The organism is Alloscardovia criceti DSM 17774 (assembly GCF_000376885.1).
Lineage (GTDB): Bacteria > Actinomycetota > Actinomycetes > Actinomycetales > Bifidobacteriaceae > Alloscardovia > Alloscardovia criceti.
In genome coordinates, this window is sequence record NZ_AQXR01000010.1 from 57,672 (window position 1) to 173,014 (window position 115,343).

General features: G+C 50.9%; 94 protein-coding genes, 1 tRNA gene and 1 riboswitch (2 of these 96 cut by a window edge). Of the genes, 41 read left to right on the forward strand and 54 right to left on the reverse strand.

What is annotated here, in order from left to right; translation table 11 throughout:
• On the reverse strand, positions 1-37 hold the beginning of the coding sequence (gene ligA / locus D570_RS0103665) for an NAD-dependent DNA ligase LigA (protein WP_018143048.1). 2,492 nt of this gene lie to the left of the window's left edge; only the first 37 of its 2,529 coding nucleotides appear in the window; the start codon lies at positions 35-37; the stop codon falls past the left edge of the window.
• A complete protein-coding gene (locus tag D570_RS0103670; RefSeq protein WP_156812230.1) occupies positions 30-3,560 on the reverse strand; it encodes a tetratricopeptide repeat protein in 3,531 nt (1,176 codons plus the stop codon). Before D570_RS0103670 ends, ligA begins: the two co-directional genes overlap by 8 nt.
• A gap of 81 nt (positions 3,561-3,641) precedes the next feature.
• Between D570_RS0103670 and D570_RS0103675 the strand changes: the two genes are divergently transcribed.
• Positions 3,642-5,921 carry a hypothetical protein gene (locus tag D570_RS0103675; protein WP_018143050.1) on the forward strand — a complete coding sequence of 760 codons (2,280 nt, stop codon included), beginning with the start codon at positions 3,642-3,644 and terminating at the stop codon, positions 5,919-5,921.
• 7 nt (positions 5,922-5,928) lie between these two features.
• Here D570_RS0103675 and D570_RS0103680 read toward each other — a convergent pair whose 3' ends face one another.
• Genes D570_RS0103680 through ppgK form a run of 3 tightly spaced genes read right to left on the reverse strand, consistent with a single transcriptional unit; the run spans position 5,929 to position 8,614 of the window.
• Positions 5,929-6,654, reverse strand: coding sequence for an FUSC family protein (locus tag D570_RS0103680; RefSeq protein ID WP_018143051.1), 726 nt, complete (start codon positions 6,652-6,654; stop codon positions 5,929-5,931).
• Positions 6,651-7,841, reverse strand: a complete 1,191-nt coding sequence (locus D570_RS0103685) for a pyridoxal phosphate-dependent aminotransferase (protein WP_018143052.1) — start codon at positions 7,839-7,841, stop codon at positions 6,651-6,653. The genes D570_RS0103680 and D570_RS0103685 overlap by 4 nt, the downstream gene beginning before the upstream one ends.
• A gap of 11 nt (positions 7,842-7,852) precedes the next feature.
• Positions 7,853-8,614 (reverse strand): polyphosphate--glucose phosphotransferase, encoded by a 762-nt coding sequence (gene ppgK, locus D570_RS0103690; RefSeq protein ID WP_018143053.1) that lies wholly within the window; start codon positions 8,612-8,614, stop codon positions 7,853-7,855.
• A gap of 63 nt (positions 8,615-8,677) precedes the next feature.
• On the opposite strand from ppgK, the gene D570_RS0103695 reads away from it, so the two are divergent.
• The 4 genes from D570_RS0103695 (at position 8,678) to D570_RS0103710 (ending at position 12,688) form a co-directional block, all read left to right on the forward strand.
• On the forward strand, positions 8,678-9,478 hold the full coding sequence (locus D570_RS0103695; protein ID WP_018143054.1) for a nitroreductase family protein: 801 nt from the start codon (positions 8,678-8,680) through the stop codon (positions 9,476-9,478).
• A 137-nt stretch (positions 9,479-9,615) separates the two neighbouring features.
• Positions 9,616-9,736: riboswitch (FMN riboswitch) on the forward strand.
• Positions 9,737-9,742: 6 nt separating this feature from the next.
• A complete protein-coding gene (locus D570_RS0103700; RefSeq protein ID WP_018143055.1) occupies positions 9,743-10,336 on the forward strand; it encodes an ECF transporter S component in 594 nt (197 codons plus the stop codon).
• Between the two features lie 88 nt (positions 10,337-10,424).
• Complete coding sequence (locus tag D570_RS0103705; protein ID WP_026181846.1) at positions 10,425-11,024, forward strand: energy-coupling factor ABC transporter ATP-binding protein; 600 nt, start codon at positions 10,425-10,427, stop codon at positions 11,022-11,024.
• A complete protein-coding gene (locus tag D570_RS0103710; RefSeq protein WP_169331218.1) occupies positions 10,940-12,688 on the forward strand; it encodes a CbiQ family ECF transporter T component in 1,749 nt (582 codons plus the stop codon). The genes D570_RS0103705 and D570_RS0103710 overlap by 85 nt, the downstream gene beginning before the upstream one ends.
• A gap of 80 nt (positions 12,689-12,768) precedes the next feature.
• On the opposite strand, the gene D570_RS0103715 is transcribed toward D570_RS0103710, so the two are convergent.
• Positions 12,769-15,366 carry an ATP-dependent Clp protease ATP-binding subunit gene (locus D570_RS0103715; protein WP_018143056.1) on the reverse strand — a complete coding sequence of 866 codons (2,598 nt, stop codon included), beginning with the start codon at positions 15,364-15,366 and terminating at the stop codon, positions 12,769-12,771.
• A 194-nt stretch (positions 15,367-15,560) separates the two neighbouring features.
• Between D570_RS0103715 and D570_RS0103720 the strand changes: the two genes are divergently transcribed.
• Entirely contained in the window at positions 15,561-16,538 is a 978-nt protein-coding gene (locus D570_RS0103720) for a universal stress protein (RefSeq protein ID WP_018143057.1), read from the forward strand.
• Positions 16,539-16,615: 77 nt separating this feature from the next.
• Here the strand turns inward: D570_RS0103720 and D570_RS08420 are convergent, their stop codons facing one another.
• From D570_RS08420 to D570_RS0103740, 4 genes are all read right to left on the reverse strand, one after another.
• On the reverse strand, positions 16,616-18,094 hold the full coding sequence (locus tag D570_RS08420; RefSeq protein WP_407636340.1) for a DUF3027 domain-containing protein: 1,479 nt from the start codon (positions 18,092-18,094) through the stop codon (positions 16,616-16,618).
• Between the two features lie 66 nt (positions 18,095-18,160).
• Complete coding sequence (locus tag D570_RS0103730; protein WP_018143059.1) at positions 18,161-18,550, reverse strand: cold-shock protein; 390 nt, start codon at positions 18,548-18,550, stop codon at positions 18,161-18,163.
• A gap of 68 nt (positions 18,551-18,618) precedes the next feature.
• On the reverse strand, positions 18,619-20,634 hold the full coding sequence (locus D570_RS08425) for a sensor histidine kinase (protein ID WP_018143060.1): 2,016 nt from the start codon (positions 20,632-20,634) through the stop codon (positions 18,619-18,621).
• A 19-nt stretch (positions 20,635-20,653) separates the two neighbouring features.
• Positions 20,654-21,385: a response regulator transcription factor gene (locus D570_RS0103740; RefSeq protein ID WP_018143061.1), complete on the reverse strand. Its 732-nt coding sequence runs from the start codon at positions 21,383-21,385 to the stop codon at positions 20,654-20,656.
• A gap of 179 nt (positions 21,386-21,564) precedes the next feature.
• Here D570_RS0103740 and D570_RS0103745 point away from each other — a divergent pair, with 179 nt between their 5' ends.
• Positions 21,565-21,855 carry a WXG100 family type VII secretion target gene (locus tag D570_RS0103745; protein WP_018143062.1) on the forward strand — a complete coding sequence of 97 codons (291 nt, stop codon included), beginning with the start codon at positions 21,565-21,567 and terminating at the stop codon, positions 21,853-21,855.
• Between the two features lie 225 nt (positions 21,856-22,080).
• On the opposite strand, the gene groL is transcribed toward D570_RS0103745, so the two are convergent.
• Both groL and D570_RS0103755 read right to left on the reverse strand, forming a co-directional pair.
• Complete coding sequence (gene groL, locus D570_RS0103750; protein WP_018143063.1) at positions 22,081-23,694, reverse strand: chaperonin GroEL; 1,614 nt, start codon at positions 23,692-23,694, stop codon at positions 22,081-22,083.
• A 227-nt stretch (positions 23,695-23,921) separates the two neighbouring features.
• Positions 23,922-24,593, reverse strand: coding sequence for a LytR C-terminal domain-containing protein (locus tag D570_RS0103755; protein ID WP_018143064.1), 672 nt, complete (start codon positions 24,591-24,593; stop codon positions 23,922-23,924).
• 168 nt (positions 24,594-24,761) lie between these two features.
• Here D570_RS0103755 and D570_RS0103760 point away from each other — a divergent pair, with 168 nt between their 5' ends.
• From D570_RS0103760 to D570_RS0103815, 12 genes are all read left to right on the forward strand, one after another.
• A complete protein-coding gene (locus D570_RS0103760; RefSeq protein ID WP_018143065.1) occupies positions 24,762-25,463 on the forward strand; it encodes a uracil-DNA glycosylase in 702 nt (233 codons plus the stop codon).
• Positions 25,464-25,642: 179 nt separating this feature from the next.
• On the forward strand, positions 25,643-26,659 hold the full coding sequence (locus D570_RS0103765) for an AAA family ATPase (RefSeq protein WP_245531866.1): 1,017 nt from the start codon (positions 25,643-25,645) through the stop codon (positions 26,657-26,659).
• Positions 26,660-26,831: 172 nt separating this feature from the next.
• The gene (locus D570_RS0103770) at positions 26,832-27,803 is read left to right on the forward strand and encodes a DUF58 domain-containing protein (protein ID WP_018143067.1); all 972 of its coding nucleotides are present in this window, start codon (positions 26,832-26,834) and stop codon (positions 27,801-27,803) included.
• A gap of 10 nt (positions 27,804-27,813) precedes the next feature.
• A complete protein-coding gene (locus tag D570_RS09060) occupies positions 27,814-28,347 on the forward strand; it encodes a hypothetical protein (protein WP_018143068.1) in 534 nt (177 codons plus the stop codon).
• Between the two features lie 2 nt (positions 28,348-28,349).
• Positions 28,350-29,543 (forward strand): vWA domain-containing protein, encoded by a 1,194-nt coding sequence (locus D570_RS08435; protein ID WP_018143069.1) that lies wholly within the window; start codon positions 28,350-28,352, stop codon positions 29,541-29,543.
• 1 nt (position 29,544) lies between these two features.
• Positions 29,545-30,582, forward strand: coding sequence for a vWA domain-containing protein (locus D570_RS0103785; RefSeq protein ID WP_018143070.1), 1,038 nt, complete (start codon positions 29,545-29,547; stop codon positions 30,580-30,582).
• A 19-nt stretch (positions 30,583-30,601) separates the two neighbouring features.
• Entirely contained in the window at positions 30,602-31,189 is a 588-nt protein-coding gene (locus D570_RS0103790) for a DUF6466 family protein (protein WP_018143071.1), read from the forward strand.
• Between the two features lie 134 nt (positions 31,190-31,323).
• Positions 31,324-31,743, forward strand: a complete 420-nt coding sequence (locus tag D570_RS0103795; RefSeq protein WP_156812232.1) for a hypothetical protein — start codon at positions 31,324-31,326, stop codon at positions 31,741-31,743.
• Positions 31,740-33,170 (forward strand): PGAP1-like alpha/beta domain-containing protein, encoded by a 1,431-nt coding sequence (locus D570_RS08440; RefSeq protein ID WP_018143073.1) that lies wholly within the window; start codon positions 31,740-31,742, stop codon positions 33,168-33,170. Before D570_RS0103795 ends, D570_RS08440 begins: the two co-directional genes overlap by 4 nt.
• 72 nt (positions 33,171-33,242) lie before the next feature.
• The gene (gene purB / locus D570_RS0103805) at positions 33,243-34,676 is read left to right on the forward strand and encodes an adenylosuccinate lyase (RefSeq protein ID WP_018143074.1); all 1,434 of its coding nucleotides are present in this window, start codon (positions 33,243-33,245) and stop codon (positions 34,674-34,676) included.
• An 82-nt stretch (positions 34,677-34,758) separates the two neighbouring features.
• Positions 34,759-37,344 (forward strand): lysylphosphatidylglycerol synthase transmembrane domain-containing protein, encoded by a 2,586-nt coding sequence (locus tag D570_RS0103810; protein WP_018143075.1) that lies wholly within the window; start codon positions 34,759-34,761, stop codon positions 37,342-37,344.
• Positions 37,345-37,662: 318 nt separating this feature from the next.
• Positions 37,663-37,947, forward strand: a complete 285-nt coding sequence (locus D570_RS0103815) for an HU family DNA-binding protein (protein ID WP_018143076.1) — start codon at positions 37,663-37,665, stop codon at positions 37,945-37,947.
• Positions 37,948-38,003: 56 nt separating this feature from the next.
• Here D570_RS0103815 and D570_RS0103820 read toward each other — a convergent pair whose 3' ends face one another.
• The 5 genes from D570_RS0103820 to arc form a co-directional block, all read right to left on the reverse strand.
• Positions 38,004-39,518: a proteasome accessory factor PafA2 family protein gene (locus tag D570_RS0103820; protein WP_018143077.1), complete on the reverse strand. Its 1,515-nt coding sequence runs from the start codon at positions 39,516-39,518 to the stop codon at positions 38,004-38,006.
• Positions 39,518-39,736, reverse strand: coding sequence for a ubiquitin-like protein Pup (locus D570_RS0103825; protein ID WP_018143078.1), 219 nt, complete (start codon positions 39,734-39,736; stop codon positions 39,518-39,520). Before D570_RS0103825 ends, D570_RS0103820 begins: the two co-directional genes overlap by 1 nt.
• A 95-nt stretch (positions 39,737-39,831) precedes the next feature.
• On the reverse strand, positions 39,832-40,698 hold the full coding sequence (locus D570_RS0103830; protein ID WP_018143079.1) for an inositol monophosphatase family protein: 867 nt from the start codon (positions 40,696-40,698) through the stop codon (positions 39,832-39,834).
• A gap of 9 nt (positions 40,699-40,707) precedes the next feature.
• Positions 40,708-42,294: a depupylase/deamidase Dop gene (dop, locus tag D570_RS0103835; RefSeq protein ID WP_018143080.1), complete on the reverse strand. Its 1,587-nt coding sequence runs from the start codon at positions 42,292-42,294 to the stop codon at positions 40,708-40,710.
• Positions 42,291-43,886, reverse strand: a complete 1,596-nt coding sequence (gene arc, locus D570_RS08445) for a proteasome ATPase (RefSeq protein ID WP_018143081.1) — start codon at positions 43,884-43,886, stop codon at positions 42,291-42,293. The genes dop and arc overlap by 4 nt, the downstream gene beginning before the upstream one ends.
• 111 nt (positions 43,887-43,997) lie before the next feature.
• Between arc and serB the strand changes: the two genes are divergently transcribed.
• The gene (serB, locus tag D570_RS0103845; RefSeq protein ID WP_018143082.1) at positions 43,998-44,648 is read left to right on the forward strand and encodes a phosphoserine phosphatase SerB; all 651 of its coding nucleotides are present in this window, start codon (positions 43,998-44,000) and stop codon (positions 44,646-44,648) included.
• Positions 44,649-44,717: 69 nt separating this feature from the next.
• On the opposite strand, the gene D570_RS0103850 is transcribed toward serB, so the two are convergent.
• From D570_RS0103850 to rpoZ, 5 genes are all read right to left on the reverse strand, one after another.
• A complete protein-coding gene (locus D570_RS0103850) occupies positions 44,718-46,271 on the reverse strand; it encodes an RsmB/NOP family class I SAM-dependent RNA methyltransferase (protein WP_018143083.1) in 1,554 nt (517 codons plus the stop codon).
• A complete protein-coding gene (gene fmt / locus D570_RS0103855; RefSeq protein WP_018143084.1) occupies positions 46,264-47,217 on the reverse strand; it encodes a methionyl-tRNA formyltransferase in 954 nt (317 codons plus the stop codon). Before fmt ends, D570_RS0103850 begins: the two co-directional genes overlap by 8 nt.
• Before the next feature lie 8 nt (positions 47,218-47,225).
• Positions 47,226-49,517 (reverse strand): primosomal protein N' family DNA-binding protein, encoded by a 2,292-nt coding sequence (locus D570_RS0103860; RefSeq protein ID WP_018143085.1) that lies wholly within the window; start codon positions 49,515-49,517, stop codon positions 47,226-47,228.
• An 11-nt stretch (positions 49,518-49,528) separates the two neighbouring features.
• The gene (metK, locus tag D570_RS0103865; RefSeq protein WP_018143086.1) at positions 49,529-50,785 is read right to left on the reverse strand and encodes a methionine adenosyltransferase; all 1,257 of its coding nucleotides are present in this window, start codon (positions 50,783-50,785) and stop codon (positions 49,529-49,531) included.
• Positions 50,786-50,964: 179 nt separating this feature from the next.
• Positions 50,965-51,234, reverse strand: coding sequence for a DNA-directed RNA polymerase subunit omega (gene rpoZ, locus D570_RS0103870; RefSeq protein ID WP_018143087.1), 270 nt, complete (start codon positions 51,232-51,234; stop codon positions 50,965-50,967).
• A gap of 187 nt (positions 51,235-51,421) precedes the next feature.
• Between rpoZ and ilvD the strand changes: the two genes are divergently transcribed.
• Positions 51,422-53,281: a dihydroxy-acid dehydratase gene (gene ilvD, locus D570_RS0103875; protein WP_026181854.1), complete on the forward strand. Its 1,860-nt coding sequence runs from the start codon at positions 51,422-51,424 to the stop codon at positions 53,279-53,281.
• A gap of 73 nt (positions 53,282-53,354) precedes the next feature.
• Here the strand turns inward: ilvD and D570_RS0103880 are convergent, their stop codons facing one another.
• The 8 genes from D570_RS0103880 to D570_RS0103910 all read right to left on the reverse strand — a co-directional run bounded on the left by D570_RS0103880 (position 53,355) and on the right by D570_RS0103910 (position 60,104).
• Positions 53,355-53,885: a dihydrofolate reductase family protein gene (locus tag D570_RS0103880; protein WP_018143089.1), complete on the reverse strand. Its 531-nt coding sequence runs from the start codon at positions 53,883-53,885 to the stop codon at positions 53,355-53,357.
• A gap of 111 nt (positions 53,886-53,996) precedes the next feature.
• Positions 53,997-55,043, reverse strand: coding sequence for an NAD-dependent epimerase/dehydratase family protein (locus tag D570_RS0103885; RefSeq protein ID WP_018143090.1), 1,047 nt, complete (start codon positions 55,041-55,043; stop codon positions 53,997-53,999).
• A 233-nt stretch (positions 55,044-55,276) separates the two neighbouring features.
• Entirely contained in the window at positions 55,277-56,245 is a 969-nt protein-coding gene (locus D570_RS0103890; protein ID WP_018143091.1) for a ribokinase, read from the reverse strand.
• A 91-nt stretch (positions 56,246-56,336) separates the two neighbouring features.
• Positions 56,337-57,278: a uridine-preferring nucleoside hydrolase UriH gene (gene uriH, locus D570_RS0103895; RefSeq protein ID WP_018143092.1), complete on the reverse strand. Its 942-nt coding sequence runs from the start codon at positions 57,276-57,278 to the stop codon at positions 56,337-56,339.
• A gap of 196 nt (positions 57,279-57,474) precedes the next feature.
• Positions 57,475-58,599 (reverse strand): LacI family DNA-binding transcriptional regulator, encoded by a 1,125-nt coding sequence (locus D570_RS0103900; RefSeq protein WP_018143093.1) that lies wholly within the window; start codon positions 58,597-58,599, stop codon positions 57,475-57,477.
• A 206-nt stretch (positions 58,600-58,805) separates the two neighbouring features.
• Entirely contained in the window at positions 58,806-59,204 is a 399-nt protein-coding gene (locus tag D570_RS09065; RefSeq protein ID WP_169331219.1) for a CPBP family intramembrane glutamic endopeptidase, read from the reverse strand.
• Positions 59,170-59,556 carry a hypothetical protein gene (locus D570_RS09460; RefSeq protein ID WP_051067182.1) on the reverse strand — a complete coding sequence of 129 codons (387 nt, stop codon included), beginning with the start codon at positions 59,554-59,556 and terminating at the stop codon, positions 59,170-59,172. Before D570_RS09460 ends, D570_RS09065 begins: the two co-directional genes overlap by 35 nt.
• On the reverse strand, positions 59,550-60,104 hold the full coding sequence (locus D570_RS0103910; RefSeq protein WP_018143094.1) for a TetR/AcrR family transcriptional regulator: 555 nt from the start codon (positions 60,102-60,104) through the stop codon (positions 59,550-59,552). Before D570_RS0103910 ends, D570_RS09460 begins: the two co-directional genes overlap by 7 nt.
• A gap of 390 nt (positions 60,105-60,494) precedes the next feature.
• Between D570_RS0103910 and D570_RS0103915 the strand changes: the two genes are divergently transcribed.
• Together D570_RS0103915 and D570_RS0103920 are read left to right on the forward strand one after the other, a co-directional pair.
• Entirely contained in the window at positions 60,495-60,968 is a 474-nt protein-coding gene (locus tag D570_RS0103915; protein WP_018143095.1) for a LytTR family DNA-binding domain-containing protein, read from the forward strand.
• Between the two features lie 29 nt (positions 60,969-60,997).
• Positions 60,998-61,468 (forward strand): DUF3021 domain-containing protein, encoded by a 471-nt coding sequence (locus tag D570_RS0103920; RefSeq protein ID WP_018143096.1) that lies wholly within the window; start codon positions 60,998-61,000, stop codon positions 61,466-61,468.
• A 67-nt stretch (positions 61,469-61,535) separates the two neighbouring features.
• Here the strand turns inward: D570_RS0103920 and gmk are convergent, their stop codons facing one another.
• The 5 genes from gmk to efp form a co-directional block, all read right to left on the reverse strand.
• On the reverse strand, positions 61,536-62,120 hold the full coding sequence (gmk, locus tag D570_RS0103925; protein WP_018143097.1) for a guanylate kinase: 585 nt from the start codon (positions 62,118-62,120) through the stop codon (positions 61,536-61,538).
• A gap of 119 nt (positions 62,121-62,239) precedes the next feature.
• A complete protein-coding gene (gene carB, locus D570_RS0103930) occupies positions 62,240-65,614 on the reverse strand; it encodes a carbamoyl-phosphate synthase large subunit (RefSeq protein WP_018143098.1) in 3,375 nt (1,124 codons plus the stop codon).
• Positions 65,615-65,641: 27 nt separating this feature from the next.
• Positions 65,642-66,871 carry a glutamine-hydrolyzing carbamoyl-phosphate synthase small subunit gene (gene carA / locus D570_RS0103935; RefSeq protein WP_018143099.1) on the reverse strand — a complete coding sequence of 410 codons (1,230 nt, stop codon included), beginning with the start codon at positions 66,869-66,871 and terminating at the stop codon, positions 65,642-65,644.
• A gap of 27 nt (positions 66,872-66,898) precedes the next feature.
• A complete protein-coding gene (gene nusB / locus D570_RS08455) occupies positions 66,899-67,555 on the reverse strand; it encodes a transcription antitermination factor NusB (protein WP_018143100.1) in 657 nt (218 codons plus the stop codon).
• A gap of 33 nt (positions 67,556-67,588) precedes the next feature.
• Positions 67,589-68,152 (reverse strand): elongation factor P, encoded by a 564-nt coding sequence (gene efp / locus D570_RS0103945; protein ID WP_018143101.1) that lies wholly within the window; start codon positions 68,150-68,152, stop codon positions 67,589-67,591.
• Between the two features lie 502 nt (positions 68,153-68,654).
• On the opposite strand from efp, the gene D570_RS0103950 reads away from it, so the two are divergent.
• Entirely contained in the window at positions 68,655-69,557 is a 903-nt protein-coding gene (locus D570_RS0103950; protein ID WP_245531863.1) for a C40 family peptidase, read from the forward strand.
• A 94-nt stretch (positions 69,558-69,651) separates the two neighbouring features.
• Here D570_RS0103950 and D570_RS09075 read toward each other — a convergent pair whose 3' ends face one another.
• Positions 69,652-70,485 carry a 5'-methylthioadenosine/S-adenosylhomocysteine nucleosidase family protein gene (locus tag D570_RS09075; protein ID WP_018143103.1) on the reverse strand — a complete coding sequence of 278 codons (834 nt, stop codon included), beginning with the start codon at positions 70,483-70,485 and terminating at the stop codon, positions 69,652-69,654.
• 137 nt (positions 70,486-70,622) lie between these two features.
• Here D570_RS09075 and D570_RS08465 point away from each other — a divergent pair, with 137 nt between their 5' ends.
• The 3 genes from D570_RS08465 to D570_RS0103970 are packed head-to-tail and all read left to right on the forward strand — an operon-like array spanning position 70,623 to position 74,074.
• Positions 70,623-72,119, forward strand: a complete 1,497-nt coding sequence (locus D570_RS08465) for an adenosylhomocysteinase (RefSeq protein ID WP_018143104.1) — start codon at positions 70,623-70,625, stop codon at positions 72,117-72,119.
• Positions 72,120-72,138: 19 nt separating this feature from the next.
• A complete protein-coding gene (locus D570_RS08470; protein ID WP_033376961.1) occupies positions 72,139-73,548 on the forward strand; it encodes an amidohydrolase family protein in 1,410 nt (469 codons plus the stop codon).
• A gap of 19 nt (positions 73,549-73,567) precedes the next feature.
• On the forward strand, positions 73,568-74,074 hold the full coding sequence (locus D570_RS0103970; RefSeq protein WP_018143106.1) for a cupin domain-containing protein: 507 nt from the start codon (positions 73,568-73,570) through the stop codon (positions 74,072-74,074).
• 144 nt (positions 74,075-74,218) lie between these two features.
• On the opposite strand, the gene D570_RS0103975 is transcribed toward D570_RS0103970, so the two are convergent.
• Together D570_RS0103975 and D570_RS0103980 are read right to left on the reverse strand one after the other, a co-directional pair.
• Entirely contained in the window at positions 74,219-74,539 is a 321-nt protein-coding gene (locus D570_RS0103975) for a carboxymuconolactone decarboxylase family protein (RefSeq protein WP_018143107.1), read from the reverse strand.
• Positions 74,540-74,625: 86 nt separating this feature from the next.
• Positions 74,626-75,048 (reverse strand): cupin domain-containing protein, encoded by a 423-nt coding sequence (locus D570_RS0103980; protein WP_018143108.1) that lies wholly within the window; start codon positions 75,046-75,048, stop codon positions 74,626-74,628.
• A 138-nt stretch (positions 75,049-75,186) separates the two neighbouring features.
• Here D570_RS0103980 and D570_RS0103985 point away from each other — a divergent pair, with 138 nt between their 5' ends.
• The 3 genes from D570_RS0103985 (at position 75,187) to D570_RS0103995 (ending at position 77,852) form a co-directional block, all read left to right on the forward strand.
• The gene (locus D570_RS0103985) at positions 75,187-76,020 is read left to right on the forward strand and encodes an ABC transporter substrate-binding protein (RefSeq protein ID WP_018143109.1); all 834 of its coding nucleotides are present in this window, start codon (positions 75,187-75,189) and stop codon (positions 76,018-76,020) included.
• A gap of 222 nt (positions 76,021-76,242) precedes the next feature.
• Positions 76,243-77,097 (forward strand): amino acid ABC transporter permease, encoded by an 855-nt coding sequence (locus D570_RS0103990; protein WP_018143110.1) that lies wholly within the window; start codon positions 76,243-76,245, stop codon positions 77,095-77,097.
• Entirely contained in the window at positions 77,094-77,852 is a 759-nt protein-coding gene (locus D570_RS0103995; protein ID WP_018143111.1) for an amino acid ABC transporter ATP-binding protein, read from the forward strand. Before D570_RS0103990 ends, D570_RS0103995 begins: the two co-directional genes overlap by 4 nt.
• 93 nt (positions 77,853-77,945) lie before the next feature.
• On the opposite strand, the gene nagA is transcribed toward D570_RS0103995, so the two are convergent.
• The 4 genes from nagA to D570_RS0104015 all read right to left on the reverse strand — a co-directional run bounded on the left by nagA (position 77,946) and on the right by D570_RS0104015 (position 82,334).
• On the reverse strand, positions 77,946-79,190 hold the full coding sequence (gene nagA, locus D570_RS0104000; protein ID WP_018143112.1) for an N-acetylglucosamine-6-phosphate deacetylase: 1,245 nt from the start codon (positions 79,188-79,190) through the stop codon (positions 77,946-77,948).
• Positions 79,191-79,262: 72 nt separating this feature from the next.
• Positions 79,263-80,084, reverse strand: a complete 822-nt coding sequence (nagB, locus tag D570_RS0104005; RefSeq protein ID WP_018143113.1) for a glucosamine-6-phosphate deaminase — start codon at positions 80,082-80,084, stop codon at positions 79,263-79,265.
• 110 nt (positions 80,085-80,194) lie between these two features.
• Positions 80,195-81,205, reverse strand: a complete 1,011-nt coding sequence (locus D570_RS0104010) for an ROK family protein (RefSeq protein ID WP_018143114.1) — start codon at positions 81,203-81,205, stop codon at positions 80,195-80,197.
• A 25-nt stretch (positions 81,206-81,230) separates the two neighbouring features.
• Positions 81,231-82,334 carry an ROK family protein gene (locus D570_RS0104015; RefSeq protein WP_018143115.1) on the reverse strand — a complete coding sequence of 368 codons (1,104 nt, stop codon included), beginning with the start codon at positions 82,332-82,334 and terminating at the stop codon, positions 81,231-81,233.
• A 569-nt stretch (positions 82,335-82,903) separates the two neighbouring features.
• Between D570_RS0104015 and D570_RS0104020 the strand changes: the two genes are divergently transcribed.
• The 5 genes from D570_RS0104020 to D570_RS0104040 all read left to right on the forward strand — a co-directional run bounded on the left by D570_RS0104020 (position 82,904) and on the right by D570_RS0104040 (position 89,453).
• Complete coding sequence (locus D570_RS0104020; RefSeq protein WP_018143116.1) at positions 82,904-83,776, forward strand: D-hexose-6-phosphate mutarotase; 873 nt, start codon at positions 82,904-82,906, stop codon at positions 83,774-83,776.
• A gap of 304 nt (positions 83,777-84,080) precedes the next feature.
• Positions 84,081-85,508: a sugar porter family MFS transporter gene (locus tag D570_RS0104025; RefSeq protein WP_018143117.1), complete on the forward strand. Its 1,428-nt coding sequence runs from the start codon at positions 84,081-84,083 to the stop codon at positions 85,506-85,508.
• A 42-nt stretch (positions 85,509-85,550) separates the two neighbouring features.
• Positions 85,551-87,068, forward strand: coding sequence for a sulfatase-like hydrolase/transferase (locus D570_RS0104030; protein ID WP_018143118.1), 1,518 nt, complete (start codon positions 85,551-85,553; stop codon positions 87,066-87,068).
• 136 nt (positions 87,069-87,204) lie between these two features.
• On the forward strand, positions 87,205-88,557 hold the full coding sequence (locus tag D570_RS0104035) for an anaerobic sulfatase maturase (protein ID WP_156812233.1): 1,353 nt from the start codon (positions 87,205-87,207) through the stop codon (positions 88,555-88,557).
• A gap of 56 nt (positions 88,558-88,613) precedes the next feature.
• On the forward strand, positions 88,614-89,453 hold the full coding sequence (locus D570_RS0104040; protein WP_018143120.1) for a sulfite exporter TauE/SafE family protein: 840 nt from the start codon (positions 88,614-88,616) through the stop codon (positions 89,451-89,453).
• A gap of 63 nt (positions 89,454-89,516) precedes the next feature.
• Here D570_RS0104040 and uriT read toward each other — a convergent pair whose 3' ends face one another.
• The 6 genes from uriT to nusA all read right to left on the reverse strand — a co-directional run bounded on the left by uriT (position 89,517) and on the right by nusA (position 98,446).
• Positions 89,517-90,932 carry a uridine transporter UriT gene (uriT, locus tag D570_RS0104045; RefSeq protein ID WP_018143121.1) on the reverse strand — a complete coding sequence of 472 codons (1,416 nt, stop codon included), beginning with the start codon at positions 90,930-90,932 and terminating at the stop codon, positions 89,517-89,519.
• Between the two features lie 347 nt (positions 90,933-91,279).
• On the reverse strand, positions 91,280-92,398 hold the full coding sequence (gene ribF, locus D570_RS0104050; RefSeq protein ID WP_018143122.1) for a bifunctional riboflavin kinase/FMN adenylyltransferase: 1,119 nt from the start codon (positions 92,396-92,398) through the stop codon (positions 91,280-91,282).
• Positions 92,399-92,405: 7 nt separating this feature from the next.
• Positions 92,406-93,425, reverse strand: coding sequence for a tRNA pseudouridine(55) synthase TruB (truB, locus tag D570_RS0104055; RefSeq protein WP_018143123.1), 1,020 nt, complete (start codon positions 93,423-93,425; stop codon positions 92,406-92,408).
• A 48-nt stretch (positions 93,426-93,473) separates the two neighbouring features.
• On the reverse strand, positions 93,474-94,151 hold the full coding sequence (gene rbfA, locus D570_RS0104060; protein ID WP_018143124.1) for a 30S ribosome-binding factor RbfA: 678 nt from the start codon (positions 94,149-94,151) through the stop codon (positions 93,474-93,476).
• A 98-nt stretch (positions 94,152-94,249) separates the two neighbouring features.
• Positions 94,250-97,183: a translation initiation factor IF-2 gene (gene infB / locus D570_RS0104065; RefSeq protein WP_018143125.1), complete on the reverse strand. Its 2,934-nt coding sequence runs from the start codon at positions 97,181-97,183 to the stop codon at positions 94,250-94,252.
• A gap of 219 nt (positions 97,184-97,402) precedes the next feature.
• Positions 97,403-98,446, reverse strand: a complete 1,044-nt coding sequence (gene nusA, locus D570_RS0104070) for a transcription termination factor NusA (protein ID WP_018143126.1) — start codon at positions 98,444-98,446, stop codon at positions 97,403-97,405.
• A gap of 125 nt (positions 98,447-98,571) precedes the next feature.
• On the opposite strand from nusA, the gene D570_RS0104075 reads away from it, so the two are divergent.
• On the forward strand, positions 98,572-99,543 hold the full coding sequence (locus tag D570_RS0104075; protein WP_018143127.1) for a hypothetical protein: 972 nt from the start codon (positions 98,572-98,574) through the stop codon (positions 99,541-99,543).
• Between the two features lie 288 nt (positions 99,544-99,831).
• Here the strand turns inward: D570_RS0104075 and tuf are convergent, their stop codons facing one another.
• The 4 genes from tuf to rpsL form a co-directional block, all read right to left on the reverse strand.
• On the reverse strand, positions 99,832-101,031 hold the full coding sequence (gene tuf / locus D570_RS0104080; protein ID WP_018143128.1) for an elongation factor Tu: 1,200 nt from the start codon (positions 101,029-101,031) through the stop codon (positions 99,832-99,834).
• Positions 101,032-101,244: 213 nt separating this feature from the next.
• The gene (gene fusA / locus D570_RS0104085; protein WP_018143129.1) at positions 101,245-103,371 is read right to left on the reverse strand and encodes an elongation factor G; all 2,127 of its coding nucleotides are present in this window, start codon (positions 103,369-103,371) and stop codon (positions 101,245-101,247) included.
• A gap of 33 nt (positions 103,372-103,404) precedes the next feature.
• Positions 103,405-103,875 carry a 30S ribosomal protein S7 gene (gene rpsG / locus D570_RS0104090; protein ID WP_018143130.1) on the reverse strand — a complete coding sequence of 157 codons (471 nt, stop codon included), beginning with the start codon at positions 103,873-103,875 and terminating at the stop codon, positions 103,405-103,407.
• A gap of 1 nt (position 103,876) precedes the next feature.
• A complete protein-coding gene (gene rpsL / locus D570_RS0104095; RefSeq protein ID WP_018143131.1) occupies positions 103,877-104,248 on the reverse strand; it encodes a 30S ribosomal protein S12 in 372 nt (123 codons plus the stop codon).
• Between the two features lie 875 nt (positions 104,249-105,123).
• Here rpsL and D570_RS0104100 point away from each other — a divergent pair.
• Entirely contained in the window at positions 105,124-106,050 is a 927-nt protein-coding gene (locus tag D570_RS0104100) for an AEC family transporter (protein WP_018143132.1), read from the forward strand.
• Positions 106,051-106,151: 101 nt separating this feature from the next.
• Here D570_RS0104100 and D570_RS0104105 read toward each other — a convergent pair.
• Together D570_RS0104105 and D570_RS0104110 are read right to left on the reverse strand one after the other, a co-directional pair.
• Positions 106,152-106,228: transfer RNA gene (locus D570_RS0104105), tRNA-His, on the reverse strand.
• A 117-nt stretch (positions 106,229-106,345) separates the two neighbouring features.
• Positions 106,346-107,503, reverse strand: coding sequence for a glycosyltransferase (locus D570_RS0104110; protein WP_033376968.1), 1,158 nt, complete (start codon positions 107,501-107,503; stop codon positions 106,346-106,348).
• A 52-nt stretch (positions 107,504-107,555) separates the two neighbouring features.
• Here D570_RS0104110 and purT point away from each other — a divergent pair, with 52 nt between their 5' ends.
• From purT to purF, 4 genes are all read left to right on the forward strand, one after another.
• Positions 107,556-108,833, forward strand: coding sequence for a formate-dependent phosphoribosylglycinamide formyltransferase (purT, locus tag D570_RS0104115; RefSeq protein ID WP_018143134.1), 1,278 nt, complete (start codon positions 107,556-107,558; stop codon positions 108,831-108,833).
• Between the two features lie 153 nt (positions 108,834-108,986).
• Positions 108,987-109,736 (forward strand): phosphoribosylaminoimidazolesuccinocarboxamide synthase, encoded by a 750-nt coding sequence (purC, locus tag D570_RS0104120; RefSeq protein WP_018143135.1) that lies wholly within the window; start codon positions 108,987-108,989, stop codon positions 109,734-109,736.
• 174 nt (positions 109,737-109,910) lie between these two features.
• The gene (locus D570_RS0104125) at positions 109,911-113,675 is read left to right on the forward strand and encodes a phosphoribosylformylglycinamidine synthase (RefSeq protein WP_018143136.1); all 3,765 of its coding nucleotides are present in this window, start codon (positions 109,911-109,913) and stop codon (positions 113,673-113,675) included.
• Positions 113,676-113,818: 143 nt separating this feature from the next.
• Positions 113,819-115,343, forward strand: the 5' portion of a protein-coding gene (gene purF / locus D570_RS0104130) for an amidophosphoribosyltransferase (protein WP_018143137.1). 5 nt of this gene lie beyond the right edge of the window; only the first 1,525 of its 1,530 coding nucleotides appear in the window; it begins with the start codon at positions 113,819-113,821; its stop codon lies off the right edge, out of view.

Here is a 115,343-nt window from a genome sequence, read left to right on the forward strand (position 1 = left end):
CGGTATCGAAGTTAAAACTATCTTGAATATTAGGCATTGAGCGACCTCAAGAATTGGAGTTCAACGATATTGTCAAAATCAGTAGAGTCTTCAAACATAGACTGCTCGGCAGATTTAATGCGTGCAGCCGCCGCAGCTAAGGTGCGGCCTGCCACGAATTGGTTGTTATCCACGACAAGGGGTGCGCTCACATTCATCGACACGGCCGCCGGCGTAAAAGGCCAGAAATCAATGTCGAAATAGGTCAAAGCATCGGTTGCCTCATCGAAGGTGGACGGCAAATCGATGTCCTGCGAACGCGCTCTATCCCACAGCTCCTCCAGCTCGTAGCGGGCGTGTGGGATGGTCTGCTCCCCGATGCGAATGCTCATAATGTAGCAGGCTGCTGCAATTTCGAAATTATCTTGCATCCAGGCGGCAAAAGCCATGCGATAGTATGCAAATGCAGCATCATCCTTGTCCAAAGCCACACGCAAAGCATTGCTCGCGGCCGCAAAGGAGGATTCCCAATCTTGACTCTCGGCCAACATAACGGCCAGCAAAATATGTGGCAACGGATATGCCGGCGCATAAGAGACGGCCGTGTTCAGATGACGCATGGCAGCCTCACGCTGCCCCAAATGGGAGTAAACCTCCGCCATTTCCATATGCGTTTGGAAGAGGTTGTCCGGCACGAGCACCACTTTCTCCTCTGAAGACGCAAAGAGCTGGTTATACACCACGCGTTCGGCGTAGGAATTGAAGTAGCGAGGCACACGCCCGGAGGCTTTGAAAACGCTGTCGAGGTTTTCTAAGCGTTCCTCAATCATGGACAGCGCCTCTTGTGGATTGCCCGAGACAAAGGTCTCGCGCGATTTATTGCGCGCCTCCTCCAGTTCTTGCGCCAGCGTAAAGCGAGCGCGGTCTATCGGCATACCGTCGATGACGTTGCGGATATAGGTATCCTTGTAATTGTTGAGCTCGGGATCATTGAGATTATCGATGTACGCCGCGATTTTCTGCGCACGTTCAGGCACGCTCAACTCTTCGGCCGTGGCGAGGTACGAAATATCTTCCTGCGCCCTTTCCAGCACATCGGAGCGTTGAATGGACAAATCACGCGCTTGTGTGCTCTTTAGCGTAGATGCGGTGATTCCGCTGAAAGTGGCGTGCGAACTTTCCGGCTCATCTAGGGCAGCCTCTGGTGTGAAGTATGCATCGCGCAAATCCATGCTCGTCTGTAGTGGATGCAAAATACCCTCAGCATCTGCATCAATCGCATTGCCTTGGAAGGCTGTGTAGAAGGAGTATGGATCTTCCAACCCTTGTTTTTTCAGTAATTCCAGGAATTTCTGGCGTTCAAAAATCACGGCTGCCACGGTGTTGTTGAGCGCTGTACGTCGGATGAGTTCCAAAGGATCCGATCCAGGTCCCGACATGACGCTGACACGCGGCTGCGCACCGGAAGCCGATGCAGGATCAAAATCTGCCTCACTATCCTCGCGTGTGACCTCATCAAATAAGGCGTTCACTTCCTCATCCGTAGGCTGTGCATTATACGAATGGAATGCGTCCAGCTGGTCTTGACTGAAATTCGCAGACTTCATGATATCCATAAAGGTATCATTGTCGTTGGTAGCTTCACCGGAGTTGTTTGTACCGCGCGGGCTCCTCGCCTGTGAAACTGGGGATTGCGCAGCAGCAGATGGCGCGGAATCACTGCCCTGCTCGCCGTCGAAGGACGGAGCAGACGGAGCAGTAAGGCTCTCCTCAGCGCCGGTACCAGTGGAGGTTTTGCGTTCATCAGCTGCCGAGGACACTACAGAGGAGCTATCCATACCCATTTTGTCTAAGGCTCGCATGAGCAAGGCATACATCGTAGGATCGCGTTCTTCGATATCCTGCGAACCATCTAAATTATCGATGCGCACGGCAACCTCACGGATATTGTCGCTGGCGCCAAAGGCCAAAGCGGCGAGAATAATACCCACACGCAGATTGTAGCGTGCGCTCATTTGGGCGCGTTCTGTCGAAGAAATATCCACCCATTCGCTCTTGTGCGTATCGAAACGTCGCAGCGGCATAACAGTGGATGCCGTGCTCGTAAAGTCGATGACGGTAGCGCCCGAATGTTGCACATCGGCGCGAAAATCGATATCGCTACGCAATGGCAAACGCAAATGCGTAATGAGCTTTGCTAATGCACGGCGGTACACCCATTGACTGTGTGGGGCGCCGTGATTCTTATCCACCTCGTCCGAAGAATCATAAGGGAAGGTGTTTTTCGCCACCTGGTATGCGGTTTCACGTGCCGCTTTAACCATAGGATACACGGCATTTACGTGCGTAATATTGTCTAAGCTCAGCGGCCCCGCCGAGTGTGCATGTGCGCGCCTTGCCTGCGCATAAAATTGTCCCAACCAGTGCGATGAGAAAGAGGTTTCCTGTGTGGCATCCTCACCCATGCTGGGATAGCGTAACGCAGGGATAGAGTCTGGATCATCTACCCCATTCGTGTCCAGGGTACTCAGCGCGTCGAAAGCCGGATTTTCCAGCAATTCATCGCTTAACCGGGCCACGTCTGCCAGCGTGATGGCATCTTCGGTAGGTGTGAAATCGTAATGATAATTATTTTCGATGACGCTACTCATAGCACTAAAGCGGTTTAAATTCGTTTCAATGCGCATGGTTTTCAACGCGGAATCAAAATCCACACCATTTCGAGAATGCAAATAATACAAATGCGACTTCGGATTGGTCATCAATTCAAGATTTTCCTGACCATGGCGTGCTTCCAGCTGTGGCGTGCGTTCCATAGCTCCCGTTTCACGCATCGTATTGATGAAATACTCTTCCAGACCCGAAATTTTCAGCCCTGCCTTGCGTGCCTTTTCGATGTCGTCCACGCTCGTACGTATAGCACTTAACGGTGCCTGGTTGCGCACACGACGGTAAATATTGGAGGTGCCAAATCCGATGACATTCACGGTATCCATAGCCAGCGTGGGTTGCGCGTAAATGGCAAAGTACGCCAGAGTCATAGCGGTACGGTACTCCACATTGGCCGTTTCACTCTTACTCAGGCTGGGAGAACGCAACTGCTCGAAAGTGTAGCGATGATTGGACTCCATCCATGAAGACAGCCACCTGAGCTGACCATCTTCACTGCGTGCCACCACGGCTCCGTGTTGTACGGGTAGTAAGGAAGAATTCTTCTGATCAAGCGTTTGGCGCAAAAAACGATACGCATATACTTCGCCTTGCCCTTCGCTGGCCAGCTGCACGCGCGGCTCGCTACCCGATACATCGGCATCATAACGTCCCGTTTCATACACATGCGCGTGATCATCAATGACCGCCACGGGTACAAAATTTTTTTTCGTCAAGAAGATGCCTAAAGCGGTACGATGCTTGGGCATGTGAAGTGGATCATGCAACCAACCCACCGTGAAGTGGCGCTGGCCTATACGAAGATTTTTAACCGCCGAACGCGCAGAAAGAAAGCCCACATTGACCTGTGTGCGGGCCCAAGGAAATATTTCTGTTACTTCTGACAACGTTGGAGAATCTTCATGCGGCATGCTCATATTGTCCCAAACCTCTCTGACATGCACAAATACCTCACGCTTTGAGAATAATGCAGAATAATTGATGAAAGATGTATGTCTGGCTTTTTCTCTGCGCTTCATCTTATGCTTAGTCTTGTGTCCAATCGTATAGGAAGTTACATTTCTACCCACCGCAACGCAGCGTTTTTCGCAGTAAGTACTGCGATTATTATCCTGACTTTAGAACTGGCCGTTTTTAATCTGGGCACATGGATGTCGCCGTCTGGCGCTTCTGCGGTTTCCTGTGAGGTGGCGACCAGCTGCTCGGCCACGCTCAGTCATGCGCAATGGGGAACGGGAGACTCCGTCACGGACACAGGCACGGATACTGACACGGACACAGCGAGCGCGACCGAAACGAGCAGCACAAACACCGAAGCCAGCACAGACAGCACCGACCGTTCTAATTCCCTCCTCTACATCCAAGATTTTGACGCCACACTGAGCATCCCCGTTTCGCTGGACACTCCTATCACCACCCTGAGTTTCGACCCTAGCAACGCTGAGGTGAAATCCTTTAGCACACCTATTACCATTGGTTCCCAGCAGATTACCCTGTACAGCGACCGTAGCACGTTTGTGTTTTTAGATGCCGATGCTCAGGCCGATATTGCGAAAAATAACGCAATCGTCATCCACTTTGTCAGCGGTGAATACACACGAAACCCCACTGAAGACCCGGTTCAAGCCACCTCGAATCTTCGCCAGATTACGCTGAACGCGCGTAAACCTTTTCATATCAGCGTGGCGCGCATGCTTGCGCTACTCGCTCTTGCCGCTTTTATCTGGCTTTTCCGCCCACGCTCTGCGCTATATCGCATCGCATTAGACACCCAATCGCACAGACAGCGGCTGGTCTTCTGGCTGGCGTGTGTGCTTCCCCTCGTGCTCGTAGGTATAGTCGCCATCTATTTCGGTGGCCTCTTTGCTGCGAATGATACATGGGCTCAGGATCATAACTACATTTATAGTTATCGGCATTATATTTTGGCTTCGCAGGCCTTGCTCGAAGGCCACCCGTGGCTGGATTTACCGGTGGATCCCTCCTTCGATGCGCTGAGTAACCCGTACGACCCGCAACTGCGCAATACGATTTTGAATCAGAGCGCGCAAATTTACTGGGATTATGCCTTTTATCAGCATCACTGGTATTCCTATTTTGGCATTTTGCCTAGCATTGTACTGTATTTACCTTTCCACGCGCTCACGGGCAGCTGGCCTTCAGTATTTGCAAGCGTCATCGTATTTTTGATTCCTGCGATGATTCTCGTCATGGCGTCGATTATCCGTTTTATTGCACGCTACTTCCCGCAGACCAGCATCGGGCACACGATTCTTGTGCTGATTTCGGCTTTTGTGGGCATGAATTTTATTTCGCTTTTGCTCGTGTCTAATCTGTACACCTTGGCTTTTTCCAGTGCTTTATGCGTTGCCTTCTTAGGTGTATTTATATGGCTGGGTGTCCGACCGGAAAAGCCGGCACTCAGCAATTACCTGCGTATGGGCGTAGGTTCTTTCTTTATCGCGTTAACCACTTCGTGTAGGCCTACCTTTGCATTTACGGCTATTTTAGTGGCGCCTGTTTTCTTTGAATTTGTGTGGGAAAAGCCGCTCAAGCAGCTCAGCCGTGCTCTGAGTGCCGCAGTAGTGCCCGCCATTCTTGGCGTGCTTCCCGCCTTATGGTACAACTGGTGGCGTTTCGGATCAGCGCTCAATTTCGGCTCGGGTTACCAAATAACAGTAGCCGATATGCGCAATTTGAGGGTGACCACTCTGTCCACGCTCCAGGGTGTGGGCGCGTATTTGTTTCAACCTTTTGATTTCACCGCACAACCACCCTTTATCCAGTCTCCGTTTATCAGCACCTCCACGTGGATTCATAGGGAGACCATCATCAGCGGATTCTTTATTTTCGCCCCCCTCATAGCGCTGGGCATACTGAGCGTGCTACTGCCGCAGGTACGTAAACGACTTCATCCACAATTTATCTGGCTGTACAGTCTTGCGGGCGTAATTTTCGGCGTTCTGCTGTGCATTCTGGTGACGCGCAGTGGCGGTATCGTATGGCGTTATTTTGTGGATTTCACCTGGGCCTTTGTGTTTGCGGCCATTGCGCCGGCGTTAAGTGCGTTGGCTGTTGTGCGCGAAAAGGGCGGCACACGGGCACGGCAGAGTTCGCGATATCACCTTGTTTTGTGGGTCGTCGTGGCATTGACCGTGTATGAAATGCTCGTTTTTGCAGCCTCGATTTTTGTGCCCAACCGATTTGCAGCACTCAGCCAGTATAACCCAAGCCTTTACGCGAGCTTTGTTCAGGCATTAACGATTATGTAGTAAATACTCAGAATTCAGCTTCCGATGTCTTGTTTTCCGTGGTGCTCACTGTTGTTTCACTCTCAGACGTAGTGCCCTCGCTCACCGCGGCATCGACTGCGCCCTCTTCTATTTTTTCACTGCCACCATTGATTTCGTCGTCATCTTTGTCCCGCTCCAGCCAGGAGCAATGCTTTTCTATCGCCATATGCGTATGCGCCCACACCGTGGTAATAATAACGCTTAAACACACGCCAATAACGGTGCCCAATAAACGGAAAAGCGCGTACACAATGCGGTCTTCACCAAATTGCACGAGCATGACCAGCGCCAGCGAAATCATGGTAATTTTCCAAGAGGCCGAAGGCAGCTGGAAGGCATAGAATAACGCTCCAATAATCAAAATGGCACTAAAAGCGAGCAAGACAAAAACATAGGGGTTATTTCCCCAAAAATCGTCCAACCACACGACAAAAAGCCCAAACAGACCGCCAAACATGGTGCCCACAAGTCTGCGAAGTCCCGCTTTGCGTGCCGCCTTGCGATCAATCTGCGTGCACACCACAATGGCCGTTGCCATGGAGGTGGTTAAATAATGTGTGGCGAAAAGAGAAACCACAGCCACGATGGCAATGCCGATTGCTACTTCGACTTCCAAGGTAGTCAAATGTGGCTTATCAATGCGCTGGGTCACCTTTCCGGTCACTTTGTTCACCTGAGTGTGCGCACGATCCCACATATTTTTGAGGCTCATAATTTTTCTATTTCATTCTCCAAAATGCGAATTACTTGTATAACCATTGTCCTGAAAATTTCCGGTTCTGGCAATAAGGACACCGCCATGTAACCGCTAGATTCGAAGTCGAAAAAGTACCCCGGCGCACTTTGAGCATGAATTTTGTCCAGCAATTCCAAGCCGACAGCGTCATCCTCCAAGCTGGAAGGTAGACGGAGTAACACATTAAAACCCCCTTCTGCCCGCAGCACAGACACATAGCCCTTTGTCTGGCGCGTATCCGAGGTGTAAGTCTTGAGCCACGCTAGATTTTCGCACGTTCTGCGCCGGATGCGCGCCGTTTGCGCGTCTGCATGATGCAGCAGCTCGGGAATTTCTTTTTCGATGAGCGAGGACATAGGCAAAAAATCATCGGCAATCATATCCAAACGATTACACGCCTCACGCACCTCATCTACTGGGCCGCTGATATACACCCATCCGACCTTCACATCAGCCGCAGCCAGCATCTTCGAAAAACCATCGAGAGCAAAGGTGAGCACACGCTTCTCCCCCGCGAGGCGCGCCCGCGAATCGAAGGCATCCAAGGCGAAATCGTAAAAAACTTCATCCGCGATAATGGCCACCTCATAATGCGCGCATAAGTCCAGTATCCGTTCACGCTCTTCGGCTTTGACATAGGAAGCCGTCGGATTATTTGGATTGATGAGCACCAGCGCTTTAATAGGATGCTCCGCACCCGGGTAATTATGTTTTTCCAACTGCTGGGCGATGCTGACGTAATCGATAATCCACGAACCGTCATAACGCACACGATAAGGCACGGATTGCACCCCCGTTAAGGCACAGATGGATTCAATCAACGGATAGCCCGGCTGAGGATATAGAATCCGATCGCCATAATCGCACAGCAGCATACTCAACCACGCGTATGCCTGCGAGGTGGAGTTGAGCAAATACAGGTGCTCAGCATCCATCTCTATGCCGTAACGGCCACTGAGGTATGAGGACAGAATGCGACGCGTTTCCACGCCGCCGCGCGGATGTGCGCTGTAAATATAATCAGCCCCATGCACGCTCAGTCCAAAATGTGTGGGGTTTGAATCATTGAGATTGAAAAGCTGAACACCCTGTGCTTTCAGCTCTTGAGAGCGTAAAGACAGGGCGTTAAGTGAGGTATCTCCGGTACGATGCGAAAATTGCACGTGACCTCGGTTTACTCTTGCTGCGTGGAGGCGTAGTATGCAGCACCTACGATGCCAGCATCGTTGAGCAATTGAGCAGGAACGAGCGGTGTATTAATTTCGATGAACTCAAAGAACTTATCGCTCTTCTTCGAAACGCCTCCGCCCACAACGAATACAGCTGGGCTGAAGTACTTTTCAAGCAATCCGTAGTACTTGGTCAGGCGCTTGCCCCACTTTTTCCAGGACAATTCTTCATTGGAGCGTGCGGAGTCCGCCGCATACTTTTCAGCATCCATACCATCGAGCTCGATATGACCCAGCTCTGTATTTGGTACCAATACGCCATCCATAATCAAAGCGGTACCGATGCCCGTGCCCAAGGTAGTAGCGATGACAAGACCAGGGATGCCCTTCGCTGCACCGTACTCCGCTTCACCGAGGCCAGCAGCATCTGCATCGTTGACAACGTGCACGGTGCGGCCTGTGTGTTCGCTTAAGAAGGAATTTAATTCGATACCCACCCAAGACTGATCCAAATTTGCGATGAATTCTACGGGGGTTTCAGGCTTTACAGGTGCAGGGAAGGCGATGCCAATAGGCGTGCCGTCAGCCACATCAAAGTGGTCCAAGATCTGCTTTACGACTTCTGCTACAGCTTCAGGTGTGGATTTTTCTGGTGTTGCAATACGCAAACGTTCCTCAGCGAACTTGCCATTCACCAAATCAACTGGTGCTCCCTTAATGCCAGAACCACCAATATCAATTCCGAAGGCTTGAGCTGTTTCAATCATTGGCACCTCCAAAGTGCGTGAAAGATTAAACCGACTTTCTCCGTGATTTATTATAATGCAAGTATGAGCCATACGCATTCACAAGTAATTGATGCGATTAATGTCCGCATTTCCAATCGCATCTTTAGTCCGGACCTCATCGAAGAGGGCATTCACAGCCAGCTGATGCAAAATATCGATGCTATGAGCCTTCTTTCAGGCGTTCGTTTTTCCTTCCTTGAAAACCATCCTGAACTGTTTGATCGCATCCGAAAAGAAAACGGCGACTTTGAAGGGGCTGCCCATGTGATTCTGCTCAGCGGTGAGCCACACAATCTGGAGCTACTAGAAAAGGCCGGTTTTTATGCCGAACGCCTCATCTTGACAGCCACTTTAATGGGTCTGGCCACCAGCTGGGTGGATAAGAGTATCGACTTAGAGCGTGCTTGCGCCCTTGCCCGCATACCGAAAAACGAAGTGCCCTATGCAGCGCTCGTTGTGGGGTATTTTAAGGATCAGCAGCACGTTTTGGAGCTGTCTTATGAAGCCCGCGCGCAGTTGCAACGAACGCATCGCGGTGGTCAAAATCTTCAAGCATTGGGCGGCGTCACACCGGAGAGTCCATCGTGGTATATCAGCGCTATTACTGCCGTATCCAAGGCACCTTTCCCTGCATACAAGCAGCCTATTCGCTTCCTCCTCAGCGATGATGAGCGTTCTATGCGCGCCTTTATCGACCCAGATTTTTCTTTGGGAGAAACCCGCGATCATCTCATCCTCGGCATCGATAAGTTACACGCTCATATAGGCGCTCAAAGCGACGAAACTGCACCGGTCAATGGCGAATGGACTTGGGGTAACGGCGGAATCTACGAAATCCGTTAAAGCTACGCGCCCTGTGATTCCTACGAGCGGTGAATATCAGACGATCGTCTGCACATTCGCCGCTTTTTGATGTAGCTCACACCAAGAATTGCTATGCGCGTCTGCCCAAATGAACGTGGATGTGTTAGGGTAATTATCGTAAGTTTCAGGGCGAGGCGAAAATCCTCGACTGGCGGTAACAGCCCGCGACCCGCACAAGCGGTTGATTTGGTGGAAATCCAAGGCCAACGGTTATAGTCCGGATGGAAGAAACAGGAGAAGAGTATGTCGGAGCATACCCACAATACAACAACAGAAAATACAGATAATTACTGGACCAGCCAACGCATTGCCATTTATGCGCTTTTCAGCACCTTGGCCATCGTCCTGAGTTTTATTCAAATCCCACTGATGCCTGCAGCACCTTTTTTGAAATATGATCCCAGCGGTATCGTTGTGCTACTGGCTGGTTTTGCTTATGGACCTTTGGCCGCAGTTATCGTGGGTGTACTGAGCAGCCTCCCTCATATTTTTACGGATCCTATCGGCGGTCTGATTCTGGTGGCCTGTACTTTAGCGTTCAGTCTGCCTTCTGCGTGGATTTATTCAAAAAAGCGCACGCGTCAAGGTGCGTTGATTTCCATGGTTACCGGCAGTGTCAGCTTTGTGTTCACTGCTATTGTGCTGAATCTTCTCATTACGCCGTTCTACACGGGCACGGATTTTGGTACGGTACTGGCTATGGTTATCCCGATATTGCTGCCTTTTAATATTATTAAGGCTGTCCTCCATAGCGTGGTGACCACCTTCTGTTACAAGCCAATGAATGGATTGCTCAAATCCTATATCGCTTCGCAAAAATCTAATCGCCGAGTGTAGTTTCTCACGCTGCCTTTCCTTATTCCCTACAATCTCATTACCTAAAATTCTGAAATTTTGAGCATATTTCTGCAGAAAAGATGTCAGCATGGTGGATACAAATCCGGCTATCGAACTTCACTCTGTACGTTTTTCGTATGATGCGCAATTGCCCGACGCGGTGCATCACCTCAATCTGAGCATTCCTCAAGGTCAATGGCTCACAATTGTGGGTTCTAATGGCAGTGGGAAAACGACGCTGTCTAAGATGTTGGCGGCAATTAGCGCGCCGAGCTCGGGGAGCCTGAGAATTTTAGGTCATACTTTGTATGACGATGTGAGCGGTGTCAGCCGTGCGCACTTTGTGGCGGCGCGACGCCAGGTGGCGTATGTAACGCAAAATCCGGAGGATCAGATTGTGGGCTCTACGGTCAAGGATGATGTGGCTTTTGAACCCGAAAATCTGGGCTTTGCGCCAGAGCAGACCGCACAAGCGGTGTATGACGCCTTAGGGCATACGGGCATGCTGGGCGTGAAGGATTGCGATCCGTACAATTTATCCGGCGGTCAGCAGCAGCGCGTGGCCTTTCCTCCGCCTTGGCTGCACATCCGCGCATTCTTATTTTGGATGAACCTTTTGCTTTTGTGGACTCCCGCGCACGTTCGGCTATCCTCACGAGTCTGGACAAAGCGCATAAAAGCGGCGTGACGATTATTGTGATTTCCCACCACCCTACTCTGGTTCAGCATGGGCAACGCGTGGTTGAAATGAAAGCGGGCGCAATTGCGCGAGACCTGTCTACTAAAGACTTTTTAGCTCAGACCTCTCTGTCAGAAAATACCGTTTTCCCCACTCAAGCAGCCATTGAAGGCTTGGGCATTCCCGTATCCTCACTGGCACCCTCTACGCTTGCATCGGAGCTGGTCCTCGATGCCCAGCATATCTCCTACCACTATGCGGATGGTCCCACGGTTATCGAGAATGAAAGTATCAGCGTAGCTCGGGGCGAGTTCATCGCACTGACGGGTGCAAACGGATCCGGCAAAAGCACACTCCTCAATCTTTTATCACAGGCGGTAAAACCCACGCAAGGCGAAGTGCATCTGAACGCGCAGCAATTAGGATTTGCGTTACAAAAAACCGAAAATCAACTCTTTGCTGCCACCGTGCGAGAAGATATCGCATTTGGGCCGCGCAATCTGGGTTTAACGCAGAAGGAAGTCCAAGAACGCGTTGCACAAACCGCTGAATTTCTCGGTATTTCTGCGCTACTGGACCGTTCCGTGTGGAATCTGTCGGGCGGTCAGCAACGTCTCGCCGCATTTGCAGGCGTGCTGGCGATGAAGCCGGATGTACTCATCGTGGACGAGCCGACGGCCGGGCTGGATACTCAGGCCAGCGAAAAAATCCTTCATATTCTGGCTTCGCTACATCGCTCCGGCATGACCATTATCATGGTGACGCATTCCCTCGAGCATATCCAGCGTCTGGCCACGCGCGCTATCGTGCTGACGGGAACACACGGATTTGCCCGCGAGGAATTTGAAGCCAAGGAACACACAAATACAGTGCGTGATGTGCAGGATCTGCATACGCAGGAGAGGCGTGCTCCCCTTTCGCGTTTTGACCCGCGTGTGCTCACCTGTGTAACGATGGTGACGGCTTTATCTTCCTTTGCATTGCACACACCAATTCAACTGGCGGGCGGTGTGCTTGCAACGCTGGCCTTCGTGCTCATGGCCCGTATCCGCCCGGTTCAACTAGTGCGCGCCTTGCATGGTTTTTGGATTTTCATCACCCTTATTGCGGTCTTCAATATGTTTTTTGTGCACAGCGGTACACAAATTGTGCGCTGGGGTTTTATCCGCATTACGGATGAGGGGGTGTGGGCCTCAATTATTTACGGCACACGATTTGCTCTGCTCGCCACCATCATCACCTCGATGCTTCACATTTTGCCACCCAACCGCATCACGGATGCTGTGGAAAGCCTGTGCGCTCCGCTGAAAAAGCGTGGCTTGCCCGTACATGAGCTGGCATTGACGACGTCCTTATCTTTGCGCTTTTTGCCTATACTGACTCGGGATTTTAAAACATTGGTCATGGCGCAGGAGTTACGCGGAGGGACGATGACGCACGGTTCGATGTCCGCACGCTTGAGATCCCTCCAAGCCTTGATTATTCCTTCTTTTGCCAATGCTCTGCGGCATGCCGATAAGCTTAGCATCGCCCTCGATGTGCGCGGTTTTGATAAATCGGCTGACCGCGTGCCGTGGCGTGTTATGCGTGTGACCTGGCGAGATTATGTGCTCATCGCCGCCTGTGTGGCATATATTGCGCTTATTATTGCCCTCAATATCCTCGGCTGGTAAGAAATAAACAGCAAAACGCACAAAGGGAGGAAAGCCCACTTAGGCTTTCCTCCCTTTATCTCTTTAGAGCTTAGTCTGCTTTATTCTGCAGGATTTTCCGTAGCTTCTGCAGTTTCCTCGCGTGGCGCTTCGGATGGAGAATCTTCATTCGAAACCGCGACTGCATCGGCCTCGTCAGAAGCAGACTCATCGGATTCTGGCTCAGCCTGTGCAAAAGGCTTGGCGCTGAAAGTAAACTCACCCAAAATGCCTTCACCTTCGGAATCCACCAAAATCTGCTCGTTATCACGCAACTCTCCGAGCAAAATCTTCTCGGAAATCGCATCCTCGATATCACGCTGGATCACTCGACGCAACGGACGTGCACCCAGAAGTGGATCGAAGCCCTTCTGGGCCAAGAGATCCTTCGCCTGATCGGTCAATTCCACAGCCATATGGCGTTCGAACAGACGATCATTCAAGCGCGCAATATCCAAATCCACGATTTGGCGTACTTCCGGCTCTGTCAGCTGCTGGAAGACGATAATGTCATCCAAACGGTTGAGGAATTCTGGGCGGAACTGGCTCTTAAGCTCGGTAGACACCTGATCTTTCATACGCTGGTACGACGTCTGCGTATTGCCACCAATATTGAAACCGGTATTTGCAGTCTGAGCAATCTTGCTCGTACCCAAATTCGTGGTCAAAATAATGATGGTGTTCTTGAAGTCCACCTTGCGGCCCTGACCATCGGTTAAATGACCATCATCCAATACCTGCAACAGCGTATTGAAGATGTCTGGATGAGCCTTTTCGATTTCATCGAACAGTACGACGGAGAATGGCTTACGACGTACCTTCTCAGTCAACTCGCCACCCTCATCGTAGCCCACGTATCCTGGAGGAGCACCGAAGAGACGAGAGGCGGCATACTTTTCACCGAATTCCGACATATCGATACGAATCAACGCATCATCGTCATCGAAGAGGAATTGTGCCAAGCTCTTGGCCAATTCGGTCTTACCTACACCGGTTGGCCCCGCGAAGATAAAGGAACCAGACGGACGTTTTGGATCCTTCAAGCCCACGCGCGCACGACGGATAGAACGTGCCAGCGCAGAAACAGCCTCATCCTGTCCAATAATGCGCTTATGGAGTTCAGACTCCATGGACAGCAACTTCTTGGACTCTTCCTGAGTCAACTTGAAGACTGGGATGCCAGTGGTCGAAGAAATCACCTGTGCGATAACTTCCTCATCTACCACCATGGACACGTCGGACTCACCTTCACGCCACGCCTTTTCACGCTCGGAACGCTTCGTTTCCAACGTTTCCTGTTCGTCGCGCAAAGAAGCAGCCTTCTCGAAGTCTTGCTGAGCAATGGCCTCATCCTTTTGCTGCTTGAGCTTAGCAATGCGATTTTCCATATCCTTCAGCTCCGGTGGAGCGGTCAGACGACGAATACGCAAGCGAGCACCGGCTTCATCGATTAAATCGATGGCCTTATCTGGCAGATGACGATCCTGGATGTAGCGTGCAGAAAGTTCCGCAGCTGCTTGCAAAGCCTTATCCGTAATGGTGACACGATGATGATCTTCGTAATTCTTACGCAGACCCTTCAAAATCTCGATGGTATCCGCAATGCTTGGCTCATTGACCTGAATTGGCTGGAAACGACGCTCCAGCGCCGCATCCTTCTCGATGTACTTGCGATACTCATCGGTAGTCGTGGCGCCAATGGTCTGGAGCTCGCCACGGGCCAGCATAGGTTTGAGCATGTCGGAAGCGCCCATAGCACCATCTGCAGCGCCAGCACCGACGATAGTATGAATTTCATCGATGAAGAGCACTACGTCACCGCGCGTCTGGATTTCCTTCAGCACCTTCTTTAAGCGCTCTTCGAAATCACCGCGGTAACGCGAACCTGCAATCATCGAACCCAAATCCAAGGAGTAAATTTGCTTATCGCGCAAGGTTTCTGGCACATCGCCGGCTACGACCTTTTGCGCCAAACCTTCGACAACAGCCGTTTTACCTACGCCCGGTTCACCAATCAAGACAGGGTTATTCTTGGTGCGACGGCTCAACACCACCATAACGCGCTGGATTTCCGAGCTACGTCCGATGACTGGGTCGAGCTTGCCTTCACGTGCCTGCTGAGTGAGATTGCGACCGAACTGGTCCAGCAATGCAGAACCGGTCTGGCTCTGCTTGTTTGCTACACTTCCAGAATTTGCCAATTCGCCATTGGCATCAGACTCATGCGTATCGCGAATAGCATCGATCACGGATGTGCGCAAATCACTCAAATCCACGTTCATCTTGACGAGTACCTGAGTACCCACGCCTTCGCCTTCATGGATCAAACCCAGCAAAATATGCTCGGTGCCAATGTAGCTGTGGCCTAATTGAAGAGCTTCGCGCAAGGACAATTCCAGAACTTGCTTAGCATGAGGCGTAAATGGAATGTGACCGGATGGAGCGGCACTTCCCTTGCCAATCATTTCCTCAACTTGCGCCTTGGTTGCTTCAAACTCCACGCCCTTGGATTCCAACGCTTTTGCAGCAACGCCTTCGCCCTCGCGGATTAAACCCAGCAGAAGGTGTTCGGTGCCAATGTAATTGTGTTGGAGAGAGCGCGCTTCCTCCTGAGCAAGGACGATGACTCGCCTAGCCCTATCGGTAAAACGTTCAAACATAAAAATCCTCCAATAATTTTCCTAGGTATGATTTTACAGATGTTTTTGAAATCCTGCCCGAATTTCATCGATTTCCAGCCCAGAGCCAAAAAAAACTTGAGTGAGTTTGACGCAAGTTCTGTTATTTTAGTGGCAAAATGCAATGCGTAGCAGTCCACAATCTAAGGGAGTACACTGAAGAAAAGGAGGAAAAAATGACAAAATTAGCTGAAAATATGCCACTTCCTCTGACTGCGCACGAAGATTCTCCTCAGCACAGTGTTTTAGAGGAACTGGGTGAACTCGCCGTCGGCGTGGATGGTACACCTGAATCCTTTGCTGCCCTTCAGTGGGCCATGCAGGAATCTGCAATCACACATCAAAAAGTGCATGCAATTTATGGTTGGACGCAGTCGTGGGATACGGGCGCGCAACCCATAAGCGAGGCCGACTGGGACCATGCGCGCAAAATCATCAATCATCAGCTCAGCGCGTGGGCGCAGACAGCTTCTGAAAGTTTAGGCTTCGACGTTTCGGAACTAAAACTCACTTCTATGCATTCGGCAGGTACGACTGCGCTACTCAACATCGGCGAAAATGCGCATCAGATTGTGGTGGGCAGGCGCTCCATGGGTGCCGTAGCAAGATGGTTCCTAGGCTCGTCCAGCCAAACACTGATTAACGAAGCCCAAACCCCCGTCACCATTGTGCGTATGCCTGAGTCTGCTCCACGCGTGGTCAACAGTGCGGACGCTTCTTTTGCTGTGGATACGTCAGCTCCGGTGGTCGTAGGTGTGGATGGTTCTGTGCACAGTCTTCGGGCCTTGAATTTTGCCCTCGAGGCTGGCGCCATTGAGCACCGAGACGTTCATGTCATCTTGTGCTGGCAAACCAAGACCCTAGGCGAATTTATGGAGAAATCCCGCTCTATTCCTTCGCTTCACGAAGGAGAAATCATTGCGCAGGATGTACTCAGCCGACTCCTCGATCAGGCGCATAAGCCTGCCGGCGTCTCTATCATCGCAACGCCGATGTACGCCACCGCTACAAAGGGGCTGCTGAGCGTAGCACCTCAGGCACATCGCGTAATCGTAGGATCTCGCGGCTTAGGCAAGTTTGAGCAGCAGGTTCTCGGCTCTGTGAGCAAGAAATTGCTCGAAAAATGTCCTACGACAGTCACCGTTGTGCATTAAGTGGCACTCATACAATGGTGGGATGATGTTGATATTCTTCGTCATCCCACCATTGCGTTATCGTTCAGAAGGTTGCACTACTCTTGAGTTTCTGGGGTTTCCTTGTCTTCAGTATCTGTGTCTGAATCCTCCAGAGATTCCGATGATTCGACCTTCTCTGCGACTTCTGCCTCCGAATGATTTTGAGGAGTACCTGACGCAGATGGAGCTACTGAATCTTCTTCTGAATCATCTGTGCTCTCGCTGCTGAGGTTGTCTTGCCTTAGGTCAATAGAAGTTTGTTCAGCCGTAATTTCCTGTGAAGTTGTGTCTTCTGAAGACCTTTCCTCGTCAGTCGCTTCTTTTGAAGAAGTTTCTTTATGAGATGCCCCGTCACCAGCAGCATCTTCGGCCTCATCATCTTCTAACGTGGCATAATCGCCATCCTGTTCGCTAGATTTTTCCGCTGCAGACGCTGGATTATCCTGATGATCCGGCGCATTCGAGGAATCTGCCGTATCTGCGGTATCGATAGAATCCTCAGCATTCTGCGAATCCTCCGATTCTTCCGAAGAATCGGTCAAATCTTCAGGATCTTCTACGTCTTCAAGGATATCCGCAATTCGGCGCTCTTCAGCCGTTGGTTTTGGATTGCGTGGCTTGGTGATGAGGATAATATCATCGTCATCATTTACCGTTGGGTCTGGCTGTACCCACATGGTTGAAGGAGTTGGCGGCTCGATATCCGAATGCTCTCCGCAACCGTGATCCATAGACACCACGCGACCGTCGTCCTGACTCCACTTATTGGCGCACACACCGAACATAGTGCCCAACTCACCCTGCAGTTGTACAAAGAAGCCGCAGGTTTGGCATGTTTTACCTGAAGCTACACGCGTAGACAAGGATTTTGGACCGTGAGGCCCCGAATACCAGCGATCCGCCGCCTGTGCGCGACCAACAGGTGACAATACGCGCGAACGCGCTAATTCAAATTCTTCAACGATGTCTTGGAATTCTTCCTTTTCAGAGGTTTGAGTTGCTTCTGTTTGTCCTGCAGCAGCATCGGTTTTACGGAATTTCTGAGCATCCTCTGCCGTCTGCCCCTCTGTGCCCGTATCGCTGTCCTCGTTGTCGCTCTTATCGTCATTCTGAGACTGATGGCGAGCCTGGGCAACATTATCCTCATCAGACTTCTCAGAGGCTTCGTCTGCCGCGATCTGTACGCCGGGTTCCAAACGTTCATCGTCTTCAGGCGTGCCCAAAACATCTGTTGGGGAAATATCAGACGGCTCCAGCCTGTCCTTCCAAGGAATCCATTCCGGTGCTAAAAGCGCTTGAGAGGTTGGAATGAGCGAAGACTCGTTAACTGTCCACTTGTGCGCATCGATATCGTGATACATCGTCACCGACCATTGCCAGCCCTCGTATCCCTTGATCTGCGAATCGAAGCGGAAGTCTGCGAGATGCTCCCCAACCTCCAGCGCTACTACGAAATCTCCAATATGCTGAACATCGTCAGCAATATCAGCTAATGCTTGACGAGCTTGGACAATGGTGGATTCCTCCACCTCCATAGGTGTCCATTCACTATTGTGCTGCGATGTTTCAGTCATATATCTCTCTCTTTGAGAAAGTGCAGTTTAATCCTGCACGTCAAAATTGTCCGCCACGGCGCGAAGCACATGGGCTAGTTTCTGGGCGTCTGCACCTTGAGGATAACGTCCCCGACGCAAAGCATTCCCAGCAGAATCCAGCAGCTTAATGACATCTTCTACAATTGCTGCCATATCTTCTGCCTTTGGACGCGTAGCTTTCACCACAGACATGGCTGGTCCAACGACCTGAATATCCATAGCCTGAGGCCCTTTTCGGCCTTCGATGCGAGAGAACTCTACACGTGTACCTTTGCGTAAGGTCGTTGCTCCAGCAGGTAAAGCCATTGCTGGGACGAATACATCTTCGCCATCATCGCTGCTGATAAAACCGAATTTCTTATCAGCATCGAACCAACGCACTTTTCCACTTGGCATTTTCTTCCTTTACGTTACTCTATACAACTTTAACTATAACGGTCTTATATTGTAACGCAAAGCAGCATTTATTTCTCTGGTGAAGTGTTCTTCTTCGAGTTGAGCGAAATTTCGATCTGCGTGGTTGTCATATCATCGGAGGCATTACGCTTGCGCTTTCCAAAGATAGCAGGCGCCGTTTTCTTCTCCCGCAAGTGCTCTTCTGCCGGGTCCACCGTTCTAAAGAGCATGGTCTGAGAAATAGGAATCACAACCGTAAAGGTCAAACCTCCGTCCGGCGTTGGCGTAGCGCAAATAATGCCATGATGCGCATTGATAACCGACTGCGCAATGGACATACCTAGTCCTGTGCCACCCTTTTCACGTGCACGCGAAGGGTCAGCCGTGTAGAAGCGTTCAAATATGCGCTGGCGTGATTCCTCATCCATACCCGGACCGTGATCGATGATGCGAATAATGACGAATTCCAAACTGTCATTGCGCTGAGAATTCTGCGAAACCATGTCGAGGAATCGATACAGACTTTCGGAGGTGGATGGTGCATTTTCGAAGTCGCGAGGATCTACGCTGGCATGCACCACGCTGGCGCCGACTTCCACCGGCGAATTATGCGGTGTGTAGCGATGAATATTGCCAATAATATTTGTCACCACTTGACGCAAACGCACCGGATCGCCACCCGCATCGATTTCTGGAATCTGCCCGGGCACAAAGACGAGCGGATCCGAATTTTCCGATAATTCTTCCCCGGTCACCGACTGCAAAATTGAGCCCGCATTCATGCTCAGACGTCCCAGACGAATTTCTCGTTCTGGATCCAAGGCGTGCAAATCCTCGGCGGAATCCTCCAGCAGGGTTTTGACATGAATGGTTTGTGCCAAATCAATGCCGCGACCCTCATCCAAACGGGCAAGGCTCAGCAAATCCTCGACCAGGGCGGACATGCGAGAACTAGATTTATCGATATGCTCAATCACCATATCCGCGCTTTCCACAGGATCTGTATACGGCGATTTTCTTTGCATTTTATACAGTTCCGTGCTGCCATGAATGACGGCTAGCGGTGTGCGCAACTCGTGTGAAGCATCGGAAACAAAGCGTTTCATCTGATTTGTAATTTCTTCTTGCTTCTTAAAGCTGCGTTCAATGCGCGAAAGCATGGTATTCAAAGACGCTGAAAGAGAACCAATTTCAGTATTGGGTGGCGCGGTTTGCACACGCTGAGACAGGTCGCCAGCGGCAATTTTCGCCGCAGTTTTCTCCATATATTTCAGCGGACGCAACGAACGCCGAATAGCGATAAAGGCCAGCAATCCTGCACTGATAACGATGGCCGTAGCTGCCCAAACAAAATACATGGTCAGGGCCTGCGTGGTGTCGTTGACATCAAACAAGGATAAGGCAATGTATACCACGTACTGCGTGCCTGTGGAACGATTCATATATTGCATGGCTATGACGCGCCACGGCGTATAGGCCATTTTCGAGGTGCGTTCATTGAGCGTTATATTATCCGCGGTTGTTACTGTGGCTGCCACGGTAGTCGGCGTATTATAAGGAAAACTTAAGGCTGTGCCCTCTTCCGGCAAAGTAGGAATAGACTCGATGCCATCGTGCGCAATCGGCACCAGTGGCGTGCTCAAAATATCGTTATTGCTATCGCGAATCTGAACAAAATAATCTGCAGGACCCAGATTTTGATTGCCCGTCGTAGAGTACGGCATCGGGCGCTGATTTTGGTCTGAAGAATTGCTATTTTGTGCACCATTTGCCACATTGCCTATAAGGTTTCCTAAGGTTGTAGAACCGGACAAGCCTTGACTACTAGGGGCTTGATCCACCTTATTTTCGGATTGCAATAAATCGATATTGTTGATAACCAACGTCGCCTGACGCATCAGCTGCGTATCGGTTTTCTGCAACAATGCAGAGGATACGAGCTGACGTGAAGCGAAAACGAGTACAGAGCTAGCCAATACAAGCACGATTAAAACCAACGCAACCAAGCGAGATGCCAGTGGAATTGCGCTGAGTTTATACTTGAGGTGGCGAAGGAAGCTCGGCTTTTCAGCGGTGTTTGCCATGCCTGAAACCTGTTCTTAATTAATCGCGAGGCTCTCGAATCATATAGCCTACGCCACGCTTGGTGAGAATAATAGGGACCACTTTTGCTTCTTCCCCATTGTCATCGATATAGGTCACGCCATCGATTTTCTTACGCAAGTAGGAAATATAGGATTCCACGATGGCTGCATCCCCACCCCAGTCGTACTGCCATACATGATCGAGAATTTGCGCCTTGCTGAGCACGCGCCCCTCGTTATCCATAAGATAGCGCAGAAGTTTGTACTCGGTTGGGCTCAGGTCAATCAATTCACCATGGCGGGTGACGTCGTGAGAGTCCTCGTTAATTTCCAAATCGGCTACGCGAATAATAGGATCGTCCTCTACCTGATCGCGTGTGCGGCGCAAAATCGCCCGAATGCGTGCCACAACCTCTTCCAAGCTAAATGGCTTGGTCACATAGTCATCTCCACCTACGGTCAGTCCCATGACCTTATCTTGAGTGTCGTCACGAGCCGTTAAGAAAAGCACAGGAGCTTCAATACCTTCTTGGCGTATGCGGCTTGTTACTGTAAAACCGTCGATATCCGGCATCATAACGTCCATAATGATGAGATCCGGGTTGGTGTCAATAATCACATCAATTGCCTCAGTACCGTTAGAGGCTGTCACCACATCAAAGCCGGAAAAGCGCAAAGACGCCGATAACAATTCGCGGATGGAAGGTTCATCATCCACAACTACTAAACGTGCTTCTTGAGTATTTGCCATAGGTATAAGAATGCCAGATGAGGCTGAGAATTACCTGAAAGAAATCTATGGGTTTTGTGTTGAGTTATTCACATCTGCCAACAAGACCGGATTCGCTCAAGAAAACCTGCAATGCACCATTACACTCAGAACTACCTTCTTTCCTCAACCCTCTTACATACCAAGAGAAAGGACTTTCTATGCCTCAATATCACGTAGATTCTGAGCAAATTCAGCAGGCGGGCATGGCTGTCAACGCCTCCGTAGACGAAATCCGCACGGCAGTCACAACCATGTATGCACATCTCACACAGCTTCAAGGCAGCTGGCACGGTTCCGCGGCGAGTCAATTCGATGTAGTGATTGAGCAATGGCGTGCTGCACAAAACCACATCGAGCAGAGTTTGCAGTCTATCCAACTGGCCCTCACCCAAGCGGCGCAGGTGTATGCGGATGCTGAAACGCAGGCAAGTCAGCTTTTTGCGCAGTAGTGCGCAGTACGATGCACAGTAGTGTGCACAACATATCTCATCGGCGCACAGGATACTTTGCCGTTTCCTCTTGCAGACATCTGTAATGGTTCAGCAAAAGCACATCCAATAGCACACCGTCCACATACAATTCGGGGTTCTTACCGTAAAGGCAAGAACCCCGAACATTACAACCTTTGTACTTCTTTCGCTTAACGAGTAGTCAAACGAGAGAAAGGTTTGTTTTTAGTAACCCATGTCTGGAGTTGCTGGTGCCGCTGGAGCTGGTTCTGGCTTGTTTGCCACAACAGCTTCGGTCGTCAAGAACAATCCAGCAATAGATGCTGCATTCTGCAGAGCAGAACGGGTTACCTTCACAGGATCGGTAACGCCAGCAGACATCAAATCTTCGTATTCGCCACTAGCAGCGTTCAAACCATGGCCAGCAGGCAAGGAACGTACCTTGTCGATGACTACGTCGCCGGACAGGCCTGCGTTGGATGCAATCTGCTTGATTGGAGCTTCTACGGCACGGAAGACAATGCTTGCACCGGTTGCTTCATCGCCGTCCAGCTTGACGGAACCTTCCACAGCTGCAGCAGCCTGGATAAGAGCAACGCCACCACCAGGTACGAGACCTTCTTCGATAGCTGCCTTTGCATTGCGTACAGCATCTTCAATGCGATGCTTGCGTTCCTTGGCCTCAACTTCGGTAGCTGCGCCCACCTTGATGACGGCTACACCACCAGCGAGCTTAGCCAAGCGCTCCTGCAACTTTTCGCGATCGTAATCGGAATCCGTTGCTTCGATTTCCTGACGAATCTGAGCCACGCGTGCTGCTACTTCGTCTGCAGAACCTGCGCCAGAAACGATAGTGGTTTCATCCTTAGAAACGATGACCTTTGCAGCGTGACCAAGCACCGTTTCATCGATAGAATCAAGCTTCAAGCCTACCTCTTCGGAAACAACCTGAGCACCGGTCAAAATAGCCATATCCTGAAGCATGGCCTTACGACGGTCACCGAAGCCTGGAGCCTTCACCGCTACTGTATTGAAGGTGCCGCGAATCTTGTTCAGCACGAGTGTTGGCAATGCTTCGCCATCCACATCTTCTGCGATGATGAGCAATGGCTTGCCGGACTTCATCACGAGCTCTGCTACGTGCACGATATCCTGCTGGGAAGAAACCTTACCCGAGGTCAAAAGAATGTATGGATCTTCGAGTACGGCAGTCTGATCATCAGGATTGGTGACGAAGTATGGAGAAATGTAGCCCTTGTCGAAGCGCATACCCTCAGTGAACTCCAAGTCCAGACCGAACTTGTTGTTGTCTTCTACAGTAACAACGCCGTCCTGGCCGACCTTGTCCAAAGCTTCTGCGATGCGCTCGCCTACCTCAGGATCTGCTGCGGAGATTGTTGCGGTAGCAGCAATCTGATCCTTGGTTTCTACATCCTTAGCGGACTCCAGCAAAGACTTAACGATGGCGTCTGCAGCCTTTTCGATACCACGGCGAAGAGCAATTGGGTTAGAACCGGCGGTAACGTTCTTCAAACCTTCGTGTACAAGAGCCTGAGCAAGTACCGTTGCTGTGGTGGTACCGTCACCAGCCACGTCATCGGTTTTCTTAGCAACTTCCTTTACCAGCTCTGCACCGATGCGCTCGTATGGGTCTTCGAGATCGATTTCCTTAGCAATGGAAACACCATCATTGGTAATTGTTGGAGCACCGTAGGTCTTATCGAGTACGACGTTGCGTCCCTTTGGTCCCAAAGTAACCTTTACAGTGTCTGCAAGCTGATCCAAACCAGCAAGCATGCCCTGGCGAGCTTCATCATCATAAGCAATAATCTTTGCCATGAGTATCCTTTCGAAACTAGAGTTCCAAATTTCAAAACCTGAGTCTATTGGACTCAACTTTTGATGTCTAAAATATAGATTAGCACCCACTAGCGCGAAAATGCTAATTAAACTTCCGGTGTTTTGCCTTCAGCCTAAGAATGCTCAGGCCGGAATACGCACGAATACAGCGATACTGCCGACACTTACCTACCCAAAGCATTCAAAAATTCATGCGCTATACGCCTTTAATTGAGCAAAACTACAGCAATCTGACCTTGGCTGAGACTGGATACCTGCTGAACTGCGCTAATGCCCAACTGGTTGGCGATATCTTGTGCAGTTGCCTGATCTTCCGTATTGACGTACCACACCGTGTTTACAGAAGGCAAATTGGAACTACCTGCATTGGTTGGCGTAACGCTCGTATATCCATTGTTGGTCAAGGTAGCAGCCTCCTGAGCTGCATAACCGGTGATACCTGACGCATTGAAGACATACACAGATGCAGACTTATCTACCTGAGTCTGCTGTGTCTCTTCTGAGGTGGAATTATCCGAATTCTGAGTATCTGTGGAAGAGATGCTCGTATCGGAAGAGCTATCCGTCGGTGAAGAGGTCGAGCTATCCGTGGAGGAAGAGGACGAAGATGAACTGTCGCTGGAGCTAGAGTCCTTCGAGGTAGTATCTGTGGAGCTACTACTGGTCGACGCGGTTGGGAAGAGATTTAAACCATTTGGACCCAGCCAGCCATTTGACCAAGTAAGGAAGCCTAAAGCACAAGCGCCAGCAAGTACGATTGCAATAATAAAAGGCATGAGACGAGACATCACGGTTTTGCGACCCCGATGTGCGCCACCATTTTGTCCCGTGAACATATCGAATTCATCACGTGGATATTCATTTTTGCTGCGTGCCATTACTTCTCCTTATTATTACTGTGCTCTATTCTACGAAAGACCCTGCACGAGAGGAGCCTGCAGCGCTCAGAGCATCACCTAAGCTGCACACAATGCACGCATTTGAGCACAGTACTAAGCATCCAGTCATCTGTCACCGTTTTTCCAGCCTTGAATTAGCATGGATGTATGCACAATCATTTACCACCATTGTCTGAAATTATGGATCCGTCATGGGCGCAGGCACTATCCGCCGTAGAGCCACAAATTCATGCCATGGGCGACTTTTTGCGTGCCGAGCATGCGCACGGCTTTCGCACACTACCGCCTGCTCCTCAAATTTTGCGCGCGTTTACTTACCCCTTGAATTCTGTCAAAGTGCTGATTGTGGGTCAAGATCCGTACCCAACGGTGGGTCATGCCGTGGGTTTGAGTTTTTCGGTGGCACCGGACGTACATCCCATCCCCAAGAGTCTGATCAATATATATAAGGAGCTCGTGGACGATTTAGGTGTGCCCGAGCCGAGCAATGGGGATTTAACGCCGTGGGCAGACCAGGGCGTTATGCTTCTCAATCGATCGTTAACCGTACGTGCTGGCCATGCGAATTCGCATCAGGACAAGGGGTGGGAGGCCATCACTCAGGCTGCCATTGTAGCGCTCAATAATCGCACAGATACGGCCGGAAATCCACTACCCTTAGTAGCAATTTTATGGGGCAATAATGCGCGCAGCCTGAAACCCCTGCTCACGCATGCCACCATTATCGAGTCTGCTCATCCTAGTCCTTTGTCAGCATATCGGGGATTTTTCGGATCGAAGCCTTTTTCGCGGGCAAATCAGGCTTTAGAGGACCAAGGCGCCACGCCTATTAACTGGAGATTACCTTAAAATTCTGCACACATAATGTGCAGATTACTCTGCAATAAGCGCAATAACTCGTACTGGGAAACAATTTCCCTTAAGGTAAAAGTATGTCGATTTTTTCAAATACTCCTGAAAACAGCTCTGGCACACCTCTGAGCAATGCTCCTTTAGGTGGTGCATCTGTGAGCAATCCAGCTATGAATATGATGCCTCCTGCTGCACCTCCAGTAGCTAGGCCGGAAAATCCACAGCGTGCTATGCAACTTGCGCAGCGCATGCGTGATCGATTCGCTCAAGGCTTGGTAGGCCAAGATGAACTGCGCGAGTCCTTGATTCTGACGCTGATTGCGGGAGGACATATCCTCATCGAATCCGTGCCGGGATTGGCAAAGACCACCGCTGCACGATTGCTGGCTTCCTGTGTTTCTGGCACATTCAAGCGCGTTCAGTGCACGCCTGATTTGATGCCTGCAGATTTGGTGGGTACTCAGGTCTTTGATTTTGCCACGCAAAAGATGATTACACAGATTGGTCCAGTGCATGCCAATATCGTCTTGCTGGACGAAATTAACCGTTCGAGCGCAAAAACTCAGTCTGCTATGCTCGAAGCGATGGCCGAAGGCGCTACCACTATTGGCGGCGAGCGCATTGCCTTGCCTCAGCCTTTCATGGTGATTGCAACCCAAAACCCTGTCGAGGAGGAAGGTACCTATAATCTTCCTGAAGCGCAAATGGATCGCTTCATGATGAAAACCGTTATGACTTATCCAACGGCTGCTCAGGAAATTTCTATGCTGTCTATGCTCAGCAATCAGCCGAGCGATACGGTGCAGTTTGAGCACAATGAGGCTCAGTCTATTTCCTTAAGCGATGTGAAGTATTTGCGTTCTGCAGCTCGTAGCGTTCATGTCAGCGAAGAAGTGAAGAAGTACGTGGTAGATATTGTGGCTACCACGCGTGGCATGGGTAGCAAGCCTATTAAGGGTCTGTCTTCTCTGGTGCGTTTGGGCGCTTCCCCACGTGCCTCCATTAGTTTGATTCGCGTGGCTCAGGCACAAGCACTGATTAATGGTCGCGATTATGTCATTCCGGAAGACGTGAAGTCTCATGCTCGCAATGTGCTACGTCACCGCATTTTGATGACCTTTGAGGCTTTGGCCGATGGCATTACCTCAGATCAGGTCATCGATACTGTTACGTCTACGGTTCCTGTTCCTTAAAAGTCCGCGCGTTTTTGCTGCTTGCGTTGGCGGTACTCTCTATGCAGCTGTGAAGCGCAGGCGACAAATACCGCAGTAGCGGGCCGAACAAACAGCAGCTAGTGCAGCAGCATATACAGTCAACACAGACATGTCTCTTGTCGTCCACGTCTATTCGAGGAAATGATTTTTTGTGGCATCTTATGAATCCACTGATACTATTCGGCGTAAAATCGAGACGCTTGGTTCTCAATTAAGCCTGCCTATAGTGCGCAAAGCCATGGGACTTGTAGAGGGTGAACACCCGAGCAAGCGTCGTGGTTCGGGTTACGAATTTTTAGATTTACGCCCCTACGTCATCGGCGATGAGTCCCGCTCTATCGATTGGAAGGCGAGCGCGCGCGCAGGTCAGCCTATTGTGGCGTCAAAAGAGCATTCCGCCACCAGTAATGTGTGGATGCTTATCGATTCTGGACGTCAGCTCACGGGTAGTACGCCGTCGGGCGAGCGTCAAATCGACGTATCGATGAATGCTTTGCGTCTTTTTGCCATGCTGTCTTTGAAGCGTGGTGATAATGTCAACTTTGTGGTGGGCGATGCGCATTCGATTACACGCATGCCGTTTTCTGGCGGTTATCGCGAGTGTGATGCGTTGCTCGATCGTATCACGCAACGACACATGCCATATGACAGCGATTGGCAATCTTTACTGGAATACGCAGTGCAGATTCGCGATAAGTTTTCGCTGATTATCCTGGTAACGAATGATAATTCCTGGACAAAAGAAGCCCTAGAAACCTTGGGCGTGCTGACGCAAACGCATCCGATAGTGGTGGTTAATATTTCTTCGGTCAATCCTTTTGATCTTTCGCCGCGTTTTACCGAAGTGCGAGAAGGCTTCAGCAATCGTCGTGTACCTGCTTTTATGCGCAATGAGATTATCCGTGATGAGGTTGCGGCTTCTCGCCAGTTGACAATTGACCAGTTGCATCATCGTTTAAGTGTGAAGGGTGCTACCCTGTTTACTTCGGATTCGAGCGTGTCTATGTTTAATGAATTTATTCATCGCATTTCATTAGCTCATAATTCTTCAACCTTCGGATTAGGCTTTGCATCGCCCGCTTCCCGTGCGTCTTCTGGCATGGCACCCGTTGCTCAGGCTTAAGGATATATTCGTGACTTTCATGATTTCTACGACAACCTTAGCTGGTACTTTCAGCTATACCCCCTCTGCTGCTTTTAGTAGCACCGCTCTTTTTATCGGTCTTGGCGTGGCCCTACTTTTTGCCGTAGGGTGCATTATCGCAAGCGTCATCGCATATTTGCCGAAAAAAGCGAAAAGTGCGACGAGACTTCAACCCGTGGACTCCGTAGCCGCGTACAAGAAACGCGTCACCCACGTGGAAGATGCGTATACAGCTGGCGACATGACCAAGCAAGCAGCTTTTCACGAGTTGGCAGCTATTGCCCGACAGTTCGCATCCTCGCGTATGGGAAAGAATATGACCAGTCATACTTTGGCGGATTTGACCAATGCGCCTCACACTTCTCATACCTCGCGTCAGGGCTTTAGCCTGTTGCGCTCTACAATTGAGGGCTTATATCCTCCAGAGTTCGCATATGAAGCCACACATGCTCAAAGCTCACAGGTAACCGTTATTCAGGCATGCCGTTGGGTTATGGTTCTTATTGAAAGGTGGGATGACTAAAATTGTCGTATTTTAATGTCCTTATTCCTACCCATTTTCAGTGGCCTTTGGCGGCTCTTATCCTGTTTATCGTGGTAGCAGCAGCATTTTTTGGCTTTTATATTTATCTGCAGATAAAGAAAAAACACGAAGAATCTGCGCTGCGCACACCTGAGGAAAAGAACGCTGAGGATGCTTCGGCTGAGTCAGCACCGTCTGCGCCTTCCTCTGCTTCAACGCCTTCGTCTGCTTCATCTCTTTCCTCGAAGAAAACGTCCGTTGCTACGGTGTTTCATATTGAATCGGATTATCAGACGGATACAGCTGCACGTTTTCTGAAAACCTACAAAAGGCTCAGCACGGTGGCCGTAGCCGCGTTGGCCGTTGCTTTGACTGCAGGCATAGCACTGGTAGGGCGTCCTTCCAGGATTGATCCGCAAAATTCGAGCAGTTCCTCGCGCGATATCATTTTGTGTCTAGACGTATCCGGCTCTGCTTTAGCCTACGATCGCCAAATTATCGCCGCATACTCTGAATTGACACAGAATTTGCATGGTGAGCGCATTGGACTAAGTATTTTTAATTCCACATCCAAAACGATTTTCCCTCTGACAGATGATTACAGCGTCATCAATAATCAGCTCAATTACGCTTATACTCTGCTCAGCCGTGTGCAGACGCAGGAATCCATTGATGCGATGAGCGATGAGGAATATCAAGAGATTAATGACTGGCTAGAAGGCACACAAAATGTGGAAAATTCCACGTCCTTAATTGGCGATGGCTTGATGTCCTGCGCGATGATGCTGCCGCAGTTGGAAAGTTCGGCAGCTCGTCAAGCTCGCAGCGCCTCCGTTATTTTGGCTACAGATAACGTGCCGTCGGGAAAGCAAACCTTTACCTTGGACGAGGCCTTAGATGCGGCACAAAATGCCGATATTAATGTGGATGGGCTGTACGTCGGCTCGGATGAAACCAGCAATTCTGAAACGGCCGTGGCTATGAAAAATTCCATCGAAAGCCATGGCGGTGTGTATGTGGATTTGAATTCTAACGATACCGTGGAGGATATTACGCGCGATATCCAATCGACGCGCTCCAGTACGGAACAACATGAGGATTCCAGCAATATGATAGATGCGCCTGCGCTCATCGTGGCCCTTGCCATACTTGTTTTCGTGATATTTATCGCAGCAGCGGGAAGGATTCGTCGATAATATGAGTTTTGTCCCTGTTTTTGGCTGGATTATCAGCAGTGTCGTGGTATTGCTTGTGCTCGGTGCTATGGCGTGGCATACGGTGGTATTTCTGCGCACGCGTGCAAACTCGGATATGACAGTGTGGATGTTGTCTCGCCGCTGGGCGTTGGCCGTCTTGCTGTGCATTATACTGCTGGGCCCGAGCACTCTAGCCCGTTCTACCACGCGTGCCGTAAATGCGACGGATGTATTTGTGGCGGTGGATGTGACGGGATCCATGGCGGTGGAGGATGCAAATTATGGATCCAGCGATACGGTAACGCGCATTAAGGCTGCACGCGATGCCGTGTACGATATCACCGAAAAATATCCGGATGCACAGTTTTCCGCCATCAGTTTCGGCGCCACGGCTGCTGTGACACTACCGCTGACACCGGATGCGCATGCGATGGAAAGTTGGGCGGATGGTTTGACCACCGAACCGACGAATGTGTCATCAGGCTCCAGCTTGGATACACCACTCAATACGCTGACAACGGCGTTAAAGGCCGCTCAGGATGCGCATCCAAATGACACGATTGTGCTGTACGTGATAACCGATGGTGAGCAAACCAGCGGTGAGGCGGCGAAAAGTTTCTCCGTGCTCCGCCCCTATATCAGTGATGCCGTCGTCATCGGCGTCGGCTCGGAAGAAGGCGGGAAAATTCCTTATACCTCTACGGGTGTGAGTGCTTCTTCCACCGCAGAGACCTCCGATGCACAGTCCTGGGTGCAAGATCCAGACACACAGACAGATGGTATTTCGCAAATGAACGAGTCGAATTTAAAGAAGATTGCGGACCAATTATCCGGACAATATGTGCACGTGGATGCGACGAAAACCGTGGCGAATGCGGTGACAGTGGACGCGTCGAAGGATTATCGCATGACGACTACGTGGCGTACTATATCGCGCGATGTGTCTCTGATTTGGCCGTTTAGCATCCTCTTCGCGCTCCTCGCCGTATGGGAAATATCCGCATGGATACTGCAATCGCGCAAGCTCTACACATTGTGATACCGGTCAGGATGATACTATGAATGCTCTTGAACAAAAATTGAGTACACATACGCGCTCCCCTCGAGACTCCGACCTGCATAGGGGTTCCTTAACGCTGCGTATTGTACTAATCGTGGCGGCGGTTTTCGGCACGCTCATCGGCTTATATTTATCAATGAATCTGATTGTGGCGCAAATGTATAATTCCGCCACTACTCAGCTCAATAATTCCATCGCTGAATACTCTCAAACGGATCCGGATTTGCAGGCTTTAGCGGATCAGCAAATTGCAACCGATCAGCAATTTGCGGATGTGACGTCCGTCAGCTGGATGCTGGTGCCGAGTTTAAGTAGCTCTGCGCAGCATAATAAGGAGGTTTCTGCGGCATTAACGCAGCAGATTCAAGATGATTTGAATCAGACTTCATCCCAATCTGCGAGCGCGAGTGCTTCCTCCTCCTCGTCCTCGGATTCTTCATCCTCGTCATCCTCCTCCAACTCGGACGAGTCGAGTGTAGATTCCGATACGCAGGAGCGCATGCAAACCTTGCTGGACAATAACACGAATGTGGAGAATAATTACGAGGCGCAAGCTCCGAAAACCACGACAAAGAAACCATGGTAAAGGGTTTTTGGATGGTGTGAAAGAATAAGGCTCTGGTGCGTATGCGCTGGAGCCTTTTTTGGCGTGTTATCCACATTCGTTCACAGGCTCGGAAAAATTGGTGAGCAGCGTGGATGCCTTGGCACAATCGTCCTATGACGATACGAGAAACACCCTCATCTATGCCTGTGCTGGCGCAGGACTTTGCAGCTCCTCCCCTCGTGGAACTCAATGATCTGCTTCCCCGCAGCCGGTCGAATCCGCCGAATCCACAGACTACTCAGGAGTTTGAGCAGGAGCGCCTACGCGCGGTCATGGATACTTCCGTGGGCATCCACACTTCAGGTGCGTGCTACTGCGCCGAAAGTGAAGGGATCGTAGCCCGCACAGCCGTGAGCGCTTGCCAATTGGCTTATCATGCTACGTTAGATTTATCTCTGCTCCTATCACGCGTCCTGAGTCTGCACTGGGAGGGCCACGCCGGGGAGCTTTTTCGTACGCAGTGTGCGCAGTTGCAGGCACAGCTGGAGCAGGAACGGGAACGTATAGACTCAGAAAAGCTACGATTCGTATGAGCACATCTGCTTTTACCAGTGCACGCATTCTCGGAGGGAAAACTTCCATTGATGATCCTGAGGAATTCTATGCGCTCATGTCTCAGGGGTTGACCTATGCGGATGCGCTTCAGCAATCTGCTTCTGCGCTACTAACCACGTCCACATATGCCAGCGATCAGCTATCCGTCGTGGCGGCATGCCCGCAAGCCACACAAGCACACCACTTTCCCTATGTGCAACGCATCCAGCACATAGCTGACGCCTGTAGTGCGCATCGCAATGCCGTGCTGCTGTGTGCGCAGCAGATGTATGAGATTGCAGACCGCGTCATCCGTAGTCTCAATTTGTACTCTGCCGCAGAAAAGGAGTCCGAGCAAGCGCTCCTCACGTTGATAGAAATGTATGCGGCTCACCATCCCGCATTGGCCGGCACCTCTATGGTGCTGTGGGGTTTGGCAGCAGAAACTCAGTCTGCACACCCTTCGCTGGCGGGGGCGCTTTCGCATCATTCCGCTGCACAGCAAAGCGTTATCCGTGGCATAGCTCGTGGAGTTGCGCCGCATGGCTCGGTATCTTCCTTTGCTGATACATACTCCGCTCATGCGCACGGTGTCGGAAATCTCTATCAAGGAAATACTCTGTCCGTGCAGGAGATAGCGGTAGCGCGGCCCTTACCTGCTGTGACAAACATACGTGACAGCTTGAGGAATTTGGACACGCTGACCGCAGGCCAAACCGGAAATAGCTACGGCACTGTAGCCATTCAGCGGTACACGCAGGCCGATGGCTCGCACGCGTGGGTTGTGACCATTCCCGGCACGGACGGGCAACCTGACTCTCCCTTTGGATGGCCACAAAATCTCAATCTGATGGCCGGCGAAGCCCGCAACCGTGCCCTCGCTGATAGCCAAACAGCCGTGGTGCAAGCCATGACCCTGGCGGGAATTCAGCCGGAGGAATCCGTCACCTTGGTGGGACACTCCCAAGGAGGCATTATTGCCGCTTCTCTGGCTAGCGATCCGCAACTTGCCTATACGATTTCCCACGTTATTACTGCAGGCTCACCTATTGCGAATCATCCTATCGATACCACCCGCACGTGGGTGACGAGTGTAGAAACAGACCGAGAAATCGTCTCTGATCTCGATGGTCAGGACAATCCGCAAAGCCCCCACTGGCTGACTATTAGAGGGTATATCAGTCAAGACGGCTTAGGCTCGCAAGATCTCCCTGTACAGAAGACACACGCCCACACGCCGGTATCTGGCACAGACGCGAGTGCCCCTACGGAGCTCTCCCATGGCATGAATTATCATCTTGCCACATTCGATAACGCCCAAAATCTGCACAGCGATGCCCTCGATGAGCACAATAAACATTTTGCGCAATTAAACGCGGGCACTCTGGATACGAATCTGTATTTCCAATGCAGATTACAGCGGTAAGACCCGGGATTGACAATATCTGTGTGAAAAATACTGCACCGTTATATTTGCACCTTGCCATAGTATAGGAGTATGAATTTGACTGATATTACCCCTCATATTGCATTAAGCCCTCTGGATGGCCGCTATCAGGCTGCCACTGCTCCACTTGTGGAATTCTTAAGCGAACCAGCCTTAAACCGCGCTCGCATTCATGTGGAAGTCGAATGGATGATTGAGCTGGCAAATGGCAACGGCGGAAGCTCTGTCATTCCTGGAGTAGAACCATTTACGCAGGAAGAAATCGATTATTTGCGTGCAATCGAAAACGATTTTGGCGCTGAAGGCATCGCGGAATTGGCTGAGATTGAAGCTGTGACTCATCACGATGTGAAGGCGGTGGAATACTATATCGACCGTCGTCTCGACAAAGCCGCTGACGTGCTGGGAGAAACTCAGCTGACACGCTTAAAGCCATTGGTTCATTTTGCCTGCACCAGTGAGGATATTAACAATCTCTCTTACGCCCTGTGCGTCAAGGGTGCTGTGGAAAATGTCTGGCTCCCGGCTGCGACCAAGCTCATCGATCAGTTGACGACTTTTGCGGAAAAGTACAGCGCGCTTCCTCTGCTCAGCCTTACTCACGGACAGCCAGCCACACCTACCACCTTGGGTAAGGAAATGGCCGTATGGGTATATCGTCTGACTCGCCAAATTCATGCTCTTGAGGCTCAGGAATACTTAGGAAAGATTAACGGCGCTACCGGCACCTTTGGCGCGCATATGGCAGCTTTGCCACAGGTCGATTGGACGAGCTTGTCTCACCGCTTCGTTTCTCAGCGTTTGGGATTGACATGGAATCCGCTGACCACACAGATTGAAAACCACGATTGGCAGGCGGAGCTCTACTCCACTATGAGCCACTTCAATCGCATCGCTCACAATCTTGCTCAAGATGTGTGGATGTATATTTCTCGTGGCGTTTTCGCGCAGGTACCTGTTAAAGGCGCTACTGGTTCTTCCACCATGCCGCACAAGGTGAACCCTATTCGCTTCGAAAATGCTGAAGCAAATCTCGAGCTGTCCTGCGCATTGCTGGATTCCTTAAGCGCAACCCTCGTTGAGTCTCGTTGGCAGCGCGATTTAACCGATTCCACCACGCAGCGCAATATCGGTGTGGCCTTTGGCTACAGCATGCTCGCGTTGTACAACTTGTCGGGTGGCTTGGACTCCATCCATCCAAACGAGACTGTTATCGCCTCTGAGCTGGACAATAATTGGGAAGTATTGGGTGAGCCAATTCAAACGGCTATGCGTGCGCAAGCATTGAAGGGCATCGAAGGCATGGATAATCCTTACGAGCGTGTAAAGGAGCTCATGCGCGGCCATTCCATCAATGCTAAGGATGTGGAAAAATTCATCGGCACCATTAATTTCGATGAGGAAACAGCCGCTCGCCTTGCAGCCTTGACCCCATCGACCTACACCGGCGTCGCAGATAAGCTCGTAGATTTCATTCATCAGTAAACACATCTACGACACACAACATGTCTGAGGCAGTGGAAAATCAGCCACTGCCTCTTTTCCACAGAATCGAGAGGTGGAGGGATTGAGCACATTACCCGTTGATCCAGCATCTGAAGACAATTCGACTCAGAATCAGCCGTCTGCTGAGAATATGCACAACGCTGCTAAAAACCGGTCGAACTTTCAGGCCGGCTCATCCGCTGAATCCTCTTACGCTGTCTCTGCCTCTGCTATCGCTGAAGACCCGAATTCGATCAACACCGCTGAGCCTCCTGTAGTGATTTCCGATGCGCAGCCTCAGCGTGCTCATGATTTTTCGGATTTGGCGGGAGCCGTGCTTACGCTCATCATTGCGGTTGTACTGACTTTAATCTCTTTATATTTGCGCGGCGTAACACGCGGCGTGGAAGCGGATGCCCATACAGTAGGCAATGTACTCAACGACTGGCTTTTTGCCCTTCCTCTGACTTTTCTCCAGCAGGCAACCATGGTAGTTATCACCTTTAGCGTGGTTATCCAGCTGCTGATGCGGCGCGAATGGGCACAAACCGTCATTTCCATACTGGGATTTATGGGCGGCATAGCCATAGCCATCATCGTCTCGCAGATTATTACGAGCACACATTATGCGCCCTTGGTCGATGCTCTGAGTTCCCCCAGCACCGTGCAGTTCCTACTGCCGGAGCTTTTTAGTGGTTTAGCTGCATTTCTCACTTGTGCTGGCCCCAAACGCCTGCGCTCTACGCTGGTGTGGAGCTGGAATATTTTGCTTGTCGTGGCCGCTATTCTTATCATGGTCTCCGCAAACTCCTTTGTGGGTATGACCGTTTCTCTGCTTTTGGGCCGCACGATTGGTCTGATTATGCGGTATCTGTTCGGATCCCCGAACGTGGGCATGTGGGCAGAAGATATCGTGCAATCTGCAAAATCCGTGGGCTTAGAGCCGGCAAGCATTGTGTACTCCGGCAATACCACCGCACGGTTAAGCCATTTCAGCGTAGACGATGATTTAGCCTTAAATTCTCGCCGCTATCTGCTCACCACCCGTTCTGGCGAACACTTCACCGTACGTGTGGCAGATTCTCAACGTCATAGCGAGAACTATCTGCGCCAGCTGTGGCAAACCGTCCAGCTTTCTGGTCTTTCCTTGCGCAGAGATCGCTCGGTGGTAGATATTACGCACCATCACATGCTTATGCTGCTGGCCGTACGTGATGCAGGCTTGGATGCGGTGGCACCCTTTGCGGCTGCGAACAATAACGACTCGGCTGTGCTCTTTATCCGCGAAAATACGACGATTACGCCGGCGCAGCTCGATAGCATTACACCGCAGGATGCGGCTCAGGTTTTGCGCTCCTTAGAAAAGGCGCATCTGCGCGGCATCACACATCGCAATATTTCTGCCCATTGCTTAGCACGCAATGCACAGGGTGAACTCATAGTGTGTGGGTGGGAAAATGGCGATATAGCCAGCAGCTCCTCTCATATTGCGGCGGACCGCGTTCAAATGCTGACCTTGCTCAGTGCACTGCTCGGCATGCCTATCGCCGTGAAAGCTGCACAAGAGGTATGGGATACGGATACCCTCTTTAGCATCGCACCCTATGTCCAAAATGTGCTCATCCCCGCCAGCGTCAAGGATCTCGAGGGGTGGGATAAGAATCTGACCAAGGATCTGCGCACAGCGTTAGTAGCGGCCAGCGAGCAGGAAGACACGGATGACGTGGAGTTAGTCACGCTATCTCGCTTTAACCTGCGCTCCTTTATCTCCGCTTTCCTCGTGGTTATAGCCTTATCCGTGATTTTGACACAGCTCAATCCGCGCACCGTTATCCACAGTGTCAGCACCGCAAATCCACTCTTTGCGCTGCTGAGTCTGCTGGCGGGCTGTGCGTCCTGGATAGGCTCCGCATTGATTTTGGGCACGTATATGGATAAAGATAAGCGCAACTATGTGGGCATTTTCGTCTCACAAATCGCCCAGAGTTTTGCCTCCGTCAGCATGCCTGCGGGCATCGGTCCCGCCTTTGTGAATTTACGATTCCTGCGCAAAACCGGCCATAAAAACACGGCTGCTACAGCTGCTATGAGTGCGGTGGTGGCTGTGCAATTTGTGGTTACCTTCCTCGTCATGGTGGTGCTCGGACTCTTTACGGGCAATAACGGTATCAGCGGTTTACTTCCCACCGGTACATTAGCCATCGTTTTGGGTATGCTCATTCTGCTTATTGCCTTGAGCATGCTGATTACGCCTGTACGCGCATTGATTATGAACAAGCTCGTCCCCATGATAAAGAATTTTGCTCGACAGCTCATTTTGCTGCTCACGCAGCCGGGAAAATTGGCAGTAGCTTCAGCCGGGGCCATTATCCAGTCCTTAATGCTCAGTCTGAGCTTTTGGGCGGCGCTTCGCGCTTTCAACATGCCAGCGGGCTATATCGAAACGAGCTTTATCTTCTTGGTCGCCAATACGATTGGATCCGCCGCCCCTACACCAGGTGGCTTGGGCGGCGTGGAAACCTCCTTGACAGTAGCCTTTAGCGGTGTGGGCATTCCATCGGCTGTAGCATTGTCCGCGACTTTGCTTTATAGAGTGATGACGTATTGGATTCGCATTCCTATGGGTGCGGTGGCTATGAGTTGGATGAGTAAAAAGAATTTAATCTAACGCGAGAATTGCGCAAACATAGTGTGTGCGCTCGCGTAGTATCCGTGTCTCCCCACTCCTGAGAAAAATTGTCATTTTCATAGAGATTTTGCTATGATTCGCCTTGATTTTTTGGCTTAATCTCACGTTTTCAGCCATTATTCGACGTAAAACTACACAGATTTATCACATTTCTGGACTTTTACCCGAATTCTCGAACTTTTTTTGGATTTTTGGCTATTTTGAGCGGATTTCGGGCGGTTCATCGAGTATTATCGAGAGTGTGAAATTAGGGTTTTACTTTATGTAGAATCCTCCTACAAGAAGGATGTTTATACTATGGCATACAACAAGTCTGACCTCGTAGCAAAGATTGCACAGAAGACCAACCTCACCAAGGTACAGGCAGAGGCTGCTGTGAATGCATTCCAGGAAGTTCTCGCAGAGTCCCTTCAGTCTGGCGAAGGTTTGCGTCTTACTGGTGTTCTCTCCGCAACTCGCGTAACCCGCGCAGCTCGCACTGGCCGCAACCCTCGCACAGGTGAAACCATCGAGATTCCTGCAGGTTATGGCGTAAAGCTTTCTGCTGGTTCTTTGTTGAAGAAGGCTGCTCAGGAGAACTAGTCTCTACGACGTCACTTAATAAAAAAGCTCCCGCTAGGGAGCTTTTTTATTAGCTTTTACACTAGGGGAAGCAGCGGATTGTCCCGACCATTTCCAGAGATTGTGCGCATAACACACTGATAATCCGCAGTTTCTTGTGTGCCAAAAGGATCGAGAAGTTGTGCTGAAACAGCTTGAGTTTCTCCCGAAGGATACACAGATATGCTGGTCCAATCCGCCGCCCAATGCGCCCGTGAGGCCTGGGCTGCACGCACAAATGCAGATCTGAGCTCGGCACGCGTTCCGCGCGGAGGCTGACTCATAGCCGCCCGCACCTTAGCTGTACTAAAGAGGCGCCTGAGCAGTCCGCGAGACTCCAGATTTTGCACCACTGCATCATGCGCAATATCATGATAGGCAAAATCTAATTGTCTGAGCTTTGACGCTTCAGCACCTCGCGACTGAAGCCGAGAAATCAGCTGATACTTCGCCGCCCAATCCACCCAAGAACTCAAAGCCGTAAAATCGTGGTTCTCTAAGTTGTCGAGACATTCTTCCCACAAGGTGAGGCATGCCTGAGCATCTGTGAGGACATCTGGCTCTAAATCCTGAGCATGCTGGCGCACGAAGTCCCGCGCAGCCGCACAGTATGAGCGCTGAATATCCAAGGCGGTATACGACTCGCCGGAGTGCACAGCAATAGTATAGGTAAAATCTAAATCTCGAGAAATCGCCTTCATATGGTCAGATACGTTGTCCATGGACATGCGTGCCAAACCGTAGTCCTCGCCGCGTGACTGTGCCTCAATCATGCACAGCACGAGATGCGCCGTCATCATTTTCATCCAGCTGGCCGTCTGGGAACGGTTCGAATCTCCCACGATGACGTGTAAACGGCGGTACACGCGTGAGTCTGCATGGGGTTCGTCGCGCGTGTTGATCATAGGTCGTGAACGCGTTGTCGCCGAAGAAATCGTATCATCCAAGAAGTCGCTGCGCTGCGCAATCTGAAATTGTCCCTCGCGTATCACGCCCGCGCCCGCAAAAATTTGACGCGTAGCCAAAAAAGGAATGAAGCAATCCTGTAATGCGGTAATGCTGACACTGCGACGAACGAGATAATTCTCATGACAGCCAAAGGAGTGCCCTTGGGAATCCGTGTTGTTCTTGTACACGTGCACGCGCAGTGTTTCGTTATTTTCACGCGAGACGAGATTTTTTTGCGCATAACTGGCCAGCGAGGCCATATACGACTCTCCCGCTGCATCCAGTAACACCGCCTCACGTACTGTGCGAGCTTCGGCCGTGGCATACTCCGGATGTGCACCTACATCGAGGTAAACGCGCGAACCATTATCGCAGTACGTGTTTGTGGATCGGTAGCGCGACACCACGGGTTCAAACATCACATTGGCCACATGGCTGGCATCTAATGCCTGCCGATCGTCAGATGCACGATGCGCGTGTGTCACGCTGACACCGTACTCCGTTTCGATGCCGAAAATGCGTTCAAAAGAATTATCGGATACTACGGCCGACTCGCGAGAATCGCCTGCCGGCAAGGAATTGCTGGAATCTCTCAGCTGCGGCACTACTGGCCACCTTTTTGCACGAAACTGCTGACATATTCTTCCGCATTTTCTTCCAGCGTAGATTCGATATCGTCAAGCACAGAATCCATATCCGCAACCGCATCCAGCAGTTGCGTATCCTCGGAAACCTGCTGACTCTCCACTGCCTGCTGCTGAGCGAAAAAGTCACTGGTGTACTGCTGCCCTGTCTGAGCGGAGCCTTGATTATTGTTTGGCATATTATCCTTGTAGATAAATAAGCCGCATGACAGACGAACTTCGCACTTCATGCGGCCCTAGATGAAAAACCGTATATGAAAAAATGAATGTACTCTTACTCGGCGTGGTCCGTATGGATATCCTCTTGCAAATACTGCCCTAGCTCATCCATAATGACGCCATTAGAAGCCACCACATCATTGGTGTGATACCAACTAATTTCCGAGCCATCCCACTGGCGCAGGCGGCCCTGAGCCTCCCACACCACTACCGTAGCCGCAGATACGGCTGGAATATCCCAGGAATGCAAGGATGGTTCAAAATACGCATCGTACGTACCATCAGCAACCTTGCACAAGTCAAGGGAGGTAGGACCCACACGCTTGATATCTGAAGGTAAACCCGCCAAAGCGGATACGGTGTACAAGGCGCGCTTGGACTCGCTAGCAAAGTAGGACATGCCAAAGCTGACCACAGAATTTTTCAGCGTGGACTTTGTCGTAGGCATGATGGCCTCACGCTTATCCCCAATCGCAGAACGGCGGATGCGAATAGCCCCATAACCACGTGCCGCCACATAGGTGACGTTCAAGGCTGGCGCATGCACTACGCCCATAACCGGCGTGGCCTGCCCCTGCTCATCAATGGAGAAGATCGACACTGTAATCGTCCATTCCGGCATATTACGCATATAATTCAAAGAACCATCAATGCGGCCAATGCACCAGTAGTAAGCACCGGGCGTGCGCTGTGAGCCTACTTCCTCCCAGAATCCGTCCAGAGGATTGATTTCCGTGATTTTCTCACGCAAATATCGCACCACATTGTCATCCACATCTGATGTGTACTTTTCCTTATCAAGCCTCTCGGTTTCCTCGGAATCGATTGCTACTGCATGAGGGGTCAGCTGATCCTGCGCCGCATGCTGTCCAGCATCCTGAGCGACTCGTGCTACTTGCATAGCGAGCTGTTGCAAGTCCATATTTCCTCCCTACCTATGCGTGTCCTGATTTTTGAGCCAATCTAATACTTCTTTAATACTAGGTTGAACCGTAAACGTGCGCGAGTAGTCTTCCTGCGTGTGTTGAGAAGGATTATCAATCGAAATAATCACCGCTTTATCCTCTGCTTGCTCGCGCAGAGCAATCAAATCCCACGACACAGAAACGACGTAAGGTGCATAATTTTTCAGCACAAAGCCCCGCATAAATGCACGCGTATCCTGTGGCGGATGGGCGGCGGCGTGGGCGATGTCCTCTGGACTTATCAGATGCTGCGAGCGTGCGGAGACTTTCTGCCACAGCGATGAGTCCTCTAAACGCGCCCAGGAAATATCCATAGCTTGCAGCATAGGATGCGCCCAGTCGGTGTTTTTTCTGCGCCGCATACTCTCCATAATCTGCCATTTGAGGAACCATTCCACGCGCTGTGCCGGCTCGGTCAATGTCAAACGTGCGGTCTCATCCGCTGTTGCAATGCACGCTACGTCTTGTAAAGCCTGATTCCACAGACGAATTATTTCACGCGTATCCTCATCCGGCCAGAGCGGCTCACCTTGACTATCGGTGCCATACACCTGTGCCGCCACCTCGTACACCCAGGTCTTTAGACGAAGCTGTAGCTGGAAAGCAGACAAAGGCTCTCCCGCGCGCATGTCTTGCCTTTCTTTGAGGCTCAGATCATGCGAAACACGATGCAAAGCATCGACAGGATTGCTCAGGTGGATGGCAGCTAAGAAACGCTGATAGTCCAGCCCCCGCTCGCAGGACTGCTCCAGTGCCCAGAAAATTAAGCTGGTGGTGCCATATTTTAAAAGTTCTGGCATATCCATACGATTTGCATCGCCCACAATGACATGGAAACGCCGGAATTCATCCGTAGAATGCGATTCATCGCGTGTATTGACGATGGGACGGTCGAAGGTGGTTTGTAAACCTATTTTTGTGTGAACGTAATCGGCCCGCTGACTGAGCTGAAATCCTGGAATTTCGCTTTTTTTCCCCAGTCCTACGCGCCCCGAGCCGGTGTAAATTTGCCGCGTAATGGCGTGCGTCATAAACAGCCCTGCGAGATCGTCAAAGGGCACACTGCGCTTCACCTGATAATTTTCATGACTGCCCCAGCTGGCTCCTTTGCCGTCCACATTATTGCGGTACAGCGTGAGAGTGCGGCCCGTATGCTGCTCGAATTGTGTCACCGCTGTCTGCATCAAGAGATCACCGGCGCGGTTGTACAGTAAGGCTTGGCGCGGCGTCGTCACTTCAGGCGCAGAATATTCGGGATGCGCATGATCCACATAAACGCGCGCGCCATTGGGTTGCGGCGCATTTGTAGCGCGAAGTTCCTCGCGATCCGTCAGCAAATCTGAGGACACGTGAGCACGCGGCATGTGGTAGCCCCGCGCATCATGCACGGGATCTTCGCTGCCGTAATCCCAGCGCACATGGCTGAGTTCCGGCTGCATATGACGAAAAGCTTCTACCACATCGAAAGAGAGGCTGACATGATTTTCGTACTGTCCGCCTTTGCTAGAAATGCCATATTCGGTTTCAGAGCCGATTATCCTGCGTACGCTCATGCTCTGCGCTCCGTATCTGCATGCTGCGCATCCGCTAGGTCAGCCGCATCTTCCATCGCGGTTGTGCCTTCCATTGCGACAGAGCGAATTCTTTGCCCGGATAAGTCCAGCATCAACGCCCAGCCTTGCACAGCCGTATGCGCGCAGGTATTGTACATATCCATAAATTCATCTTGAATGGCGGACTGAATAATGTCCTGATTGAGGAGCACGATGTGCTGCTCGTCTGCCGCGCCCATGCCCGCATGTGTTTCCAAGGACTGTTTTAATGCGGCCATTTTTGCACGGTCTGCAATGTTTTTCAGCCTAGCTCCGGAAATGAGATCGCGCATACGGATGGTAACATTTCCACTCTCCGAGTGCAGTTGCGCAATCACGCGATTGTCACTGTAGATATCCGATACCAGCACGTCGATAAGCTGCTCCATATCGGACTCCTGAACCATAGCATCATCCATGTAATGCAACAAAATATCGTGTGCCTGCTGAGCATCCGGCGCTCCGATATATATTTTGATATCCAAACGCCCTGGCCTGAGCACGGCTGGATCAATCATATCGAGACGATTTGAAGCCCCGATGACGATGACGTTCTTCAAATCTTCCAAGCCGTCCAATTCCGACAAAAATTGCGGCACTACGGTTGTTTCTACATCCGAAGACACACCCGAACCACGCGTGCGCAGTAAGGAATCCATTTCGTCGATAAAAATCACCACCGGCTTATTATCCGAAGCGATTTCGCGCGCACGAGAAAACACCATGCGAATCATGCGCTCCGCTTCACCCACGAATTTGCTGAGCACTTCCGGACCTTTGATAGACAGGAAAGCGCCCTGCTCATCGACGGCTAACGCATGCGCCAGCGCCTTGGCGAGCAAAGTCTTGCCATTGCCCGGAGGACCATAAAGCAAAATGCCCTTCGCGCCCTGCAAACCATAGAACGCATACAAATCCCGGTGTGTAAATGGCAGTTGCACCGCATCGCGGATCTGGTGAATTTGCTCGTCCAATCCGCCGATGTCCTCAAAACTGACATCCGGATACTCTTCTAAGAGTAATTCTTGGGCTTCATGAGATTCCAAAATATCGATGGCATACTCTGCGCTATCGTCCAAGAGCACGGTGTCATCTGTTTGAAGGGAGACATCCAAGGTGCGATGTGCACGGCGCACGATGAATTGGTTGCCGCTCGCATCGCGCACAAGCAGACGTGACGCAGGCAGCATCTGCGCAACGCTGACTACCTTGCCAATGGAGCTGAATCCATCCGCGCGCACTACCCGCATATTTTCATCAATGAGTACAGTCTGTCCGGCGCGCAATTGCATAGGATTGACGGCAGGTGTGGCAGCCACAATCATATGGCGATGATTGAGGATAACTTCTAGCGTGAGCTGACGCAAACCCTCGACGGTTTTATCCGAGTCAATTTTGACAAAAATCGCACGATTGAGCGGAGGATTGCTCAAAGCTCTCATTTTTTCGCGCGCCTCGTGAAGTTGATCTGTGGCCTTGCGCAATGCTTGGGCTAATGAATGATTGCGCTGGCGAAGCTGATCCATCTGCATCTGCACGTCATCGGTTGACATAGTTCCTCCTTAGATATTTAAAGGCTACCTCACTGCGACCTAGAATGCTATGACATCCCTTGTAGGTGAACTCTTTCGCAGGATTTCGCTCTTTCACGCTAGTATCGAAGCATGGTCAAGCGCATAATCGTCATGGATATTGACTCCACGTTAATTGAAGAAGAAGTTATCGATGAATTGGGAGCCGCCTGCGGTTTCGGTGAAGAAATCGCCGCTATCACCTCCGACGCTATGAATGGACGCATGGATTTTACGCAGGCTCTTCATGAACGCGTAGGCTTGCTGAAGGGCTTGCCTACTACGATTTTTGATGAGGTATTTCGTCGTCTGCATGTGACGAAAGGTGCGCGCACGCTCATTGACACGGCTCATGCACGTGGATGGAAGGTGGGCGTCGTCTCCGGCGGTTTCCATGAGGTGGCAGATAAGCTCGTGGCCGAGCTAGGCATCGATTACTGTTATGCACACGCCCTCGGCACTACCCTTGATACCGAGGGGCGCAGCGTATTGGACGGCACACTCAGCTCCGAAGTGGTGACGAAGTGGAGCAAAAAAGCCCAGCTGGAGGCGTGGGCGGCGGCCGAGAGTGTGGAATTGCAGCACACGGTAGCCATCGGCGATGGTGCGAATGATATTCCTATGATTCAAACCGCGGGCATTGGGATTGCCTTTTGCGCGAAAGAGGTCACGCGCAAGGCAGCACCTTTCCATATTGACGAAAGAAACCTGGCCTTGGCTTTGGATATTATCGACGCCCAGTAAACAGGACTCCACAGCGCAACAAAAATCCTCGAGGTCTCAAAGGCCCGAGGATTTTTATGCCGCGCCATTTTATAGCGCTTTACGGAGCACCGAGATAAACATTTGATCCGTATCATGTATATGCTCAAAGAGTTGCATATCCTGTGGCTGACCATTTTCTAGGGCTTCTGGCACGGGAATACGCGCATTGAGCTGCGTCATTATGCTCGGTACATCGAGACGTTCCACGCTCATGTGGCTACTGCTCATCGCGGCCAGCGCGTCATCGACAATGTCGCGCGTTTCTGCAAGGACGGGCGAGCAGGTGACGTAGGCAACGATGCCGCCTGGTTTGACGGCGTGTAAGGCGCTCACCAACAAGTTTTTCTGCAGCTCCACCAACTCCTCGATGGTATCCTGCTCTTTGCGCCACCGCGCTTCTGGACGTCTGCGCAAGGCGCCCAAGCCAGAGCACGGCGCATCCACAAGGATACGGTCATATTTTTCTGGCTGCGTGTGGCCGAATTGCGTACCATCCATACCGTAAATCTCCGCAACCGTACCTTCGGGAATGGCTTTGAGATTGTCCCGGACAAGCTCGCGGCGATGCTCATGCGGCTCGTTCGCGCTGATGCGGGCTCCGGATTGCGCTGCGTAACTGGCCAGCAACGCCGTCTTTCCACCAGGGCCAGCGCACATATCCAACCATTCTTCGGTAAAGTTGCCGTCTTTATGTTTGTGCTGAATCGGCGCCAGAGCCAGCATCAGCGCCGCTATCTGGCTGCCTTCATCCTCTACACCCACAGTGCCTGCACGCACCGCACTGAGCTTATGCGGATTGACACCCCGCACGCGCAAGGCATAGGGCGATAATTCACCACGCACAGCCGTACCGCCCAAGCCTTCCACCTGGTCATACACTTCGTCCATCTCTGCCAAGCCCGGACGCACACATAAGGTAACCGCCGGCGCCGCGTTATCGGCGGCGAGTAACGCGTTGATAGGATCTCCACTTTCACTACTCCACGCATAATGTGCAGACTGCCAGGCGCTGATAAATTCGCGAATAATCCATTGTGGATGGGAGAAACGCACGGATTTTCGGGCGATGTCCAAATCTTCGGCATGTTCGAATTGCGCTGGCTGCATCCTAGAGGTGATATTCACCTCCCACTGGTGGCGATCCACCGCCACTATTTTGCGCATCAGCGCATTGACAAAGCCACTGGTTTGCGCGCCTACCTTCTTGCGTGCCAGATTCACGGTTTCATTGACACTGGCATGTGCCGCTCCGCCCATAAAAAGCCATTGGTACGCCCCTAAGCGCAGAATATTCACCAGTTTGGTATTGACTGTTTTCAGAGGCTTCTTATGTGCCGCCTCGATAACGGCATCTAAGAATAATCTCCATCTCAACGTGCCGTACACAGCATCGGTGACGAAGCTTTTATCCTGCGCACTCAAGCCGCTCTCTTTGAGAGTGTGCGGTAGCAAAAGATTGGCATAACCATCGTTCGTCTCCAGTTTGCTGAGCACTTCGTATGCCACCGTTCGTGCGTTTTTCGGCGTGCGTGTGCCCTTCCCCAGCGCTTTCTTGGCTTTTTTCTGTGGACCTCGCGCATGCGCGGTGTGAGAATTATGCACAGTAAGCACCTTCCTCAAGACGCGCTCCGCGTGCCCAGTCTGCCGCTCGCATCTGCTTTTTTCCTTGTGCTTTCACTTCAAGCAGTTCCAGTGCATCGGTGGCGGTACCCACCCAGACGTGCTTTTTATTGGCAAATAACTGCCCCGGCTTTAGATCTGGAATTTCAGACTGCGTGTCGATGCGCGCCTCGCTGATATGCAGCGTAAGGGGCTCATTGTCGCCATTGTGAAGCTCCGTCCATGCGCCGGGCTGTGGCGTGCACGCGCGAATTTGACGATCCACCGCGAAGGCCGGCACATCGAAACGCATACGCGCATCTTGTGGATGAATTTTCTCAGCATGTTCGAATTGCCCTGCTTCCTGCTCGCGCGGCGTAATCGCGCCGCTGATAAGACCCTGCAGAGCCGAGCACAGGAGCAGTGAGCCATCTTGAGCCAAGCGTTCCAGCAATTGTCCAGAGTTCTCATGCTCACCGATATCTACGGTCAACTGTGCCAAAATGGGGCCATCGTCCAACCCCGGACCAATGCGAAATACGCTCGCACCCGTGACGGTATCTCCGGCCCAAATGGCACGCTGTACGGGAGCCGCGCCCCGCCACAAAGGTAGCAAGGAAAAGTGCAAGTTGTACCAGCCACCAGGAATCGCGTCCAGGGCTTCTTGCTTGAGCAAATTGCCATATGCCACGACGGCAGCCATATCAGGCTGCAGCGAGTCTACGGCTTCGAAAAACTCTGCGGAGGTAGGCTTGGCTTCGATGACTGGCAAACCAAGCTCTTCAGCGGCTTGCTTCACCGGGCTTGGCGTCAGCTTTCGCCCTCTGCCTTGAGGCGCATCTGGCCGCGTCAGCACGCCTACGACCTCGATATCCCCACCCGCATGAACTAATGCATACAAGGATTCTACAGCTATCTGTGGTGTGCCTGCAAAAAGAATTCGAGTCATATCCCCTCCTACAGTAAGTTTTTCGGATTGATGTGAAAGTGTAATTCGGGCGCATTGCGTTGGGCACTGTGGCGCGCCTGAGCCTTGTGCAAGGATGCCACCAGTTGTGGCAGCTGCGCTCTATCCACTCGCAGCACACATTGCACCCGTTGATATAAGCCATCCATATAGTACTGCCGCATCGTAACAGGCGCCGCTTTGGGCACCGGTCCCAAAATTGCTGGAAGCGGCCCCATGACGCTCTGAATTGCAGGCATCCCTTGGAAATCCTCATTCACGGCTGCGATGACCTTATCCACGCTGTCCTTTTCACCCCAGACTAAGGCGGCAGATACGACGGGCGGCAGGCCTGTTTCCTGAGCATCGAGAACTTCACGATGTGTCAACACGCGGCCGTCATTCAGCGTTAAGGCCGAAGCCACCACCGCGTCCGCTTCACCAAGAATAAGCACCTGTCCCCCCTGACTTGCGGGCACACACAGAGCGGCGGCCTCGGACCATTGCATCCCCGTATCGATGCGCTGATCCAAAGCAGAGCCATACAAGCTCGTCCACGCATCCACTATGGCGACGCACTGATATCCCTTCAAATCCCCCGTATTTTTATCGCGAATGACGGGCTCGGCACCCGGAGTAGCAATAACGAGCGCAGGCCTGTCTGGAATTTCTTCTACCACTCCTCGAGCCTGATGCACGGTAGAAATCACAATCGACACGCCCGGAATGAGCGTGGCAAGTTCTTGAGCCGTGCCTTCGGTGCCAATGTGGAGCAAGCGCATGCTCGCATTGCCGCAGTAGCGGCAGGACCATTGCGCAGCCACTGTGCCACACCATTGGCAGATGGCACGCCCATTCGACGCCTGCCCACCCGGCATCAAAGGCCCCAAGCAGCGCCTGCACTGTGCCACTTTTCTGCACGAGGAGCAACACAATACCGCCGCTTGTGATCGGGCGGGTATAGATAAGAGTACGGGCCCTTTCTCCGCTGCCTTGCGCATGACACGAACCGCGACCGAGGGCACACGAGCGCCGATAGCCGGATCGGCAAGGCGTTCCAATTCTTGACGATTGAGATGCCGAATCCACGCAGAGCGCTGTGAGACCACCGCATTTAAGCCGTGCACTTCGATGACTGACTGCGGATGATTCTCCACCTGCCACTGATTTTCTCGGCTGCGCACATATCCCGCACTGATGACCACCGCATTGCTGCGCTCGGCTCGGATTCTCAGCACATCGGTGACATTCGGATACGGCGTAAAACCATCCCAATTTTGATACACGGCATCATGGAAGGAAATAAAAACCGCATTATCCGCCACGGGCGCATACATGGCTGCACGTGTACCGATGACACAGCCCACCAGTCCCTGTGAAACCGCCAGAAAGGCGCGATACCGGTCGGCCGCTGGCAAGGAGGCGTTGAGCACCGCAAAATTGCCTCGCCACATGCCCAGCTGCGGATGCGGTGCAAACTCGCGGAATCCAGCCTGCACCAAAGCCTGGGATACATGGGTGACATGGCGCATATCTGGCAGCACCACCACTACTTGCCGGTTCTTTGCTCGCGCCAAAGCCACCGCCCACACGATATCGCGCTGCCACTGCCCCACACCAGCTAGCGTATCCCAGACAATATGCGAAGCCTGGCTGAAGGTGCTGAGTGCTCGCGCAACCTCGGGTATACCCCGGTACAGTGCTGCGAGTTTTTGCTGCTCCTCTGCCGCAAAATCTTGAGTGGCTGGAGAAAGAACGTCAATACTGCGTTCCGAGCGCCGTGCCAAATCGATTTCTTTCTCCACCCGAGCGACACGTGGAGGCACAGCCAAGCGCACAATATTTGCCGCACTGCCCCCAAAAAAATGCGCAATCTGCTCAATATCTGCCCGCATGCGTTCGCTCAGCTGTTCGTACGTACCCAGCACACGTTCGAGGTACTTCAATGACGAGCGCGTCGAAGCGCTTTTTTCTACGCGCTGCCAAATAATGCCCGAGCAGCGTTTATGCCCAAAACGCGCCCGAATCAACATGCCCGGCTGGGCAACTTCCGCCAATTTTTCGGGCACAATATAGTCAAATAATTGCCCTAAATGTGGCGTTTGCACATCCAAAACGACGCGTGCAATAGGCAATTCGTGAGCAGGAGTATGCGCCGGATCAGCTGTCTGTGTTGCTGCCGTACGCTTTTTCGCAGGCTTTCGAGGCGCTAAACCCTCCAACGCAGGTTGGAGAGGCGCCTGAGCGGATGCGTTTGCATCTGTGCTCGCATCCCCTGCATTCCCACCATGTAAGTCTGGCACGTTATCTGCCGCTAATTCTCTAGTTCGCGCTCATGCATGACGTCGTCTACCGCCTGCTGGAGTTCGCTGACACGGTCCGTATTTTCCCAACTAAATTCCGAACGACCGAAATGACCATACGCTGCCGTGCGCGAGTAAATAGGAGAAAGCAAACCCAGCTGATCGATAATCGCCGCTGGACGCAAATCAAATACACGCTTGACGGCCTCTTCGATAATGCTACGATCCACTTTTTGAGTGCCGAAAGTATTGACATAAACAGAAACGGGATCTGCCACACCGATGGCATATGCCACCTGAACCTCCACGCGATGGGCCAAACCCGCAGCCACGATATTTTTTGCCACCCAGCGCGCCGCATAAGCTGCGGAACGATCCACCTTGCTAGGATCCTTACCCGAGAAGGCACCGCCACCGTGATGGCCCGAGCCACCGTAGGTATCCACGATAATCTTGCGACCAGTCAGCCCTGCGTCCGCTGCTGGACCGCCCATGACGAAGGAACCCGTCGGATTGACCATCAGCTTGTATGCATCATGTTTCACTCGGTCACCACACCATTCGTTGAGCACCGGCTCGACCACGTGCTGGCGTACCTGCTCACGAATCCACTCCTGCGTTACCTCTGGATCGTGCTGTGTAGAGACGACCACGGTTTCCACGAATAACGGCCGCTCCTCGCTGTCATACGCCACGGTTACCTGCGTTTTACCATCCGGGCGCAAATGCGGCACGAGATTGTTGCGACGCACCTGTGCCAAGCGAAAAGCCAACTTGTGTGCCAGCATGATAGGCAGAGGCATCAACGCATCCGTCTCATCGCTGGCATAGCCAAACATGAGTCCTTGATCGCCTGCGCCTTGAAGCTCGTAGCGTTGCTCGGCATCGTGTAGCTTGCCCAAGCCCGCCGCCTTGGCGCGCACCTGCGTGCTGACGCCTTGATTGATTTCTGGCGACTGCTCGATGAGGGATTCCATAATGCCCACCGTGGAAGCATCCAGACCAATATGAGAATCCGTGTATCCAATACGCTCGATAACACCGCGTGCAACAGCGGACACATTGACATGCGCCGTCGAAGATACTTCACCGAAAATCACAAATTGCCCAGCCGTAGCGCAGGTCTCTACAGCCACATGAGAATGAGGATCAGCTGCTAAATACGCGTCCAAAATGGCGTCAGAAATCTGATCGCACACCTTATCTGGATGGCCTTCTGTGACGGATTCGGAAGTAAAAAGATGGATATCATGCTGAGCTGTCGTCACTGTTCATGCCCCTTAATAGTAAACAGTTGTGATATTTCAAGTATAAACGGCGAAAATAAAACCCGCGCCAGCCGCTCTTGTGGCGCTGAACGCGGGTCGTGAAGTATCAAGCATAGGCCGTGCCTCTTGTGGTCGAAGGACGCATGCCTCACCAGACAAGCACGTGCTATGAAGCCAAATTACTCGTCTTCACCCAAAGTTTCTTCAAGCAAGCCTTCATTAATCTCACGGAAAGCGATAGACAATGGCTTTTCTTGATTCTGATACTCCACCAATGGACCAACATTTTGCAACAAGCCCTCGTTGAGCTGTGTAAAGTAAGAGTTAATCTGGCGAGCGCGGCGAGCTGCAAACATTGCCAATGCATACTTAGAATCTGCATGCTCCATGAGCTCATCTAATGGAGGATTTACAAGTCCCTGTGGTTCAGGGTTAGTTCCCAGTGCCATTTTTCTCCCATACGTAATGTGGTATTTAATCTTTATAAGTGTACCCTCACCTCGGTATAAATTCCAGTTTTCTCACAGTAAAACACACACATATCCACGTGGTACATCAGCTTCACCGCAATCGTAAACTTTCCACGTTGTGAGCCTAAAACCTTCTGAGACTGTGAGCAGGATTACTATTCGTATTATGAAGATGAGATCCGCTACAGTTATGAATGGCCGAATGTTCGCCGGAGCACGAGCTCTGTATCGTGCAGCTGGCGTGGATGAAAAAGATTTCGGCAAACCTATTATTGCAATCGCCAATTCCTTCTCGGAATTTGTCCCAGGTCACGTGCACCTCAATAAAGTTGGACGCCTCGTTTCTCAAGCAATTAAAGAGGCAGGCGGCATTCCGCGTGAGTTCAACACCATCGCGGTCGATGACGGCATCGCGATGGGTCACACAGGTATGTTGTATTCGCTGCCTAGCCGCGACATCATCGCCGACGCGGTGGAGTATTCCGTGAATGCTCATTGTGCCGATGCGCTGATTTGTATTTCCAATTGTGACAAGATTAGTCCGGGCATGCTGATGGCTGCGTTGCGTTTGAATATTCCGACAATTTTCGTCTCCGGTGGCCCTATGGAGGCTGGTACCACGACCCTATCCGATGGCACCACGAAGAGCACGGATTTGATTGATGTCATGTATGCGTCAGCGGATGACAATGTCTCTGACGAGGATTTGCTCGAATACGAGCGCACTGCCTGCCCAACCTGTGGTTCTTGTGCCGGTATGTTTACCGCAAATTCCATGAACTGCTTGATGGAGGCTCTGGGACTTGCACTTCCAGGCAATGGCACTACGCTTGCGGACCACGCTGCGCGTACGGCTTTGTTTGAGAAGGCGGGCAAGAAAATCGTGGAGTTGGCTCATCGTTATTATGACGAGGATGACGAGTCCGTTCTGCCACGCTCCATCGTCACCAAGCATGCATTTGAAAATGCTATGACTATGGATGTGGCTATGGGTGGTTCGACCAACACCGTTTTGCACATTCTGGCCGCTGCGCAAAGCGCCGATGTGGACTTTACCTTGGAAGACATCGAGCGCATTTCGCACACCGTGCCGTGTATCTGCAAGGCCAGCCCATCGGGTCCGTGGGAGATTTCTGATGTGCACCGTGCGGGTGGCATTACGCGCATTTTGGGCGAGCTCGACCGCGGTGGTAAGTTGCATCGCGATGTGCATTCCGTGGATTATCCAACATTGGAAGCCAAGCTCAACGATTGGGATATTCGCCGTCAAACGGTCATCGATGAGGCCTTAGACCTCTTTACTGCAGCACCAAGTGGTGTGCGCACACACGAAGGTATGAGCCAGAACGCACGCTTCGACTCCTTGGATACCGATTTCATCAATGGCGCCGTCCACGATATTGAGCATCCATCCGTTACCGAAGGTGGTTTGGCTGTGTTGCGTGGAAATATCGCACCGGATGGCTGCGTTGTAAAGACAGCGGGCGTCGATCCGTCGATTTGGAAGTTTACCGGTGAAGCACTGGTAGTGGAATCCCAAGAGCAGGCCGTGGAGGTCATTTTGAATGACACGCTCAAGCCAGGCCAGGCTCTTATCATCCGCTACGAGGGTCCTAAGGGCGGTCCTGGCATGCAGGAAATGCTCTACCCTACCTCATTCGTCAAGGGAAAGGGCATCGGCAAGCAAGTGGCTTTGCTCACCGATGGCCGCTATTCCGGAGGTTCCTCCGGTCTGTCTATCGGTCATATTGCGCCTGAAGCTGCTGCTAGTGGTCCTATTGCCTTGGTGGAAAATGGCGACAAGATTGTGATCGACATCCCGAACCGTACCATTAATGTGGATGTAGATGATGAAACGCTTGCGAAGCGCCGTGAAGCTATTGAGAACGGCTACGGCTTCCGCCCTCATCGCGACCGCAAGGTGTCCTTGGCATTGAAGGCTTACGCGGCTTTTGCGCGCTCAGCGGATAAGGGCGCTACGCGCGATCCTGAGCTCATCAATAAGCTGGCGCATCAGGCAGATTAAAAGCCCTCCACGAAGAGCGCAACCGGTGGTGGATATTCACGTGTCCGCCACCGGTTGCTCGTTTATACACGCCTTATTTGCGCGTATACCTTAACTCGACGATATCGCCCGTAGTCACGGTATCCGTGAGCTGTAGCGCATGCTCCGTTGTCAGATGTTTAAATAAGCGTATACCCTCGCCTAAGATTTTGGGAATAACAGATATATAGAATTCATCAATCAGATCCGCTTCCAAGGCTTGCTGCACAATTTCTGTACCACCACAGACCCAGATATCTTTCCCCTCGACACGTCTGAGCTGGTCAACGATCTGCTTCACCGAAGCATCTGTAAAAATAATGTTATCCGTGCTCCCTTGCTGGCGATGCGTGAACACATAGCTCTGGCAGTCCTCATACATCCACTGGTTTGAAGATAACTCCGTCACGAGCTGATAATACGTCGTCCATCCTAAGAGCACTGTGTCGATGTCTTTCATAAAATCGTCGTATGTGCCTTCTCTGTCCACGCTGTCATCATACTCGTGCAAGAAATCTATGCCGCCGTTTGCATCCGCGATATAACCATCCCAACTCATGGCTATGTAGAGTTTGACCTTGCGCATATTTTCTCCCTTGTGCACACCTTTGAAATATCACATCGAGAACAGAGAAAATGCTGGCAGAAGTAGGCTTTCCCCTGCCAGCATTTGGAAATATTTCTACGATAACTTTAATTATTTGCGCTTCAGCACGCCTTGCTTAGCGGATTCGAACGCTGCGATAACCTGATCGCACCACTGGTCGAATTCAGGATCCAACTTCTGACATTCGGGATGAGACAGGACATACTCCACTGTACGTTTGACTCCATCTGCAAAACGAATTTGAGCATGGAATGCAGGCACGAATTTTTTAATCTTGGCATTATCAAAAATCACCGTATACGCTTTGTCTCCGAGCAGTTCGCCTTCGAAGTCATATCCATATGGCTTGCCCAGCTCGGCCAGATGTTCAGAGCTGACATGATACGGCTTGAGTTCTACGCCGAGCGCATCTGCTACGGCTTGGAAAATTTGATTCCAGGTCAAAGATTCATCGCTTGTAATCTGGAAGACCTCGCCGATAGCTTCTGGATTTCCCAGCAGTCCTACGTAGCCGATGGCGAAATCGCGACTATCCGTCATGGTCCACAAGGTGGTGCCATCGCCCTGGATCAACACCGGCTTGCCCTTGAGCATGCGATCGAGCACTTGATAACTGCCCTGATGACCGTTCAAGCCCAAAGGCACGGAACGCTCGCAATAAGTATGGCTTGGTCTGACGATGGTCACGGGGAATCCATCCTCGCGGTATCTGTCCATCAAGTATTTTTCGCATTCAATTTTATTGCGCGAATACTGCCAGTAAGGATTAAGCAACGGTGTTTCTTCGTTGATAATAGGCGACTTCACCGGCTTTTCGTAAGCGGAAGCGGAGCTGATATACACATACTGATGCGTACGCTTGTGGAAGATTTCAAAATCGCGTTCCACCTGTGATTTTTCATAGCCAATGAATTCACACACAGCATCAAAAATCACACCCGGCGCCGTATCTTCCAAAGCCTCCTCGATAGCCGAAATTTCGCCATTCATATCCGCCGTGATATACACGGGCGCATCTCCCAATACATCCGAGTAACCCGTGCGATTGAGCACGTAGAGCTCGTTTCCCTCGGCTATGAGTTTTCCCGAAATCGCCGTACTAATCGTGCCTGTACCACCGATCATCAGAATTTTCATATGTGCCCCTTTGCTTGGTTGTGACGCAGCTGAGTAATTCTCCTGCTTCAGTCATCGTGTGAGCCGGCTAAAACTCTGCAGATGTCTAGCCTTCCACACAATATTGTACCGCTGAGAGGAGCTGCGAGCGCCGCTCAGGCAGGTGTTTTCAGCACATACCAAAAGGCTCCCACCCTGCCAGAGAAGAAAGAAAGAAGCAGGAAATGGGAGCCTGTGGCGTAGAGATGTCAGTTTTAGTGCAAAAATGCCTCACGGATCTGGGTGACAGTGCCATATGATGACTGAGCACCATACCCACAGGCCGCGTATGCAGAAACATATGAAGCCATACGCGCGCTTTCGGTGAGGCTAAAACCGCTGGCAAGCCCTGCGAGAACAGTGCCCATGTACGAATCACCAGCACCCGTGGTATCCACAGGCGTAATGCGCACAGCCTGAACGCGCTCGATAGTCTCGTCATCTATCACGCAAGAACCAAGCGCACCCAAGGTGATAATTACACGGTTAAAGCCCATATCACGCAGCTTAAGGCGCATGCTTTCCCAGTCGGCTGTTTCCCAGTCCACTGCATCCGCATCAATACCGATAATTTGGGCAATTTCATGTTCGTTTGCAAGGAGAATGTCTACATTCTCTACAAGTTCAGTTGGTAAATTCGCCATAAATGGGGAATTATTCAGCAAAACTGGCATTCCTGCTTCATGTGCGATGCGAGCCGCTTCGATGACTGCATCCATAGGCGATTCTAGGCACAGGCCCAAAACGCTGTAGGATGTGAGTTGATCGGCGTTCTTACGCACATACTCCGGAGTAACTTTGTGATTCGATCCTGCAGAATACACAATGGTATTTTCACCATTGTCCTGCGCCACAGTAATCACTGTGGTACCAGATGGACCTTCTACATGCTCGATGAATTCCACATGAACGCCAGCCTCACGCAGCTTCGATTCGAGGAATTCCGCATTGTAATCCGACCCCAGGGCACCAAAAAGTGCTACCTGAGCCCCCAACTTTGCAGCCGTTGCCGCTTGGTTGGAAGACTTTCCACCGGGCAAAATCTCAAGGGCACCACCCTCCAGCGTCTCTCCCGGGAGAGGCAGCCTGTGGGTGCGTACGGTATAGTCAGCATTCATTGATCCCATCACGGCCACGCGGCCGTTTAGCTGAGTTAACGAATCAAGCACTGTATTGTTTGTCATAGTCACTTCGCTTTACATCGCGTACATTGTGTATGTACAGGTTTGAATAAATTATTTCGGATACTCGAAGCAGGATTTATGAAGCAGGAAATTAGCCAATGCGCTGAATTGCGTCTTTGACCAAATCCCAGAACTTGTCAAAATCAAGTTTTGTAGCAACCTGAGTATGGCATTCTTCTTCAGAAGGTTCAGGACCGCGGAAATCTGCTACTGTCATTCCCAAGGTCAGGGTGCCGTTGAGCTCAATATCTACTGGGCAACGACGGGTTTGTACGATAGAAGAATCGATCAGATAAGCAATGGTGCATGGGTCATGCACAGGTGGATCTACGAAATCTTCGTTCTTGCTGTAGGCAAAGCGGAAGAAGTCCATAAGTCCGGAGACGAACTGAGCCAAATCTGTGTCCAAAGCTTCAATTTCACGCTGAACCTGAGGCGTGCACAATGCCTGATGAGTCAGGTCCAAACCAACCATTGTTACTTTCCAAGGCTCATTAAACACGATGTGTGCTGCTTCTGGGTCCACCATAATATTGAACTCTGCCACTGCGCTCCAGTTACCTACATTGTAACCACCGCCCATGAGCACGACTTCCTTCACGCGCTCGACGATGCGTGGCTCCAAGCGTGCAGCCAAAGCGATATTTGTCAATGGGCCGGTTGGTACGAGCGTAACAGTGCCTGGCTCCTCGCGCATAATGGTGTCAATGATAAACTGCACCGCACCTTCGGTTTCCAATGGGCGTGAAGGTTCTGGCAACTCTACGCCATCCAAGCCTGTTTCACCGTGAATAGTTGCAGCCACCTGAGCAGGGCGCAGAATTGGTCGGCTGGCACCACGGTACACAGGCACATCCGTAGCATGTGCCTTTTCCAGTACGGCACGCGCATTGTACGTCACCTTGTCAATGCTCTGATTGCCGCCTACGGTTGTCACGCCGAGCAAATCGATATTTGGATTTCCTACAGCAAGCAAAATTGCGACGGCATCATCATGTCCTGGATCACAATCGAGAATAATTTTCTTGGACATCGAAGTCTCCCTTGAATTCGGATTTTCCGCATTTCTTTTCGGTATGTCAGAAATAATGCCTAATGCTGAGATAAAAATTCAAATTCAGAATCTTTGAATTTTTAGTCTTGGTTAAGCGTTTAACCAACATACTATAAATTTATCAATTCTCGAAATGTAAAGCAAACTAAGCGTGTCGTCAAACGAGGAAGAAAATCTATGCTTCGATCGTAGAAACCGTAGACCGCTCGATTAATTGAGGCTCGAGCAATGTAATGCGCTCTTGCGAAACAAGCTGCGTAGCGCGATACGCCTTCATCATAGCAAAACCGCGTTGGGCTAAATCCGCCACATTTTGACGCATTGAGGTGATATCAAAATCTAAGCCAAATGCAGGCATCACGTCATCATAGCCGATGATAGAAATATCTTCGGGGATACGAATGCCGCGCTCTCGCGCTCTTCTAGAAAAACCGATAGCAATGAGATCATTACCACAGAAAACGGCGGTAACACCCGCATCGATGAGGTCGTCAGCGTGCTTGCTGCCCTCCGAAACGCTAAAACCACTGCTGACAAGACATGCTGGCTCGATGGTGATACCTCGCTGGTTCAAGCCCTCTACAAAACCCTCAAAACGCTCGGTATTATTGCGTGAATCTTTATTTGCCGGTTCTACTGGACCGATATATCCAAAACGCTGATGCCCCTTGCTGACCAGATATTCTGCAGCCATCCGTCCACCCATCCGATGGTCATATGCCAAGGCTGCCCAGTTATTTTTTCCGTGTTCTTTGCTGGATTCTGCGCTGGACGCCGCCATCGCACCCTGCCCAGTTTCCGCATGTGACGGCGTGAGATCTGGAATGCGGTCTATAAAGATGACTGGGAAATCAAGATTTGACAGGAACTGGCGTAGTTTTTCATTGCGCGCAGATGTGCCCTTTGCCGGCACCATAAAGAGTCCGTCAATGCCCAACTGCACCATGCGCCGCAAAGCAGATTCCTGCTCTTTCACATCTTCACCAGAATCCACCACCAGCAAGGAATAGCCGTTTTTCTTGCATTCCTCTTCCAAATGCTTGGCCAGCGAAACGAAGAAGAGATTTTCGATATCCGGAATAATTAAAGCCAGCAGACTCGATGAATGCGTCGCCAAGTTTCGTGCAGATTGGTTTGGCACATAGTTTAAATCGCGCGCGATGGCACGAATGTGATCGCGTGTCTCTTCGGTAAAACGGTTTGGCTTATTGTTGAGCACCAGCGATACGGCCGTCGAGGATACGCCGGCTATACGTGCAATATCTTTCAGTGTTGCGCGCTTTGCCCTCTTGATTGCCATATGTATCCCCCTACATCGTTGTCAATATTAGAGGGTATCACGTTTAACCACACTGTACGATTAGACAGTGTCGAGCACGTGTAAATCCGGATGAATTTTCCTTATTTCTATGGCGTACCTCCACAGTATATCCTTTTAGAGCGCTAGACCTTTCTTCACTGAATTGTATAACACCTACAAAATCCCACTTGGAACTTTCCGCTACCTCATGCTTGTGATGAGTGCTTGTGCGGCGCCGGTAAACTTTTCATCACAAAGCAGGCGTAAGCCACACTGATTACAATGAGGATGCCTGCTGTCAACGCCCGCATCCCTACACTCACACCGGATTGAGCCGCAAAACCATCCGAGATATTAATCAGCTGATGCGTCACAATGCAGGGCACTAAGCTACCGCTGCGATAGAAAATCGTCACAAAGAGGAAGCCCAGCGCTACAGCCAAACAGATTTGCATCACTGTGCTCATCACATCCAAACCACTACCATTGAAGAGGTTGATGATATGTCCCAAGGCGAAAGTCAGACTGGAGACAATGATGGCCGTGCGCACATTGTTCTTGGCTATGGCCTTAAAGAGAAATCCACGGAAAATGAGCTCCTCCAAAAAAACCGATGCACAGCATGGAGACCATACTGGACACCATTCCCGCCCAAGAATACCGTATTTCCAAGCCATTCCACAGGTTGCCGCTGGCTATCACAATCAGAGGAATATACCACAGGAAGCGTCGAGCTCCAAAGGTAGATGAAGTCAGCCCAAAGCGTTGCGTCAGCCTATGCCGAATCAGAAATACCAGCGCAATGCCTGTCAGCACAAGACCTACAATGGCATTGGCAAGATATTCTACGCCTAGCGATGCGTTCACATCAAACGCAAGCGATTCCGCTACACAGTACACAATGATCCATACCAGCGCGAAATGCAATTCGTTTTTGTCATATAACTTTTTCAACATGATGTCTCCTCTCGCTGCGCCCGTGTTGCACCTGTGAAGGCCTTCACGAGCTGAGCTTTTATCTCATCTTCTTCGAATGGGAAAGCGTTATTGGCTACTAAGCTTGCATACCCGTGCACGAAAAAGAACACGATGGTAAAAACAGACTTTGACTGCTGCGGACTCAGTCCCGTGACTCTTTGTACAGACTGCATCAGTGCAGAAAACGCTGGCGTATCCACGACATCAAAGATATTCGTGTCAGTATGGTAATCCGACTGAAACAGAAAACGGAACAACTGCGGCTCTTCGTGAGCGAAGCGGATATACTGTAGGCCGATCTGTGCGAGCGTGCTACCAGCACCTTCCACAGCGCCTTCGACGTCCATAATGTAACGCGTATGGAAAGTATCCGTATACGCGAAGGTTGCTTTTTTCAGCTCCTCCATCGTAGGAAACTGGTACATCACCGGCTGGGTGGAACAATGCAATTTTTCTGCTACGCGCCGCACATTTACGCTATCCACCCCCAGCTGTCGAATTATCTCGAAAGCCGCGTGAATAACCATATCTCGCGAAACTTTAGACCTAGGTGGCACCGCTTTCACCTCACTGTGATAACAGGTGTTATATAACATTAATTATATATCTTCGCAGCGTATTTCCCTATTTCTCTGCACTGTTGAGTCCTGCCTGCAGCGTTATCTGCTGGGTGGATATTATGTCTGCGCTCATCTCAAGCCCAGACGGCTCAATGGTCCGCCTTGAATCTTGGACAGAATGTCCATCGCGTTTTTCCTGCACTTATCGGGCAATTTGCCGATTCCATCCGAGTAAAATTGTGGGCATATTCCTCAACTTTTTATGATGAATGTACTGCACAACTTTTCTCCGAAAAGGACATTCATTTCAGAATTCCTTGGAGAAAACACAAAGAAGTGACAGGGAGGAGAACTCACATGAGAGTAAGCTTTCAGCAAGTCGATGCGCAAACCGAACCCATTGCTCTCGTTATGGCGCATGAAAGAACGGCGCAGGTTAACGAGGCCATAGCGGCGATTGAAGCCATCGAAATCTCCGATAATTCCCCTCATGCTCCCCTAGACATGATTTCCGGCAACTTTAACGGCCAGAACTCTGTCATTCCTGTGGCTCATATCGCTTACTTTTATGCTCAGGATAAGCATGTATATGCGCGATATAACAAGCAGGATTGGCAAGTGGTTTTGACCTTAAAAAGCTTGGATGCTGGGCTCAATTCTCAGCAATTCGTCCGGGTCAGCAATTCAGCTATTGTCAATATGCAGGCTTTAGTCCGTTTCGACTTCACCTTGGCCGGTCATTGCATTGCTCTTCTACGCGATGGGTCGAAGGTGAAGGTTTCTGAACGTTTTATCGGAGTTATTAAATCTCGTCTCATTTCTCGAGCATAGTGGTGCTCAATCGCAGTAAGGAATTCATTATGGACAAGCGGATAGTAAACACCATTAAATATACACTTTTAGGAGCTGTTGTCGGCGTTTTCGTGGGCTGGTGCTTCGTCATTGTATTCAATCTGGTCTACGGTTCGACGGGATTATTTTACCCTAGTCGCCCTGAATGGGTAGCGCAATTCCCTTCTGTCACCATTGCATTCATCGTCAGCACGTTGCTGTGGATGCTTATGGGCATCGTGTGTGCGCTCGCAAGCTACTGGCTTTTTGATGCAGATCCGTGGAATATGGGCCTGACCGCCACTACTTTCTGGCATTTCCTCATAATCATGCTGACTATGACGGGCGTGTCATTTGCCGCAGGTTGGTATCCGATTTCATGGGCCAGTTTAGGCATATTCTTCGTCCAATTTGCCATACTGTATCTCATTATTTGGTTCAGCATGTTTATGTATTATCGTTCCCAAATTCAAGAGCTCAATCAGCAGCTAAAAAAATAATGCAGGGCTTATGAAAATTGCGGAGGACTGCTCATCCTCCGCAATTTTTATAACCTTACACGTCGTTTTACTTACCCATAGCGGTTTCAAAAACACCCCACAGCTCTGCGGCTGCACGATCTACCTCATCATTGACGATGACCACATCAAACTCATTTTGCAGATCGAGTTCGTGGCGAGCCGTTTGCAATCTGCGCTGCTGCTGCTCCGGAGTTTCCGTACCTCGACCCTGCAATCTCGACTCCAACTCGTCAAAGCTTGGTGGAGCCAGGAAAACAAAAATAGGATTCAAACCCAGCTCGGCTGCGCGCGCCTTGACCTTATGCACACCCTGCACATCAATTTCCAGCATGGACGGATCACCCGCCTGTAAATGCTCCAGCACAGGAGCCACCGGCGTTCCGTAATAATCCATGCCATGCACTATAGCCGTTTCCAAAAATTCGCCGCGTTCTTTTTTCGCGAGAAATTCTTCGGTGGTTAAAAAGAAATAATTTTTCCCATCCACCTCACCGGGACGTGGCTGGCGCGTGGTCGCAGAAACACTCAGCCAGATTTCAGGGTGATCCTCAAACAGCTTGGATTCTACGGTACCCTTACCCACAGCGGTTGGCCCCGCTAAGACGACAAGACGATTGGTGTTTTCTTTCATAGCAGACCACTTTACTCGAGGCTCTCGAATGTGGATCCCCCCCCCACGAAAAAGCACAAGGCAGGTGCCCGAGCATGGTATTGCCTGAGCACCCGCCTTTGACGATCTTGAGCGTGAAACTATGCTTGCTTATCCATTTCGTGGAGACGCTCCGCATGCTCCTGGATGGAAGCCACTTCATAGTCTGCATTTTTCACAGCCTGGATGGCAATCAATGCAGCCATAAACTCCGTTACCGTCGTGAACTGTGGCAAATCCGCCGCAATAGCTGCGGCTCGAATGGAGTAACCATCGGAACGTGAGCTACGGGAGCTTGGCGTATTGAGGATAAGATCAATCTGACCTTCCTCAATCAAGTCCACCACGTTCTTGCCGGTGCTGCCCTTGACTGGAATCTGCTTCATATCGCCCGTTTCCGCATCCTGAGTCAGCTTGTCCACGATTTGCACATCCATGCCGTAGCGGCGCAGTACAGAAGCAGTACCCTCGGTAGCCAGCAAGGAGAAGCCCAGCTCCAGCAAACGCGCAGCCATCAAAGGCAACTGACGCTTATCCGTGTCATTGACGGAGATAAAGACATTGCCTCCGGTCGGCAGGCCCGTTTCATAAGCCGCGATTTGGCTCTTTGCAAAAGCATGTGGGAAGTCCCGGTCAAAGCCCATCACCTCACCCGTGGAACGCATTTCTGGTCCGAGGATGACGTCCACCGTCTTACCTGCATCCGTGCGGAAGCGCTTAAATGGCAAAACTGCTTCCTTCACAGCCACCGGCTGACCAGGGCGAATATCGCCACCATCGCCTTCAGGCAGCAACAATCCCAGCTTGCGGGAATCAGCAATGCTCTCGCCTGCCATAATGCGCGCTGCAGCCTTGGCCAAAGCGGTTCCCGTAGCCTTAGACGCAAATGGCACGGTGCGCGAAGCACGTGGATTTGCCTCGATGACATACAAGGTGTTGCTCATAAAGGCGAACTGCACATTGATAAGTCCCTGCACACCTACACCCTCTGCAATAGCCAAGGTAGCCTTGCGCAAACGCTGAATCTGCGAGTCAGACAAGGTATTTGGAGGCAGTACGCAGGCCGCATCACCCGAATGCACACCGGCTTCCTCGATATGCTCCATAATGCCGCCGATATACAGCTCCTTGCCGTCATACAAAGCATCTACGTCTACTTCGATAGCGTCAGAGAGGAACTTATCAATCAACAGTGGCGAAGGCAGACGTCCGGATACCACACGATCGGCCTGAGCCTGACGCAAAGCACGGTCTACGTATTCCTTCAGTTGGCTGTCTTCAAAGACGATTTCCATACCCCGTCCACCCAAGACATAGGAAGGACGTACCAGTACCGGATAACCGATGGAATGAGCGGCCGCCAAAGCCTCATCATAGGACAGTGCGGTGCCGTAGCGTGGAGCGTTCAAGCCTTCACGATCCAGTACCTCGCCGAAAAGTTCACGATTTTCTGCCAAGTCGATGGATTCTGGCGTTGTACCCAAAATTGGCACACCCGCTGCCTTCAAACGTGCTGCCAAGGACAATGGCGTCTGACCACCCAGCTGGACAATAACGCCTTTAACAGGACCCTGCTTCAATTCAGCCTGATAAATTTCCAGCACATCCTCAAAGGTTAATGGCTCGAAGTACAGACGATCAGAAATATCGTAATCGGTAGAGACGGTTTCCGGATTACAGTTCACCATAATGGTGTCGTAATCCTTACCGAGCTCCTGCACGGCGTGCACGCAAGTGTAATCAAACTCGATACCTTGACCGATGCGATTTGGACCTGAGCCGAGGATAATTACCGCCTCGCGCTCACGCTTCTTCAGCTCCGTTTCGTCCGCATAAGTGGAATAGTAATAAGGGGTTACTGCGTCGAATTCCGCCGCGCAGGTATCGACGGTCTTGTACACCGGACGAATGCCGTAATTCTTACGCAACTCGCGGATGACATCCTCACCACGATCACCCAGGCCACGCAAGTGTGAAATCTGGACGTCCGACAAACCGGACTTCTTAGCCAGACGTAGCAGGTCTGGGCTCAAGGCCTCGGCTGCTTTCACCTTCATAGCTGTTTCATTGATACGCATAAATTGATCGATAAACCATGGATCAATCTTCGTGGCCTCAAAGATCTGCTCGAGGCTAGCGCCACCCCAAATAGCACGCATCACTTGTAGATAGCGATGCTCAGTTGGCACCTTCATAGCAGCCAAAAGATCCGCCACTTCTTGTGCGTTTGGCACGTCTCCGTCCCAGTTAAAGCCTGCATTGCGCTTATCAATGGAACGCATGGCTTTGCCCAAGGATTCTTGGAAATTACCTGCCAAAGCCATGGCTTCACCCACGGACTTCATGGAGGTGGTCAACGTGTCATCTGCACCTGGGAATTTCTCGAAAGCAAAGCGCGGAATCTTCGTTACTACATAATCGATGGTTGGCTCGAAGCTGGCAGGCGTCGTCTGCGTAATGTCATTTTGAATTTCATCCAAGGTGTAGCCCAAAGCAAGCTTTGCCGCAATCTTGGCAATAGGGTAACCCGTAGCCTTCGAAGCCAAAGCAGAGGAACGCGATACGCGAGGGTTCATTTCGATGACAACGATGCGCCCGTTGCGAGGATTGACAGCAAACTGAATATTGCAACCACCGGTATCCACACCTACACCGCGAATAATAGCGATGCCGATATCGCGTAGCTTCTGGTATTCGCGATCCGTCAGGGTAAAGACCGGAGCCACGGTAATGGAATCGCCCGTATGCACACCCACAGGATCCACATTTTCAATTGGGCAGACGACGACTACATTATCGTTGCGGTCGCGCATTAACTCGAGTTCGTACTCTTTCCACCCTTCAAGGCCTTCTTCAATCAAAACCTCGTGCGTTGGTGAGTAATGCAAACCTGCGCCTGCAATGCGGTGGAGATCCTCGATATTGCGCGCAATACCGGAACCCAAACCACCCATGGTAAAGCTTGGACGTACCACGACTGGATAGCCCAGCTCATTGTTGACAATGTCTTCGACCTCTTGCATGGAATGTGCAATAAAGGAGCGAGCGGAATCACCACCTGCCTCTGCTACCACCTGCTTGAAGAGTTCACGGTCCTCACCGCGATCGATAGCTTCCAAGGAAGCGCCGATGAGCTCCACATTGTACTTGTCTAAAATCCCCGCATTGCCCAATGCAATAGCCGCATTCAAGGCAGTCTGTCCACCCAAGGTTGGCAGCAAAGCATCTGGGCGTTCTTTCGCAATAATGCGCTCCAAAATAGGTACGGATAGGGGCTCAATGTACGTGGCATCGGCCATTTCTGGATCGGTCATAATGGTTGCAGGATTCGAATTCACCAAGATAACGCGAACGCCTTCTTCACGAAGCACGCGACAAGCCTGAGTACCGGAGTAATCAAATTCGGCAGCTTGTCCAATCACAATAGGTCCGGAACCGATAACCATAACGGATGTGATGTCTGTGCGCTTAGGCATGGATTTTCCCTTCTATTGTGTCTGAGTCTAGTTCTGTGATGGATTCGAAGACTGCTGAGACTTCATGAGGTCTACAAAGCGATCGAAAAGATAAGCTGCATCGTGAGGACCGGCTGCTGCCTCTGGGTGATACTGTACGGAGAATGCTGGGATATCCAAGCATTGCAAGCCTTCCACCACGTTATCGTTCAAATCCACGTGGCTGACCTGTACGCGCCCGAAGTGCCCCTCGCCAAATGGGCTAGGCACTGCATCGCCCAGCGGAGCATCCACCGCAAAGCCGTGATTATGTGCGGTCACTTCTACCTTGCCGGTAGTGAGATCTTGTACTGGCTGGTTGACGCCGCGATGACCAAACTTGAGCTTGTAGGTACCAAATCCCAGGGCACGGCCAAGGAGCTGATTTCCAAAGCAAATGCCAAAGAACGGAATTTTGGCATCCAACACCTTGCGCAACTGCTCTACCTCAAAATCAGCGGTGGACGGATCGCCAGGACCATTGGAGAAGAAGACGCCATCTGGATTCAACGCCTGAATATCCTCGAAAGTGGCGGTCGATGGCAAAACATGCACTTCACAGCCGCGCTCCGCCATACGATATGGGCTCATAGCTTTCACACCCAAGTCCACGGATACGACGGTGTACAGCGGCTGCTGGCCTTCGAACGCGCCCTGAGGATTCACCACATAAGCTTTGTCGGTGGACACCTCTTCGGAGAGATTTGCCCCGCTCATTAATGGCGAATTCTTTACAATATCCAGCAAATCCTCGATGCGCTTGAGGCGACCCTCCTCATCCACCAAAGCAGAACCGGAGAAAATACCTGCACGCATCACGCCTGCAGAGCGCAAATGACGCACGAGCTTACGCGTATCAATATCCGCAATGCCCACGATGGAGTTGGACTTGAGATCATCGTCCAGGCTACGCTGTGCTCTCCAATTAGAAACTTGGGTAGCAGGATCACGCACTACGTATCCTGCTACCCAAATCTGCTGAGATTCTAAATCCTCGTCATTGACACCGGTATTGCCAATATGCGGGAATGTTTGAACGACAATCTGACGATCATAGGATGGATCGGTTAATGTCTCCTGGTAACCGGTCATAGCCGTGGAGAAAACAATTTCCCCGGTCGTTACCCCTTCGGCACCATAAGGAGCGCCAACATAAACGTTTCCATCTTCCAGCACCAATAAGGCATTGTGGACGGAATAGATATCTGGACTAATTACTGCCGAATCTTGAGGATTCACACATGCCTCCTGAGCTGTGGGTCGGTCTTAATTGTCTTGCGAAAGAGACGATGTATCCGCCGCAGTATCAGCATTATCTGAATCCGCGGAGGAAAGCGCATCGCCAAAATCTGTAATGGAAATATCGTCGAAGTTTTGAGCCTCATCTGCTGATACAGAAGCAGACTCCACATCTTCGACCTCATCTTGTGTGTCGTTGTGGCTGGAATCAGCATCGTGTGCAGCGTCTTCCTCTGCCTGAACTGCACGCTGATTTTGCCATTCAATTTCTTCTTGACGAATATCCTGAGCCTTCTTCTCAATAGTGCTCAATACACCGAAAAGAAAATCAGGAGTTTCATCGCCTGCATAAGTTTTTGCAAGCGCGATAGCTTCATTAATTGCTACACCCGCAGGAATTTCCTCGTTATAGACAATTTCCCACGTAGCCATGCGTGCTAAATTGCGATCAATTGCAGGCATGCGCTTTACTTCCCAAGACGTAGATGCTTCAGAAAGTGCCTTATCAATGGTGCGGCGATGGTGTGCTACACCTTGCACAATTTCAATTGCATACGTGGGAAGGGGTGTTTGTGCACCTGGATACACGATGCGCGCGTCTAAGAGGTCTGTAAATTCCTGACCTCTGACGTCAGCTTCAAACAGTGTATTCAGTGCGCGCTTTCGAGCGGTGGAACGTGCCATATTAAAATGTGGTCCTTAATGTCCCGCTATCTCTTAATTTTCGCGTCCGAGGTAGTCGCCTGTGCGCGTATCTACCTTCAAACGTTCGCCTTCATTGATGAACAATGGTACCTGGATTTCTGCACCCGTTTCCATGGTGGCAGGCTTCGTACCAGCAGAAGAACGGTTGCCCTGCAAACCTGGTTCTGTGTGAGCCACGGTCAAAATCACGGCTGCAGGCAGTTCTACAGACAATGGGTTTCCATCGTGGAAGGACACGATGCAGTCTGTGCCTTCGAGCAAGAACTTCTCAGAGTCACCAATCAAGGACTCTGGAATGTACACCTGATCATAGGTGGTCATATCCATGAATACGAAGTTGTCGCCATCGCGGTAAGAGTACTGCAAGGTACGATTATCTACGGTTTCGAAGTCCATCTTCATACCCGCATTGAAGGTCTTATCTACAATCTTGCCGGTGAGAACTTCCTTAATCTTGGTGCGCACGAACGCTGGGCCCTTGCCTGGCTTTACGTGCTGGAATTCGATAACGCTCCACAATTTACCATCGAGATTGATTACAGAACCGTTCTTAATATCATTTGAAGTTTGTGCCACTAAAATCACCTATTCATGCCGTTTTTATCAACGAAAAATCTTAAATCTTTCCTATTATGCCACACACCCTTTACCGCCTCTAGAGCCGTGTTGCGCAGGGTGTGATTTGCAAATTTTCACTCTCCATACACCTGTGATTACAAAATCTTCACAAATAAATTGGGGTGAAAATATACGGTGTTATTACTGCAATTCCACAGGTTCTGCATAGTACACCAGGGCCAGACTTATGCACAGGAGAAACTTTTTCTTTGGGCTCCCACCCATCCATGTTAAACTTATATGTTGTGTATTTGTGTGCATAGACCTCCCGGTGCTATCTCACGAATACCTTAGACCGCAAGTTGGTAGAGAAGAGTAAAATATCTATCAAGCCCAAGGACAACTAAGGGGAAACGTTTTGAGTACAGGAAAGCACCGAATTAGTTCTGCTGCTGCACCAGTAACACCTTTTAATACACAAAGCTCTTTTGTTAAGGCAAGTCGTTTATTTTCGCGTCACATGAAGAGTGTGAAGATTGGCACTCTTGCAGTATCGTCTTTGCTCATCGTGGCATTTGCGGGTTCAACCGCACCTACTTTTGCAAACGCAAACGGTAGCAACGCTGCTACCACTATTAGCGTTTCACGTGATTCCGAACGTACCGCGCTGACACAGGAAACGGCCACTGTGGATTATGTGCAGGGCTCTGAGTGGAGCCTGAACTCCGACAGCTCTGCTGTAACCGTGAAGTATGAAATGACTGATGAGCAGAACAGTGCTCGTGAGTCTTTGATTTCGGCGTATAACAACGCACAGTCGACGTACGGATCCAATGGTTCTGCTTCGAGCTCCACACTGGAGGCTTTGAGCAATGCGATGAATACCGCTTCTGAGCATTTGGCAGATACCTCTACTTCTGTGGATACATACAATGCCGATATCAGTGCTTTGCAGGATGCTGCTTCGAAGGTTAAGTCCAGCGCAGCTGCCGCTACAGCCGCAGCCAGCACCTCCAGCTCGACTTCTTCCTCCAGCTCTTCTAGCTCCAGCACTGTAACCGTGTCTGGCTCCGGATCCGGTTCTGAGTTGGCGAGCTATGCGGTGGGCTTCGTAGGTTCCCCATACTTGTGGGGTGGATCCACACCATCGGGTTGGGACTGCTCTGGATTCTTGCAGTATGTGTACGCTCAGTTTGGCGTCTCCCTGCCTCGCACCTCTGGCGCACAGGCTACCGTGGGTACGGCCGTTGCTTCACTTTCGGAAGCGCAGCCGGGAGATATCATCGCTAACGGTATCCACGCCGCTATTTATATTGGCAACGGTAAGGTTGTGAATGCTCTGGCTCCGGGCTTGGGCACTCAGGTTACGTCGTTGGCTTCCTTCGGTGGCAATAGTTACTCTATTCGCCGCGTGTTGAGCTAAGATTTTTGACGCATATGCATAAGGGCTTGTTGTTGATACAACAAGCCCTTATGCATATCTAGAGTGTCATATTTCGAGTTTTGTGTACGGGGAATTACACGTTCACTATTTTCTCCACTACACCCACTGCAATGTGGGCCGCTACCCGAGCAGAAATATTGAGATCCACTTGGCGCTGATCGAGATCCTCATAGGCCTCACCACAATCATTGGACAGCGCGCGAATCACGAGATGGTCAATCCCATTTTTCATGCATACATGGGATACCGCTGCTCCTTCCATCTCCTCTGCATCGGCATGGTCCTCTGTAATGATGCGTGTCAGCGTTTCATAGTCCGTGCTAAAGAGATTGCTGGTGGCTACGGTGCCCACGGTAAATCTGTGTGCCGCAAGGTCTTCTGTATGCGCATCGAGTTCTTGCGGCACCGCGCGAATCGTCTGCTCGGAATCCACGGAAGGATACATTTTTTCTGCGGCCTGTGGTGTGCTGGCATTATTTTCTACCGCTGTCATGCCGTGGTTCTGCACAAATTCTTGCGCGAATTGGACCAGCCGAGGCGTGGAGCCGAAAACCTCTTGATACGGCGGATCTTCAGCGATAATCTGCGTATCCGTTTCTTCGTATACCAGCTTTTGCGCGAGTACCACATCGGCAAAACCCAAGCGCGCATTGAGATTTCCTGCAATGCCTGTGAAAATCAGAGCTTCAGGTGTGCTGGCCAGAAAGCGCGCCACAGTAATCAGTGTCTGTGTAGCAGCGGCTATATTTGTGGTGCCCATGCCTCCATAAGCACTAAAAATATGTACATCGCCCGCTACATGATGCATTATGTTAAGACCGCCTTCGCGCACTACAGAGCCAGGAAATCTTTCCTGAATGAGTGCAATCTCGCGGGGTAAAGCGCTCAGTATCGCAATAGTTTTCATGTGGCTAGTGTATCAGGCGACCGTGCACCTCCCCTCTGTCTGTAGCTGTCCATATCCATTCAAACCAGCTAAGGGCAAGCGGGTCTGCAATCGAAGACTTTTGTGTACAATGGCTGTGAGATATAAAGGATTTCCAGATGTCACATGTCATGTTTTCTTCTGTTGTGCGCGCGATTTCGCAGGCAAGCAATCGCAGCTTGGCGGGCTCTCGTATTTTTATGCACGCCGATTTTGCCACGATTCCGCCGACACATTTTCTCCAGGCCGCACAGGTCTGGGGTATGCGCATCCTGACCGATCCGAAAGATGCAGCATCGTGTACTATTCACCTGCATAACACGTATGCCACGGTGGATGGTGAGAAAATCGAGTATGCGCAGGCACTGAAAAAATCTGTGTCTCGTCTCAGCGCTCGAGATCAGCTGGAACGCGCGTATCAGGCCATGCCCGTAGTGCGACAAATTACGGATGAACTCATCGCTGCTCGCACACTTCAAGGCGAGCGCATAGCCATCAGCTTAATTATCGAACCTAAAACCGCTATTCTCGCCTTGGAGCTCCAGCGCGCGGGCGCTCAAGTGGGTATTTTTGCCACGGCTGCCGAAGTGCATCAGCCCGTAGCAGATGAATTAAAGGCTCGCGGCATTCTCGTATACGCGGATGCTCAGTGGAATGCTCAGCAAGAGCAGAAGGCGGCTTTACAGCTGCTGGACGAGGTGAAGCCGACAATCATTATTGACGACGGCGCAAGTTTTGCACGCCTAGCCAGTGTGGAGCGTCCCAATCTTGTGCGCCAGCTCAAGGGTGTGGCAGAGGAAACGACCTCGGGTATCCGCGCTTTCCAGGCGATGCAGGATGCAGGAGCTTTGACCTATCCGGTTATTGCTTCAAACGATTCGGAGCTGAAAACCGGTTTCGACAATGTGCACGGTACGGGTGAAAGCTGCGTCACCACGTTATTGCATGTTTTAGGTGATGATTATGCACAACACTGCGCTCAGATGGCGGTTATCGGTTATGGCCCGGTGGGACGCGGATTTGCCCAGCGTATGAGAAGTCTCGGCGCACAGGTCGTCATCGTCGAACAGAGTGCGACGGCGGCGTTGAAGGCTCAATACGAAGGCTTTGAAGTCATGCCTCTGGCCCAAGCAGCTCGAACGAGTGATTGCCTCATTAGCGCCACCGGCGTGTATCACACAATAGACTTAGAAACCTTGCAATCGCTGGAGGATAACACCGTCTTGGGCGTTATTGGCGGCATTTCTCAGGAAATTGCTTTGGATGATTTAACGCAGATTACGGGTCAAAAAATTGAAACAGCCGTGGATATGACGCAGCTGGATTTAGGAAATGGTAAGCATGCACGCTTGATTGCTAGCGGTGATGGCATGAATTACACCATCAGCGGTGGAAATCCTATCGAAATTATGGATATGAGTTTTGCTGTTCAGCTCAATGCCGTGCGCATGCTGGCTCAAGATTATGAGCATTTACCGCATGAGATTGTGCGTATGGACCATACAATTGATGAAAGAATTGCGCGTAGCGCGCTTATTGCTCGCTCAACCACCATTGATGAGCCGCGCACGATGGTCAGCGACTGGACGCAAACGCGCTTTCATACCGCTCAGTAGATATCGGAAGGTCGTGTATATGACGATAAGAGAAGTGGACGATAGCCCGGTGGTTATCTACTCAGCACGCCTTGTGCTTCCCGTCACCGCACCTGCCCTTCCTAATGGTGCGGTTGCCGTGTATGACGGCAAAGTGGTCCATGTAGGCACACGATCGTGGGTGCTTGACATTGTCAAAGAAGGCCCTCTCGGCCACAAGCAGATTGTGGAGCATCATTTTAACGGTGTGCTCATGCCGGGCCTGGTCAATGCCCACACGCATTTACAGTACACGGGCATGGCCAGTGTAGGGGAAGGCCATTACTCGAGTTTCCAGGAATGGAGTGATGCTTTCGACGCTATCTACGATGATGACAGTATCGAAAAACCGTGGAGAGACTGGGCACATCAGGGTGCCCGCCAATTGGTAGAAAATGGCACTACTGCGGCCGCCGATATTGTCACCGATTTGGAAGCGGCAGGAGCTCTCCATTCTCAAGGTTTGCATGGCATTACGTATTGGGAAGTCATGGGCTGGGAAAATGAAAAGTGGAAGAGCTTAGGGCCAGAATGGCTTCGCGACCAGTTGATACAGGCCTCTGAGCAGGAAGTGACGAAACTTGGCATCAGCCCGCATGCACCCTACTCGTTGGAATCCGCTCCTTTTTTGGATCTACCCGATATCGCCCGCGGTATGGGTATGCGCCTGCACATTCACCTCGGGGAAACGCCGAGTGAATCAGCCTTAGACGGGCACGAGGCCGCACAAGACTTGTACTCCCCTGTGGCGCGCTCTTGGAGATCGCATCACTGGGATAGCTACCCTCAGCTCAAATCTTCCGGTGCGAATGCTTCGTCCATTCAATTTGTCGATCAATTGGGCAGCTTGGGGCCGGATATCCACATCGCCCATGGTGTGTATGCCAACGCAGAAGATCGCCGCATTTTACGCCAGCGCGGTGTGGGCGTGGCTTTGTGCCCGCGCAGTAATCGCATTACCTGTACTCAAAAGGATGCGCCTGTGGCCGATTATCTCAACGAAGGTAATCTCGTCTCCGTGGGCACGGATTCCCTGTCCTCCAGCCCAAGCCTAGATGTGCTCGACGATGTATCCGTGCTCTATGATTTGGCGCGCGTTCAAGGATATACGCGCAAGGATCTGAGCCATCGCCTCATTCGCATGATGACTCTCGGCGGCGCGGAAGTTATGGGCCTGAATGTGGGCGCTGAACGTATTGGACAAATCAATGCCGGTGCGGTGGCTGATCTTGCATTCTTGGATATTCCTGTGGATTTGAGCTCTGACAGCGCGTATGAACACACGCTCGAACGCATTGTGCGCCACGGGTCCGGTACGAATCGCGCCACCGTTATTTCTGGGAAAATTGTCTATAACGATCATATTTTTGAAGAAAACAACACATCTGAAGAAACACAGCACCAGAGTTAAATAACCTAAGGAGCACAGTATGCGTGATCTCAACCCGAAAACTGCCGTGCATGCGGATAAAATTCCGCCTTTAAGCACCTTTGCCCAAAGTACTATAGAAGCCTTGGATTTAGCTGCACATCCTGAAGGCGGATGGTATAAGCGGACTTGGCAAAGCCCCCTAGAATATGCGGACACGAGCCGTCCCCTCGCTTCACTTATTTATTTCCTGCTACCGGAAGGCGATTACAGCGACTGGCATCTCGTCGATGCGGATGAGCTGTGGCTCTGGCATGGGCCCGGCGCGGTGGAAATCGAAGTCTGCGATGAAGATCCACGCAGTCTCGATGCCGCTACATACGCTAAGCATTCCACGCGCAGTACGCTAAAAATCGATGCAGAACACCCAAAGGATACTTGTGCTCAGTTTCTCGTCAAAGCCGGTCAGTGGCAGCGTACACTGCCTGGAACCTCCGATGCCCTCGTCTCGTGCGTAGTCAGCCCGGGCTTTACGTTTGAAGGTTTCACGGTTATCGACGCTGACTAAAATCAGCACAAACGAAATCAGCGCAGCTTATACAAACGCAGTCTAAACAGCGCAGTCTAAACACTCCCATAAAAAATGTGGGGGAAGTTTTTCGCTTCCCCCACATCGTGAGTGAGATGAAAAAGTTGAAACAGTTTTCAGAAGTTATGCCCAGACTTCTTTAGCCAGACGCAAGACGGCCCATGCCATAGGCCAGCCTGCATAGAAGGCTGCGTGCGTCGCAATTGCTGCAATTTCTTCTTGCGTAATGCCATTTTGCTTTGCAAATTCCAAATGATGACGCAAAGAGTCATCGGCCAATCCACGACCCATGAACACACTAATGACAATCGTGCTCCGCGTTTTCATATCCAAGGTTTCATCAGCCCATACCTGTCCAAAAAGGACATCATCATTCAGCTCAGCGAATTGTGGTGCAAACTCACCAAGCTGATTTCGACCAGCTGTCTGCTTGATATCGCGCATATTTCCTCCTTTAAGAAATCGCTTACAGTTTTTGAAAAGTCTCTTCGTCTTCCAACGAGCTTAGCCTTGTTGCTTAGCCTTGCTGTCTAGTCTTCCAAAGCCTCGTATGCCGCCTCATCCACCGGCTCATACCACTCGGTTTGACCAGACGTGATAGCAATATGTGCGAACCAGCTATGCTTACCCGCTCCATGCCAATGCTTGACGCCTTTGCGTACCACGTATACATCGCCCGGCTTCATATGCACGGCCTCCTTGCCCGCTTCCTGTACCCAGCCTTCTCCTGCAGTGCACAGCAAAACCTGATAGCCGGTGGTATGCGCATGCCAGTGATTGATGCAGCCCGGTTCGAAGCTGACCTGGGACATACCCCAATCGATATTGTCTTCCGGAGCTACCAGACCTTTGAGATACGAATTACCCGTGAAATACTGGGCATAGGCTTCATTCAATGCGCCAAAACCAAAATCACTATTTTTTACTTCATTTTCATAATTTTTTTCCGTCATATTTTCAGTTTAAAACCGTAAAAAATCGAAGAATAGTCAAACTATCCACTAGATGAAAAATGGTCAGAAAATGTACTAGGGTTTTCGATACGATAAAAAGGCAGATTTTACTTTTGAGAGAAAAATTGGGAGCCGTGCATGTTTAATTCCAAAAATTTCGGACGCACCATCCTCGCAGGTGTTACAGCTGCTCTGCTTGCTTTTACAGCAGCTTGTGGCGCAACGACGTCGAGCAGTGGTTCTGAAACCGTTACGGATGGCAAGCTCACTATTGCCACCGGCGAACCCGCATACACCCCATGGGTTTTAAACAATGACCCTGAATCTGGAGAAGGCTACGAAGCTGCAGTGGCGTACGCCGTAGCAGAGGCCATGGGTTATTCGAAGGATGATGTCGTGTGGACACGTTCTACCTTCGACTCCGCCATTGCTCCAGGCGCTAAGGACTGGGATATGAATATCCAGCAGTTCTCCATTACCAACGAGCGCAAGCAAGCAGTGGACTTCTCCCCTAGCTACTACAACACGACTCAGGCCATGATTGTCAAGTCCGACAATCAGTTTGCCAATGCCACATCGTTGGCAGACTTGAAGGATGCCGTTGTCGGCTCCATGACCGGCACCACCTCTTACCAGCAGGCTAAGGATAAGATTAAGGACGACATCAAGCTGTACAACAATAATGATGATGCCGTAGCCGCTCTGTCCTCTGGCCAAATTGACGTACTCGTGGTGGATACCCCAACTGCGGTGAACATGGTGGACTCCGGTCAGGCTGGCGAGAATGGAAAGGTCCTCGGACAGATTGCCGATTCTGAAGACAGCGAAGGCATGGGCATCGTACTGCCAAAGGGCTCTCAGCTCACGGAAAAGGTGACCACAGCCGTCAATACCTTGAAGGAGAACGGCACCTTGAAGGAACTTCAGGATAAGTGGTTATCTGCATATACCACTTTGACTGTTTTGAGCTAAGCGCACAGAAGCGGCATGGCATAAGGCTATGCCGCTTTTTGTTTTTTACCAATAATTATAAAATTTTGTCTATAATGTAGTACCTTGCGTTGGAAAATCCAGCCTTTTCGAAGCAAGAATTCGCATAATTCTCTCCGTACCCGGCAGACTTATGCACCTCGCCTTTCTCCTTTACTAAGGAAGAACCTCAACTTTATACGCACTCAAACAAAAGAGAATTTCATGGCAACCTTTGACCCCTCCTCCGTGAGCGCAGTTGAACGTGACCGCGAAAAATATCGCCGGTCTGAAAGCATAAAATCCGTTATTACGAGTATTGTCAGCGCCATCGTACTCGTCGCCGTCATCGCCACGGCCTTAAATAATTCCCCGGGCTGGCAACAAGTCAAGTTCACTTTCTTTAACTGGAACTACTTCGTACAGTCCATTCCAACCGTAGCTGAAGGTCTTCTGCTCAACATCCAAGTGCTGTTTTTCGCCGTCATTGGCGTGGCCATTTTTGGCACGCTGCTGGCTCTTTTGCGTACCAGCCGTAGCGCCGTCATGCTGCCGTTGAGGTGGATAGCCACTTTCTACACCACGATTATGCGCGGTATTCCGATGCTTGTGGTGCTGTATTTGATCGGTTTTGGTGTGCCAGGCCTTGTGACCTATCGCATCTCCCCAACCCTGCTGGGTACAGTGGCTATCGTCATGAGTTACTCGGCTTATATAGCGGAGGTTTTGCGCGCCGGTTTTAACGATGTGCACCCTTCTCAGCGTGCAGCCGCGCGTTCGTTAGGCCTGACGAATTTACAAACTATCCGTATGGTGGTTATTCCTCAAGCCTTGAGGAAGGTGGCGCCTGCTTTGATGAATGATTTTATTTCTATGCAAAAGGATGTGGGCTTGATCTCCACTTTGGGTGCTGTCGATGCCATTCGTTCCGCCCAAATTATGCAGGCGAGCACCTATAACTTCACACCATATATCACCGCTTCCGTAGCATTTATCTGCATGAGCGTGCCGTTTATCCTCCTCAATGACTGGTACACCGCACGTCTGCGCAAGCGCGAGCTCAATGGAGGCACAGTATGATGAACGCTTCAGAAAACACTAAAGCTGTATTACGTCTCGATAATGTCACCAAGGCCTATGGGAGCAATCTTATCCTCGACCATTTGAGCTTTGACGTGCACGAGCATGAGGTTGTGGCGCTGCTCGGGCCTTCCGGTTCAGGAAAATCCACGCTGATGAAGTGTGTGAATCTGCTGGAACGCGTCAACGATGGCCAAATTTTTCTGGGCGATACGGATATTACCAACCCTCGTGTCAATGAAAATGCTATCCGCTCGCGCATTGGCGTAGTTTTCCAGCAGTTTAATCTTTTCCCTCACATGTCGGTAATGGATAACATCATCTTGGCATCCACGCATGTATTGAAAAAGAGCAAGAAGGACAGCGTGGATAAGGCTATGGCTCTGCTGGAGCGCATCGGCATGGCGGACAAGGCTCAATCCTTCCCCGACCGACTATCTGGCGGTCAGCAGCAGCGCGTGGCTATTGTACGTGCGTTAATGACCGATCCAGAATTGCTGTTATTGGACGAAATTACTTCGGCTCTGGACCCTATGCTGGTGGGCGAAGTGCTGGAAATGGTCATGGAGCTTAAAGAGCAGGGCACGACTATTTTGATGGCCACGCACGAAATGAGCTTCGCACATAAGGCTGCCGATCGCATCGTTTTGCTGCGCAACGGCCACATCATCGAAAATGGTACGCCTCGAGAGGTTATGGATGAGTCGAAGAATCCACAAACGCAGGAATTCTTTAGTTACTTCCGAAATCTCTAAACTCGGGATTTAACACCCAAAACGTGGTAAGCAATGTGCCCAACCGATGCTCTCGGTTGGGCACATGTATCTTCTTCCCAGATTCAGCACACGTTATTTCATCTGGCGTCCAGCACACCATACATGCTGCACTGTCCAGCTTGCATCCAGCAGATTGAAATCGGCTGCATAACCGGCACTAAGCAGGCCTAATGGATACTTCGTGACCTCGTTAGGTTGGTCAAAGCCGAAAGCTTTTGCGGGCGTTAAGGTGGCAGCCTCAACCGCATCCACGGCAGAAATGCCTAAGATTTCTACGGAGCGCTGTACGGCTTTTTCGAGCACCAAGGTCGACCCCGCAATAGCACCGTTGGAGACCAAACGTGCATGTCCATCTTCAACATTCACATCCAGCGCGCCTAGCAAATAATGACCGTCCGCGCAGTCCGTAGCACTCATAGCATCGGTGACAAAGGCGATACGATGTGGCGCAAAACCAAAGCCCATTTTAACCATGGCATTATGCACGTGGAAGCCATCATTGATGAACTCAATAACGACGCGTGAGTCCTCTACCGCGGCTGGAATAGGACCCGGATTGCGATGATGCAAACCGTTCATAGCGTTAAACATATGCGTCATAATGCGCGCGCCCGCTGCAAATCCCTTGCCCGCCATCTCATAATCCGCATCGCAGTGTCCTACAGCAGGCACCACACCGGCCTGAGCAAACTGACGGATAGCTTGCAGGCCATGTGGCAGCTCCGGTGCGATTGTAATCTGTCGCAAGGTCCCCTGTGCCGCATCCAACAACTGCTCCACCACATCAGCAGTTGGATCCTTTAGACACTCCGGATCATGAGCACCCTTACGCGACAGGGCGAGGAATGGGCCTTCGAGATGGATGCCCAAAATATCCGGACGCGATGGCATAAGATCGCGTACGGTTTTGATATTTGTGCACATGGTATCGAGAGGATTGGTAATCAAGCTGAGCACTTGTCGCGTCGTACCATGAGACATATGCCCAGCACGCGCCATTTCTATACCATCGACGCCATCATCAAACGCACTTCCCCATGCGCCATGCGCATGGATATCTACAAATCCCGGCGTAATCATGGCGCCCTGCGCATCGATTTTCTGCGCATCCTCAATATGCGCATGGCCAACGGCTGCCTCGAATTCCTCCTCGTTGGTACCCGTAGCAAGGATGCTTTCACCATCCGTTACCAGCCAGAAATGCTCGAGGATACCGTTCGCATCCACCTTTTTTGCATTGAAAATTGCCACCGCTTGAGCAGGCTGCGCTAGCTTGCTGCTCATATCGCGGGCTGTATTCATTCTTTGTTCATCCATAATATGCTTCTTTGCAAATTAACACTGATCTGTAACTGCGCACGTACACGTTTTATTGTACGTCGCACAGGGCTAAATTGACTGCCACTGTGGCTTTTGTGCGTAAACGAATTCGTAATAATCCTTATGCGTCAACTTCGAAGCCGCCGCCTGATCTACGATAATCGTCGCATGTGGGTGCAGTTGCAACGCTGAAGCAGGGCACATCGCGCTGACTGGACCTTCAACAGTGGCCTGCACCGCATCTGCTTTGCCCTCACCAAAGGCCAGCAAAACCAAGTGGCGAGCGCGCAAAATAGTGCCAATGCCTTGTGTAATACAGTGTGTAGGCACGAGATCGAGATTATTGTCGAAGAATCGAGCATTATCTTGACGCGTTTGCTCCGTTAAGGTCTTCAGACGGGTACCGGAAGCGAGTGAAGAGCCCGGCTCGTTAAAGCCCACATGACCATCCGTACCAATGCCCAAAATCTGCACATCTATGCCGCCGGCCTCGGCGATGGCCTTATCATAAGCAGGTCCTGCCGCTAGGATTTTGCTGGCAGCGTCTGGATCGTTGAGCCCCATGCCGTTGAGACTATCGCCGGGCACATGGACACGCTCAGGATGTAAGCCCAAAGGCTCCACGACGGTGCGATTGATGGTGCTGCGGTAAGATTCTGGATGCTCTAACGGCAATCCAATATACTCGTCCAATGCAAAACCGCGTACCTGGGAGACATCGATGTGCTCATCGGCTACCAATTGTGCGAGCTCGTTATATGCAGCCAGCGGGCTGGATCCCGTGGCGAGTCCGAGCACAGCATCTGGCCGTGACTGGATGAGGTCGGCGACGCGACGGGCATAGAGGAGTCCGGCTTCTTTTTCATTGTTGACAATAATTACTTCTGCCATGTGTTTTTCCTATTTCCTTGATTTGTTGTTATTTTCACGCCGTGAACTCAAAGCCCTGGTGTAGCGTTCCAAGCACCACAGTGTGCGAAAAAATTAATGTGTTGATTTCTTTACTTCTCGTACAGCGCCGCTCCTACTGCTCCAATTGGCTGGTCGCTAGGTGCGAGCACCAGCCTCTGGTCGAGCTGAAGAGAGGTGATAAACGAAGAATTTTGTGCCCGCTTGCCCAATTCATTTTTAATCTCTTTGAGGAGCACATCGCCTGTTTTTGCCATGCCGCCACCGATAATGATGTTTTGAGGATCGATGGTTACCGCAATAATATCCACGGTATCGGCGATGGCTCCAATAATCGTGTGCAAGGTTTCGCGAGCTTCTAGATATCGGGAAGAATTCATATCATGAGCGTGACGAATAACGGCTGGCATTGCTGGTGAATCGTATGGCCACAGTCGCACCGCTGCTCCTCCGCTTCCGGCGGTTTCCAAACATCCCGACTGCCCGCAGGCACAATTCCAATGATGTTTTTCGATAGGCACGTGCCCAATTTCTCCTACCACGCCACTGTAACCGGTATCCAGTTTTCCATCTCTAAGCACACCGGCCGCCAGCCCTGTGCCGAGGTTGAGGAAAACCGTGGTATTGTGCGTCGTTTTTGATTGCTGCGTGTCAGTCTGTGCCTCAGACAGTGCACCGGAGTCGACATTTTCAGCGCAGTCCAGCACCGCCGCTGCCCCTATGGCCGCAGCATTGACATCATTGACGACCGAGGTAGGAATGCCTGTCAACTCCTCTATGGAAGAGCCCAAAGCTACTTTATCCACCTTGAGGTTCGCAATATTTTCGACCACGCCTGTATCAGAATCCACCTTGCCCGGGGTGCCAATGCCGATGGAGCGGATGTTTTTGATATCCAAGCCTTCGGTGAGCTTATGCACAATCTGATGAATCCGCTCAATCAAAGCCTGTGCACCCTGAGGAGCCGGAAGTTCATACTGTTTGAGGATGTGTACGCCATTGTGTTTTGCCAACGCAACGCCGGCAATTTTCGTGCCTCCGACATCAATGCCAAGCGCGATATCGCTCGGAATTTCACGTCTTTGTGAATCCACAGCATTCATGGAATTTCCCTTTCTCTTCCACCTTTCAATACTGCTCGGCTGCAGTATCTAAATCTTCTTGAGTGACGATTTGCCTAATTTTAGGTACCAGTTTGCGGATAACCATGACGGCTTGCCCACGCAAGGCCAAATCTTCGCCTTGTACGCAACGACGAATAGGAGGGATTTTCCTCCACTCTGTGTCAATCATGGAGTGGAGTTCCTCACGCATCGAACCTAGGAAGGCCGCGCCCACAATATCAGCGGGACCATAGACGCAAATATCGTGCAAATCGAGCAGGCCCACAGCCATAGAGAGAACGCGTCCCAGCACTTGCCCCGATTGGGACAGAATCTGCGTGCGTGTCAACGGCGATTCCGCGATTAAATGGCGGATGCGCTCTGGGGACACCAGCGCTTCTAAACAGCCCTTTTTACCACATTCGCATTCTGGACCATCCGGGTCGACGACCACATGACCAATTTCTCCTGTGGTAAAGCTGTCCCCATGCACGATGCGATCGTTTATGCACAGGCTTGCACCCACGCCGCGTTTGAGCGAAATCAGCATAGAATTTTCGGAGCTCTCACCGAGGAATCGTTCTGCCACTAATGCAGAATTGGTTACATTGCCCACCACCGTAGGCAGACCAACGGCAGCTTCAATTTCCTCTTGCAAATTGACATTATCCCAACCCAGAAAAACGGATTTAATCACATGCCCCTTGGTGTCAATAATGCCAGGCAGTGTAATGCCCACGCCCAGTGCTTCTTGAATGCCAGGTTTAATTAAGGCCGCCAAACGGTGACATACCTCGATGACATCGGATCGATCCAAAACATCCTCCGGATGCTTCGGCAGCTCGACCCTTTCCACCACATGTCCGCTGAGATCGACTAAAACGCCTTTGATGAGATAAGCCTCGGATAAATCCACAGAAATCACGCGCCAATAGGTATCGTCTACCGCCAGCAAGGTGGACCTTTTGCCACGACCAGATCGTTGATCCATGCCAATTTCGCGCACTATGCGAGAATTCATCATCTCGCTGGTCACATCGCTCATGGCCATACGCGACAGGCCGAGTTCTTTGCCCAGCTCAACGCGTGAAACCGTCTCCCGCTCAAAGAGGAGATTAAACACGGCCATTATATTGTGGGATCTGATATCCGCTGGCGTACTCTTCATCGTCGTCATTCTGCGCAGCCTTTTCTCTACAAGGGACACTTATCTGTCATATTAATCTGTGACCGCATATAGTTTCCACGTCTGTCGGTGAAGACAGGTCGTGCAGGCATGCTCTCTAAAGTCGCCGGAGTGTGTGCGACTATCGCAAAACGTATGCCCACCATTGTCATCCTTCGTCCTTACACCGTCCTTATCGCGTGCACTAGATTGAACTAGCGTCGCAATGTATAGCGTGTATAGCTGCGAGTTACCAGTGTTATCAGAGTTACTAGGGTTAGCACTGCATCGTGTATACACATTCAGCACTTCTGCTCATATGCATGTGTATGAATCGAATGTAGCATTAAAAATTAATTTTGTCTACTTACCTTACAATTAAATAGATTAATCGACAATTTACGTCTACTATGCTCCATAGCAACACCTTTTAAAACACACAGTTTTGGCGCATTTATGGGATTTCCATCCATATATTCAAATAAAATTATCCTGCAAAACTTTATCGTAAATAGCTATGCTATAATAATTTCATGGCTACTCCATTTATTATGCGTGACCTCGTCAATGATGACTCGTCACTGCGCGTGAGCGATTACGCAGCGCATGTTTTGCAATGGACTCCCCGCTCTCAGGCCGCAAGACTTCACGGGGAATTCGATAATCCATCCGTTATCTGGCAACCTTCTTCTATCTATTTAGCCGAAAACACCGCAATCCGTGGAGGCATTCCTGTTATCTTCCCGTGGTTTTCCAATGGGTATATACACGGTGCAGATGCCCAACTTCAACCCAAGCATGGGCTGGGTCGCGTCAATTACTGGACATACTCGAGCAGTAGCGATGCACATCATCTGCAGTACACGCTTTCCAGCGCAGATATAGCACAGGATTACCCTTCTACGTTTGGGCAGTTCCATGCACAGTACGATATTTACTTCGACGAGGATTTACGTCTTGAGTTGAGTGTTTTCAACGATAACGACACGGCTGTAGATTTTGAAATGGCACTGCACACATATTTTCATGTTTCCCATGTGCGCGATATCGGCATTAATGGCCTCGAAGGCGCCACTTACACGGATGCAACAGATAATTTCGCAGTACACACGCAAGACGAGCGCTCATTACGCATTGCTGGCGAAGTCGATCGCATCTACGACAGCATCAAGGATATCGTCATTGTAGACCCATCCTTTAAACGCTCCATACACATATCCACACACGGCACAACGAATACCGTCGTATGGAACCCTTCCGTGTCTGGTGATGCCATACCAGATATGCAACCAGGTGAATGGACCCAATTCGTCTGCGTAGAAGCTAGTGCCTGTAAAGAAGGTGCTCTTTCGATTCCTCCTCATGCGAATCATACGATTTCGCAGAGGATTTCAACGAGCTTCTGATTTTTAAAGCGTATTATATCCCCTCTCCGTTCGGCACACGCCTTGCGTGTGCCGAACTTTTTCTCTGTTTGAAACCTAAACCGCCACAATTGCAAAGACACATAACGTATTTATGATTTTTCAAATATTTTTATAGAGTGTTAGAAATGGCTTATTCTTGCGGTTTATACGTAATACAGAAAGAAGAAATTGTCTGGGATTTCTAAGTTTTTTCTATTTATGTCAATAGTCTTTACATTTAGGAGGTATACTGAACTTATTGTGATAACTTCATCACAGTTTGAATCTCAAAGGGGAGGTTTTTATGTCTAGTTCCCAGACCGTATCCTCCGAGAAGGTGAAGAAGGCTGAACGTTATGCCACTACCTTGGCATTGATTGTTACCCTTGGTCCACTTTTCTACGGATTTGAAGGCATGGTACTCAATGGAGCCATTAGCGCTGTCGGTAGTGAATTCCATCTTGGTGCTCTTGCTAAAGGTATTGCAGGATCTGCGGGTATTATCGGTGGTTTAATCGGTTCCGTCATTGCCGGACGCCTATCCGATCACATTGGTCGTCGTGGCGTTTTGTTGTGGGTAGGCCCACTGCTCATGTTTGAAGCTATTTTCGGTGCATTATGCCCATACTTGGGTGGATATCCATTCCTTCTTCTGTGCCGTGTGGTTGGAGGTATCGGTTTTGGTGCCGCGACAACCGTTGCTCCAGGTTATGTAGCGGAAATTTCACCAGCTCGTATTCGCGGGCGTCTGATTTCCTTTAGGCAGCTGGCCATTATCTTAGGTTTGCTCTTTGCTGCTGTGGCAAATATGGGTGCGCGTCAGATTGCGGGATCCTCTACTGCAGAAGTCTTTATGGGCGTGAAGGCATGGCAGGTTATGTTCCTGTGCTTGATCATCCCAGCATTGGTCTACATGATTTTGATGCCATTTATCCCAGAGTCTCCACGTTATTTGATTTCTAAGGGTGAGGATAAGAAGGCTGCGGAAATCTTGGCACGTCTGACGCCTGCAGAAGATATCGATGCCGAGGTGACTACTATTAAGAGCACTCTGGGTGGCACAACGAAGATGCTGGGCATCGTCGAAGTGCTGAAGTCCAAGTGGCGCACGCTGGTGCTTGTGGGCATGGCTCTTGCAGCCTTCCAGCAATTAACCGGTACCAATGGTATCTTCTTCTATTCGAATACATTGTTCGAAGCTGTGGGCATGCCAGAATCCACCGCTTTCCAGCAGACCTTGATTTTAACCGCCTTCAAGATTGTCGGCGTCACGGCCGGAATTCTTTTGGTCGATCGCGTGGGTCGCAAGCGTATGCTCATGTACGGCGGCACCTTAATGTTCATCGCCTTGGGCACCGTCGCTACCGTTTTCACCGTGGCACCAATGGGACCTAACGGCCCAGACATCAGCAATAGCCCAGTGCTCGGCTTCTTCGCCGTTGCCGCTCTGTGCTGCTTCTTGCTCGGATTTACCTCATCGTGGGGCCCTATCTTCTCCGTCATGATGGGCGAGATGTTCCCTAATAATATCCGCGGAAGCGCTATGTCTTTGGCTTCAGGCTCTGACTTCTTCTTCAACTTCCTTATCGTGCTCCTCTTCCCTTACTTGGTCGAATGGTCACCTGCCTTCACCTACTGGATGTACTGCGCATTCGGCGTGCTTGCGGTGATTTTCGCCTGGAAGTATCTCGAGGAGACAAAGGGTAAGACCTTGGAAGATATGGGCAAGTAATTCGCTCGGTTAGCAATTTTTACAATTATTCAAGGAGAAAAAATGGCAGAGAATGAACGTATAGTTCCACAAAATGTGCGAAATATCATTACGTTTATGACCGATCAACATCGTCTCGATACCTTAGGCTGCTGGGGAAATACCCACGCACAAACGCCTAATATCGACTCACTAGCTCAGGAAGGATGCCGCTTTACCAAGGGCTTCACGCCATCGGCAATTTGTACACCTGCTCGAGCATCCATGCTTACGGGCCAGTTGCCGTTTAAGCATCAGACACTGGCAAATCCAGAATGGAATATCGCTTATTCCACGGCCATTCCTGAAACGGATTGGACCTATACGCAGGAACTGCGCGATCACGGCTATAACGTGGGCATGGTGGGCAAGTACCACTGCGGCGCAAACCTGCCAGATAAGTTCGGATGCGATGATGACACCTTCTGGGGCGCAGAAAATCCTGTAGCCAACGAGCAGTATGTGGCTTGGTTGGAAGAAAACAATCTTCCGCCGGTGAAGGCTCATGATTTCTGGCGCGGTAAGCTGCCAGGCAACCGTGACGGCCATATTTTGGCAGCTCGTTTGGATCAGCCAGAAGAGGCAACCTTTGAACGGTTTATCGCCGATCGTACGATTGCACGTCTGCGTCAGTATGCGGAGGATTACAAGACCAGTGGCAAGCCATTTAGCTTGGATGTCCACTTCTTTGGTCCTCATCTTCCATACTTCTTGCCGGATGAGTGGTTCGATCTCATCGATCCAAACGATGTGGAATTGCCAAAGAGCTTTGACGACACCTTGCTGGATAAGCCAAAAGTTCAGCAAAACTACGCCGTCTATTGGTCCACCTCCTCCTTCAATGCAGAGGAGTGGAAGAAGCTCATTGCCGTGTACTGGGGCTATGTGGCCATGATTGACTTCGAAATCGGCCGCATCCTCGATGTCGTACGTGAGCTGGGATTGATGGATGACACCGCCATGTTCTTCACCTCAGACCACGGTGAATTTACGGGTTCCCACCGCCTTAACGACAAGGGCCCTGCTATGTACGACGATATCTACCGCATCCCTTATATCGTGCGCATTCCAGGCCTTACCCATGGCACAACCAATGAGAACTATGTCTCACTGATTGATGTTACAGCCACGATTTTGGATATTGCTGGATTGGATACCACGCTGGTGGAAGATGGCCGTTCTGTCATCCCATTGGCCGCAGGTCAGGACGTGGACGATTGGCGTAAGAATATCGTCTGCGAATTCCACGGTTTGCACTTCCCTATCCAACAGCGCATGCTGCGCACAGATGATTACAAGTTAGTCGTTTCACACGAATCGATTAACGAGCTCTATGATCTCAAGCGCGATCCATTCGAGCTCAATAATCTCTACACCGTGCCGCTGTATGACAATGTCCGCCGCGAAATGGCTTCCGAGCTGTACAACCAGCTGAACGAACGCGGAGACAGCTCCTTCGCCAAGTGGATGGCCGCTATGACCGACTTCGACATAGCTCTCCAAAACACAGCCCGCTCCGATTGGGACGAGGTTGCTGACTAAGGCATAGTCAGATTGCTCGATGATGGGTTAGAAATGCTCACGCACGTTTGAGCATTTCTAACCTTTCTCCATAATGAATTTTCCCACCACGCTTAATGCTGAATACTTCACACTTCACTCAGGATTGCAGGACATCATGACACAGATTAATGAAATGAATTCCTCCATGCCAGCAGGGCCACTGACCGCAGGTCCTCTGACGAATCGACGCCAGCTGCCTTTTTCCGTCGTAGCAAAACCGACCGGCGCCGCATGCAATCTTGACTGCCAATACTGCTTCTTCCTCTCCAAAGAGCTGCTCTATAGTGCCCACAAGCAAACTATGACCGAGGATACACTGGAAAAATATGTGGCCGAGTATCTGGCCGCAAGTCCTGATGGCGAGGTTACTATGCTGTGGCAAGGCGGAGAACCTACCTTGCGCGGCTTAGACTTTTTTAGAACGTTGATTCGTCTCTGCGATCAATACAAACGCCCCCAGCAAACCGTCAAGCACGCCATCCAGACCAATGGCACACTTATCAACGAAGAATGGGCACAATTCCTCAAAGACAATCATTTCCTCGTGGGTATCTCCATCGATGGGCCTGAGAAATATCACGATTATTACCGCCTCAACCGCGCCGGCCGCGGCACGCACGCCATGGTGATTCGTGGATGGAATTATTTACGTGCTGCAGGCGTCGATACCAATATTTTGTGCACCATCCACCACGCCAATGAAAATCATGGCCGTGAAGTATATACATATTTTAGGGATGAACTTGGAGCAGATTTCATCCAATTTATCCCTATCGTAGAGCGCGTCAATCCTCGCGATCTGGAACGTATCGAAAATTCCGGATGGCGCAAAACCTCCAAAGACGGTGTGGGTCTTCTATACAAGCAAACCGGCGATGCCGTTACCTCGCGCTCTACCAAACCGGCACAGTACGGCCAATTTCTGAACGATGTCTTCGATGAATGGGTCCAACACGATGTAGGCAAAGTCTATGTGCAAGATTTTGACGCAGCACTAGGCGCTTTATTTAACCAATACTCCGTGTGCTATCACGCGCCCGAATGCGGCACTAATATGGCATTGGAATTTAACGGCGATGTCTATGCTTGCGATCATTGGGTCGAGCCGGATTGGTATGTGGGCAACATCGAAAAATCCTCCTTCTACGATTTGGCACATACGGATGTGATGCGTCAGTTTGGCAAGAAAAAGCATGAGCAACTACCAGAACTCTGCCGATCTTGCCCATTTAGGCGCATGTGCAATGGTGGTTGCCCGAAGGATCGTTTTGTAGTGCACAAGGATGGAAGCACACCACAGAATTATTTGTGCCCAGGATATAAGAAGTTTTATGGGCATATTCGCCCAGACATCGTCGCCATGGCACGTTTACTGCGCGCAGGCCGGGCTCCAGCGGAGATTATGGATCCTCAAATTCGCAGCGCTTATCGTTTGCAAGAGCGGACGAGGACGAGTCTTGCGCGTTGATGTTTGTAATTCTTTTGATACCAACATTAGATAGAAACTTGATTAGAGGTTGATTTATGACGTATTCCCTCCTCATTGCTTTATGTATAGGCCTTCTCGTCGGCATGGTTGTGGGTGCTTTGGGCGCCGGCGGTGGCATATTATCCGTGCCGGTTTTGGTGTATTTGCTGGGCTTAGAGCCGCATGCCGCAGCGGCTGGCTCCCTGGTGATAGTGGGACTGACGGCGCTTATTTCGCTGATTCCGCGCTCACAAGAAGGCCATGTGCGCTGGAAGGATGGCTTTATCTTTGGCCTTCTATCTTTTGTGGGTACGTATGTGGGCTCCAAGCTTTCCGGTATTTTGCCCGGATCCGTGCTCATGACGCTGTTTTCCCTGCTTCTCATCGTCGTAGGCATTACGATGATTCGCAAAGCCCAGAAGGAACGCAAGCGCGAATTGCGCCTTGCCACGCTTTCGGGCACTCAAGAGACTGTTGTTATCGAAGAAACCAGTGGTTCTTCGGATACACACGCACAGTCGTCCTCAAAAAGTCATAACCTCATTAAGCTCATCGCCTGCGCTACCGCCACCGGTTTTTTGACCGGATTCTTTGGTGTGGGCGGCGGCTTTGCAGTCGTTCCTATGCTCGTGCTGGCCATGAGCTTTACCATGAAGGAAGCTTCCTCCACCTCTCTTCTGGTTATGCTCATGGCTTCAGCCGTGGGTTTAATTTCTCGACTCGGCTCGGATATCAGTGTGGATTGGACCATTGTCATCAGCTTCGCGATTGCATCCATGTTGGGCGGTCTCATCGGCGCGCCGCTTTCTCGCAGATTTAAAGACAGCACCCTAACCACAGCATTTGGTTATTTGCTTCTTTTCGTAGCACTTGCCAATGGCATTTCCCTCATATAATTCATTGGCAATAAAAAAGGCTGGGCAGCTTTAATAACTGCTCAGCCTTTTGTTTTATCCGATTTACTTATCCACGTCTGGCTTTGGTACCAAGAAGGAAGCTCCCAAAGCAAGAATAACGAGTACCAAACCGGTGACAACCGCAGCTACGTAGCCGGCGGAAACGGAGCTGGACTGCGTAAACATGCTCAAAGCAGCGTACAAAGCCACGTAGCTCAAACCGGCACCCAAGTTGAAGGCACCCGAATTCAATCCCGGCAAGTAACCCGGATTATCAGCTGGGGACAGCACAATGCTCAAACCGTTCAACATAATATTCACGGTGCCTGCATAGCTGAAACCGAGAACTATAGATACGAGTACCAGTCCCCAAATCGATGGATGTGCAGCCACATACACCGCAAAGAGCATACCCAAGGTCGATACGGCTAAGCCGGCGCGCAATACCTTGAGGTATCCGAAGCGCGCTGCAAGCACACCCGCAATTGGACCGAATGCCAAACCAATCAACGCGTATGGCGTCAAGGTAGCAAAGGACACAACGCTTGCACTCAAGCCTGTACCATACGTTGGATCCTGAGCAACGGCTGGTACGATGCCGTTCATGACGGCGAAGATGCCCGTCATTGTCAGTGTGGTGCTGAGCAACAAGCCCCAGGTACGACGCTGCTTCAGATATACGGTGGATACCATTGGTGCAGCGGAACGCTTTTCCACCATCCAGAATGCCACGAAGCAGACCACAGATACAATCAGCAGAATGACAGTCAGGCCCCAGTTAGCAGCGGCAAGCTTTTGCATTTCGTTGATAGCGGTGATGAGCGTACCCATAGCCACAACCAAGAGGAAGGCGCCCAGCCAATCCATAGCTGGCGTTTCCTCCGCCGTGCTTTCCTCAGCAAAGAGATAAACAAGAACAATTGCAAGACCCGCAATGATTGCCATGGCTACGAACACTGAGCGGAAGCCCCAAGTTCCTGCGAGGAAACCACCGAAGATAGCATCCACACCCGCAATGCCACCGTTCACAGAGGTGAGGATAGCCATCAGCTTTGTATAGCGCTTTTCTTCCGTCACAGCTTGGTGCAACATAATCAAGCACATAGAAACGATTGGACCAGCCGTACCCTGCAAAATACGGCCAATCATCAAAATGGCCACATTAGGAGCAAGTGCAGAAACAATGCATCCCAATGTCGTAATAACCAACATTCCTACGAGAACTTTTTTACGACCAATTAAATCCGCCAGTCGAGGCAGGAACAACGAGAACAATGCTGCTGCAGTGAAGAAGACGGTTTGAGTCAAACCGATTTGAGCAGATGTCGTATTGAGTTCGTGCTCCATGGTCGTCAACGCTGGAGAGAGCATGGAGGCGTTCAACTGGAAAGCAAAAATAGCCACCAAAAGAGCAGCCATCAAAGAAACAATGGACTTTCCAGTTGTGTCGAGAGTCTTATTTTCTTTCCGTTCACTCACAATAGGCTCCTTAAAACAGTGAGTTTGAGGGAAAGCTTGGGTTTGCACCAGCGTGGAGCGAGCATCGCCTGCGATACCTCTTCACTGCGCATTCTTGGGAAACCTACTTTTCCACTTTGAAATTAATGTCGTCTCAAGAATATACCGTGAATTGGTTAAACGCAAAACCAAAGGAAATATAAGCCTTCTCAGAGACTAAAACTTTGGCGAATTTTCAAGGAAAATCGTGAGACTGCGCGGATGGCTTCGGCGTGTCGCTTGAGTCTTCTTCTTGCGCATAAAAAAACTCGTCTTGAGGCAACGTCCTACCGCCTCAAGACGAGTTCATCATCTGTGCTTTACTCCACTCAGCGTGCCAGTGTTCGTGTCTTTTCTACATCCGCATGCATCTGCTCGATAAGTTCTTCTGCGGAAGTGAAAGTCAGCATTGGCCGCAGATAATGCGTGAACTCTACGCGCACCGGAACGTCGTACAAATCTACATCTGCATCCACACAGTACGCCTCCACTGTGCGCTCGGTTTTATCGAAGGTAGTGCTTACGCCTACGGAAATTGCAGCTGTGTAACGCTCATGCGTGTTGAGATTTTCCAGATAGCCGGCATATACGCCATCGACCGGCACAAATCCTTGAATATCTACACAGTTGGCCGTAGGAAAACCAAGCTCTCGCCCACGCTGATCGCCGTGTGTTACACGCGCATCGATAGAATGCGGTCTACCGAGAATATGCGTAGCTTCTTGCACACACCCGCGCGCCAGCAAGAAACGCACCATGGAGGAACTGTATTCACGCGTAGCCACACCTTGATGCTTTTTACTCCAGGCTCTGAGCTCTGCCTTAGTCATACTTTTCAGCGGATTTTCCGGCTCCCCTAGTGTCTGCGGTACCACGTACTGAACCGCGCGTGGTAAATAAATGCCGCCTGGACCAAAATCGTCCACTACTTCAAGTTCGAATACACCGGTGGCTGCAGACAGTTTTTCTATGGACTGCACATTGCCTTCTCGCCCCTTGCCCATGGTGGCATCAGAGCCCAAGACCAGCGTCCTCATGCCCAGCTTGCCCACTAATTGTCCCAGGAAGAAAATATAGGTGCGAGCTGCAAATTCGAGCGTGTAATGCACGACGAGCGCGTAGTCAAAACCCGCCTTTTCGATGAATTCGAGGCGGTGGTCCACACTCATCAATGCCTCGGCATCTGCATAATCTTCAGCCTTCTCCAGCTGTGCACCCTCATGATTTTTCGCATACGTGTGCACCACACTCGGACGAGGCGTAAAAGTAATGGCTACGCTCGGTACGTCATGCTGATGCGCCAGTTCAACGGCGCGCGAAAGCACCGCCTGATGGCCCTTGTGCACCCCGTCGAAAGTGCCAATCGTCACGACTGCACGCTTATCCTCGCTCAGCGTTGGCCAGTCCACTACACCTTGCTCATTAGGGTCGAGTCGAATTATGTCCATGATTCTCCTATGCTTCTTGAACAAGATTAGCTAATTGTGTCGATGTAATAAACACTGTAGAGGGTTTGACGAGATTCTTCTTCCAGGGCTCAATTAACGCCATCAAGTGACCGTTATACAGCGCCGCCTGCTGCTGAGTAATGTGCATGCGAATCGGACGACCGAAGCTGATGTCTACCGCCTGCTCGGCGCTCAATTCACACCAGGGTAAGGTGTGCTGAGCCGCCCATGCAGGGGAAATAATATGCTCCTCTAGCCGTTGAGCATCTTGGAATTCTTGCGGAAAGACCACCTTACGGCGCGTCACCTCTTCGCCGTGTTTATTGGTAAAGCTACGCGTTTGCGTACTACACGAGAGCGTGCGCGCATCGCCTACGTCAAACTCCCCCACCTGCACGCGCCTCAGCATAATAAGAGAACCACCAACACCCAGATTATGTCCTAAATCACGACCGAGGGCGCGAATATAGGTGCCCGCAGAGCAGCGTACAGAAGCGTCGACTTCGATGAGACCATCCGCTCGCCTGCGCATATCGGTTAAGCAGAAGTCGTCGATCGTAATTTTCTGGGCCTTCAGCTCCACCTCTTGCCCGCTACGTGCTAAGTCATACGCCCGCTTGCCCGCAATTTTCTTAGCAGAAAAACTGCTCGGCACCTGATCGATGTCGCCCAAAAAATGTGCCGATATTTCTTGTTCAATTCTGTGTCGATCCAGCCCGACTAATGCCGCTGTAACGGCATCTTGCTCGTGCGCATCCCAAGGAATGATATCTCCATCCGCATCGTCTGTGGTCGTACGCTGGCCGAGGAGAATAGTGGTGTGGTAAGTTTTTCGCGAGCCCACGATAGCATTGAGCAAACGTGTAGCGGAGCCAAAACCGATTACCAACACCCCTGTGGCCATGGGATCCAACGTACCCGCATGCCCGACCTTTGAGGTATGGAGCAACGAGCGACAAGCCGCTACCACGTCATGACTTGTCACACCCTGAGGCTTATCAACGACTATTACTCCGCTTTTTTCCACTGCTTTATCCTTGAGCGTTTATCCTGAGCGCTGGTTTGTAAGCTGCGATTAATGGTCGCGCTGCTCTGTATGAGATGCGTCTGAGCCCTCCGCTTCTTCGGCATCCTCTGATTCATCTGCATCGTCCGCAAAATCGTCTGCGAGGACGTCATCATCGATGATGATATTCATTTCGAAATCATCATCGTCATCCTCTTCGAGATCCTCATCATCAAAATCATCGAAAGACACACTCATACCAGAAGTCTGGGTATCATCCCATGCCTCTGCATCCTCGGAGCTTTCGATTTCTTCATCCTTATGCTTATAAGGATCTGCCTCACCTGCATACTGCGCATTTTCGCGTAACTTTGCAAGCTCTTCGTCACGTTTACGCGCGACGACGAGCACATCATCCACCTCTGCCGCTTCGCCTTGAAGCTTATCAAAAACGAAAATGAGCTGTGGTGTTAATCGCAAACCTGCAGTGCGGCCCACACGTGTACGCAAATGACCGGTGGCCTGACGCAAGGCCTGAGCAGCACGCTTTTTCTGTCCGTCTTCTTTGCCTTCTGGAGCGTAAATTGTCCAAAAAACGCGAGCTTGCTGCATATCATTGGTGACACGCACTTCTGTAATGGTTACATTACGCAAACGTGGATCGTGGATATCTTTTTCCAAAGAATTTGCAATGACACGTTGAATGAGTCCGGCAATGCGGACTGCACGAGGATTTGTTCCTGCCATTTTTATCCTTCATTCGTATTTTCTTGTGCAAAGGGCAGCCGAGGTTTTTCGGCTGCCCTAGCACATGCAGTTAAATTATGGAGCTGCGAAGGTCGAAATTAGCTGCGAGCAATCTCTCGCATTTCGAAGGTTTCAATAATATCGCCCACCTGGATATCGTTGAAGTTGCCCAGATTGATACCTGCCTCGTATCCTTCGGTAACCTCGGTGACGTCATCCTTAAAGCGACGCAGAGTAGAAATCTCCAGATCATTGAAGGTGACCACGCCGTTACGCATAATGCGAGCCTTGGTGCCGCGCTTCACAGTACCGTCATCGACCTTAACACCCGCAATATTACCGAACTTAGAGGAGCGGAAGATCTCGCGAATCTCGGAATGCGAGGTGACAACTTCCTCATACTCAGGCTTGAGCATACCCTTCAGAGATGCTTCAATTTCCTCGATAGCCTTGTAAATGACGGAGTAGTAACGTACATCCACGCCCTCACGCTCAGCCAATTCACCCACCTGGCGAGATGGACGCACATTGAAGCCGATGATGACAGCCTTATCAACGGTTGCGAGGTTGACATCGTTCTGGGTAATAGCACCCACGCCGCGATGAATAACCTGAATGCCTACTTCGTCGCTGACTTCAATCTTCATCAAGGACTCTTCCAGAGCTTCTACAGAACCAGAAGAATCACCCTTGATAATGACGTTAAGCATATCCACTTCGGACTTAGCGAACTGTTCCTTAAGGTTTTCAAGGGAAACAACCTTGTGACGGCGAGCCAGCTGAGCTGCGCGCTCGGATGCTTCACGCTTCTCCGCAATCTGGCGTGCGGTACGATCATCCGACGCTACCAAGAAGAGGTCACCAGCCGTTGGCACCGAGGTCAAGCCGAGCACAGCTACTGGTCGAGAAGGTGTAGCCTCCTGGAGGTTATTTCCATTCTCATCCAGCAAAGCACGCACGCGTCCATAGGACTTACCAGCCACAATGGAATCACCCACATGCAAGGTACCTTGCTGCACAAGCACGGTAGCCACTGCACCGCGGCCCTTATCCAAACGCGCTTCTACGGTGGCACCGCGCGCATCGGTATCTGGATCGGCACGCAAATCCAAAGTTGCGTCTGCGGTCAACAGCACAGCTTCCAGCAACTTGTCGATATTGGTACCCTGCTTTGCAGAAATATCCACAAACATGGTGTCTCCACCATACTCTTCTGGGACCAAGCCGAATTCGGTCAGCTGACCACGCACCTTGTCTGGGTTAGCACCCTCAACATCAATCTTGTTGACGGCAACAACCACCGGCACATGCGCTGCCTGAGCGTGGTTAATAGCTTCCACGGTCTGAGGCATTACACCATCATCCGCAGCTACAACCAAAATGGCTACGTCGGTCAGCTCGGCACCACGAGCACGCATAGCGGTAAACGCTTCGTGACCTGGGGTATCCAAGAAGGTGATACGGCGATCGATATCATTCAAGGTGACGTGAATCTGGTAAGCACCAATGCGCTGAGTAATGCCACCGGCCTCAGACTTAATCACATTTGTCTGGCGAATGGTATCCAGCAAACGTGTCTTACCGTGATCAACGTGACCCATCACTGTGACCACTGGTGGACGTGGAACCAGCTTGCTTTCATCTACTTCAGCATCCAAATCGATGTCGAACTGCTGAAGCAAAGCGCGATCTTCTTCTTCGGCAGAAACAATCTTGATATTCCAGCCGATTTCTTCACCCAAGACGGCAAAGGTTTCCGCATCCAAAGACTGAGTGGCCGTAGCCATTTCGCCCAGATGGAAAAGCACGGTAACCAAGCTAGCTGCGCTTACATTAATCTTTTCACCAAGGTCCGAAAGTGTGGCACCCTGTGGAAGCTGCACGACCTGTCCGTTACCGGATGGGATGCGTACGCCACCGATAACTGGTGCTTTCAGCTCTTCGAATTCCTGGCGCTTGTTGCGCAATGCGGCTTTACGAGACTTGGATGACTTTGCACCCTGACGTCCGAAAGCGCCTGCTGCTCCGCCGCGTCCTCCGCGACCACCGCGAGATGGACCATTGGATGGGGCTGGGCCGTTATTCATGCCTGAGGAGAAACGATTTCCGCGTGGTGCACCATTATTTCCGGAGTGCATAGGTGCGGAGCCCTGGCGATTTGAACGCCTAGAAGCATTGCCACCCGCATTAGCACCGCGGTTGCCGCCACCCTGTCCTGGACGTGGAGCACCGGAACGAGGTGCACTTGGGCGTGGCGCGCCAGAGCGTGCGCCACGACGCTCATTTGAACGATGGTTGTCTTGACCGCGTCCCTGACGAGAACGCCTGTCATTGTTGCCACCTTGACCGCTGTCCGCATGTGCGCCCGGACGTGCCATTGGATGTGGGCGTGGAATATCACCTGGAGTTGGCGTGGAACCACGGCGTGGTCGGCTCATAAATGGATTATTACCTGGGCGTGGAGTGCCGTTGGCGCGGCTACGTGGTTTTGGAATACCCGGCGTTGCCGACTGTGCGGCAGCGGCAGGAGCAGAATTACCTTCTGTCGCTGGAGCTGGCTTTGCAGCCGGTGCTTGAGCATGCGATGCTGCAGGAGTAGCAGCACGATTCTCTTTCTTTGCAGGCTTTGGCTGTGCCTTCTGAGCTGCTGCCCGCTGACCCGCCATAGCGGCCTTGTTTGCAGCTGGATTTACGGAAGACATAGCTGCACGAGCCACGGCCGCGCGTGGAGAAGGAGCAGCGGACTTTTCTTTCTCATCGCCGCTTCCTGCATGCTGTGCTTGTGCGGAAGTACGTGCAGGCTTTTTAGCCCCTGCTGGCTTTGGGCTTTTCTGTGAGCCTTGTGCAGAAGCAGAATCCTTCTGCTGATTTTGTGAAGTATTAAATTCTGCGGTGAGTTTACGCACTACGGGCGCCTCAACCGTAGAGGATGCCGACTTAACAAATTCTCCCATATCCTTCAATTTTGCAAGGACGGTTTTGCTGTCAACACCCAATTGTTTTGCAAGTTCGTATACGCGTGCTTTAGGCACAATTTCTCCTTTACTAGCGCCGCGTTTGAACTGCTCGCAGCGCTTATTTGAGTGTGGTTAACGTATCCTGTCTCATCGTAACGTGACCATGATCGTATTACCTCGTCTCAAAAGCAGTGATTTCCAATTCACACCTCTACATATCATACTGAAAGAGGTGGATGAAGATCACTGCTCTTAGCGTGTATTAATTGGTTAATTTCAACGGTTTTCTGGAGCCTACTGCTCAGACTCAGCTTCCTGAGAAACTTCGCTTTTTGCTGCCTGAGATTCCACGGATTCGATACCGATCTTCCAACCGGTCAGCTTCGCAGCCAGACGCGCATTCTGTCCTTCTTTGCCGATAGCCAAGGAAAGCTGGTCTTCCTTGATAAGAGCGATAGCGGTCTGGTTCTTTTCGCTGACCACATGTACTTCTGTGGCATGCGCCGGCGACAGAGCAGCAGCAATGAATTTCGCCGGATCATTAGACCAATCGACGATATCAATTTTCTCCTCGCCCAAATTTTCCATGACGGCACGCACGCGGTTTCCGCTCGGTCCAATTAAGGAACCCTTTGGATTAATGCCTGGCGTATTGGCGCGCACGGCAATTTTCGTACGAGCGCCTGCTTCGCGGGCGATGGACATGATGGACACGGCCCCGGATGTCAGTTCTGGCACTTCGCGTTCAAACAGTCGACGAACGAGTTCTGGGTGAGAACGCGAAACGATAATTTCTGGTCCCTTCAAACCTCGTGCCACATTCACTACATACACACGGATGCGCTCACCGTGACGATATACCTCACCTGGCACCTGCTCACGGCGTGGGAGAATAGCTTCTACGTCACCCACGGCCACATGGATATTTTGTGGGTCACGAGAATTCTGCTGGATAATGCCGTTGATAATATGACCCTTTTGCCCCGAGAAGGCTCCAAAAATCTTGTCATCGGCAGCTTTGCGGAACAAACCGCTAATCACCTGTGCTGCTGTAGCTGCTGCTACACGGCCAAAATCATGAGGTGTGTCATCATATGGCTCGCCCAGTTCAGGACGTGGATATGGATTGTCCTCTGTAGGCTCTACAGGAATTTCATCCTGAGCCCAAATAGTAAAAGATCCCGCACGCTCGTCGAGCTCTACACGAGCATGTTTTGCGGCATGAGGAGTTTTAGAATACGCCAATTTAAGCGCTTGCGCCAAAGCTTCGTCTAAGGTTTCCGCTTCAATTCCCTGCTCTGCTGCGATGCGATGTAACTGCGACAAATCAAGATCCATAGTGGAGACCTCCTATATGAAATTATAAATTACGCATGCTTATGCATGCCTTTCTGAGTGAACTATAATTCTAGCGAAAAAGATAGACTTTGTATATTTTTCCCCACAGCTGATAGGCTAAAGCTATGTCGCAGTTTTCGAGTTTTCATGCATTATGCGTTTTAGAGGATAAATCTCTGGCACAGTCGCCTTCTCTATCCCCTCTACCTCGCGTTGTAACCAAAAATTCTGCTCGAATCTCCGCTTCCCTGTGCGCGGTCGCGCTGGGTTTTTCCACCTTCTGTCTGCCAGCAGCTCAGGCAGCCTCCACTTACTCGCAGTGCGATAGTGCGTATTTCACAGCAAAAACGGTGGCCGCTTCTGCTCAGCTTGTCAATAATTCCGCTTTTACACGACCAACAGCTCGCTTCGTTGCCGATAACTGGCTGAACGTAGCACTCTCCTGCCCTTCCCGCTTTAGCGAAGGCATCATCCGCAGCGCACTGGCGCTACATAATTCCTCTTTGCCTAGCGGCGAAGATTCGCTCCAGATTGTCGACAATCTCGCTCAAATCACACATTCCTTTGAAACAGCGGATGCTTTCCCGATGAGTTCTGATGCCTTGCAAGCCTTAGCAAAAAGTGAAGATACGATAAGGTTTGCCTACGAGGTGCTTGCCACGCGCGACTACACGCAGTCCGATCTGGTCGATCGTGCGCAATACGCCGCCCAGTCCAGCGAGGCCTTCTCCACAGGAGCGCGTAAGGCCACTTCCGGGGATTTTGTGGACTCACGTTCGCGGATTTACGATGCGTCCGAAATAATCCGTTATTCCGGTACCAATCAGGCAGTGGGCATTGCCATGCCCCTATCCGCTTCTCTTGAATTAGACGCAGCTTTGGCTGAGCTTCAAGCTATTCAATCAGATGCGCAATTCCAAACGGATTATCATCAAAGCTCCTTAAACACGTCTAACGCAGGCAACGAGGAGACTAACTCTACAGATGACGCGCAATCGGATGCGCTAGTCACCTATACCGCTTTGCTCATCCGCGAGCACCTATTGCGCGCGCTCTCCCTTGGAGCGCCAGGCGACATGAGCCTGTATATGCACTAAATAACGAGATAATAGCTTTCAACGTTTCCGCTGCACTACATTTCCACCGTATTTCTTTTCCCCAGCGTTCTCTTTGCAGAGCACTTCATGAACAACTCGTTTCGAGTGAGCGCATAATTGGGCACACACGAAGACCGTAGCACGCTCTCTACCGTCCAAAAACCAAGCATTGCATAGCAAAAGGCTCTGAGGAAATCCTCAGAGCCTTAAACAGTCTTACCGTTATCGGTAGAAACTAAGCGTTTACTACGCTGTGTTTACTACACAGTGTTTACAACGCTAGGTTTACTACTCGATGATCTTGGTGATACGACCGGAACCTACGGTGCGGCCACCTTCACGAACTGCGAAGGTCAAGCCCTCTTCCATAGCGATTGGCTGGATGAGCTCAACGCCGAAGGTTGCGTGATCGCCAGGCTGTACCATCTCAACGCCTTCTGGCAAGGTGATAACGCCAGTTACGTCGGTAGTACGGAGGTAGAACTGTGGACGGTAGTTGGAGAAGAATGGCGAGTGACGGCCACCTTCATCCTTAGTCAATACGTATACCTCAGCCTCGAACTTGGTGTGAGGAGTGATGGAACCTGGTGCAGCAACAACCTGACCACGCTCTACATCTTCACGACCGATACCACGGAGAAGAAGACCAGTGTTGTCACCAGCTTCTGCTTCGTCCATCTGCTTGTGGAAGGTTTCGATGGAGGTTACGGTGGTGGAAGTGGTTGGACGAAGACCAACGATTTCCACTGGGGAGTTGATAGCAAGGCGACCGCGCTCTACACGACCGGTTACTACGGTACCACGACCGGAAATGGTGAATACGTCCTCGATTGGCATCAAGAATGGCTTGTCGAGATCGTGAACTGGAGTTGGGATGTACTCATCAACAGCGTTCATGAGGTCGCGTACAGTCTGAGCCCACTTCTCGTGATCTGGTGCATCATCGTGAAGAGCACCGTAAGCGGAAGTACGGATTACTGGGCAGTCGCGATCGAAGCCGTTCTCTTCGAGCAAATCGCGAACTTCTTCTTCAACGAGCTCGATGAGTTCTTCATCTTCAACCATATCGCACTTGTTCAAAGCTACGAGAAGCTTTGGCACACCAACCTGCTTTGCAAGCAATACGTGCTCGCGAGTCTGAGCCATAGGACCATCGGTAGCAGCTACTACGAGGATAGCGCCATCCATCTGAGCAGCACCGGTAATCATGTTCTTCACATAATCAGCGTGGCCTGGTGCATCTACGTGTGCATAGTGACGCTTTTCGGTTTCATACTCGATGTGAGCGATGTTGATGGTAATACCGCGTTCCTTCTCTTCAGGAGCGGAATCGATCTGATCGAAGTCATATGCAGGGTTCAGATCTGGGTACATCTCATGCAGAGTCTTGGAGATTGCTGCAGTGAGGGTGGTCTTACCGTGATCAACGTGACCAATGGTACCAATGTTAACGTGAGGCTTAGTACGTTCGAACTTTGCCTTTGCCATGTTGTGTCCTCCTGGACGTCTCTAGAGTTTCGTCTTATGCCTTGTAGACACAAGACACTCGTTAAATTTTACTACTTCTTGGGGTCAACTGCCACCGCGTGTTAAACCTAGAATTAATCATAAGTTTAGGAACGCCACGGGACGTTGAGCCCTTAGACTGGTCGGCGCAAACCCACAAGATTCACGCCAACCAACAGAAGCCCAGATAAGCGATTACTCGCCGCGCTGTGCCTTGATAATTTCTTCTGCTACGCTCCTTGGAACTTCAGCATAAGAATCCATGGTCATGGAGTACACTGCACGACCCTGGGTACGGGAGCGAAGATCACCAATGTAGCCGAACATTTCAGCCAATGGCACCTTAGCCTTGATAACCTTCACGCCTGTAGCGTCTTCCATAGACTGGATAGCACCACGACGGGAGTTGATGTCACCCATAACGTCACCCATGTACTCTTCTGGAGTACGTACTTCTACAGCCATAATTGGCTCGAGAATTACTGGGTTAGCCTTAGGAGCAGCTTCCTTGAATGCCATGGAACCTGCAATCTTGAAGGCCATTTCAGACGAATCAACGTCGTGAACCTGACCATCGGTGACGGTTGCCTTCACACCCACAACTGGGAATCCAGCAAGCACACCGGACTGCATAGCTTCCTGTACACCAGCATCAATAGAAGGAATGAATTCCTTGGTGATGTGTCCACCAGTAACCTGGTTTTCGAATGCGTAGGTTTCGCCGGAAGTGGTGTCGAGTGGCTCGAAGTTCATCAAAACCTTTGCGAACTGACCAGAACCACCGGTCTGCTTCTTGTGCGTGTATTCCTGATTCATTACAGGCTTCTTGATGGTCTCGCGGTAGGAAACCTGTGGGTTACCTACGTTGCACTCTACGTGGAATTCACGGCGCATACGATCGATCAAGATGTCGAGCTGAAGCTCACCCATACCTGCAATAAGAGTCTGACCAGACTCTTCGTCTGTGGTGACCTGGAAGGTAGGATCTTCGTCAGACAAACGCTGCAAAGCGATACCCATCTTTTCCTGATCAGCCTTGGTCTTTGGCTCTACTGCAACCTGGATTACAGGTTCTGGGAAGCTCATGGATTCGAGAACTACTGGGTTCTTTTCATCGCACAAGGTGTCACCCGTGGTGATGTTCTTCAAACCCACGAATGCGTAGATGTTACCAGCGGATGCGTGCTCTACAGGATTTTCCTTATCTGCATGCATCTGGAAGAGCTTACCTACGCGCTCCTTCTTACCCTTGTTTGCATTGAGGATGGTGTCACCCTGAGCTACGGAACCAGAGTAAACGCGCACGTAAACAAGCTTTCCGTAGAATGGGTGTGCAGCAATCTTGAATGCCAAAGCGGAGAATGGCTCATCCTCGGATGGATGACGATCGATCTCGATGCTTTCATCAGAAGGATCGGTACCCTTAATTGCTGGGATGTCGCTTGGAGCTGGGAGGAAGTCAATAACTGCATCGAGCATTGGCTGTACACCCTTATCCTTGAATGCAGAACCGCAGTACACTGGGTAAGCTTCAGAAGCGATAGTGAGCTTACGAACAGCTGTACGAATTTCAGCTTCTGTAATCTCCTCACCTTCGAAGAACTTGTTCATCAAGTCTTCATCGGTTTCTGCCACAGTTTCAAGGAGCTGCTGACGATAGTCTTCAGCCTTATCCTTCAAGTCTGCTGGAATCTCAGTGGTCTTGTAAGTCGTACCCTTATCAGCATCGTCATCCCATACGTATGCAACCATGCGTACGAGATCGATAACGCCCATAAATTCGTTTTCAGAACCGATTGGGATCTGCATAACGATTGGCTTTGCACCGAGCTTTTCCTTAATGGTGTCTACAGAGTAGTAGAAGTTTGCACCGAGCTTATCCATCTTGTTGATGAAGCAGATGCGTGGAACGTTGTACTTATCTGCCTGACGCCATACGGTTTCAGACTGTGGTTCCACACCTTCCTTACCATCGAAAACAGCTACAGCACCGTCGAGTACACGCAGGGAGCGCTCTACTTCAGCAGTAAAGTCCACGTGGCCTGGGGTATCGATGATGTTGATCTGGAATCGATCTTCTGGATCGTGAGACTGGCGGTGCCAGAATGCGGTGGTAGCAGCGGAGGTAATGGTAATACCACGTTCCTTCTCCTGCTCCATCCAGTCCATAGTGGAAGCGCCATCGTGGGTTTCACCGATCTTGTAGTTTACACCGGTGTAGAAGAGGATACGCTCAGTTGTGGTCGTCTTACCTGCATCAATGTGAGCCATGATACCGATATTACGGACATGTGTGAGATCCTTAAGCACATCTTGTGCCATTTTTTACCTATCTTTCCTCGAGTGGGACCGAGATTACCAACGATAGTGAGCAAAGGCCTTGTTAGCCTCAGCCATCTTGTGGGTGTCTTCACGGCGCTTTACAGAAGCACCGAGACCATTTGCTGCATCGAGAATCTCATTAGCGAGGCGCTCAGACATGGTCTTTTCACGACGCTGACGAGAGAAATCGGTGAGCCAGCGCAAAGACAGAGTGTTTGCGCGTGCTGGCTTTACTTCAACTGGAACCTGGTAGGTAGCACCACCGACACGGCGGGAACGTACTTCGAGGCTTGGGCGAATGTTGTCCAAAGCGCGCTTCAGTACTGCTACTGGTTCCTGTTCTGTCTTATCCTTAACGATATCAAGAGCAGAGTAAACGATATCTTCTGCAATTGCCTTCTTACCGTCGAGGAGGATTTTGTTGATGAGTTGAGCTACGACTGTCGAACCGTAAATTGGATCTGGCAGGAGCTGGTGCTTTTTTGCTGGTCCTTTACGTGACATATTACTTAGCCTTCTTTGCGCCGTAGAGGGAACGACCCTGCTTGCGGTCCTTTACACCCTGAGTATCGAGAGCACCGCGAACGATGTGGTAACGAACACCAGGAAGATCCTTTACACGACCACCGCGAACGAGCACGATAGAGTGCTCCTGCAAGTTGTGGCCTTCGCCTGGGATGTAGGCGGTTACTTCAACACCAGAAGAGAGGCGTACACGTGCGACCTTACGCAATGCAGAGTTTGGCTTCTTTGGAGTTGTGGTATAAACACGAGTGCACACACCGCGACGCAGTGGGCTACCCTTCAATGCCAAAGTCTTGGACTTCTTTGGCTTTGGTTGACGTCCTTTACGGACCAGCTGTTCAATTGTAGGCAACTGTTTTCTCCGATTCTTGTTTACAAATTAGTGCGACCGCTTCACTGCGAGCACGTTCAAGAACCCAGAGTTTGCCTCTGAAAATCTCAACAGCCACAGTCCACCGGCCCGATGGCCCATCATCTCAAGCTTCTCATTACTGGAAACCGTCATCGATTTTGGGATATCCCGCTGCCGTACACCTTTACATAGGCATACCAGCGGCACACACGAATTTCGAGTATACCAGATGGCGCGACGCAAAACAAGATTTTACTTACTGCCCGCGTTTCATTTTTTCGGCCGTAACTTTCAGTATGGATAAGAGATCAGAGATTATGAAGGTGCACGCCGACCGTTCTCAGGCCTGCATTCGCCTTATGTAAAAGCTTCGGACCAACGATATTTATTATAACGTGAGCGCCACCTCTCACGCTGGAAGCGATATTATTTCGCCAGAATCGAACTCGCGCCTATCCATCCTCATCTTTGCTAGATTTCGAGAGCGCTGATATCCACGAAAACTCTAGTGTCCATCCAACCGGCAACAGTTTGACGATAAGTCCGAAGAACCTATCGTCAAACGTATCACCCAATCCCATGAAGCGATGTATTTGGAGGGAAAATTCAATGTAATCGCTTCTGTGAGTGTGACAACTTCTAGTTTACCGATGTAAATTTTTGACCGTATCACTCAAAAGTGTGATTTTCTGAGGCAAATCTTTATACTCTCTCGATACGGCACGAGCACCTCAGTTTTTCCGCTTGAGCGCTATACTGTGAGAGCTAAATTATGTGAATGCCTTACAGACCTAATCAGGTAACGTATGCTACTAGAGGTACATGTGATGACACACAATGACGTTAAACATAATTAACCATAATGAGGAGTCTTCATGACGCAGGTTTTGCTCAATGCGGCAGCATTTGTATTCATTATTATCATTGGACGATTCCTCGAGTACCGTCATATTACTCCGGCAAACGCGAGCGAAAGTCTCAGAAAAATTCTGATGAATGTCACTTTGCCGGCAGCTATTATCTTTAATTTCACCCAAACCACCCTATCGTCAGGATTAATGATGCTCAGTCTGGCTGCGCTGGGCTTGCTGGCAAATGTGGTGATGGTCATTGTGGGCATGGTGATGACCCGCAAGAAGGCTGCAGGCACCAAGGCCTTATATATGCTCTGTTTGCCTTCGCAGAACATCGGAGCCTTTAGCATTCCCTTTGTGCAGTCTTTTCTGCCACCGCTCGGCACAGTGACTGCATGCATGTTTGACGTGGGAAATTCGATAGCTTGCACGGGCGGCACCTACGCTTTTACTTCGGAGTATATTTCTGAAAAAGCTGGGGGCATCAATTACAAAGCTTTTGCCAAACGCTTACTGACGAGCACACCACTGATGACGTATATTGTCATGTTTGTCATCACCAGCGTGGGCATCACATTACCCGATTTTGCAGTCAGCCTTATCCATCCTTTGGCGCTGGCCAATCCCAGCATTGCCATGCTGATGATCGGCATGATGATTCGTGTGGAATTCAAGCGTGAGTATGTGACAGATATCGTAAAAATTCTTGGCCTGCGCCATCTCTTGTCGATTGTTTTGGCTCTGCTGTGCTATTTTCTTTTGCCTTTTGACCTGATTGTGCGTCAGAGTTTGGTCATTGTCGCCTTCGCACCACTGAGCATCTTGGCACCCGCCTACACGGCATTATGTGGTGGAGATAGTGGAAAAGCGAGCGCGATTAACAGCCTGTCGATTATTTTCAGTGTTATGGAAATTACGGCTCTGCTTGTTGTAATGGGCTTGAATTAAAAGTACGCAAGGATTTAAAAGGAACGCAATAAAAGGAAAACCGGAAGAGCGCGGAGAAAAAAGAAAAGTTCCTTGTGGCCGAAACCTCAAGGAACTTGAACTGGGGTGGCTGACGAGACTTGAACTCGCGACCTCCTGAACCACAATCAGGTGCTACTACCGACTGAGCTACAGCCACCACGCTTGCACGGATTTTGTGCAACGTATGAGAGTGTACACTATGCTCTGGAACGACACGGCGATGAGCTGAAAAAAAATTTGAATTATCGCATGGATAACACTTTTAAGACCTCTGTTATGCCTTTTCACTTGCGTTTTTCGCGTTTATTGCCTCTTGAGCCATGCGCAGAAACGCCTGCACAGAGCTGGAAATGCTGTAGTGTGCCTGCGTGTGGAGTGCATATCGTCTGCCCCACTGCTTGCGTTCGTCTGCGTGTTCAATCCACCAGTCGATTTTTCGCGCCAAAGTTCTGGCGTCTCCCACGGGAAACAGAGACTCTTCCACGAGAGCAAAATCTCCTGCCGCACTTAACTCTGAGGAAGCGATAATCGGCACCACGCCCACGGCCATGGCTTCGATAACGGATATGCCTTCGATATCTGCTTGAGAAGCATGTACGAGAAGATGTGCTTTTTTCAAGAAATTCGGCATCAGTTCGTGTGGTATAAAGCCGATGAAGAACTTTCCCCACCCTAGTCTCATCATGGCGTAGAGGCGCAGGCGCTTTTCTAACGGTCCCGATCCTGCGAGGCGCAGCTCAATATCATCCTTGTATTTGCTCAGGGAAATGGCTCGAATTAACGTGTGTTGAGCCTTTTCGGAACTCAGACGACCCGAGGATGCGACGACTATTTTGCCTTTATGCAATGGCGGTTCAGACTCGCGCATGGTAAACGCCTCATCGTCGTATCCGTTGGAAAAAACGTGTAGATGCTGCGTAAAACCATTGATGAGTAATAAGCGTTCCTCCATGTGCGTAGGCACATGAATATGTTCGATATCCTCGTAGAAGCCCTTCCACATCCAACGGTAGATATGGTGGATAATATGCGCAATTGCGCCCAGAAAAGGCGCATTGGCCACGATATTTTCCGGTTGCACGTGGAAACCGGCGGTGACGGGGATATTATGCGCTTTGCAATATTTCAGCGCAGCCCGACCGAAAGAAAAAGGCATATAAATATGGACGAGATCCACATCCGCGAAGGCAGTTTTAAATAATTCCGTATCCGCATGCGCAAAGGCTAGCTGATGTGGCTTCGCAAAATGTGTGACCACAGGAATGTACTGCTCGCGTGCACGATAGCGCTTATCCGGTGCATCCACACCCACTAGTCGCACCTCGTGGCCGAGACGTTCAAGCTCGTGAGCGAACTGGGCTGCGGAATTTGATGTACCGTTTCCGCCCTTACCTAATGTATCTACTACTAGTGCAATCCTCAGCCTTCTCATACAGGTAATACTACGTGTCCGTTAGTACCGCGCACGTGACACAATAAAAATTATGAATTCTCAGGCTCGTCATGATTTCACTTCTCGTCCACTTGGATCTCCCTACAGCGCAGATAAATCTGCTGTAACGCGCATTATGTTGCTGGGTTCTGGAGAACTCGGTAAGGAAATTGCGCTGGAAGCAATGCGTTTAGGTGCGTATGTGATTGCAGTAGATTCGTATGAACACGCGCCGGCGCAGCATATTGCCCACGAAAGTTATGCCATTGATATGAGCAATGCACAGACCTTGGGAAAGCTCATCGCAGAGGTGCAACCCGACATTATTGTGCCCGAGGTGGAGGCCATTGCCACCTCTGAATTGAGCGTGGCAAAAAGCGCAGGCATCCAAGTCGTGCCTAGCGTATCTATTGCACAGATTTGCATGAATCGCGAGGCTTTGCGCATCACTGCTGCGGAAAAATGCAACGTGCCTACCACACCATATGCTTTTGCACAGTCCGAGTCGGAATTGTTGGAAGGTGCACGCACGGTAGGTTTTCCGTGCGTGATTAAGCCTATTTTATCCTCCTCGGGTCACGGTCAGTCCATTGCACGCTCGCAAGAAGATATCGCGCGCTCGTGGGAAATTGCGCAAGAAGGTCGCCGCACAGCATCTGATGGTACGGTATCGCGCGTCATTGTGGAGGCTTTTGCACCGCTGGACTATGAGCTGACCATTCTCACGGTTTCCTCCAGTGCTGGCGTAGTAACGTGTGCACCTATCGGTCATGTACAGCAAGATGGCGATTATAGGCAGTCGTGGCAGCCAGCCCACGTGCCATCGGAGGTGCTTGACAAGGCGCAGCATATTGCACGCACCGTGGTGGAGCAACTGGTCCAGGACGCTCAGGCAGCGGGTGAAAAGGGTTGGGGCGTTTTCGGAGTGGAAATTTTCGTGCTCCGTGACGGTTCAGTGCTTTTCAACGAGGTTTCTCCTCGCCCGCATGACACGGGTATGGTGACGATGATTTCGCAAAACCTCAGCGAGTTTGCTTTACACGCGCGCGCAATTCTCGGCATTCCTGTGACCCCAGAATCCGTAGCATTGCGTAATACTTCTACCGTGAGCGCCAGCCGCGCAGTCGTTGTAGAAGGCGAAGGTGAAGCGATTTTCACCGGTGTAGACAAAGCTTTGGCTCACCCGCATACGGATGTGCGCATTTTCGGTAAGCCACGCGTGCATGGGCACCGGCGCATGGCCGTTTTGCTCGCCAATGCCACTACCGAAGCGGAGGCTAGGCAAACCACCCAGCAGATGCTGGACGATGTCACCATCACAATTCACTAAGCCCTGCACCTTGCACGGTTAAAATACACTCCATCCGCACCTAAAATAAGCGCCACTCGGAAGGCTTCTGTATCTATGTCTTTGTAGTTGGCACTTGTTACTCTAAATACGTTATCAGCGCACCGCTATTGCATTTCGCAGGAAAGGCCATCCATGGAAAAGCGCGAAAAACTCTATGAAGGCAAGGCAAAAAAACTTTACGCTACAGACAATCCAGACGTACTCTGGGTTGAGTATATGAATCAAGCCACTGCTGGCAATGGCGCAAAGAAGGAACAAATTGAGGGTAAAGGTCGTTTAAATAACAGAATTACTTCCGTTATTTTTAACGAATTGCTCTACCGTGGCATTTCGAGCCACTTCATCAAGCAGATTAGCGAAACCGAGCAGTTGAACCGTCATTTGACCATGTTCCCGCTGGAAATTATCGCGCGTAATATCGCAGCTGGCTCCTTCGCCAAGCGTTATGGCATTGAGGAAGGCACCGTACTGAGCCGTCCGGTTGTAGAATTCTGCTTGAAGGACGATGCTTTGGGAGATCCTTTCATCAACTCTGATGATGCAATTGCTCTGGGCATTGCTACCCCTGATCAGCTGGATATCATCCGCGCCAAGGCCCGAGAGGTCAACCACGCACTGACGGCCATGTTTGCAGATATTAACGTTACGCTGGTCGATTTCAAGATTGAAATGGGCGTCACCTCCGATGGCACAATTTTGCTGGCTGACGAAGTCACACCTGATACCTGCCGTTTGTGGGACTCTCGGAAGACCGAAGCCGGACACATCGAGCGTCTGGACAAGGATATCTTCCGCAAGGATTTGGGGAGCATTATTCCAGCATACGAAGAAATCCTCGCACGCTTGGAAGAATTGAACGCTTCTCATAACCTCCATAACTAGTACTTCATGCCGGTGTTTTTACGCCGGCATATCTTTTTTCTGAACATTTTTCTGAACAAAACTCATAGAAACACCATTCTGCGCGGGCTCAAAGCTCGAGACTTCTCGGCGTGAGAGCGTACAGAACTGCACATCACAATTAACTCCCCTAGCCAACCTCGATAAAGGACTGACATGGTTTATCGCGTTCTTGTGGAAAAGAAGCCTGGTTTTGACGTTCACGCTCATCAGTTGTTGAAGGAGCTCTCCGAAATTGTGGGCGTATCCACACTCGAAAATCTGCGTATTTTCAATCGTTATGATGTAGAGGGTCTAGACTCGGAACTTTTTGAGCAAACGATTTCCACCGTTTTCAGCGAGCCACAGTCTGATGTCACGTACACAGACATTCCTGCCGAGGTGATGGACGAGGCCTACGCGGTGTTTGCAGTGGAATTCTTGCCTGGTCAGTTCGATCAGCGTGCGGCTTCTGCGAGCGAATGTATCCAGCTCATCAGTCAGGGTGAGCGTCCGCAGGTGCGTTCTTCTGTGGTATACGCCTTGTATGGCACGCAGCTCAGCGATGCCGATGTGGCGCAGGTACGCAAATACGTTATCAATCCCGTGGAATCCCGCGAGGCATCCTTAGCTAAACCAGATACCTTGCAGGTAACCATTCCAGAGCCAGAACCGGTAGAAATTATCGAGGGCTTCCGTGAGCTAACTCAGGAGCAGTTATCCGATTTTATCGCCGAGCGCGGTTTGGCTATGGATTTGGCTGATATTGTCTTCTGCCAGGATTATTTTGCGCACGAAGAGCAGCGCGATCCAAGTATTACGGAAATTCGCGTCATCGATACCTATTGGTCCGATCACTGCCGCCACACGACTTTTAATACAGAGCTAGAAAATATCGAGATTGACGATGCCACTGTTCGCGCAGCATTCCACAAGTATCTGGAGCTGCGTGAGGAATTAGGGCGCAGCGCGAAGCCCGTGTCTTTGATGGATATGGGTACCATTGGCGGCCGCTATCTCAAGGCGAAGGGCATCCTCAAGAATCTCGATGAGTCCGAGGAAATCAACGCCTGCACGGTAAAGGTCACCGTGGATGTGGATGGTGAAGACCAGGATTGGCTCTTCCTCTTTAAGAATGAAACCCATAATCATCCTACGGAAATCGAACCGTTTGGTGGCGCGGCTACCTGCATTGGTGGCGCCATCCGCGATCCGCTGTCCGGTCGTTCTTATGTGTATCAGGCTATGCGCGTCACGGGCGCCAGCGATCCACGCGTGCCGGTATCCGAAACTTTGGAAGGCAAGCTGCCTCAGCGCAAGATTGTGACCACGGCTGCAGCCGGTTACTCCTCCTACGGAAACCAGATTGGTTTGGCCACAGGTCAGGTGAACGAATTGTATCACCCAGGTTACGTGGCAAAGCGCATGGAGATTGGCGCCGTGGTGGGTGCTGCTCCTCAGGCTAATGTGCGCCGTGAGGTGCCTGCTGCGGGCGATGTGGTCGTGCTTTTGGGCGGTCGCACGGGTCGCGATGGTATTGGTGGTGCTACCGGCTCTTCGAAGTCTCACAATGTCGAATCCATTGAAAAGGACGGCGCAGAAGTTCAGAAGGGTAATGCGCCGGTAGAGCGTAAACTCCAGCGCCTCTTTAGGCGCAACGATGCGTGCACGCTGATTAAGCGTTGCAACGATTTCGGCGCAGGCGGCGTTTCCGTGGCTATTGGCGAGCTGGCCGACGGCGTGAACGTAGATCTCAACCGCGTGCCTAAGAAGTACGAAGGTTTGGATGGTACCGAGCTGGCTATTTCGGAAAGCCAGGAACGCATGGCTGTGGTGCTCGATGCTCAAGATGTGGATGAATTCTTGGGATACGCCGTAGAAGAAAATCTCGAGGCAGTGCCGGTCGCTGAAGTTACCGAAGTGGCACGCATGGTGATGCGTTGGAACGGCGATACCATCGTGGATCTGAGCCGCGAATTCCTCGCTTCTAATGGTGCTTCTAAGCATCAAAATGTGCATGTGGAATCTGCCCAAGCTGTATCTGCTCCATGGGCTGTAGCGGAAGACACATCGTTAGCCGAACGTCTGCGCACGGTAGTTAGCGATATCAACGTGGCCAGCAATAAGGGCCTGTCCGAACGCTTTGACTCCACCATCGGTGCTTCTACGGTTTTGATGCCATTTGGCGGCGCAACACAGCTCACACCGTCCAGCGCAATGGTGGCAAAGTTCCCGGTAGATGGCGAGACGACCACCGCTTCTGCCATGGCGTGGGGCTTTAATCCATTCATTATGGAGAAGAATCAGTTTACGGGTGCGTACTTGTCCGTGGTGGAATCCGTGGCAAAGTTGCTCGCGGCAGGATTCAGCCGTAGCAAGGCGTACTTAAGCTTCCAGGAATACTTCGAAAAGTTGCGTAATGAGCCAGAACGTTGGGGTAAGCCAACCTCTGCAGTTTTGGGTGCTTTAATGGCCCAGCTGGACTTGGGCGTGGCAGCCATCGGCGGAAAAGACTCCATGAGCGGTAGCTTTGAAGATCTGGATGTGCCTCCAACGCTGGTCAGCTTTGCTGTCTCCACCGGTCATGTAGATAACGCAACGTCCCCAGAATTCAAGCGCGCAGGACATAAGCTGGTCCGCATTACGCCGCGTTATCAGGCTGACGGTATCACACCGGAACCAGAAAGCCTTATCGCTGTCTTTAACCAGATTGAAAAGCTCGTGCTGGATAAGGCTGCGCGTGCTATCTCCACACCGGGTTATAGCGCCAGTATGGGTTCGCTCTTCTTGATGAGCCTAGGAAATCGCATTGGCCTGCGTTTTGCGCAGGATGTAGATTTCAAGGAGCTCTTTACCTATGCATACGGCAGCTTTATCGTGGAGCTGGGCACAGGATTCCAGGTAGAAAGCACAGAGCAATTTAACGTCTCACTGCTGGGTGAAACCATCGAAGACTTCCGCTTTATCACGGCTGAGGAAGAGATAGACCTCGCTCAGCTTCAAGAGGCTTGGGAGTCGGGCATGGAGTCCGTATTCCCTTACCGTTCCAGCGCAGAAGACAAGCGCGTAGCCGTACAGCAGATTAGCTATGAAGGCGTTTCTGCTGCTGCCAGTGCTACGCAGAAGACCGTAAAAATCGCAAAGCCTCGCGTCATTATCCCTGTATTCCCGGGCAATAATTGCGAGTATGACACACTGCGCGCCTTTAATCGTGCTGGCGCTCAGGCGGAAACATTGATTATCAATAATCTCTCCCCTGCTGCCGTGGCAGAAAGCACGCATCAGTTGGCTGAATCCATTCGCAATTCTCAGATTGTCATGATTCCAGGCGGTTTCTCCGGTGGTGACGAGCCAGATGGTTCTGCAAAGTTCATCACAGCCTTCTTCCGCTCACCAGAGGTGACGGAAGCTGTGCGTGATTTACTCAACAACCGCGATGGCCTTATGCTCGGCATCTGCAATGGTTTCCAAGCGTTGATTAAGCTGGGTCTCGTACCATTTGGCGATATTGTGCCAATGGATGAGAACTGCCCAACCTTGACCTTCAACTCCATTGGCCGCCACCAAAGCCGTCTCGTGCGCACGCGCGTAGCCAGCACTAAGAGCCCGTGGCTGTCCAAAACCGAGGTAGGCGATATTCACACCATTGCTATTAGCCACGGTGAGGGCCGATTTGTCGCACCTGAGACTGTGTTGAATTCCTTAATCGACAATGGTCAAGTAGCCACCCAGTATGTGGATGAAGACGGTCAACCAAGCATGGATTTGGCGGTTAATCCAAACGGATCCTTGCTGGCTATCGAGTCCATTACCAGCCCTGATGGTCGTGTTCTCGGCAAGATGAGCCATACGGAGCGCAACGGCTATGGCGTGTACTCGAATGTGCCAGGAAATAAGTTCCAGCCACTGATTGAAGGCGGCGTTAGCTACTTCACCGAGTAGGCCTTACACGTCTGGGGCGCGCTGAATTCCCGTTCCCACGCCTCAGACTCTTCGCCCACAGCAATGTGGACGCCCAAAAGACGACATGAAAACCGATAATTAAAACAGTTGACAGCATAAAGACAGCACATAGGAGATTTTATATGTCTGCAGAACTTGAAGGCTTGCATGAAGAATGCGGCATCTTCGGTGTTTGGGGTCATCCAGATGCAGCTCGTCTGACCTATTTTGGCTTGCATGCATTGCAGCACCGCGGTCAAGAGGGTGCGGGCATTGTCAGCAATGAAAATGGCCGACTCCATGGTCATCGCGATTTGGGCTTGCTATCGCAGGTCTTCAGCGATGATACGCAGATGCGACGCCTCAAAGGAAATGCTGCCATTGGTCACGTGCGCTATGCCACCAGTGGATCCGGTAGCGTGGATAATATCCAGCCCTTCCTTTTCCGCTTTTATGACGGCGATTTTGCGTTAGCGCATAATGGCAACCTCACTAATGGTCGCTCGATTCGCCGTAAGCTGGAAGAAAATGGCGGCATTTATCATTCCAATTCGGATACCGAGGTGCTGATGCATCTGATCCGTAAGAGCACACAACCTACCTTTGTAGAAAAGCTCAAGGAAGCATTAAACACCGTACACGGCGGCTTCGCATATATGCTCATGAAGGATGATTGCATTATCGGTGCTTTGGATCCTAATGGTTTCCGTCCTTTGTCCCTCGGTCAGATGACCAATGGTGCGTATGTGCTCGCTTCCGAAACCTGCGCTTTAGACATCGTGGGTGCCACCTTTATCCGTGATATCCAACCTGGAGAAATCATTATCATCAATGATGAGGGCTATACCATCGAAAAGTACACGGATACGACGCAGAAGGCAATCTGCTCGATGGAGTTTATTTACTTCGCCCGTCCAGATTCCAATATTTACGGTATTAACGTCCACTCCGCCCGCAAGCGCGCGGGTGCGCGTTTGGCGCAGGAAGCTCCCGTGGATGCGGATATGGTTATCGGCGTGCCAAATTCGTCACTATCTGCCGCGGCTGGTTATGCCGAAGCCAGTGGTTTGCCTAATGAAATGGGCTTGATTAAAAACCAGTATGTGGCACGCACCTTCATCCAGCCTACGCAGGAATTGCGTGAGCAGGGCGTGCGTATGAAGCTTTCTGCTGTGCGCGGCGTGGTAAAAGGCAAGCGCGTTATCGTCATCGACGACTCCATCGTGCGCGGCACTACAAGCCGCCGCATCGTACAGCTTTTGCGTGAGGCCGGCGCGAGCGAAGTGCATATGCGCATCGCCTCCCCACCACTGCGCTACCCGTGCTATTACGGCATCGATATTTCTCGCACAAGTGAGCTCATCGCTGCCCACAAGAGCGTGAAGGAAATTTGCGAATACATTGGCGCGGATTCCTTGGCTTATCTGTCTGTGGAGGGCTTGGTCGAAACCGTAGGCCTGCATGAAAATGCTCCGTATGGTGGCCTATGCGTGGCGTACTTCAACGGGGATTATCCTACAAGCTTGGGTGATTACGAAAAGGAATTCCTTGCGTCCATTACCCCAGAAGATCAGCAACGTCTCACCCGTTTTGCACACGATTCCAGCCAGTATTACAACAACGAATTCAACCCTGCTGCACTGGAGTCTCTGCACGACACGGCCCAAT

What these genes read in the sequence shown, in the direction of transcription:
- purC (WP_018143135.1), top strand. Translation starts at nt 108,987, where the DNA reads ATGGAAAAGCGCGAAAAACTCTATGAAGGCAAGGCAAAAAAACTTTAC.
- D570_RS0103675 (WP_018143050.1), top strand. Translation starts at nt 3,642, where the DNA reads ATGTCTGGCTTTTTCTCTGCGCTTCATCTTATGCTTAGTCTTGTGTCC.
- purB (WP_018143074.1), top strand. Translation starts at nt 33,243, where the DNA reads ATGAATTTGACTGATATTACCCCTCATATTGCATTAAGCCCTCTGGAT.
- D570_RS0104010 (WP_018143114.1), bottom strand. Translation starts at nt 81,205, where the DNA reads ATGAATGCTGTGGATTCACAAAGACGTGAAATTCCGAGCGATATCGCG.
- carB (WP_018143098.1), bottom strand. Translation starts at nt 65,614, where the DNA reads ATGCCTAAGCGCACAGACATCACATCCGTTATGGTTATCGGTTCCGGA.
- D570_RS0103745 (WP_018143062.1), top strand. Translation starts at nt 21,565, where the DNA reads ATGCCTCAATATCACGTAGATTCTGAGCAAATTCAGCAGGCGGGCATG.
- D570_RS0104100 (WP_018143132.1), top strand. Translation starts at nt 105,124, where the DNA reads ATGACGCAGGTTTTGCTCAATGCGGCAGCATTTGTATTCATTATTATC.
- D570_RS08425 (WP_018143060.1), bottom strand. Translation starts at nt 20,634, where the DNA reads ATGGCAAACACCGCTGAAAAGCCGAGCTTCCTTCGCCACCTCAAGTAT.
- D570_RS0103740 (WP_018143061.1), bottom strand. Translation starts at nt 21,385, where the DNA reads ATGGCAAATACTCAAGAAGCACGTTTAGTAGTTGTGGATGATGAACCT.
- D570_RS0103785 (WP_018143070.1), top strand. Translation starts at nt 29,545, where the DNA reads ATGAGTTTTGTCCCTGTTTTTGGCTGGATTATCAGCAGTGTCGTGGTA.
- nagB (WP_018143113.1), bottom strand. Translation starts at nt 80,084, where the DNA reads ATGGCAGAAGTAATTATTGTCAACAATGAAAAAGAAGCCGGACTCCTC.
- D570_RS0104015 (WP_018143115.1), bottom strand. Translation starts at nt 82,334, where the DNA reads ATGGCCGTGTTTAATCTCCTCTTTGAGCGGGAGACGGTTTCACGCGTT.
- nusB (WP_018143100.1), bottom strand. Translation starts at nt 67,555, where the DNA reads ATGGCACGTTCCACCGCTCGAAAGCGCGCACTGAATACACTGTTTGAA.
- D570_RS0104075 (WP_018143127.1), top strand. Translation starts at nt 98,572, where the DNA reads ATGTCGCAGTTTTCGAGTTTTCATGCATTATGCGTTTTAGAGGATAAA.
- uriH (WP_018143092.1), bottom strand. Translation starts at nt 57,278, where the DNA reads ATGTCCAAGAAAATTATTCTCGATTGTGATCCAGGACATGATGATGCC.
- D570_RS0103980 (WP_018143108.1), bottom strand. Translation starts at nt 75,048, where the DNA reads ATGACGGAAAAAAATTATGAAAATGAAGTAAAAAATAGTGATTTTGGT.
- D570_RS0104025 (WP_018143117.1), top strand. Translation starts at nt 84,081, where the DNA reads ATGTCTAGTTCCCAGACCGTATCCTCCGAGAAGGTGAAGAAGGCTGAA.
- D570_RS08465 (WP_018143104.1), top strand. Translation starts at nt 70,623, where the DNA reads ATGTCACATGTCATGTTTTCTTCTGTTGTGCGCGCGATTTCGCAGGCA.
- D570_RS0103730 (WP_018143059.1), bottom strand. Translation starts at nt 18,550, where the DNA reads ATGCCAAGTGGAAAAGTGCGTTGGTTCGATGCTGATAAGAAATTCGGT.
- ppgK (WP_018143053.1), bottom strand. Translation starts at nt 8,614, where the DNA reads ATGATTGAAACAGCTCAAGCCTTCGGAATTGATATTGGTGGTTCTGGC.
- D570_RS0103695 (WP_018143054.1), top strand. Translation starts at nt 8,678, where the DNA reads ATGAGCCATACGCATTCACAAGTAATTGATGCGATTAATGTCCGCATT.
- D570_RS0103880 (WP_018143089.1), bottom strand. Translation starts at nt 53,885, where the DNA reads ATGCGCAAGGTCAAACTCTACATAGCCATGAGTTGGGATGGTTATATC.
- purT (WP_018143134.1), top strand. Translation starts at nt 107,556, where the DNA reads ATGAATTCTCAGGCTCGTCATGATTTCACTTCTCGTCCACTTGGATCT.
- arc (WP_018143081.1), bottom strand. Translation starts at nt 43,886, where the DNA reads ATGTCAACCGATGACGTGCAGATGCAGATGGATCAGCTTCGCCAGCGC.
- D570_RS0103795 (WP_156812232.1), top strand. Translation starts at nt 31,324, where the DNA reads ATGACGATACGAGAAACACCCTCATCTATGCCTGTGCTGGCGCAGGAC.
- D570_RS0103825 (WP_018143078.1), bottom strand. Translation starts at nt 39,736, where the DNA reads ATGCCAAACAATAATCAAGGCTCCGCTCAGACAGGGCAGCAGTACACC.
- D570_RS0104020 (WP_018143116.1), top strand. Translation starts at nt 82,904, where the DNA reads ATGGCTACTCCATTTATTATGCGTGACCTCGTCAATGATGACTCGTCA.
- D570_RS0103765 (WP_245531866.1), top strand. Translation starts at nt 25,643, where the DNA reads ATGATGCCTCCTGCTGCACCTCCAGTAGCTAGGCCGGAAAATCCACAG.
- D570_RS0104040 (WP_018143120.1), top strand. Translation starts at nt 88,614, where the DNA reads ATGACGTATTCCCTCCTCATTGCTTTATGTATAGGCCTTCTCGTCGGC.
- D570_RS0103830 (WP_018143079.1), bottom strand. Translation starts at nt 40,698, where the DNA reads ATGGACTTGCAACAGCTCGCTATGCAAGTAGCACGAGTCGCTCAGGAT.
- D570_RS0103915 (WP_018143095.1), top strand. Translation starts at nt 60,495, where the DNA reads ATGAGAGTAAGCTTTCAGCAAGTCGATGCGCAAACCGAACCCATTGCT.
- tuf (WP_018143128.1), bottom strand. Translation starts at nt 101,031, where the DNA reads ATGGCAAAGGCAAAGTTCGAACGTACTAAGCCTCACGTTAACATTGGT.
- rpsG (WP_018143130.1), bottom strand. Translation starts at nt 103,875, where the DNA reads ATGTCACGTAAAGGACCAGCAAAAAAGCACCAGCTCCTGCCAGATCCA.
- rpoZ (WP_018143087.1), bottom strand. Translation starts at nt 51,234, where the DNA reads ATGGCACTGGGAACTAACCCTGAACCACAGGGACTTGTAAATCCTCCA.
- D570_RS0103790 (WP_018143071.1), top strand. Translation starts at nt 30,602, where the DNA reads ATGAATGCTCTTGAACAAAAATTGAGTACACATACGCGCTCCCCTCGA.
- D570_RS08470 (WP_033376961.1), top strand. Translation starts at nt 72,139, where the DNA reads ATGACGATAAGAGAAGTGGACGATAGCCCGGTGGTTATCTACTCAGCA.
- serB (WP_018143082.1), top strand. Translation starts at nt 43,998, where the DNA reads ATGGTCAAGCGCATAATCGTCATGGATATTGACTCCACGTTAATTGAA.
- D570_RS0103950 (WP_245531863.1), top strand. Translation starts at nt 68,655, where the DNA reads ATGAAGAGTGTGAAGATTGGCACTCTTGCAGTATCGTCTTTGCTCATC.
- D570_RS0103815 (WP_018143076.1), top strand. Translation starts at nt 37,663, where the DNA reads ATGGCATACAACAAGTCTGACCTCGTAGCAAAGATTGCACAGAAGACC.
- D570_RS0103920 (WP_018143096.1), top strand. Translation starts at nt 60,998, where the DNA reads ATGGACAAGCGGATAGTAAACACCATTAAATATACACTTTTAGGAGCT.
- D570_RS09075 (WP_018143103.1), bottom strand. Translation starts at nt 70,485, where the DNA reads ATGAAAACTATTGCGATACTGAGCGCTTTACCCCGCGAGATTGCACTC.
- D570_RS0104030 (WP_018143118.1), top strand. Translation starts at nt 85,551, where the DNA reads ATGGCAGAGAATGAACGTATAGTTCCACAAAATGTGCGAAATATCATT.
- D570_RS09460 (WP_051067182.1), bottom strand. Translation starts at nt 59,556, where the DNA reads ATGTTGAAAAAGTTATATGACAAAAACGAATTGCATTTCGCGCTGGTA.
- D570_RS0103910 (WP_018143094.1), bottom strand. Translation starts at nt 60,104, where the DNA reads ATGGTTATTCACGCGGCTTTCGAGATAATTCGACAGCTGGGGGTGGAT.
- D570_RS0103670 (WP_156812230.1), bottom strand. Translation starts at nt 3,560, where the DNA reads ATGCCGCATGAAGATTCTCCAACGTTGTCAGAAGTAACAGAAATATTT.
- nusA (WP_018143126.1), bottom strand. Translation starts at nt 98,446, where the DNA reads ATGGATCTTGATTTGTCGCAGTTACATCGCATCGCAGCAGAGCAGGGA.
- ribF (WP_018143122.1), bottom strand. Translation starts at nt 92,398, where the DNA reads ATGGACATAATTCGACTCGACCCTAATGAGCAAGGTGTAGTGGACTGG.
- D570_RS0104035 (WP_156812233.1), top strand. Translation starts at nt 87,205, where the DNA reads ATGACACAGATTAATGAAATGAATTCCTCCATGCCAGCAGGGCCACTG.
- D570_RS0103680 (WP_018143051.1), bottom strand. Translation starts at nt 6,654, where the DNA reads ATGAGCCTCAAAAATATGTGGGATCGTGCGCACACTCAGGTGAACAAA.
- D570_RS0103890 (WP_018143091.1), bottom strand. Translation starts at nt 56,245, where the DNA reads ATGACAAACAATACAGTGCTTGATTCGTTAACTCAGCTAAACGGCCGC.
- dop (WP_018143080.1), bottom strand. Translation starts at nt 42,294, where the DNA reads ATGAGCGTACGCAGGATAATCGGCTCTGAAACCGAATATGGCATTTCT.
- D570_RS0103715 (WP_018143056.1), bottom strand. Translation starts at nt 15,366, where the DNA reads ATGTTTGAACGTTTTACCGATAGGGCTAGGCGAGTCATCGTCCTTGCT.
- D570_RS0103995 (WP_018143111.1), top strand. Translation starts at nt 77,094, where the DNA reads ATGATGAACGCTTCAGAAAACACTAAAGCTGTATTACGTCTCGATAAT.
- D570_RS0103755 (WP_018143064.1), bottom strand. Translation starts at nt 24,593, where the DNA reads ATGGCACGCAGCAAAAATGAATATCCACGTGATGAATTCGATATGTTC.
- D570_RS0103970 (WP_018143106.1), top strand. Translation starts at nt 73,568, where the DNA reads ATGCGTGATCTCAACCCGAAAACTGCCGTGCATGCGGATAAAATTCCG.
- D570_RS0103885 (WP_018143090.1), bottom strand. Translation starts at nt 55,043, where the DNA reads ATGAAAATTCTGATGATCGGTGGTACAGGCACGATTAGTACGGCGATT.
- rbfA (WP_018143124.1), bottom strand. Translation starts at nt 94,151, where the DNA reads ATGGCAGGAACAAATCCTCGTGCAGTCCGCATTGCCGGACTCATTCAA.
- D570_RS0103705 (WP_026181846.1), top strand. Translation starts at nt 10,425, where the DNA reads ATGGTGGATACAAATCCGGCTATCGAACTTCACTCTGTACGTTTTTCG.
- fmt (WP_018143084.1), bottom strand. Translation starts at nt 47,217, where the DNA reads ATGACTCGAATTCTTTTTGCAGGCACACCACAGATAGCTGTAGAATCC.
- D570_RS0104110 (WP_033376968.1), bottom strand. Translation starts at nt 107,503, where the DNA reads ATGAGAAGGCTGAGGATTGCACTAGTAGTAGATACATTAGGTAAGGGC.
- D570_RS08420 (WP_407636340.1), bottom strand. Translation starts at nt 18,094, where the DNA reads ATGGAGGTGGAGGAATCCACCATTGTCCAAGCTCGTCAAGCATTAGCT.
- D570_RS0103985 (WP_018143109.1), top strand. Translation starts at nt 75,187, where the DNA reads ATGTTTAATTCCAAAAATTTCGGACGCACCATCCTCGCAGGTGTTACA.
- ilvD (WP_026181854.1), top strand. Translation starts at nt 51,422, where the DNA reads ATGAAGATGAGATCCGCTACAGTTATGAATGGCCGAATGTTCGCCGGA.
- D570_RS08440 (WP_018143073.1), top strand. Translation starts at nt 31,740, where the DNA reads ATGAGCACATCTGCTTTTACCAGTGCACGCATTCTCGGAGGGAAAACT.
- D570_RS0103900 (WP_018143093.1), bottom strand. Translation starts at nt 58,599, where the DNA reads ATGGCAATCAAGAGGGCAAAGCGCGCAACACTGAAAGATATTGCACGT.
- D570_RS0103760 (WP_018143065.1), top strand. Translation starts at nt 24,762, where the DNA reads ATGCACAATCATTTACCACCATTGTCTGAAATTATGGATCCGTCATGG.
- nagA (WP_018143112.1), bottom strand. Translation starts at nt 79,190, where the DNA reads ATGGATGAACAAAGAATGAATACAGCCCGCGATATGAGCAGCAAGCTA.
- D570_RS0103700 (WP_018143055.1), top strand. Translation starts at nt 9,743, where the DNA reads ATGTCGGAGCATACCCACAATACAACAACAGAAAATACAGATAATTAC.
- fusA (WP_018143129.1), bottom strand. Translation starts at nt 103,371, where the DNA reads ATGGCACAAGATGTGCTTAAGGATCTCACACATGTCCGTAATATCGGT.
- groL (WP_018143063.1), bottom strand. Translation starts at nt 23,694, where the DNA reads ATGGCAAAGATTATTGCTTATGATGATGAAGCTCGCCAGGGCATGCTT.
- D570_RS0103975 (WP_018143107.1), bottom strand. Translation starts at nt 74,539, where the DNA reads ATGCGCGATATCAAGCAGACAGCTGGTCGAAATCAGCTTGGTGAGTTT.
- D570_RS0103720 (WP_018143057.1), top strand. Translation starts at nt 15,561, where the DNA reads ATGACAAAATTAGCTGAAAATATGCCACTTCCTCTGACTGCGCACGAA.
- D570_RS0104125 (WP_018143136.1), top strand. Translation starts at nt 109,911, where the DNA reads ATGGTTTATCGCGTTCTTGTGGAAAAGAAGCCTGGTTTTGACGTTCAC.
- D570_RS0103990 (WP_018143110.1), top strand. Translation starts at nt 76,243, where the DNA reads ATGGCAACCTTTGACCCCTCCTCCGTGAGCGCAGTTGAACGTGACCGC.
- gmk (WP_018143097.1), bottom strand. Translation starts at nt 62,120, where the DNA reads ATGAAAGAAAACACCAATCGTCTTGTCGTCTTAGCGGGGCCAACCGCT.